Here is a 100047-nt window from a genome sequence, read left to right as displayed (position 1 = left end):
CAGAAAGCTCGGCTGATCCCGGCTGACACCGGTCTTGAAGGTACGATTCGTCATGCCGAATCGTACCTTCCTTCGCTATAAGAATCTTGCCCAGTCTCGCAGCGAAATCCGGGCTACGAAGAGTAAAAGAAGCCCGGCTCTGGTTTGACCTGAGCCGAGCTCGGAGTGGCGTCAGGCCGAGGCTGAGGGGCTGTCGGCCTGACGGGAAAGGGCGGCGAGGCGCCAACTCGCGCAGGGAATGTCTTTCGGCGCGACCGCGATCTCCTTGTCGAAGCGCACCAGCTTCCAGTCGTCCGGATGATTGACGAAAGCGAATCCGGATTTGCGGGCGAGCGAAATCATGGTCTCGTTGGAGCGCAGCGTATCGCCAAAGATGTGCTCGGCGCCGAGCGCGGCCGCGCGGCATTCCAGATTCTTCAGGAGCGCAGTGGCGATGCCGTAGCCCTGCCAGCGGTCGTCGACCGACAGGCCGAATTCGAGTGTCGCGCTTTCGGCATGCAAGGCGTAGCGCGCTTCGCCGACGATAGTCTCGAAGCCGTCGACCATGATGGTCGCCACCACCGTGAAGCGCTCGCGATCTCCGACCTGAAGGAAATCGTGCAGCAGGCCCTTTGGCAACTCGCTGATGGCGCCGAAGAAGCGGTTGTAGCGGGAGCGCGTCGAGAGCGAGCGGAAGTAATGCTGAATCTCGTCGGTGTCGCGCGGCTCGACGAAGCGAACGTTGAGCGCAACGCCCTGCCGGGTGCGCAGGACATCCGAATATTGCTTCAAATCTTCCAGGCGAAGAGTGCTCATGACACATGCCCCACGGGAAAAGGAAACCGCCGGCGCCCCTGTGATCAGGCGGCGCCGGCCTGGCGGCCCATCAGGCCCGCCAGAAGGGTTTGTCGGCCTCATAGGCGATGTCGGTCCAGGACAGGCCGACGTCGTGGAGATCGCGGGCGGTCCACTGGGTCAGCTCACGCCGGGTCCGGTAACGCTCATGCCAGACATGGAGCGTCTCGCCGATCTGGTGGATCAGACCTGCCGCATGATGATTTGTCATCGAATTCTGAGTCAAAGTAGACATTTTTAGCTCCTTGAGCTAGCTTCGCCGCTAATATCTGTCGCCTCCGGCGCTGCGACAAACGACAATTTGTACCATCTCGCATGAAATAAGATCATGTATCCTGCTGCCAGATGACTGCCAGATTGCCCTCCCTGAACGGATTGCGGGCCTTTGAGGCTGCCGCGCGCCATCTCAGCTTCACGCTGGCAGCTTCTGAGCTGAACGTGACCCAGACTGCGATCAGCCATCAGATCCGGCGGCTCGAGGAGGAGCTCGGTATCCGCCTGTTCGTCCGTCAGAACCGTGCGCTGGCACTGACGCCGGAGGCCCGCGACTACCTGCCGGGCGTCCGCGCCGCCTTCAACGATCTCCGCCTCGCCACCGACCGGCTACGGCGCAAGGACGACGACAAGGTGCTGACCGTCTCGACGCTGGCCTCGCTCGCCGCGAAATGGCTGCTGCCGCGGTTGACCGATTTCCAGGAGCAGCATCCCGGGATCGACGTCCGCATCACCACTTCGACCAGCCTGGTCGATTTCCAGCGCGACAATGTCGATGCTGCAATCCGCTACGGCCGCGGCCAGTGGCCGGGCCTGCGCGCCGACTGGCTGATGGCGGACGAGCTGTTTCCGGTGTGCAGCCCGTCACTGCTGCGTGGTGACAAGCCGCTGCGCCGGCCCGAGGATCTGCGAGACCATCCGCTGCTGCACACGTCGAATGCCAACAGCGACGATTGGCGGCTGTGGCTGACGGCGGCGGGCCTGCCGGTCGACATCGCGAGGCAGCCCGGCATCACGTTCGACATGATCTTCATGACCATCCAGGCCGCGATCGACGGCATCGGCGTGGCGATGGGACGGACCTCCTACGTCCAGGACGATATCGCCAAGGGGCGTCTCGTGGTCCCCTTCAAAATCGCGCTGCCGGCTGACGCCGGCTTTTACGTGGTCGCACCGGAGGGCCGGCGCGAAGCGCCAAAGCTGGCCGCGTTCCGCCAATGGGTGGTCGCTGCAGCGCAAAATAAAGTCTGAAAAATCATCAGCTTCCGCGGCAAAATCGGTTGACTCGCCACGCCCCGCGCGAGAAGGGGTATGACAGATTGTCGCAGCATCAATCTGTCGCCTTGCCGTGAAATGAGTTCCGGTCCGGCCACGCCTTCCAGGGGAGTCACGTCATGGCTGGACCAGCAACCAATCCGCCCGAGATCAAGTCGCGTATCGGCGCGATCCTGCGCGCCACATCCGGCAATTTTCTCGAGCAGTTCGATTTCTTCCTGTTCGGCTTCTATGCCGCCGCCATCGGCAAGGCGTTCTTTCCCTCCTCCGACGAGACCGCGTCGCTGCTCAACACCTTCGGCGTGTTCTGGCTCGGCGCCTTGATGCGCCCCGTCGGCGCGATCGTGCTCGGCGCGTATATCGACCGCATCGGTCGCCGCAAGGGCCTGATCGTGACGCTGGCGATCATGGCCATCGGCACTGTCGTGATCGCGTTCTGCCCGACCCATGCGACCATCGGCATCGCAGCGCCGATCATCGTGCTGCTCGGCCGGCTGCTGCAAGGATTCTCCGCCGGCGTCGAGCTCGGCGGCGTCTCGGTGTATCTTGCGGAAATCTCGACGCCCGGCAATCGCGGCTTCTACACTTCGTTCCAGTCGTCGAGCCAGCAGGTCGCGATCTTCGTGGCCTCGATCCTCGGCTTCATCCTGTCCGAGGTCATGCCGGCCGACACCGTTGCCGCCTGGGGCTGGCGCATTCCCTTCTTTGTCGGCTGCCTGATCATTCCTCTGATCTTCATGCTGCGGCGGACGCTCGAAGAGACCCCGGCCTTCCTCGCGATGAAGAAGCATCCGACCGCCAGCGAAGTGTTCGCCTCCGCGCTCGCCAACTGGCGTATCGTCCTGCTCGGCATGATGATCGCGATCCTGACCACGACGACGTTTTACTTCGTCACCGTCTACACGCCAACTTTCGGCAAGACCGTGCTGAAGCTCTCATCGCAGGATGCGCTGCTGGTGACGCTGCTCGTCGCCGTGACCAACTTCTTCTGGAATCCGGTCGGCGGCGCGGTGTCCGACCGCATCGGGCGCAAGCCGGTGCTGCTCACCATCGCGTGCCTCGCGCTGGTGACCGCCTATCCGGCGCTGCACTGGCTGGTGGCGGCACCGACCTTCGGCAAGCTGCTTGCGGTCGAGATGATGCTCTCGTTCTATTTCGGCGTCTACAGCGGCACCATGCTCGGTGCGCTCGTCGAGATCGTGCCGGCGCATGTGCGCACCACCTGCTTCTCGCTGGCCTTCGCACTCGCGGCCGCCCTGTTCGGCACCTTCACGCCGTTCGCCTCGACATTGCTGATCGAGCACACCGGCGACAAGGCCTCGCCCGGCTACTGGCTGATGCTCGCGGCCATCCTCGGTATCATCGCGGCGTCCGTCGTCTATCGCAGCGGGGGCAAGGCGGTGACGACGTATGATGCGGTGGCGGAGCCAGTCGCGGGACATTGATGGTCATTCCGGGACGCGCATAGCGCGAACCCGGAATCCATTTCTCCTAGCATTCCTGTGGCACGATGGATTCTCTGATGCGCAATTGCGCATCAGAGTTCAGCCCTGCAGGCTGCCCCGGAATGACAGTGAGGGCTACAGTTCGACGACCACGTAATCGCTCTCGACCTTCACCGGGATCGTCTCGGCGACATACGGCCCCTTCACCACGCTCGCACCCGGCTCGACATGCGCCGCATAGGCCTTCACGCGGAAGCGGCGGGGGTCGCAATAGGACTGGCCGGTGCGGATGTCGAACTCCCAGCCGTGCCAGGGGCAGCGGATGATCTCGCCGAGCCTGGTGTACTCGATCTCGCCGGGACTGCTTGATTGCGCCAGCCCGATCAGCGGGCCCTCGCACAGCGCCGCGCCCTGATGCGGGCAGCGGTTCATCAGGCCGAAATACTCGCCCTTGATGTTGAAGACCGCGATCGGCCGTCCGTCGATTTCGAGAAATTTTCGCGTGCCCGGCGGAAGCTCATCCACCGGTGCAATGACATGTCTTGCCATCAGGAAATGCCGTACAGCTTCCGAGCATTGCCGAGATAGAACGCCTCGCGATTGGCCTCGCTCACGCCCGCCGGCAGCACGCGCGACGGCTCGTCATAGTCCCAATGCGGATAGTCGGTCGCGAACAGCAGACGGTCCCAACCGATCCATTTGATGACGTCGAACAGGTCCTCGCGCCGCTCCGGATCCTCCATCGGCTGCGTGGTCCACCACACCTGCTCGCGGATATATTCCGAGGGGGGCCGCTTCACATGCGGCACTTCGCTGCGCAGCCGCTGCCAGACCTTGTCGAGCCGCCAGGCGAGCGACGGGGCCCAGCCGAAGCCGGCCTCGATCATCACCATCTTCAATTTCGGGAAACGCTCGAACACACCCTCTAACACGATACTCGCAAGCGCCGACTGCTGGCACTGCGAATGGCCGACCATCTCCTCGATGTAATAGGAAGGCCAGCCCGACGGCGTGATCGGGTTGCCGCCGAAGCCGAAGGCGTGGACGCCGACCGGCAGACCGGCTTCTTCCGCAGCCTGATAGATCGGCCAGTAACGGCGTTGGCCGAGCGGCTCGACGTTACGGCTGAGCAGGAGCACCTGAACGAAATTCTTGTCGCCGGCGCGCTCGCGGATTTCCGCGGCGGCCGACAAGCCGTCCTCATTGCCGACGACGATCGAGGCCTTGAGCCGCTTGTCCTTGGAGGTCCATTTGTCGATCTGCCAATCGTTGATCGCCGAGCACAGCGCCGCCGAGAGCTCGTGATTGCGGATGCCTTGCCCGGTGTTGAGCGGATTGAGCACGCCGAGTTGCACGTTGTTGGGATCGAGCAGCTGCTTCTGCATGAAAGCGAGCGAAGAGCCCTGCGGCCCGCCTTCCGGCGGATAGGCGTCGCGGCGCGAGGCGTTGGGCTGGGCCTTCGGATAGGGCGGCCCTTCCATCATGCCCTGATAGGCATGCACGCCGTAGATTTCGAGATGATGCTGCCAGCGCTTGGCCAGATAGGGATAGAGCTCGGTGGGGGTGGCGCGTGCCGGATGGATGTCGCAGTCCACGATCGCGGTTTTGGCGGTCAGGGGGGAAGCGGCTTCGGTGCTCTCGCGGAAGTGAAGATTCATCGCCTTGCCTCCTTTGGCAGCGGGCTAAGTCAGGCGGGGATAGGTTGCATGCGGATTATCGATCATGATCTTGCGCACGAGATCGGGGGTGAGACCTTCGGGCAGCGCGTCCTGGCCGTCGAACTGCCAGTGCGGATAGTCCGTGGAGAATAGGACCAATTCGTCCGACTGCATATGATCAAACAGGCGAATTAATGTCTCAGGTTCCGGGGGCGCATCAAATGGCTGTAACGAGAAACGGATGTTGCTGCGCACAATGTCCAGCGGCGCGCGATCGACCCAGGGCGTTTCCATCCGCACCCCGCGCCAGAACTTGTGCAGACGCCAGAGAAAGGGGGAGATCCAGGAGACGCCGGATTCCAGCATCACCATTCTCAGGCGCGGATATTTGGCGAACACGCCCTCGACGATCAGGCTGGTGAGCTGGGTCTGGAACGCCTGGGCCTGACCGACATAATCCTCGATGTGGTAGGAACCCCACCCCACCGCAGTCGGCGGATTGTGATAGGCAGAACCGGCATGAATCCCGACCGGCAGGTCGAGCCGTTCCGCCATCTCATAGATGGGCCACCACGCGCGCTTGCCGAGCGGCGTGTCGCCCATCACCAGCATCAGCACCTGCACGAAGCGTCGATCCTGTGCGCAGCGCTCGATCTCGGCGACGGCCTTTTCAACGCTTTGCGTCGGGATCACGATCGAGCCGCGCAGCCGCTGATCGCGATCGAGCCATTCCTTCACGAGCCACTCGTTCAGCGCGCGGCAGAACGCGGCCTGCAGATCTTCCGAAAACACCATCTGCACGCCGTAGAGTGGATTGCAGATGGCGTGCGTGAGCTGGAAGGGATCGAGCAGATGGCGCTGCATGTCCCCCAGGCTTTCGCCGGGCTTGCCGGTTTCGGGTCGCCAATCGGGACGCGCCACGATCGGCGAGTTCTGCGGATAGGATTGCGAGATGAGATCGACCATGCCGCGCGTCGTCACCTGATCGCGCCAATAGTCGTTCAGGTACGGCAGCAGACTGGTCAGATGCGGCACGGCCGGATGCACGTCGCAATCCACCCCGCCGGCGATCAGGAACGCCATGACGTCTCCTTCACGTTTCCTCATCACGTCTTCTTACGGACGGCGCTTGGCCGCTCCGCTTGCGGTCCGCCATTCAAGCAGGCCTGCCCGTCGCCCGCAACTCGGCCAAGACGGCTAGCATATGCTAAGAAGGCACAGCTCCGTTGCGAGGAATGAGAAGGTTTAAAGGGATGAAAGAGCTCATCGGCATTGCGGAACAGGTCGCGGCCCGACTGATCGCGCGCAACCAGACGATCGCTGTGGCTGAATCCTCGACCGGCGGCCTGATCTCGGCCAGCCTGCTCGCGGTGCCCGGCGCCTCCGCCTACTTCCTCGGCGGCGCCGTGGTCTACACCCGCGACGCCAGGCGTGTGCTGATGGATATTTCGGACGACGGAATGAAGGGCTTTCGCTCCTCCTCGGAGCCCTATGCGAGACTCCTCGCCGAACAGATGCGCAGCCGCTTCGGCTCCGACTGGGGCCTGTCCGAAACCGGCGCAGCCGGCCCCACCGGCAACCGCTACGGCGACGCCGCCGGCCACAGCTGCATGGCCGTGGCGGGATCTGCGGCGGAGGTGATCACGCTGGAGACGGCGAGCGGCGACCGGTTCGCCAACATGCAGACGTTCGCGGCGACGGCGCTGAGATTGTTGCTGAAGAGGCTGGAGGGGTGAGATTTCCGACGCCGGCAACCGTCACGCTTTTTGTACCGTCATGCTGAGGTGCGAGTCACGGGGCGCAACGCGCCACGTGGGGAGCCTCGAAGGATGAACGGCCGAGATGCAGCCGGGCCGTCGCCCTTCGAGGGCCGCTGAAGAAGCGGCCACCTCAGGGTGACGGTGAGAGATTTGTGCTCGCGGCGATGATCGACGTCACCGCTCCAGATGCCTCATGAAAATCCGCACCACATAGCCCTGGACCCGCGGCGCCTGGTCATAGAGGTCTGAGGCGATTCGCTCGATGGTTTCGCGCAGGGACACGAACTGTGCCTGTCGCGCGCTGCTTTCGGTGCCCTGCATGCCAGCAAGCTCGTCCATCGCGGCATCGCTGATCTGGCAATGCACGATGTCGCCGTCATTCATCATCGTGAAGCGAAAGGCCAGCCGTTCGAGGTCATGGCCGATGATCCTGTCGCGCGTCAGCGGCATCCAATTGTCCCGTTCGCACCCCCGAATGGGACAATGCTGAAAATCTGACGCCTTGTCACCATGCGTCGGCGAGTTGCGCTTCGCGCCTAACCCACCGTGCGCCGTCAGTACACGAGCGCAGTGCCGGTCGGCTTCTCCAGCGCAGCGGCCAGCGATTTGTATTCCTCGCAATCCGTCCCGCAGATGGCGGCAATCCGGTTCAGATGATAGAGCGCCTGCTCACGGTTGCCTCGTTCGAGCTGCCACAGTCCATAATACTGCCAGGTCAGCACGTGGTTTGGATCGGCCTTCAGCGCACGCTCGTACCAGAGCTGCGATTGCTCGTAGTCGCCGAGCTTGCGATAGGAGTAGCCGATGAGGTTAGCGACGTTCGGATCGTCATGGCCGAGCGACTTCAACTGCTCGATCGCGGCCGCATAGTCGTTACGCTCGTAGATGGTGTCGTAGGCGGCGCGATACCCGACTGCGAACGCCGGATCACCAACGCCGGACTGGTTGTTGGGTTTTTTGTTCTTGTGCGTGGCTTTTGTTCCCGAGCGCTTCGGGTAGGTCGGTTGTGCGGTGCTCGGAGTTGAATAGGCGCTCCCATACGGATCGCTGCCTCCGCCACCACCACCGCCGCCCCCACCTCCCGCGGCGTACGCCGGGGAAGCCAGCAGCGCCGCAAACGTTCCCAGAGTAACGAACCTGATCATCGTCTCGATCATGTCTGTCTCCCGTCTCAATCCAAGTAGCCCCGCACAACGCGATAACCCTGCGTTGGCTTCGATATTCCGTGACGCGGGGCTAGCGGGGACGTCAACCTTCGTACGACAGTTCTCCTGTCCTTCAGTAGCGGAAGGTGAGCGCGTTACTGGAACGCGACTTCGGCGAAACTGCGGAGCTTTCGCGAATGCAGCCGTTCCGATTCCTGTTGCTTGAGCCGCTCCAGCGCCTTCAGCCCGATCTCGAGATGCTGGCCGACGCGGCGGCGGTAGAATTCACTGGCCATTCCCGCGAGCTTGATCTCGCCATGAAGCGGCTTGTCCGAGACGCACAGCAGCGTGCCGTAGGGAACGCGGAAGCGGTAGCCATTGGCGGCGATCGCGGCCGATTCCATGTCGAGCGCGACCGCGCGCGACTGCGACATGCGGCGGATCACCTCAGGCCCCGAGATCTCCCAGTTGCGGTTGTCGACGCTTGCGACCGTGCCGGTGCGCATCAGGCGCTTCAACTCGAAGCCTTCGAGTCCCGTGACGTCCTCGACCGCCTCTTCGAGTGCGACCTGCATCTCGGCCAGTGCCGGGATCGGCACCCAGAGCGGCAACTCGCGGTCGAGCACGTGATCCTCTCGCACATAGCCATGGGCAAGCACGTAATCGCCGAGCCGCTGCGTGTTGCGCAGACCGGCGCAATGGCCGAGCATCAGCCAGGCATGCGGACGCAACACCGCGACGTGGTCGGTGACGTTGCGCGCGTTCGAGGGGCCGGTGCCGATATTGATCAGAGTGATGCCGCGATAGTCGGGCGCGACCAGATGGAAGGCCGGCATCTGCGGCGCGCGCGCGGGCGCCACCCCGCTCGTTGCGCCGCCGCTGCACGTGATCAAATTGCCGGGCGCGACGAAGGCTTCGAGGCCGGCCTCGCCGGACTGGAGCCGCTGCTGGCAGAGCTGCGCGAACGCGTCGACGTAGAATTGGTAATTGGTGAAGATCACGAAATTCTGGAAATGCTCGGGGTCGGTGCCGGTGTAGTGATAGAGCCGGCGCAGCGAGTAATCGACCCGGGCGGCACGAAACAGGGACAGCGGCTCGGGCGCGCCCGGCTGAAGTTCGAAGGTGCCGTCGGCGATCGCATCGTCCATGGTGGCGAGATCAGGCACGTCGAACGCGTCGCGCAGCGATCGCACCACAGGGGAATTCTCGCTGGTGGTGATTGCGGCTTCGATGTTGATGTCGCGGCGATAGGCAAAGTGAACGGGAATCGGCTCGCTGGATTCGCCAACTTCGACCGGCACGCCGTGGTTCTGGATTAACAATCCGATCTGCTCCGTGAGATAGGCCCGGAACAGGTCTGGCCGTGTCACGCTGGTTTCATGCACGCCCGGCCGGGCGACGAAGCCATAGGCGAGACGCGAGTCCAGCCGCGCATACGTCGCGGTGGTGACGCGGACGAAAGGGTAATAGGCCCGCGCCCGCGTCGTGACCGCCTCGCCGTTGACGTAAGCCTCGAACCGGTCGCGCAGGAATTTGGTGTTGTGCTCGTAAATCTCTTCGAGGCGTGCGACGGCGGCGGCCGCGTCGGAGAAGGCTTCGGTGGCGATGCGCGGTGGAGATTGGATGTCTTGCATTGTTCGACGCCGAGTTGCTGGGGCTGAGCGAACTATAGCAAAGACCGGGAAGCGTAGGGTGGGCAAAGCGAAGCGTGCCCACCATCTTGACCACCGCACGAAGCCCGGTGGGCACGGCGCTTTGCGCCTTTGCCCACCCTACGAGATCGAGCTTGCCACTCAAGATCCCGGATGCGCGTTGAGCGCGCTCCGGGATGACGCGCGCTCGCGCGTCACTTCTCCCGGAAAGCGCGCATGAACTGGTCGTGCAGCGGCTTCATCAGGTAAGACAGCATGGTGCGGTCGCCGGTCTGGACGAAGGCTTCCACCGGCATGCCGGGGATTATCCTGGAGTCGCCGAGGCGGGCGATCTCTGCCGCGGGCAGCGAGACACGGATGGTGTAATAGCTCTGGCCGGTGCGCTGGTCGGTTGTGACGTCGGGCGAGACGCGGCTGACGACGCCGTTGAGCTCCGGCGTGGTGCGCTGGTTGAAGGCGGAGAGGCGCAGCAACGTCTTCTGGCCGATCTGGAGCTTGTCGATATCGACAGGATTGACCTTGGCCTCGACCTGGAGATCGTCGGCCTGCGGCACGATCAGCATGAGGGCGTCGCCCGCGGTAACGACGCCGCCGACCGTGTGCACGGTCGATTGCAGCACCATGCCGTCCTGCGGTGCGCGGATGTCGACGCGGCGAAGCTGATCCTCGGCCGCGACCTTGCGCTCGATCATTTCGCCGATCTTGTCGTTGGTCTCGCGCAGATCCTTGGAAACCTCGCTGACCATGTCCTTATCGACCTGGATGATCTGGAGCTCGGTCTCGGTGATCTTGCCCTTGGCCTGCGCCCGCGAGGCGACGTACTGCGCGCGCTCACCGTTGAGGCGGGCGCTGTCGCGCTCGAGCGTGGTCAGGCGGGATATCTGCACCAGGTGCTTCTCGTAGAGATCGCGCACGCCGATGAGCTCCTGCTGCACCAGGGAGATTTCCCTGTCCTTGGCTCTCTCCTGCGCGGAGAGACCCTCGATCTCCTCGTTGAGCTGCTGGATGCGCTCGCGCAGCTGCGCCTTCTGACCGGCGCGGCCGTTGACGCGGACGTCGAACAGCTTGGTTTCGGCGGAGAGCAGCGCCTTGACGTCCGGATCATTGCCGCGATCGAGCTGCGATTGCGAGAAGTCGATCTTGTCGATCCCGCGCTGCTCGGCCTGGAGCCGCGCCGCGCGTGCTAACGCCGCGTCGAGATTCTTGGTCACGATGGCGAGGTTGGCCTTGGTGACGGTGTCGTCGAGCCGCACCACGACATCGCCGGCCTTGACCACGTCGCCGTCGCGGGCGCGCAGCTCGCCGACCACGCCGCCGGTCGGATGCTGCACCTTCTTGACGTTGGATTCGACCACGATCTGGCCCGGCGCGATCAACGCACCCGAGATTTGCACGGTCGACGCCCAGCCGCCGAAGCCAACCAGGAGGACCAGCACGATCCCAAGCCCGAGCATCAGGTGAAACTGGATCGACTGCCGCACGGTCCTCTTCGCGGCGGGCTTTTGGCCGCCGATCGCCATCGTGCTCATGACTTCGGCACTCCGCCTTCACTGACGATCTTGATCGGCGCCGGCGGCGCGACGCGCGGCTGGAGCACCTGGGCGAGCACCTGCTCCTTCGGCCCGAAGGCTTGCATGCGGCCGTCGCGCAGCACCAGGACCTGGTCGACCGCCTCGACGCCGATCGGCCGGTGCGCCACCACGATGACGATGGCTCCACGCTCGCGCGCGGAACGGATGGCACGGGTCAGCGCCTCGTCGCCTTCAGTATCGAGATTGGAATTGGGCTCGTCGAGCACGATCAGGAACGGATTGCCGTAGAGCGCGCGCGCCAGCGCCACGCGTTGCGCCTGACCTGCGGAGAGCGAGGTGCCCTGCTCGCCGACCTGGGTGTTGTAGCCCTCGCGCATCTTGATGATCATCTCGTGCACGCCGGCCTCCTTGGCGGCGGTGATGATGCCGTCGGAGGTGGCTTCAGGATCAAAACGGCTGATGTTCTGCGCGATGGTGCCGCCGAACAATTCGACGTCCTGCGGCAGATAGCCGATGTGGCGGCCGAGCATGTCGGACGACCACTGGTCGAGCGCCGCGCCGTCGAGCCGCACCTTGCCGCGCACCGGCTGCCAGACGCCGACCAGCGCGCGGATCAGCGACGACTTGCCGGAGCCGCTCGGCCCGATCACGCCGAGGCCGTTGCCGGCTTCGAGCGCGAAGGTGACGTCCTGCACGATGAGGCGCTGATCGCCCGGCGGCACCATAGCGATGCCTTCGACCGAGAGCCGGCTGGTCGGCGCCTGCAACTGGGTCGGCATCGTCTGCGCCGGCATCTGCTCCAGCAAGCGTGTGAGGCGCTGCCAGCTCTGACGCGCCGCGACAAAGGACTTCCAGTGCGCGATGGCGAGATCGACCGGCGCCAGCGCGCGGGCGGAGAGGATCGAGCCGGCGATGATGATGCCGGCGGTCGCTTCCTGGTGGATGACGAGATAGGCGCCGACCGCGAGCACGGCCGATTGCAGCATCATGCGCAGCACTTTTGCGACTGCGCCGAGACCGCCGGCGACGTCGCTCGCACGTTGGTTGCCGTCGAGGTACTTTTCGTTGGCCTCGCTCCAGCGCTGGTTCATCCGCCCGGTCATGCCCATCGACACCATGACTTCGGCGTTGCGCCGGCTGGAGGCGGCGAGATCGTTGCGCTGGGCGGCAAGGCCCATCGCCTCGCGCGCCGGCTGGCGGGACAGGAACTCGGTGACCATGGTCAGCCCGACCAGGATCACGGCGCCGACCAAAGCGGTCACGCCGATCATGACATGGAAGGCGAAGCAGATGGCGAGGTAGAGCGGCAGCCAGGGCAAGTCGAAGAACGCGCTCGGGCCCATGCCACCGAGGAAGGACCGGACATTGTCAAGGTCGCGCAGCGGCTGCAGGCCCTCGTTGCGGCTGCCGACCAGAAGCGGCAGGCGCACGACGGTGTCGAACACGCGCTTGTTGAGGGCTTCATCGAGCGCCGTGCCGATCCGCCCCAGGATCCGGTTGCGGATCATGTCGAGCACCCCCTGCGCCATATAAAGGAAGCTGGCGAGGACGATCAGGCCGACGAGAGTCGGAACGCTGCGGCTCGGCAGCACCCGGTCGTAGACCTCCAGCATGAAGATCGACCCGGTCAGATAGAGCAGGTTGATCATGCAGCTCATCAAGCCGACGCCGACGAACGCCGTGCGACAGGCGCGCAAGGCGTCACCGAGCTCTGAACGGCGGACGCCAGGACCGGCTGCCATCAGTCTGATCTCTTTCGAGTAAGGGGCAAAGCCCCTGATTTCAAAGCCGGTTTAAGCGGTACTCGATCCGGATTAACATGGTATTCCCACTGCGAAGAGCGCAGCCGAATTAATCCAGGCCCCGATGGACCACATCTACCCTTGATGGCCCCGCACGCAAGTCCGGTATTTCACAGTCTTTGCGGCTTTTTATAGCAGACATCGGGGCCTCCCCAGGCGCGGAGAGGCCGGAAGTTCCAATCGACCGGAACGAGAGACTGTTAGAACCGGCCGCCGCCGCGCACCAGCCGCACCACCAAGAGCAGGATGACCGCGCCGATGGCGGAATAGACGATCTCGGACACAAGCCCGGTGCCGATACGGATGCCGAGTTTTGGAAACAGGAAGCTCGCCACCAGCGCGCCGGCGATGCCGATCACGATGTCGCCGATGATGCCGAACCCGGTTCCGCGCACCACCTTGCCGGCCAGCCAGCCGGCAACCAGGCCGACGAACAGGATGACAAGCAGACCTTCGTTGGAAATGTACATAAGTGGGTCTCCCCGTGAATGCCCCGCATGGAACGGGAACCGGGATGAATGAGGTGTGAATGCTCTTCACCTCTCCCGATGGCCCGGCTCCGACACAAACATCGAAAACAACCCCATGCAAAGTAGAGTTGACCCGCTCCTACGAAACGGCCGCGGACGCCTCCGCGAGCACGCACCGCGCGGCTCTGCCGGGCCCCACCTCCACGTTCGCAGGCAATTGCTCCAGGCAGCGCGGCTGCGACGCCGTGCAACGAGGGGCGAAGGAGCAGTTGCGGGGTTTTTCGGCGAGCGATGGCGGGGTGCCGGGGATAGTGTCGAGCCGCTGCCCCCGCTTGGCGCCGTTGATGGTGGAGGCGAGCAGGCCCTTGGCGTAGGGGTGCACCGGCGAGCGGACGATGTCGCGCAAGCTGCCCTGCTCCACGATCTGGCCGGCATACATCACCGCGACGCGGTCGCAGATCTCGATGGCGACGCCGATGTCGTGGGTGACGAAGATGACGGACATGCCGAATTCGCGCTGAAGCTCCCGCAGCAGCAGCAGGATCTGGATCTGCACGGTGGCATCGAGCGCGGTGGTCGGCTCGTCCGCGAGCAAAATCTTGGGACGGCAGGCGAGCGCCAGCGCGATCATTGCGCGCTGACGCATGCCGCCGGACATTTCGTGCGGATAGGCATCGAGCCGCCGCTTGGCGGACGGAATGCGCACGACCTCGAGCATCTCCAGCGCGCGCGCCCTGCCCTCGGCGTAGCTCTTGCCTTCGTGGCGCACCACGCTCTCGGCGATCTGCGCGCCGATGGTGTAGACCGGATCGAGCGCGAGCGCGGGCTCCTGAAAAATCATCGACACGGTCTGGCCGCGGAAGGACGACAGCTCCTCGTCGTTCATGGCGAGCACGTCGCGGCCCATGACGTTGACCTTGCCCGAAATCTGCGTGCGCTTCTTCGGCAGCAGCCGCATCAGCGCACGCAGCGTCACGCTCTTGCCAGAACCGGACTCGCCGAGCAGGCCCAGCACCTCGCCGTCACCAAGCGAGAGACTGAGATCGTTCACGGCGTAGACCGTGCGCTCCCCGGTGAAGCGGATGTTGAGGCCTGAGATCTCGACGAGCTTTGTCATGACGGCAGTTTCGGCAATCTATCGTGATAGTCGGTGACGCGCTGGAACGCGGCGCCGATGGTGAGCAAGGTGGCTTCATCGAAGGAACGGCCGATCAGCTGCATGCCAATCGGCAGGCCGCTCCTGGTGAAGCCGGACGGCACGGTGAGCGACGGCAGGCCGAGGAAATTCACCGGACGCGTGAACAGCGTCAGCCGCTGCAACAGCGCCGGCGCGTTTGGACCGCCGCCGACGTCGCTTTCCTCGATCGTTGGCGCCGGCACGGGCGATGCCGGCGCGATCACCGCATCGACACCTGCGGTCGCTGCGTTATGTGCGGCGAGCGCCGGTCCGCGCCAGCGCATGGCTTCGAGATAGGTGATGGCGGGGACGGCGAGACCGTTCTGCAGACGCATCAGCACCTGCGGGCCGTAATCCTGCGGGCGCTCGATCATCCAGCGCTTGTGGAAGGCGGCGGCTTCAGCAGCGAGCACGAGCTGGCTCGCCGAGGACAATTGCCGCTGGTCCGGCAGCTCGACCTTGACGATGTCGGCGCCCTCGCGCTTGAGCACGGCAATGGTCTCGTCCAGCACGCGCGCGACCTCGCTGTCGAGATCGTCGACATAAAAGGACGAAGGCACGCCGATCTTGAGGCCCTTCAGGGAACCCCTGGTCGCGCCGACATAGTCCGACAGCGGCTCGTGGCTTGCGGTCGAATCCGCGGGATCGGGACCAGCCATCAGCGCCAGCAGCAGCGCGCAATCCTCGGCGGTGCGGGCGAGCGGGCCGACTGTATCGAGCGATTGCGACAGCGGCATCGCGCCGGCCCGGCTGACGCGGCCGACGGTGGTCTTCAGCCCCGTGACGCCGCAGAAATGCGCGGGCATGCGGATCGAGCCGCCGGTGTCGGAGCCGAGCGCCGCATAGGTCAGCCGTGCCGCGACCGCCGAGCCGGAGCCCGACGACGAGCCGCCGGTGATATGCGCGACGTTCCAGGGATTGCGGACCGGGCCATAATGGGCGTTGTGGCCGGTCGGGCCATAGGCGAATTCCGCCAGATGGAGCGTGCCGAGGCGAACCTGGCCGGCATCCTTCAGGCGCTGCAAGGCGGTGGAGGTCGTGGTCGCGACGAAATCGCGGCGGATCAGCGAACCGCAGGTCGAGACCTTGCCGGCGTCGTAATACATGTCCTTGTGCGCAAGCGGCACGCCATGCAATGGACCGCGCACCTCGCCCTTGGCCAACTCGGCGTCCGCCGCATCGGCCGCCTTCAGCGCCGCCTCCGACTCGATGGACATAAAGGCGTTGAGATGCGGCTGCCACTGCGCGATGCGGTGCAGCAGCGCGCGCGTCACTTCATGGGACGACAGCTGCTTCATCGCGATCGCACGCGCGACCTCGGTGAGCGTCATCAATGCGGGTTCGGTGCTCATTTCGAAACCTTCTCGGTCTGCGCGAGCACATAGAGCGCCGGCTCGAGATCGAATGGCAGCGTACCGGCGATGGCCGCAAAGCCTTCGAAGGCGGGGCCGATCGAGTTGGAGATGCGTGTCGCGATCTCGTCGTCGACGGCAACGCCGGCGACTTGCGCCGTCGCCTTGATCTCTTTGGTCGTTGGTCTCGTCATGCGGTTTCCTCCCTCGGCGCGCGGCTATGGCCTGATCCTGGAATTGCCATGTAGCACGCGGCCTCGTGGCCCATTGTATCGAGCGCGGTGAGCTTTGGTGTCGCATTTGCGCAGAGCGGCTCCGCAAACGGGCAACGGGTATGGAAGCGGCAGCCCGGGGGCGGATCGATCGGATTGGGCGGATCGCCCGTGATCGGCGGCGTGTCGGTGCGACGATCCGGGTCGGAGGACGGCATCGCCGCCAGCAGCGCGCGCGTGTAGGGATGCGCCGGACGGTCCCAGACCTGGTCGACCGGGCCGAGCTCGACGACCTCGCCGAGATACATCACCAGCACCCGATCGCTGATGTAGCGCACGACATTGAGGTCGTGGCTGATGAAGAGATAGGTCAGGCCGAACTCGCGCTTGAGATCGGCGAGCAGATTGAGCACCTGCGCTTCGACGGATTTGTCGAGCGCCGAGACGGCTTCATCGAGAATCACCAGGCGCGGCGACAGCGCCAGCGCCCGCGCGATGTTGACGCGCTGACGCTGGCCGCCGGAGATCTCGTGGGGATAGCGGTTGGCGAAGTTTGCAGGGACCAGGCCGACCTTGCCGAGCAGCTCGCGTGCGAGGGTGCGCGCCGCGCCATCGGCCATGCCGTGGACTTTTGGGCCGAACGCAATTGATTCCTCGATTGTGAGGCGCGGATTGAGCGAGGCGTAGGAATCCTGGAACACCATCTGCATGCCGCGGCGCAGTTCGCGCAGCGACAAGGACTGCCCAACGCTCATGCCGTCATAGATGATGTCGCCGGTGTTGCGGGGCATCAGATGCATCAGCAGCCGGGCGGTGGTCGACTTGCCGCAGCCGGATTCGCCGACGATGCCGACAGTTTCGCCCTTCGCGACAGAGAAGGAGACGTTATCGACGGCGCGCACGGTGCGCTTCGCGGCGAACAGCCCGCCACGCACGGGGAAGTGCTTGGTTAGCCCATTGACCTGGAGCAGCGGCTGCGCGACGCCGCCGCGGTCTTCGATCGGCTCCAGCATGACCATGGACGTATTGCTCTCGCTCATAGCTGCGCTCTCCCACCTCTCCCCATCGGGGAGAGGTCGCGCCGAAGGCGCGGGTGAGGGGAAGCGGCAAACTCGGTGCACCGTAACCCCTCACCCGGATTGCATCTGGCGATGCAATCCGACGACCTCTCCCTTCGGGAGAGGTGTACAGGGGACGCCGCAGCAGTCTGCATTTCCATCATCATCTCAGTTCCTGATGTCCATGGCGCTGCGCAGGCCGTCCGAGAGCAGGTTGAAGCAGATCGAGACCGCGAAGATCATCGCGCCGGGCAGTGCCGCGACCCAGGGATTGACGTAGATCGCGGTGCGCAAGGTGTTCAGCATCAGGCCCCATTCCGGCTCGGGCGGCTTGGTGCCGAGGCCGAGGAAGGAGAGACCGGCAGCAAGGATCATCGAAACCGAGATCAAGCTGGTCGCGTAGACGAAGATCGAACCGAGCACGTTGCCGAGGATATGCACGCGCATGATGGTGAAGGGGCCGGCGCCGGAGGCGCGCGCGGCCTCGACGAAATCCATGTTGCGCACGCCGGTGGTGACGCTCTCGGCGACGCGGGTGATCTGCGGCACAAACACGACGGTCAACGACACGATGGAATTGAGGATGCCTGCCCCGAGCGCGCCGGAGATCGCGATCGCCAGCAGCACGGACGGAAAGGCGTAGAACACGTCGATCGTGCGCATGATCGCGGTATTGAGCTTGCCGCCGACATAGCCGGCGACGAGGCCGAGCGAGGTGCCGATGCCGAATGCGAGGATGACCGGCAGAATGCCGATGAGGAGCGACAGCCGCCCGCCATAGATCAGCCGCGCCAGCATGTCGCGGCCGAGCTCGTCGGTGCCGAGCGGATAACCTGTTGTGCCGATGTGGCGGAGGCGGCGGATCATCGAGCCCCTGTAGGGATCCTCCAGCCCGAGCCAGGGCGCCAGGATCGCGGATACGAAGACCAACAGCAGCACCAGCGCGCAAGCCATGCTGACCTTGTCGCGCCGGATGCGTCGGCCGACGGTCGCCCAATAGCCGCGCGCCCTGGTCGCGGGCGCAGCCTGGAGCGCAGCATCGCTGGTTACGGACAACGGAAGCTCGCTCATCGGCTAGCCCCGCTTGATGCGCGGATCGATCGCGGCTTGCGCGATGTCGACCAGCAGATTGAGGAAGACGAAGAACAGCGCCAGCACTAGGATCGTACCCTGCAACAGCGGCAGGTCGCGCTGGAAGATCGCCGAATTGAGCAGGAAGCCGGAGCCAGGCCAGGAGAACACGGTCTCGATCAGGATCGAGCCGCCGAGCATATAGCCGAGCTGCAAGCCCATCACCGCGAGCGCGGTGGGCGCGGCGTTCTTGATGACGTGGCGGAACACGCCGGTTTCGTGCAGGCCTTTTGCGCGCAGCGCCTCGACGAAGTCCTGGCTGAGGATGTCGCCGGTGAGCGCACGCACCGTGCGGGTGACGATGCCCATCGGAATCACCGACGTCGTAATCGCCGGCAGCACGAGATATTTCAGGTGCGCCCAGTCCCAGGCCCAGGCGGCGGAGCCGCCAGGCCCGGCGCCGACGGCGGGCAGCCAGTTCAGCTCGACCGAGAAAATGATGACGAGCACCATGCCGAGCCAGTAATGCGGCACGGAGACGCCGGCGATGGCGAAGGAGGTCGCGACCTTATCGATCCAGGTCTCGCGGAAATAGCCGGCGATCAGGCCGAGCAGGACGCCCATTGTGAAGCCAATGATGGCGGCAGCAATCGCGAGCGTGACGGTGTTGCCGACCGCGCGCATGACCTCGGCGAGCACAGGGCGGCCAGTGGCAATGGAGTTGCCGAGGTCGCCATGCAGGGCACGTAGCAGCCACAGCCCGAACTGCACCGGCAGCGGCCGGTCGAAGCCGTAGGCGGCGCGGAGCTGCGCCGCGAGCTCCTGCGAGGCGTCGGCCGGCAGCACGGCAACCAGCGGATCGCCCGGCGTGATGTGCACGAGCAGAAAGCACACCAGCGCGACGCTGATGACGATCGGGATGACATAGACGATGCGTCTGGCGATATAGGCGAGCACTGGTCTTCTTTCTTCCTTCTCCCCTTGTGGGAGAAGGTGGCGCGAAGCGCCGGATGAGGGGTTCTGTCCGCGGTTACAGTCTTGTTGACTGAGAGAGGGTGTCTCGCGGAGAGAGACCCCTCACCCGGCTTCGCTATCCGCGAAGCCACCCTCTCCCACAAGGGGCTAAGGCGTGCACACATCTTTCGGCCGTTGGTCAGCACCAATGGAAAGCGCAAGTCTTTTCAATGATAGCTGACCGACCGCTCTTTGGGCGGTTCCGAAACCTGGGGTCATCTAAGTCCCTGTATTAGATTCCGTTTTTGAGATGTGTGCACGCCTTAGCCCACAAGGGGAGAGGGTGCACGGAGCAAGCCGAAAGAGCTACGGCGTTATCGACACCAGCGAGAAGTCGATGAACCAGCTCTTCGGCTGCACCACGCCTGTGACCTTCGGGCTGATGGCGCGGGGGCCGACGTCGTGGGCGACATAGAGGAAGGCCGCATCGTCGACGGAGGCCGCGTGCAGTTCGGCGAGCGCAGCGTCGCGTGCGGCGGGATCGAACGTTTGCCGCGCCTTCTTCACCAACTCGTCGAACTTGGGATTGTTGATGAAACCCCAATTGTTCGAGACCGGCGGCGCCATGCCCGACTGCAGGAAGCGCACCAGCGCGAAGAACGGGTCCATCGCCGCGTAGGTGACGTTGGTCGCGTTTGCGCCGTTGGCTGAGGGATCCTTGGCGCCGCGGCGCCAATTGGTGAACAGCGTGTTCCATTCGATGACGTCGAGCTGCACGTCGAAATAGCATTCGGCGAGCGCCTGCTGAAGATACTCGTTCATCGGCAGCGGCTGCATCTGGCCCGAACCCGAGGCCGAGGTCTGGGTCTTGACCGTCAACTTCTTGTTCGGACCGAAGCCCGCCTCCTGCATCAGCTTTTGCGCAGCCGCCTTGTCATACTTGATCTCGAAGGTCGGCTTGCCGCGCCAGGGATGGCCGGGCTCGAAAGTGCCGGTCGCAGGCACCATCTGGCCGGCGAGCAGGCCGTCCTTGAGCCCTTCGCGGTCGACGCAGAGGTTTGCGGCCTTGCGCACGCGGATGTCGTTCCAGGGCGAGCCCTCGACGCGCGAGAACTGCCACGGCCAGACATGCGGCTGCTCGTTGGCGTAGAGCTTGAAGCCGCGCTGCTTGAGCTCGGGCAGCGCATCCGGTGCCGGCGCCTCGACCCAATCGACCTGTCCGGAGAGCAGTGCCGCGGTACGCGCGTTCGCTTCCGGCATCGGCAGCAGCAGCATCTTGTCGACCTTGGGCACGCGCGCCTTGTCCCAATAGGCCGCGTTCTTCACCAGCTCGAGCCGCTCGCGCGGCGTGAAGCTCGCCATCTTCCACGGACCGGTGCCGGACGCGTCCTTGGCGAAGGCGGTCCAAGCGGCCTGCGATTTCGCCTTGGCGTCGGCGCCTTCGGCCTTGTCGTAGAAAGCCTGCCACTTCGCCGGACTCGCCATGAAGAGGTTGGTGAGGTTGATCGGCAGGAAGCTGTCGGGCTCCTTGGTGGTGAGCTCGACGGTCATGTCGTCGATCTTCTTCGCGGACGCCAGCGTCGGCATGCGCGACGCCGTGACGCCAACCTGGCTGGCGTCGAATTGCGGCGCGTCCTGCTTCAGCACCTTCTCGACGTTCCACACGACCGCATCGGCGTTGAACGGCGAGCCATCATGGAAGGTGACGCCGGGGCGCAGCTTGAAGATCCATTTGGTCTTGTCGGCGTCGTCGACCTTCCACTCGGTGGCAAGGCCGGGGATCACCACGCTCGCCTTGTCGGCCGAGGACAGGTCCCAGCCGGTGAGCGCGTCATACATGGTGAGGCCGGTGAAGCGGTTGCCTTCAAAGCCCTGGTCGGGTTGGCCCAGCGTGCGCGGAATATCGGCAGCGGTCATGCCGATGCGCAGCACGGTGTCGGCGCTGGCCACGCGCGGCCATGCGGCCGCGCTGCCGAGCGCCAGCAACGCGATCAGCGCCGCGCGGGTCTTGTTCTTCTTGATGAGCATCGTCTCAGTCCTCTTCCGGCTTTCAGTGACTAATTTTGATGCAAACGTATGCAATGGCTGTGCCAATGGGGAAACTTTTTCTGCAAATTGCCCCTGCGACGACAAGTCCTTGTGATCGCACGTCAGCGAAGGCACGTCGCTGCCTATTCTGGCATCAAGATTGCAGGTTGGCCCTGAATTCTCCCTTGAATTTTTTCCTGGAGTTCTGGGCCATGCGTATCCGACTGTCGACCTGTCTCGCCGTGCTTGCGCTGGCGCTATCCGCAATCCCGACGCGCGCCGAAACGGTGGTGCGCTACGGCATCTCGATGGCGGACATCCCGCTGACGACCGGCCAGCCCGATCGCGGCGCCGGCGCCTATCAGTTCACGGCCTACACGATCTACGATCCCTTGGTGGCCTGGGAGATGGACGTCGCCGACCGGCCGGGAAAGTTGGTCCCGGGCCTGGCCACGGAATGGAAGGTCGATGACACCGACAAGAAGAAGTGGCGCTTCACGCTTCGCAAGGATGTGAAGTTTCACGACGGCAGCGAATTCAACGCCGATGCGGTGATCTGGAATCTGGACAAGGTGCTCAACGACAAGGCGCCGCAATTCGACAAGCGCCAGAGCGCGCAGGTGAAGACGCGGCTGCCTTCGGTCGCGAGCTATGCCAAAATCGACGATTCCACGGTGGAGATCACGACCAAGACGGTCGACTCCTTCTTCCCCTATCAGATGCTCTGGTTCCTGGTGTCGAGCCCGACGCAATACGAAAAGCTCGGCAAGGATTGGGACAAGTTCGCCAGCCAGCCCTCCGGCACCGGCCCATTCAAATTGACAAAACTGGTGCCGCGCGAGCTTGCGGAGCTGACCAAGAATCCGGATTACTGGAACAAGAAGCGCATTCCCAAGGTCGACAAGCTGGTGCTGGTGCCGATGCCGGAAGCGCTGACGCGCACCAATGCGCTGCTCGCAGGCCAAGTGGACCTGATCGAGACGCCGGCGCCGGACGCCGTGCCGCAGCTCAAGGCGGCCGGCATGAAGCTCGTCGACAACGTTACGCCGCATGTCTGGAATTATCATCTGAGCGTGCTGCCGGGCTCGCCCTGGACCGACATCCGCCTGCGCAAGGCGCTGAACCTTGCGATCGATCGTGAGGCGGTGGTGGGCCTGATGAACGGATTGGCAAAGCCAGCCAAGGGTCAGGTCGATCCGTCGAGCCCGTGGTTCGGCAAACCAAGCTTTGAGCTGAAATACGATCTTGCTGCTGCGAAGAAGCTGGTCGAGGAAGCCGGCTACTCCAAGGCCAAGCCGCTCAAGGCCACCTTCATCATCGCGCAGGGCGGCACCGGCCAGATGCTGTCGCTGCCGATGAACGAATTCCTGCAGCAAAGCTTCAAGGAGATCGGCATCGACGTCGACTTCAAAGTGGTCGAGCTCGAAACATTATATACGCACTGGCGCAAGGGCGCAGCCGACGAGATGAACGCCGGCATCACCGCCAACAACATCGCCTATGTGACCTCGGACCCGCTCTACGCCATCGTCCGCTTCTTCCATTCGGGCCAGATCGCGCCGGTCGGCGTCAACTGGGGCGGCTACAAGAACCCGAAGGTCGACGCGCTGATCGAGGAGGCCAAGCAAACCTTCGATGCCACCAAGCAGGACGAACTCCTGGCTCAGGCGCACGCGCTGATCGTCGACGATGCCACCCTGGTCTGGGTCGTCCACGACACCAACCCGCATGCGCTCTCGCCGAAGGTCAAGCAGTTCGTGCAGGCGCAGCACTGGTTCCAGGATTTGACGACGATCGGGGTAGAGTGAGGGGGCGGCAGGCCGCCGCGTCAACACCACCGTCGTCCCGGGCAAGCGTCAGCGCAGACCCGGGATCCATAACCACAGGTAATAGTTGCTGCACGCGCGGGCAACTGCGAGTCTTCGCCAAACCGCTTCCTGTGGTTATGGGTCCCGGATCTGCGCTTCGCTTTGCTGCGCTTGTCCGGGACGACAGCGAGCGTGTGGCGCCATTCGAGCCACACGCCCTACTTCGTCAGCAGCGCATACGCCCCGGTCCAGCCCTCCGGCGGCGGATCGATCTGGAAATTCTTGATCCGGACCTCATAGAGCTTGAACAGCTTTTCCAGCGTGTCGGCGTCCTCGCTGCGACGGCCGCGCTCGATCGCATCCAGCGCGCCCTGCCAGTCGCGGCTGCGGTAGCAGCCGAGCATCTCGATGGTGATGTTGCGCAGCCGCTGGAAGGCGCCCGAATTCAGCACGTCCTCGCGGCCGGCGATGGCGTAGATCACCTCCGGCTCGGTCTTGCCCTTGACCATCACGAAGTCGAGCTCGAGGATCGCGAACTTGTCCTTGGCAGCAAGCGCGGTCCTGGAGCCGACGATGATCGGAAAGCCGTATTCCTTGGACTGGCCTTCGAGGCGCGAGGCCAGGTTCACGCTGTCGCCGAGCACCGAATAGTTCTTCTTCAGGTCGGAGCCCATGTTGCCGACGACGCCGACGCCGGTGTTGAGGCCGATGCCGACATTGAGCGGGATGTAGACGTGACCGCCGTCGGCAGCTTCCTGCTCGCGCTCCTTGTTGACGGCGTCGATCTGCTCCAGCATCCGGATCGCGGCCTCGCAGGCGTTGAGCTCGTGCTCGGCATCGTCGAGCGGCGCGTTCCAGAACGCCATGATGGCGTCACCCATGTACTTGTCGATGTAGCCCTTCTGATCGATGATGACGTCGGTCAGCGGCGTCAGGAAACGGTTCATCAGCGCGATCAGGCCTTGCGGATCGTGCTTGTAGCTCTCCGAGATCGTGGTGAAGCCGCGCACGTCGGAAAACATGATCGTCATCTCGCGCTCCTCGCCGCCGAGCACGAGCTTTTCCGGCGACTGCGCCAGCTGCTCGACCAGGACGGGCGACATGTATTGGGCGAACATGCCGCGGATCTGCACGCGCTGACGCTGCTCGCGCACGAAGCTGGCGAAGATCAGTGTCAGATAGATCGCCGTGGTCGAGAGCAGCGGATAGGTGAAGTCGATGAGGTAGCGGTGCTGTGCATAGAAGAACCAGGACACGCCGACCAGGATGGCGGCGAAGGCCGCACCTGCGAGCACCAGCCGCACCGGCCCGAGATTCGGCGTGAAGATGATGACGAGCAGGCCGATGACGAGCGCTGCGAGCAGCTCGACGCCGAGCGCATAGTTCGGCTGTGAGATCACGGCTCCGCTCAGAATGCTCTCCAGCACCTGGGCATGGATCTCGACGCCCGGCATGGTCGAGGACACCGGCGTGGTCTTGATGTCGTTCAGTCCGACCGCCGAGGTGCCGACCAGCACCAGCTTGCCGGCGATCTTGTTCGCTGGCGCGCTGCTGTCGAGCACGTCGGCGGCCGAGACGTAGATCGACGGATCCTGGCGGGCATAGTGCACCCAGAGCTGGCCGTTCTTGTCGGTCGGAATCTCCACGCCCTTGAGGCGGACCGCCCTGACGCCGGTCTTGTCGGTCCGGACCAGGACCGTCGGCGTGCCGGTGACGACACGCAGCATCTCGAGGCTGAGCGAGGGCATGATGTTGCCCTGGGCCCGCATCACCATCGGCACGCGGCGGATCAAGCCGTCGCGCTCGGTCTTGATCGTGAACAGGCCGCGACCCGTCGCGACCTTCTCGATCTCGGGCACGTTGCGCAATAGCCCCGGAAATTCGAACAGGAAGCGCTCGGCGCCCTCCTCCCCGACCGTCGCGATGCCGGTGAGGGGCAGCGTCTTGTCGATTTCGGACGAGATCGCCGGCTGCCCGGTCTCGCCCAGCACCACGCGCGAGCGCTTGATCGCGTCAGCGAGGATCCGGTCGTTGCTCGGCAGCTCGCGCAGCTTGGCGCGGGTGGCGTCGTCGAGATAGCGCATCTGGCTCGCGACCAGATCCGGGTTGAGCCGATCGGCCTCCGAGAACACCACGTCGAAACCGATCGCCACCGCGCCGTTGTTGGTGAGGTTCTGGATCAGGTCGGCGATCCGCGTGCGTGGCCACGGCCACTGGCCGAGCTTGCCGAGGCTCTTGTCGTCGATGTCGACGATGGTGACCGGCCGCGCCGTCTTGTGGCGCGGATCGATCAACTGGAACATGTCGAAGGTGCGCAGCCGCAATTCCTGGATCGGCGGCGGATCCCAGAGGCGTGCGCCGGCAAACACGACCAGCAGCGCAAGGCACATCAGCCGCGCAAAGCCGAGCTTGCGCGCAAACCACCGCCGCAGGATCTTGAGACGTTTCATTCGGATCGGACTTCCTGCAAACCAGCCTTCTTCTACAAACCAGCTTGGCGCGATCTTGGATCGCCATGACACAAATGGCCATTGCTTCGGCGGCAAAGGATAGGGATTTTTTGCCGCGGTCAAAGCGGAATGAAGAGCCGGCTGACCGGAGGGGCGCCTCTAGCTCACATGAAGGATGAAGTCGCTGGCGTGGAGATGGCCGGCAACGGTGTTCTTCAAGAGAATCTTGTCGTTGGCATCGAGATTGAGCAGGGTATCGGCACCCTGCTGCTCCGCGAGCGCGGATACCTGCGTCCACGATGTGACGCTGCCGAACTGCCGCAGATCGATCTTGTCGAGCCCGATCTCGAAGTCGTTCACGGTGTGCTGGACCGCATCCTGCGAGGACGTCGGCGCGAACACAAACTGATCCTTCGCGCCGCCTCCGGCCAGCGTATCACTCGACTCCGTCGCGAAGATGACGTCCTTGCCGCCGGCGCCTGCCAGACTGATGCCCTGGCCGTTGGCACCCTCGGCGAAGATGAAGTTGACCGTGTCGGAGCGGCCGGCCGAGTCGGCGACGGTCAGCGTGACCTGGTCGGTCGCGGGCAGTTCCGCCTGAGAATCAGAGGTGGCGCCAGTCGGATCGTAGGCGATGCCCGCGCCGCTCGCGAGGCCGGTGTTGATCTGGTCGAGCGAACCGGACGCCGGATAAACACTGACGCTGCTGAGATGCGGATGCGCGGTCGAAAGCGTGACGGTGAAAGTATCCGTCGCGGCACCGGAATCGGTGTCGGTGACCACCAGATCGGTGATGATCTCGTTGCTGTTCTCGCGGATATGCTCGAACTGGAAGTGCTCGGTGTTGATGACCGGGCCGGTGGCGTCGTTCGCCCCGGTCACATCCACCGTGAGCATGGTCGTGCCGATCGCACCGAGCACGTCCGTGGTCTGGACAGTGAAAATATCCGCGTAGGATCCTTCCGCCAGCGCGTTGATCGCGGCGGCGTTCGGAACGTAGCTGTAGCTGCCGTCGGGATTGACCGTCAGCGTCCCGTACAATCCCCCGGCTGTCGTCGCAGCATGGTGATCCGCATTGAGAACGGAATAGGTAAGCGTCGCCGTCTCGCCGGTATCGGCATCGTTGCCCGTCAGCGTCCCGGTGAGATCGAAGAAGGTGTCGGCAGCGGCCGTATCCGTGAGCGGGCCGATGTGGAGATCGGACAGCGTCGGCGCGTCGTTCGTGCCGGCGATGTTGACGGTCACGACTGCGCTCGTGCCCGCGCCATCAGCATCCGACGGAACGATGGTGTATTGCAGCGACAGCGTCTGGCCGGCCGCGAGGAAATCGAAGGCCTGACCGCCTGAATTGAACTGCCACGTAAACTGGGCGTTGGTGGCCGTGCCGTTGAGGATATCGCCGGGCGGGACGGTGAGATAGTTGAGCAGGTCCGCATGCGACAGCCCGCCGACGCTGCCGGTTTGCGGCACGCCGTCGAGAGCAACCTGCACCTGGTTGACCGACACCGTGACGTGATCGATCGCGTCGACGTCGGAGACCACCAGCACGCCATGCGAAAGCTGGCCGGCATTGGTTTCCATCAGATCGGCAACGGCGCCGCCCGGCCCGGAAGTCCCGCTCGCCCAACCCGCGGTGCCTTCGATTGCGAGACCCTCGGCGGGGTTGACCGTATTGGACGCCGTGATCCCGCTGCCGTCGCCGAGCTGGTAATACGCGGCCAGACTCGCCTCGCTGCCGGTGAGCGCGGTGAAATCGATCGACTGGATCTGCGTCTGCGTGAGCGCGGTGGCCCAGACGCTGACATCGGCGATCGAGCCGAAGAAGCCTTCCGCTCCAAAGCCCGCCGCGTCTGGCTCGCTCGCGGCGCCAATCATCAGGTAGGACGCCGACGGATTCGACGGGCTGCCATCGATCGCGTTGAACGCCCATGACTGCGAATATTCGAGGTTTCCATCGAGATAAAGCGTGAAGGTACCGTTGTCGCGGGTCAGCGCGATGTTATGCCATTGCGAGGCCGTGAGGGCGACACCGGTATCCTCGATGTCGACGCCGCCTGCGAGAATCTGCAGCTCCAAGGTACCATCGACGTTGACGGTGCCAAGCAGACCGAAGCCGGTGGTCGAGGTGTTGCCGTTGTAGAACAGGATGTGGCCGTGGCCCGGATCGGCGCCCCCGCTCCAGTTCGCCCACCCGGCCAGCGTCACGTCATCGGTGGCGACCGTCGGCACGTCGCCGACCGCGATGGTCTGGCCGTCGAAGTCCATGTAGTTCGACGTCACATAGGAAACGGCCGGCGCATCGTTGGTGCCGGTGATCGTGACCGTGACGTCCTGGCTGACCTTGCCGCCCTGCTGGTCGTCGAACGTGACGGTGTAGACCTGGGTGATGGTCTGCCCGTCGGCCAGCGACTGCAGCACCGGATCGCTGTTGTCCAGCGTGAAGTGCCAGCCGAGCGTCGCGCCATTGTCCGTGTCGCTGCCGGACTCGGACACCGCGTTGATCGTGAATGTGCCGATATTCGTGCTGTCGTCCTCGAAGCCCGGCAGGGCCGAGCTGACGGACGACGATTTGAACGACCACTCGGCCGTGTGGGTGTCGATCAGGTCGAGGTCCTGGATCGCCAGCGTGCCGCCGGTCGACAATGACGAGCCGTCATCCTCGGTGACCGTACCCATCGCCGCGGCAGTGTCGCTCGTGATCGTCGGCGCGTCGTTGGCGCCGTTGATCGTGACGGTCACGTCCCGCGAGACGTACGCGCCGTGATCGTCGGTGAAGGTGACGGTGTAGACCTGGGTGATGGCCTGGCCTTGGGCCAGCGATTGCAGCACCGCATCGTTGTTGTCGAGGCTGAAGTGCCAGCCCAACGTCGCACTGTTGTCGACATCGATGCTGAATTCGTGCACCGACGGATCGATCGTGAAGCTGCCGAGCGGCGTGTCGTCGTCGAAACCCGGCAGATGCGCGCTCGATGTCCACGACTTGAACACGGCCTGCGCCGTGTGGGTGTCGATCAGATCAAGATCCTGGATCGCCAGCGTACCGTCGATCGACAGCGTCGCGCAAGCATCCTCGGTCACCGCTCCGGCAGCATCGACAGCGTCACTCGTGATCGTCGGCGCGTCATTGGCGCCGTTGATCGTGACGGTCACGTCCCGCGAGACGTACGCGCCGTGATCGTCAGTGAAGGTGACGGTGTAGACCTGGGTGATGGTCTGGCCCTTGGCCAGCGATTGCAGCACCGCATCGTTGTTGTCGAGGCTGAAGTGCCAGCCCAGCGTCGCACCGTTGTCGGTGTCGGTGTTGAACTCGGCGAGGTCGGAATCGATCGTGAAAGTGCCGAGCGGCGTATCGCCGTCGAAGCCCGGCAGATGCGCGCTCGATGTCGCCGACTTGAACACGGCCTGCGCCGTGTGGGTGTCGATCAGGTCGAGATCCTGGATCGCCAGCGTGCCATTGATCGACAGCGTCGCGCCGGCATCCTCGGTCACCGCTCCGGTAGCATCCGCGGCACTGCTGGTCATCGTCGGCGCGTCGTTGGTGCCGGTAATGGTGACCGTGACGTCCTGGGAAACCTGCGCGCCGTGATTGTCGGTAAAGGTGACGGTATAGACCTGGGTAATGGTCTGGCCCTTGGCCAGCGACTGCAACACCGGATCATTGTCATTGAGCGTGAAGTGCCAGCCCAGCGTCGCGCCGTCGTCGGTATCGCTGCCAGATTCCGTCACCGACGGATCGATCGTGAAGGTCCCGATATTGGTCGTCCCCTCCACAAAGCCGGGCAAATGCGCGCTGGAGGCCGACGACTTGAACACGGCCTGCGCCGCATGGGTGTCGATCAGGTCGAGATCCTGGATCGCCAGCGTGCCGCCGGTCGAGAGCGTCACGCCGGCATCCTCGGTGACGCCGCCCGTTGCCGCGTCTGCATCGCTCGTGATGGTCGGGGCATCATTGGTCCCGGTAATGGTGACCGTGACCTCTCGGGTGACCGTCCCACCGTGATGATCGTCGACCGTGACGGTGTAAACCTGCGTGATGGTCTGGCCCTTGGCCAGCGACTGGAGCACCGGGTCGCTATCGTCGATCGTAAAGGTCCAGCCGACTGCCCCTCGCGTGCTGACGCCGGGACTCTCGCTCACCGCCGTGAGCGCGAACGTGCCGATATGCGAAGTGCCGTCGCTGAAGCCTGGCAGATGCGCGTTCGAAACCGTCGAGTTCAGAGCGAAACTCGCGGTGTGGGTGTCCGTGAGATCGGGATCGTTGAAGGTAATGGTGCCGTTGGCGGCGAGCGTGGCCGCACTATCCTCGGTTACCGCACCTGTCGGGGTGGTGGAGTCTTCGACGATCGTCGGGAGGTCGTTGGTGCCCTCGACATTGACGTCTGCACCGTTGATGGACACGGTGATCGGCGTGCTGACGACACCGCCGTGCCCGTCATCGACCTGCACCACATAATTGAGGGTCAGCGTCTCGCCTTCGGCGAGAAAATCGAAGAGATGGTCGGGAACGCTGTAGGCCCAGGTGGCCGAGCCGTTGTTGCCGTTTCCGGCGCCCTGCACCACGGTCAGCGGCACCTCGACGGCGGCGATCGCGGCGCGCTGCTCCGGCGTCAGCGTCGCGGTGATATCGTGCCCTTCGGCGTCGAGATATTTGAGCGGCTGGGTGGACGAAAGCGCCGCGCTCACGATCGGCCGGTCCGTCAGATCGACATCGCTGAAGATGACCGTGCCCGTGATGGTGTCCAGAGCCTCGTTGCCGGTCCCGACCTTCTCGATGACGGTGCCACCTGACGTCGCGACGGTGGGCTTATCGTTGGTGCCGGTGATTGTGATGGTGATGGGGATGAAGGCGGTCTCGGGGCTGATTGCGAAATTGTTGTCGATGCGGACCATGTAGGTCAGCGTCAGCGTTTCGCCGGCCGCAAGAAAGTCGAAGACGTGGTCGGGGATCGTGTAGCTCCAGACCGCCGAGCCGTTGTTGTTGTTGCCGCCGTCGGCGGCGACGTTGATCTGGATCTGCGTCGCCGCGATGTCCTGCTTCTGCAGCGCAGAGAGCGTGCCGGTGACGTCCTGCTGGCCGGCACTCTTGTAGACGTAGTTTGGCGCATCGGCGAGATTCACGCTCACCGTCGGCCTGTCGCCCAGGTTTTGATCGACGAAGGTGATCCGGCCGGAGATCGTGTCGGAATGGGTCGCGTCGCCGGTCGTGTCCGCGCGCTCGGTCAGCGCGAACGCCGTCTTCACATTGCCGTTGAGATCGAGGCTTTGAGACAGAGGCTTGCCGGGGTAACGGTTGGCAGGCGCCGCGTGATCGCCGGATTCCTGCGATCCCTGCTGATTGAGGCTTGTGAATACCGCGGTCGCGATGTAGCCGGCTGGGGTCTTGATCACGATCCCATCGCTGGTCTGCGTGATCGAGTCGGTGAAGTTCGTGGTGAGTTTGGTGTTGGTGTTGTTGTCGGTGAACTTCAGCGTGAACACGTCGGTGATCAGCTTCTGAACGTCCGGCGACATCAGCGCATTGGAGATCGAGACGTTGCCGCCGCTGATCTGGATCATCTGGCCGGCCTGGTTGACCGTCGCGATCGGCAGCAGCGTGATCTTGTCGAACAGGATGTAGGAGCCCGTCGTGCCGTTGGGCTCGACCAGCACCTGGAAGCTCGCCTGCGGCTGCGGATCGCCGCCACCGGCGGGAACGACGAAGTTGATCTGGGTCAGCACCGCCGTGCCGCGGATGCCCATGGTGGCGACCGGCGTGTCGATCTTCATGTCGCCGTGCTTGGCGGTCTCGCCGGCGACGAAGGTGATGGTGCCCGCGACCAGGCTGAGCAGCGAGGAATTGCTCGACCCGTTGGGGTCGTAGACCATCTCGTTCAGCACCATCCGCGCATTGGAGGACAGGCCGAACACCGTGCCGTCGATGAAGGTGATGCCGAGCGTCGAATCCCCGCCGGTCGAGACCACGTCGCCCTTCTCGACATTGTCGCCATTGTTCAGAATGACCGAGACGCCGTTGCGCACCGCGGTCGCGCTGCCGGAGAGCTTGGTGACGTGGCCGATGACCTGGGCCGTAGCGGCGCCGGGCGTGGCCTGTGCATATTGCACATGGCCCGTGAGCGCGTTGACGACGTCGCCGGTGAGGTGCGCGCCATCCGGCGAGGAGATCGCCGCCCGCTTGTCACCCCTGAAATAATCGTGAACGACGAACTCGTGCCCCTCGTGGGACAGCACAAGGTCGAGACCCGCGCGCTTGAACTCGCCATTGAAGATCAGGTTCGGGTCGGGAACAACGAACGCGCCGTCAGGCACGTGACCGTGCGCCTTCGCGATAAAAGGCTTGGCCGCAAAGACATGGCCGTCGGCGGGCGAGCGGGAACCATGGCCGTCCAAGGGAATCGCGGCGTCAAATTTGCCAGCGTAATTCAACAGGGCACCGTCAAAAGGGTTAAAATTTAAGTAAGTATCAATCGCCTAAGCTTGCATAGCATTACCAAGTCCTTAGCGAAACCATCTATTGCTTGTGTGATTTCGCGTCACTTGGTGATGGCCCCGCTGAAAAGCGGCTCGCTCACAGAGAAGCGGAAGTAATAATCCAAGATTTCTGAGGCTGAAATCGGCTTATCTGCATGCATTTCCAGTCATCACAAGTAATATGCTGTACAATGTTGACAGCAGATACTTGTGTCATCTTTGGTTCGTGAGGCCCCGCAACATCCTGCGGCAAATACGGGGCAAAATCTGTGACCTAATTAACAGACCCCGTGAAATAGCGGGTCATTAGCCATAAGGCGCAGAACCGGCCGCCCCACAACTTCTGCCTGTGATTGGCCCCACTTCCCGGAAGCCGGAGCCCTCCTGGCTCCGAATCGTAAAATTTTACGCAATTTGGGCAGGCCCGTTTCAGGCTGTCCTACGGTTTTGGTGCCCCTGCCGGGCGCATTAAGCAGAACAAAACGGCCCGTCTCTCACTATCTCCGCGAAGCAATAAGCCCGGCACGTACAGGTCGAAGGGATCTGGCGAAGCCGGAAGGGGGTGTCAGATGGAGACCGCTGCTCGCTCGCGCGCCTGGCGCGCAATCCTTGTCTTGTGCGGATTGATCCTGCTCGGATCGGCTGCCGATCTTCGCGCCGGCACGCTGCTGTCGCCGGGCGCCGGCGTCCTCGTGCGCAAATCCGCCGAACCGTTCGGTGTGTTCGCCTTCGCCATCTTGTCCGGCAGCCTGCAACAGAAATGGTTCGCGCTGAAGCAGAAGCTCGACGACGATATGGTGCAGCTCGCGCTGTGCGACGGCGATCGTGACAATTGCGCCTCGCCCGCGGCACTGAAGCTGCTCGCTATCGTCGATCAGGCCCGCGCCCGCGACGGCCGCGCGCGGCTGGGCGAGACCAACCGCGCCATCAACCTCACCATCCGGACCGCCAACGACGGCACCGACGACATCTGGAGCGCGCCGCTCGCGACCTTCGCGCGGGGCGCCGGCGATTGCGAAGACTATGCCATTGCCAAGCTCGCGGCGCTGCGGCTGGCGGGCGTTGCCACCGAGGACCTCCGCATCGTCGTGGTGCGCGACACCCGCGTCGGCGAAGAGCATGCGGTTGCCGCGGCAAAGCTCGACGGCCACTGGCTGATGCTCGACAACCGCCGCATGGCGATGCTCGAGGACGACGCTGCGCAGACCTACCAGCCGCTGTTCGTGCTGTACCAGTCCGCCGTGATGAAATATGTCGACGAACCCGTGCGGTTCTCCGGCGTGGACAGCCTGGCAATGGTCGCCGCCGAGGCGCGCTGATCTCCTCTAGCCTGGATGGAGCGCGCAGCTCCATCGAGACTACGTTCACCTGAAAGCCACAAAGCCATTTCGCCGCGCGATCAGGAACGCTAGCATGGCGCCGGCTATGCGGGGGAACGAGTGGAATGCGGTTCATCATGCTGTCTGTGCTTGCGCTGCTGGCGCTGTCGGCGGCACCAGGCTTCGCGCAGTCCGGCACGCCCGACCGCTCCATCGCCGCCAGACTGCCGCTGCTTGCCAGGAACAACTGCCAGCAGGTCCGCGATCCCGGCAATCAATTGTTCTGCGGTGACGCCGAGCTGGCCGCTGCCGCCGAGAAGCTCAGCACGGCTATCGAGGCGCGGCTCGTCCGGCTGCCCGATCGCCTGCCCGCGGTCGAGGAGAATGCGATCTGGATCCGACAGCGCAACCTCGGCTGCGGCATCGTCGGCCAGACCGCGATCCGCCATGATGATTTCGACCGGGTGAAGGCGTGCCTTCTCAAGGTGACCGAGGAGCGCGCCGCGATCGTGCGCGATCCCGATTTCGATTGTCTCGCCGCCAACACTGCGGCCGGCGCGCTGATCTGCGCAGACCCGGCGCTGGCGCTCGCCGAAACTGAACTCAATGACCAGGTGCTCGGCCTGATCGGCAAACTGGACCCGACCGCGGCGCGCTTTGCCTTCGCCGAATATGGCCGATGGACGCGAGAGCGCGATCGCAAATGCAGTATCGTCGGCAAGGAGAACGTGCCGCTCCAGGAGCTCGAATCCGCGGAAAGCTGTCTCGCTGACCATTTGAAGCACAAGACTGATGAGATCCGCGCGGCGAAAGGCGATCCGAAGAAAGTGTTCGGCCGACAGGTCGCGGCCCGCTCGCCCGACACCGACGCCGTCGATTTTTGCGCCGCGCGGATTCACGCCGCCAATTCGTGCGGCAATTTCCTCCGCATCAACCGCGTCTACGCGCTCGACAGCCAGGTGACCGATCAGGAGGCGCAGGTCACGGGCGAGATCGAGATGGCCGTGCTGGCGCCCTTCACCATGTGCAGCAAGGTTGCTTCCACCTGCACCGGCACCTGCTGGGACCCCAACACGGGCCGTCCGCAGCCGGGCGTCGGCAATAAGGAGCGATCCGGCGAGGCCTTCAACGTGACGCGCCGCCTGAGAATCCAGCGGACCTTCGCCTTCGTGAAAGCCGCCGACGGCTGGCGCTGCCGGGAGGACGAACTCGCGCCGGTGAACTCGGGCACCGCGGGCGGTGGATCGTAGGCACTTCTCTCTCTCCCCGTTCTTACGGGGAGAGGGCCGGGGTGAGGGGCAGCTTCCGCCAAGACAGTGAAAGACGGACTCGCGGAGACTGCCCCTCACCCGGAATTTGCTCTCGCAAATTCCGGCCTCTCCCCGCAAGCGGGGAGAGGCGAAGATCAAAACATCAGATTGTCCTTCACCAAGACCCAGCGGCCGCCCTTGACCTGCTGCACCTGGGTGATGGTGTTGGCAAGATGGTCGGTCTTGGAGAACTTCGTCGGGGGCGAGTTGAAGATGTCGAGGAATTTCTCGCCCGACTCCAGCGCGTCCAGCATCTTCTGTCCGGTCAGATCCTTGCCCGCCTTGTTCGCGTAGAACGCAAACGTCATCACTGCATTGTAGCCGATGATGGCCTGCGTGTTGGCATCGGTGCCAAACATCTTCTTGTAGTTGACGAGCCAGTCCTTGACCTTGCCCTTGGCGGTGTCCTCATAGGGGATCTCGAAGCCGGACGCGGCGTAGAGGCCCTCGACGGCATCCTTGCCGAGCATCGGCACCTCCATCACGTTGGTGGGCGTGGCCCCAAGGAAGGTGACCTCCCAGCCGAGCTTCCTGGCCTCGGTCATGGCGCCGATAGGCTCGCGGAGCACCGCGCCGAGCACGACGAGGTCGCAGCCGTCGGACTTCATCTTGGCGACCTGCGCGCTGAAGTCGGAGGCGCCGCGCTTGTAGCTCGTGATCGAGGCCGGCTGCAGCTTCATGGCGGTGAGCTGCTGGTTGAAGCCGTCGAGCACGTTCTTTCCGTACTCGTCATCCTGATGCATGATGCATGGCTTCTTGAAGCTCTTCCACTCCATCATGTATTTCAGCGCCGCGCGCGTGCTCTCGACGTAAGGCAAGAGGTTGTTGAACTTCAGTCGCTCCTGCGGCTTGGCCGGATCGAACTTGAAGGTGAACTCGGCCGCCGTCAGCGGGAAGAGCTGAAGCACGCCGGCGTCGAGCAGGATATCCTGCGCCGCGAGCACGGTCGGCGATCCCATCGGTCCCACCATCGCGAAGATCTTGTCGCGCTCGATCAGTTTTTGCGAAGCCAGCACGGCCTTTTTCGGATCGTAGCCGCTGTCCTCAACCACCAGCCGGATCTTGCGACCGTTGATGCCGCCGGCGGCGTTGACCTCCTCGACCGCCATCTTCATGCCGTTGGAGACCGGTACGCCCCAGCCTTTGATCGGTCCCGACAGGTCCTGATGGGTGCCGATGACGATCTCGGATGCCGAGATGCCCTCGTTGGTGACCTTGGTTTGCGCCGCGGCCGGCAGACAGGTGAGCACCACGGCACTCACAGCAAGGCCGAACGTGCTGAACGATTTCGACATCGACGTCTCCTCTCCTTTGGGCCCGTTTGGCGCGAAGGGTGGGGCCACGGCTCCTTCGCTTTCTCGAACTGGCAGACTCGTCACGCCACCGCGCGCTGGCGGTACATCGCCTCGATCTCGGCGGCGTAGCGCTTGTTCACGAAGCCGCGCTTCAGCTTCATGGTCGGCGTCAGCTCCTCGTCCTCCGGGGTCAGCTGGCGCTCGATCAGATAAAATCTCTTGATGGTCTCGACGCGGGCGAAATTGCCGTTGACCTGTTCGATCTCGCGCCAGATCAGGTCCTGGATCTCCGTCGCCCGGCACAGACTCGCATAATTGGTGAAGGGGATGTCGTGGTCCTGGGCGAACTTCTCGACGTTCTCCTGGTCGATCATCACGAGACAGGTGAGGTACGGCCGCTTGTCGCCGATCACCACGGCGTCCGAAATATAGGGCGAGAATTTGAGTTGGTTCTCGATCTCGGACGGCGTGATGTTCTTGCCGCCGGAGGTGATGATGATGTCCTTCATTCGGTCAGTGACGCGGACGAAACCTTCATTGTCGATGGTGCCGACGTCGCCGGTATGCAGCCAGCCGCGACGGTCGATGGCCTCCGCGGTCTTCTCCGGCTGGTTCAGATAGCCCATGAACAGGAAGTCACCCTTGATCAGGATCTCGCCGTCGGGTGACAGCGCGACCTCGCCCCAGGACACGGCTGTGCCGACCGAGCCGAGCTTGATGCGCTCCGCCGGCATCATGGTCGCGACCCCGCAATTCTCGGTCTGGCCGTAGACCTCGTGGATGTCGATGCCGAGCGCGAGATACCAGCGGATCAGCTCCGGCGCGATGGGCGCAGCGCCCGTGAACGCGATGCGGCAGCGGTCGAGCCCGATCATGCGGCGGATGTTGCGGAACACGAGCCGGTAGGCGATGGCATTGGCGATGCGCAACGAGAGCGGCACCGCCTTGCCCTCGATGCGGCGGTCGACCATGCGATAGCCGATCTGGACGGCGCGGCGATAGACCCATCGCTGGAGCGGCGTCGCGTCCTTCAGCGCGATGGTGATCGCGGAATAGAATTTTTCCCAAATCCGCGGCACCGCAAGGAAGACGGTCGGCTGCACCTCGCGCAAGTTGTCCGGGACCGTCTCGGGGCTTTCGGCAAAGTTCATCACCGATCCGAGCGCGACGGAGATGTAGTAGCCGCCGATGCGCTCGGCGACGTGACAGAGCGGCAGGAAGATCAGCCTGTCTTCGTCCTCCCGCGCCGGAATGAAATCGTTGGCATGCCGCATCTGGTGCGTGACGCTGCGGTTGGCATGCATCGCGCCCTTGGGCGGACCGGTCGTGCCCGAGGTGTAGACGAGCACCGCGAGGTCGCCGGCGCTGCGGCTGTCGATCATCTCCTGCCACAACGCCTCGCGGCCGACCATATGGTTGCGGCCGAGCGCCCGGAATTCGTCGAGCGACATCATCATGTCGTCGGAGAAGCCGCTGAGGCCCTCCATGTCGAACACGATAATTTTTTGCAGAGATGGACAGCGCGCGCGGCAGGCAAGCAACTTGTCGAGTTGCTCCTCGTCCTCGGCGAAGATCACTTTGGTCCGGGAATCGTTGACCAGATATTCGACCTGGGACGATGCATCGGTCGGATAGATTCCAGAGGAAACACCGCCAGCACACAAAATGCCCATGTCGGCATGAACCCATTCCGGCACGGCATTGGCAATGATGGAGGCGACGTCGCCGGGCAGAAAGCCGGAGGCGTGAAGCGCGTAGGCAATCTCCTTCGAAATCTCCAGCCATTCGCGCCAGCTGGTCGGCTGCCAGATGCCGAATTTCTTCTCGCGGATGGCCGGCCTGTCGCCCCGCGTCTCAGCAGCGCGCAAAAAGCTTTTCGCGATCGTATCAGCGACCGTCAGCACCGCCGGTCGGGCCATGCGCGTCTCCTCCTTGTCGCTTTCCCCGCCGCTGCCTGCCTTGCCGGCGGTCTATTGTTGCGGATGGGCTCGTGCATCTAACGCCAATTCTTCCTCCAGCGCCAATTCTTCCTCCACCGCCGGGTTTTCCTTCAACGCCACGTCTTCTTCTTCTTCCAGCGCCGCTCGCCTCGTGCGCCCGCTTCCTTGGCACCAAGGTAGAATTCCTGGATGTCCTTCGAATGCATCAAGCGCTCGCAGGTGTCGTTCATCACGATGCGGCCGATCTCGAGCACATAGCCGTAATCCGCCGTCTCGAGCGCCACCTTGGCATTCTGCTCGACCAGCAGGATCGACATGCCCTGCTCCTCGTTGACGCGGCGGACGATCGTGAAAATCTCCTTCACCAAAATGGGCGACAGGCCGAGCGAGGGCTCGTCGAGCAGCAGCAGCGCCGGCCGGTTCATCAGCGCGCGTCCGATCGCCAGCATCTGCTGCTCGCCGCCGGAAAGCTGGCCGGCCGGCTGGTTGATGCGCTCCTTCAGCCGCGGGAAATAGCCGTAGACGCGCTCCAGATCCTCCGCGACGGCGTCGCGATCCCGGCGCGGATAGGCGCCCATCATCAGGTTCTCACGCACGGAGAGAAACGGGAACACCTCGCGCCCCTCGGGCACGTGGCTCAGGCCCAGCCGCACGATCCTGTCGGCCTCCATGCGCTGGATCGGCTTTCCCAAGAACTCGATGGCGCCCTTCTGCGGATCGAGAATGCCCGAGATGGTCTTCAGCACCGTGGTCTTGCCGGCGCCGTTGGCGCCCAAGAGCGTGACGATGCGGCCGCGCGGCACCTCCAGCGAGATGCCGCGGATCGCCATGATCGGCCCGTAATAGCTCTCGATGTTGGAGAGTTTCAAGATGATATCGGGCGTGACAGCGCCATCCATGCGTCAGGCTCCCAGATACGCGGCGACGACATCAGGATGCTGCTGCACTTCGGCAGGCGAACCCGTGGCGAGCACCCGGCCGTAGTTCAGCGCGATGACGCGGTCGGAGACGCGGTTGACCAGCGACATGTCGTGCTCGACCATCAGCACGGTGACGCCAAGCTCGTTCTTCATGTCGCGGATCCAGAACGACATGTCGCCGGTCTCCTCGACATTGAGGCCGGAGGAGGGCTCGTCCAGCAGGATCAGTTTTGGCTCCGAGCACAGCGCGCGCGCAAGCTCGATCACCTTGCGCACGCCGTAGGGCAGGCCCGAGATCAGCTTGTCGCGATAGGGTTCGAGATCGAGAAATTCGATGACCTGCTCGACGCGGCGGCGATGCACCTTCTCGTTGGCGCGCACGCTCGGCAGGAACAGCAATTCCTGCCAGAGCTGCGTGGTCGAATGCCGGTGGCGCCCGACCAAAAGGTTCGACAGCACGGTCGCATTCTCGAACAGCTCGATGTTCTGGAAGGTGCGGGCGATGCCGAGCCTGGCGATGTCGTAGGGCGGCTGTTCCGTGATGTCCCGATCCTCGAAGAAGATGCGGCCCGAGGTCGGCCGGTAGATCCGCGAGATCAAATTGAAGATCGAGCTTTTGCCGGCGCCGTTCGGCCCGATGATCGAGAGGATCTCGCCCTTCTCGACCGCGAATGACACTGCGTCCACCGCCTTGAGCCCGCCGAAGTGCAAGGACAGGTTTTCGGCGCGGAAATAGCTCATCGGTTGCGCTCCGACTTCACGTAGATCTTCTGCCGCTTGAAGGTGGCGCGCTTGTAGAGCGGGAAGAGCTGGAAGAAGAGTTTGATCTTGAGCCAGCGGCCGTAGAGCCCGAGCGGCTCGAACAGAACGAACAGCACGATGATGATGCCGTAGATCGCGCCCTTCAGCCCGTTCAGCGAGGCGAAGGCCGCGACCTTGGACTGGACGTTGGCCGCTCCTTGCGTGCCCGCGCCGAAGGTGGCGACAATACCGGCGATGATGCCGGGCATGTCGTCCTTCAGATAGGTCAGGAACGGGTCGATCATCACGATGAAGATCGCGCCCAGCACCGCGCCGTGCAGGCTGAAGGTGCCGCCGATCAGGATCACGATGATGAACTCGATCGAGAGCTGGAGCGTGAACATCTCCGGCGAGATGAAGGAGAGCTTGTGTGCGAACAGCACGCCGGCAAAGCCGGTGATCGCCGCCGAGATCGCAAAGGACTTCACCTTGTACAGCGCGACATTGACGCCCATGCTGCGCGCTGCGGTCTCGCTGTCGCGGATCGCGACGAAGGCGCGCCCGGTCGGCGAACGCAGCAAATTGAGCGTGCCGACGATGGTCAGCACCAGCACGGCGAGGCAGAGGAAATAGAAGGTCGGGCTGTCGCGCGGGACAGTGACGCCGAGCAGCGACAGCGTCTTGACCCGCATGCCCTCATTGCCGTTGGTGACGCTCTCCCATCGCGCCAGGATCTCCTCGACGATCAAGGCAAAGGAGATCGTGGCGATGACGAGATAGATGCCGGTCAGGCGCAGGGCGGGAAAGCCGACCAAGGCGCCGATGCAGCCGGCCAGGAGGCCGGCGGCGAGGAAATAGACCGGGAACGGCACGTTGTATTTCTGCAAGTACGCCGCCGTATAAGCGCCGATGGCAAGAAATGCCGCATGCCCGAGCGAAGCCTGCCCCGTAAAACCGGTCAGGATCAGGAGGGCGACGCCAACGGTCGCGTAGATGCAGACGAAGACGAGCTGGCTCATCAGATAGCTGGAGAGCACATAGGGCGCGATCAGCAGCAGCGCGAGCAGAACGCCATAGGAAACGACATAGCCCGAATGCGGAAACAGCCTGATGTCGTCCTCATAGTCGGTCTTGAACAGGAAGCGCATGGGCGTTCAGACCTTCTTGCGGACGTGAAGGCCGAACAGGCCTTCGGGCTTGAGCAGCAGCACCGCGAGCAGCACGATGTAGGGCGCGACGTCCTTCCATCCCTCTGCCAGATAGAAGCCGGCCATGCTCTCGATCACGCCGATCAGGACACCGCCGACCACTGCGCCGGGGATCGAGCCGAAGCCGCCGAGGACAGCGGCCGGAAACGCCTTCAGGCCAAGCACCAGGCCGACATTGGAATGGATGAAGGTGATCGGCGCCAGCAGCACGCCGGCGCAGGTCGCGACCGCCGCGCTGATCGCCCAGACCACCGATACCACGCGCTTGACCGGAATGCCCATGTAATAGGCCGCCAGCATGTTCTCGGAACTGGCGCGCATCGCGGTGCCGAGCGTGGTCTTGTTGAAGAACAGCCAGAGCAGCGTGCACAAGATCATCGTTGCCGCGATCACCGAGAGCTTGTCGTAGGCAAGCACAAGCGAGCCGACGCGCAGAACGCCCTGGCTGAACGGCGTCTCGATCTTCAAATCATCGGTGCCCCAGATCATGCCGGCGATCGAGCGCAGGAAGTAGCCGAGTCCGATGGTGGCCATGATGATGGAGAATTGCGGATAGCCGAGGATCGGCCGCACCACCACGCGCTCCGCCAGCATGCCGAACAGCGCCATGGCGGCCACCGCACCGGCAAAGCCGATCCAGTAGTTCAGTCCCATCATCCCGATGAAGGTGAAAGCGAAGAAGCCGCCCAGCATCATCAAATCGCCCTGGGCGAAATTGACGACCTCCGTGGCCTTATAGACGAGCACGAAGCCGAGCGCGATCAGGCCGTAGACGCAGCCGAGCGCAACACCGCTGACCAGCTGCTGAACGAAATCCAGCATCGTCGCGCATCCTCCCGATACAACCAGCGGTTCTTCGTGACCGCCTTGCTGCATCTTGTGTCCAGTCGCTACGCGGTCGTTCCACCGCGTTAGCGCCGCTTGTCCCGGCGCCAATTCAGCCTGAACCGCATGGCCCTGTCAACAAACGGTGACTTGCCTTTAGTCCAACCCGCATGCCGGAATTTGCGGCAGAGCGATTCATGGTGCCGAAACATCTTCGGGTCATGGTCGCGGGCGATGCAAAACCGCAAGGTGTGCCGTCATGAAGCTGGACAACTCGGCGTTGGAAGTCCTGGGGTTAACGAAGCGTTTTGACCGTCTGGCGGTCGATAACCTCGATCTCACCATTCACGCCGGCGAATTCTATGCGCTGGTCGGCCCCAACGGTGCCGGCAAGACCACTACTTTGCGCATGGTGGCCGGCCTGCTCAGGCCCGATACCGGCGCGGTCTCGATCTTCGGCATCGATGCGCTCCAGAATCCCGTCGCCGCTAAGCAGGTGATGGCCTGGGTCTCCGACGAGCCCATGATCTATGACAAGCTGACCCCGCTCGAATATCTCGAATTCGTCGCCGGCCTCTGGGGCATCGCGCCATCCGTTTCGGAACCGGTCGCGCAGGAACTGCTGAGTTCGCTCGGGCTCGAGCCGCACCGGCACGAACGCTGCGAAGGCTTTTCCAAGGGCATGCGCCAGAAGGTCGCGCTCGCCGGCGCGCTGGTGCACGATCCCCGCCTCATCATCCTCGACGAACCGCTGACGGGCCTCGATGCCGTTTCGGCCCGCCACGTGAAGAGCCTCCTCAGCGACCGCGTCCGGGCCGGCTGTACCGTCATTATGACCACGCATATTCTCGAGGTTGCCGAACGCATGGCCGATCGCATCGGCGTGATCGCGTCCGGCCGCCTGGTCGCGGAGGGCACACTCACCGAGCTGCGCCAGCAGAACGGCCGTGCCGACACCAGTCTCGAAGATCTCTTCATCGCGCTGGTGACGCTCCAGGAAGCCGCATGAGCTCGGCGACCGCGCTGTCCTGGTTTGCCCGCCACGAGCTCCGGCTTGCCTGGCGCGAATGGTTCGCCATGATGACCGGCGGCCGGCGCAAACGGGCGCGCGCCGCGATGATCGGACTGTTGTTCTTCGCGGCGCTGCTGCATGTGCCGGCCTGGGCAGTGATCGGCCGCTTCGCCGATCTGCAACTGCCGCTCGACAAATCCTCGCTGATCGTGATCTCGGCAACGATCTTCCTCGCCTGGACCTTGATGTTGTCGCAGGCGATTGAATCGGTGACGCGAGTGTTTTACGCCCGCGCCGATCTCGACCTCATCATGTCCTCACCCGCGACGCTGGCCAATCTGTTCTCGGTGCGCATCGCCGCGATCGCACTCACCGTCACGATGATGGCGCTGCTGTTCTCGACGCCTTTCATCGACGTGCTGGTGTTCGGCGGCGGCGCGCGATGGCTTGCGGCGTTCGGCGTCGTCATCGCCATGGGCCTCTCCGCCGCGGCGATCGCGATCGCCGTCACCATCCTGCTGTTCCGCCTGATCGGCCCGGCGCGGACACGCTTCGTCGCCCAGATCCTCGCCGCGATCATCGGCGCCGGGTTCGTGATCGCACTCCAGGTCGCCGCGATCATGTCCTACGGCACGCTGTCGCGCTTCACCATCCTGACCTCAGGTAGCGTGGCCGACTACGCGCCCGATGTCGACAGCTTTTGGTGGTGGCCGGCGCGCGCGACCATGGGCGACAGCGAAGCGCTGCTGCTGCTTCTGGCGCTCGGGCTCGTGCTGCTCGGAAGTGTGATGGCGATCTTCTCGGGCCGCTTCGCCGATACCGCGATCGATGCCGCCGCCTACGGCACCTCCGGCCGCAGGCGTGCGAAGGAACGCCCGTTCCGCGGCGGATCGCGGCAACAGGCGCTGCGGCGCAAGGAATTCACGCTGCTCTGGCGCGATCCCTGGCTGATCTCGCAGACCCTCATGCAGCTGCTCTACTTGGTGCCGCCGGCGCTGCTGCTCTGGCGCAGCTTTGCCGACAGCTCCGCGGCGCTGACGCTGATCACACCTGTCATCGTGATGGCGGCGGGACAGCTCGCGGGCGGGCTCGCCTGGCTGACGATTTCGGGCGAGGACGCGCCTGATCTGGTTGCGACCGCGCCGCTGACGCCGTCAAGCGTCATCCGCGCCAAGATCGAGGTGGTGCTGATCGCGATCGCCGTCATCTTTTGCCCGCTGGTCGCGGCGCTGGCCTTCGCCTCGCCGTTCCAGGCCGCGGTCAGCGCCGGAGCCGTCATCATCAGCGCGGCCTCGGCCACCGCAATCCAGCTCTGGTTCCGGGTGCAGGCCCGGCGCAGCCAATTCCGCCGCCGTCAGACTTCGTCGCGGCTGGCGACCTTCGCCGAAGCTTTCTCCTCGATCGGCTGGGCCGCCAGCGCCGCGCTGCTGCTGGCTCTCCCGATCGCCGGCCTCATCAGCGGCCTGATCACAGCTAGCCTCGTCGCCATCACCTGGAAGTTCAGTCCAAAGCGCGAATGAAAGGTGCGCGCGAGAGGTGCGACAACTGACGCGCTGTTGATCGCAGCCCATTGGCCTCGCGCTGCATTGCACGCTAAACTTTCCCCTGAAGGTCATCGGGGACGGATATGTGGCGACTGGTTTCGGCGGCTCTGGCGCTGTTCAGCGCATTCGTCCCACCTGCCCTCGCTCAGCAGCCGCCTCAGCGCAGCGAATGCCTGGCGATGGCGAACGCCGCCCCCCGCGCGATACCGGCCGCCTTCCGGCAGGCCGCCGGCGCGGCCGAGGTCGAAATCACCTATGCCGGCCACTCCACCTATTTCATCGACACGCCGGGTGGCTTGCGCATCGCCACCGACTATAGCGGCGCCCACCAGATGGGCCGGCTGCCCGACGTCGCCACCATGAACCGCGCCCACAGCACGCACTACACTCTCGTCCCCGACAAGCGCATTCCCCATGTGCTGCATGGCTGGGGCGAGGACGGCAAGCCGGCGATCGTGTCGGAGCGCATCGCTGACACCTTCATCCGCAACGTCACGACCGACATCCGCCGCTATTTCGGCGACGATACCGGTGCCGACATGATCCGCGACGGCAATTCGATCTTCGTCTTCGAGGTCGCCGGCCTCTGCATCGGCCATCTCGGTCATCTCCACCACAAGCTCGACGACAGCCATTTTGCCCAGATCGGGCGGCTCGACATCGTGATGGTGCCGATCGATGGCACCTATACCATGTCGCTCGACGGCATCTCGGAGATTACCAAGCGGCTGCGCGCGTCGGTCGTGCTGCCGATGCACCGCTTCGCCACCCCGCTCGACGATTTCATGCGCCGCATCGGCCAGCAGTTCGAGATCGACCGGCGCAGCGACCGCTCCTTCAGGATGTCGCGGGACGCGCTGCCGACGACGCCGACACTGATCATCCTCGACGGCGTCTGACGCGCAATTTTCTCCAAGTCGCCCGTCATCCGTTCATGCTGATCTCTTGGCAACAGGAGATCGACATGACAGATTTTGCAAGATTGTTGCACGCGGACGGACCAAACCCCGAGCACGCCGCCGCGCTCCAGCTTTACGGCCGCTTCGTCGGTGACTGGGATGCCGAGATCACCGCCCACGGGCCCGATGGAACGAAACACACCGCACCCGGCGAAATCCATTTCGACTGGGTGCTGGAGGGCCGCGCCATCCAGGACGTCTGGATCATTCCGCGGCCCACGGGCGCGCCAGCCTTTCCGATCGCCGGCAATTGGTACGGCACGACGCTACGGGTCTACGACCCCTCCATTTCCGCCTGGCGGATTTCCTGGTTCGATCCGGGCCGGGGCGTGTTCCGCCAGCAGATCGGCCGCCCGCGCGGCGCGGACATCGTGCAGGAAGGCACCACCGAGGCAGGCGACCTGACGCGCTGGAGTTTTACAGAGATCGCAGGCGATTCCTTCCACTGGCTTGGTGAGGTCAAGCCTGCCACGGCAACAGATTGGTGCCTTGTGGTCGATGTGAGGGCGAAACGGCGCATGGGCTGACCACAGCGCCGCTGTGCTCACGCTGACGGGCGCCGTTGCGTGGCGCGCGCAGCTGGATGCGAAGACGAGATGCTAGGCTCCCACGAAGACACAGAGGGAGCGAATGCCGATGGCTGTAAGCGGTCTGTCCGTCAACACGAGCGGACTATTCGTCGAGCCGCGCGAGGACTGGCTTGCGCAATATCAGGAGCAGATCATCGATCCCTTGCGGCCAATCGTCGATCCCCATCACCATCTCTGGAATCGCGGGCATCGCTATCTGATCGAGGAGATGGCGGCCGACATCGCCTCCGGCCACAACATCATCGCCACCGTCTATGTCGACTGCCGCTCGATGTATCGCGCGCACGGGCCCGAGGCATTCCGGCCGGTCGGCGAAGTCGAGTTCGCCAACGGCGTCGCCGCCATGAGCGCAAGCGGCGGCTACGGTACGGCCGCGATCTGCGCCGGCATCGTCAGCCACGTCAACCTGCTGCTGGGCGATGCCGCAAAGCCGGTGCTGGAAGCCGAGATCGCGGCGGGCAACGGCCGCTTCCGCGGCATCAGGCATTCCTCGGCCTGGGACGAAGACCCTGCCGTCGCCGGCATGTATGCCAACCGGCCCAAGGCATTGTTGCAGGATCCGACCTTCCGCAAAGGCTTTGCCTGCCTCGCGCCGCTGAACCTGAGCTTCGATGCCTGGCTGTTTCACCCGCAGATTGGCGAGCTGACCGAGCTCGCGCGCGCCTTTCCCGACACCAAAATCGTACTCGACCATTGCGGCGGTCCAGCCGGCCTCGGCCGGTTTGCCGGGCGGCGCGAAGAGGTGTTCCCGCAGTGGCGCGCGTCGATCCAGGAGATCGCAAAGTGCGAGAACGTCGTGGTGAAACTCGGCGGTCTCGCAATGTGCCTGCTCGGTTACGACTTCCATTTGCGCGAGAGGCCGCCGTCATCCGAAGAGCTTGCCGCGGCCTGGCGGCCCTATGTCGAGACCTGCATCGAAGCGTTCGGCCCGAAGCGCGCGATGTTCGAGAGCAATTTCCCGCCGGACAAAGGCCAATGCAGCTATCAGGTGATCTTCAACGCCTTCAAGCGCATCGCGGCGCCCTTGAGCGAGGCCGAGAAGACGGCGCTGTTCTCGCAGACGGCGACCGACGTCTACCGGCTCGAACTGCTGGCATGACGAGAAGAGGGGCCGGGATGTTGGTCCCGGCCCCTCTTCCGTCGTGGCCGCTGGGAAGCGTCCTTGAAACGCTATTGTTGAGCTCTAGCCAGCCCCCAACAGCGAGGCGGGACGGCGCTCGCCGGCGGAGACGAACATCCGCTTGATCTTGTTGACGGCGCGGATCAGGAAACCGATCATCACGGGATTGGTCTTGCGGCAGAAGGCAATCTTCTTGACGTGGCCTTCGACATGCCATTTGGCATGCGCGCCGTCCCGGAAGAAAATGACGTCGCCCGGGCCGTAGCGCTTCGGCGGCATGCCGTCGCTTTCGAGCACGATCGATCCTTCCATGATCATGATCGTCTCGTCGATGTCGTAGTACCAGTTGAAGCGACCTTCTGTGCAGGACCAGATGATGGTCGAGGCTGTGCCGTCGTCGCTTGTGGACAGGATGTGCGAGCGCGACACCGGATTGCCCTCGATGATCCAGGACGGCTCGATCGGCCGCAGCTCAAGATCCACATTGCAACTACTGATTTCAATCAATGCGCGCGACATCTGCTTCCCCAAGAATATAATATGTATGGCCGGGTCTCGGCCCGGATTGTTTCGAAAGATGTTGGGAACGCTAGTAGCCGGTTTTTAATTCTTTCTTACGCGCCCTCCGACAATCAGCCGCAAGTTGCAGGCGCGAAGAGGTTAACGTCGCGATTTCCCTGCAAATTCGTGCACATGAACCCGTCTTTTCCGGGGTGCGACAAAGTGCGCGAAAGTGACCATCCAAGGAGCCCATACGATGCCCCTCACCCCAGAGGTTCTGACAGCCCAAGGCGAGGTCGTCGCCTGGCTCCGCAGCCTCGATGTCTCCTTCGCAGCCGAAGAGGAGCTCTGGTTCACCATCGACGGCGTCGAAAGCCCCCGGCAGATCGGCAGTGACGGCTCCGGCGGCGCGTTCGTCCTGCTACCGTCCCGCAATGTGCTTTACGTCTCGTCGGAGGGCCGCACAGGAATTATCGCTGGTACGTTTGAGACCTTCGTCCAGCTGATCGTCGCCCGCCCCTACTGGCTGGACATCCTCAAATTCTCCGCCGGCGGCGATCTCGCGGAGATGCGGCGCGCGGCGGATGTGCTGGAGGCGGCACTCGACGACGAGGACGAGGTCAATGAGGCCCGCGGGGAAATTCGTGGCGCGCTCGACCTGCCCGAGGCGGACGATCCCATCGGTGCGCTTTACGAGGCGGTCGCCACGTCCGACGCTATCGTACGGGCCACCGACGGCAGCCCGTTCACGACGCTGTTCAACCGCTTCAGCATCGACACCAACCCGATGCTGCGCAACGCGGCGGCGTGAGGCGAATCGCACCAGAATCCAGGAAGGTCTGTCGCCGAGAGCCTTACCGCTCCCCAGCGGGAGAGGTGAAGCAACTACTTCGCCCACTCGCCCTTGCGGAACACCGGCACCTTGCTGCCGTCGGCGAGAATGCCATCGATGTCGGTCTCGGCCGAGCCGATCATCCAGTCGATGTGGATCAGGCTCTGGTTGCCGCCTTGCGCGGCGATCTGCTGCGGCGTGAGCTGGGCGCCGTTGACGAAGCATTTCGAATAGCACTGGCCGAGCGCGATGTGGGACGCCGCGTTCTCGTCGAACAGCGTGTTATAGAACAACAGCCCGCTCTGCGAGATCGGCGAGGAATGCGGCACCAGCGCCACCTCGCCGAGACGTCGCGCGCCTTCGTCGGTGTCGAGCACCTTGTTCAGCACCTCCGCGCCGCGCGAGGCCTTTGCGTCGACGATCCTGCCGTCCTCGAAGCGCACCGCGATGTTGTCGATCAGTGTGCCCTGATAGGACAGCGGCTTCGAGCTCACCACATGACCATAGACGCGCCGGCAATGCGGCGTGGTGAAAACCTCTTCGGTCGGGATGTTGGCGTTGCAACTGATGCCGTTCTTGGACAGCGAGGCGCCGCCCTCCCACTCATGTCCGTCGGCAAGCCCGATGGTGAGGTCGATGCCGGGGCCTGCGTATTGCAGCGCGCGAAAACGCTGACCGTTGAGCCAGTTGGTGCGCTCGCGCAGTACCGCGTTGTGGCTCGCCCAATTGCCCATCGCGTCCTCGCGGTCGACGCGGGACGCCGCGAAGATCGCGTCTGCCAGCTTGCCGATCGCAACGTCCTCGGGATCATCCGCGAATACCTGCTTGGCCCAGGACGGGCTCGGATAGGCGATGATGTTCCAGTTGGTGTCGAAATTGACGATTTTTTCCAGCGCCGGCTGATAGGCCATCGAATTGGCCTTGCTGGCGCGCGCCACCTTGGAAGGATCTTCGCCGGACAGCAGCATCGGATTATCGCCGACGATGGCGAGCCGCGCGGTATTGTCGGAGAAGGCCTTGGCCATGCCCTCATAGAGCCAGTTGGCCGCACGATCGAAGCTGTTGTCGTGACCATGGTGATAGCGCGCCAGCGTCATCTCTTCGTCGGAGAGAATCGGGGTCACGATGCCGGCGCCGGCCTTGTAGGCATGCACGGCGATGCGCCGCACCAGCGGCAACGCGATCGCAGGCGCGGTCAAGAGCAGATCCTGGCCCGGCCGCAAGCCCAGGCCCACCTTCACCGCCACCTCGGCCAGCCGGTCGAGTTTCACGGGATCGATGGGAGTGGCGGAATTGCGGTGATCAGTCATGCGGGGTCCTCTGCCGAAGGTCTCTGTTTCATCTAAGTCTAGCATCGCAAGGCGCAAGTGCGCGAGCGCCTTGCGGCACGGGGAAGATACGCAGTTTCACGCATTTTGGTTTTCACCGCGCTGCCGATTTCAGCACCCGGTCGACCATGGCGGGAGCAAGGCCGAGGTAATTTTTCGGTGAAGTCAGCGCATCGATTGTGGCGCGGTCGATCCGGCTCGAAACTCGGGCGTCGGACGAGAGTGCGTCCGCCAGGCTCATATCCTTCTCGTTGGCGAGCCGGCAGGCGTCGTAGACAACGTCATGCGCCTCCTGCCGCCCGATCTGCGGCGCGAGCCCCATCATGACCGCTTCGGCCACGATCAGGCCGCGGCTGAGGGCGAGATTGTCGTTCATCTTCTTTTCATCGACGATGAGGCCTGCGAGCGCAAACTTCGCCTGGTGCAGTGCGCCGGCGGTCAGCACGAAACTTTCCGGGATCGCCATCCATTCGGCATGCCAGGGCCCGGTGGCGCGCTCGAAATCCTGCACCATGGCATCCAGCATGAGGCCGGCGTGCTGGCGCACCGCCTTGGATGCCGCGAGCATCAGTTCCGAGGAGATCGGGTTGCGCTTCTGCGGCATGGTCGAGGAGGCGCCGCGGCCTTTGACGAAGGGCTCGTAGACCTCGGCGAACTCGGTCGAGGCCATGATCATGATGTCGAGCGCGACCTTGCCGAGCGAGCCGGTAACGAGCGCGAGGAAATTCACCGCCTCGGCAAAGCCGTCGCGTGCGACGTGCCAGGTCGAGGCGGGAACGCCGAGCTTCAGCTCGGCGCAGAGTGCCTCCTGCACCTCAAACCCCATGTCGCCGAGCGAGGCCAGCGTTCCGGCGGCGCCGGCGAACTGTCCGACCAGCACGCGCGGCTTCAACTGCACGAGCCGCTCGGCGTGACGGTCGAACATCGCGAGCCAGATCGCGGCCTTGTAGCCGAACGTCACCGGCAGCGCCTGCTGGAGATGGGTGCGGCCGGCCATCGGCGTGTCGCGGTAGCGCTTCGAGAGGTCCGCGAGGATTTTTCGCAGCTCCGCGATATCCTGCTCGACGATCTCGAGCGCGGCGCGCAGTTGCAGCACCACGGCGGTATCCATGATATCCTGCGTGGTCGCGCCCCAATGCACGTAGCGGCCGGCCTCGCCGCATTGCTTCACCATCTGATGCACCAGCGGCAGGATCGGATAGCCGACGATGTCGGTCTCCTGCCGCAACAGATCGAAATCGAGTGCGGCGACGTCGGTCCGCGCTGCGATCTGGTCGGCGGCTTCCTGCGGGATTACGCCGCACTTCGCCTCCGCCTTCGCCAGCGCCACCTCGACCTCGGCATAGCGCGCCACCAGCGCAACGTCGGAAAACACTTCGCGCATCTGCGGCGTGCCGAAGGCGTCGCGGAACAGCATGGAATCGAGCACGGTGGTCGAGGCGTGAAAAGAGGGCATGACGTTTCTTTATGGTTGCTGTGTTGTGTGGAAGGCAGCTTACGCAGGCGAGGCCGTTCGGCAATGGACAAAGCCCGATACTCCCGTCCTTCCCGGGCGCGCCACTTGGCGCGAGCCCGGAATGACGGGAGAACGTAGCCCCGGCAATCTGACTCACATCGCCACATTCTGGCGGAGGCTGCATTCCCATCCGAAACCAGCATGGCTGCCATCACGCGATCGTGGTGAACCGTGCAGGCCTGTGAGTAGACTCACAGACTTCGAGTCGAACCATTCTGATTTCATCATTGCCTGATGTCATTGTGAGGCCTGAGTTTTCGACGTGCAGTTTCTGTTCCGGGACCACCTTCTCGATACTGACCGGCGCGAACTGAGCCGTGAGCAGGTTCCCGTGGCCGTGGAGCCACAGGTCTTCGACCTCGTCGTCCACCTCATGGAGAACCGCGACCGAGTGGTCAGCAAGGACGAGCTGATCGACAAGATCTGGCACGGCCGCAGCGTCTCCGAATCCACCCTGACCAGCCGGATCAATGCTGCGCGCAAGGCGGTCGGCGACAGTGGCGCGAGCCAGGCGCTGATCCGCACCATCTCACGCAAGGGCTTTCGCTTCGTCGGCAACGTCGAGACCAAGCGTGGCGCGGCAGCATCGGAACCGGGCCGTGGCGCACAGGCGCCGCAGGCTGGGCTCGCGCTGCCAGACCGGCCCGCGATTGCCGTGCTGCCCTTCACCAATATGAGCGGCGACCGCGAGCAGGACTATTTCTCCGACGGCATCAGCGAGGACATCATCACGGCGCTGTCGAAGCTGCGCTGGTTCTTCGTCGTCGCACGCAACTCCTCTTTTGTCTACAAGGGTCGCGCCGTGCACATGCACGAGGTCGCGCGCGAGCTCGGCGTGCGCTACGTGCTCGAAGGCAGCGTGCGGCGGAGCGGCGATCGTGTGCGCATTTCGGCCCAGCTCAACGACGTCTCGACCGGCAGTCATCTCTGGGCCGAGCGCTACGACCGCGAGCTTGCCGACATTTTCGCCGTGCAGGACGATATCACCGAGGCGATCGTCGCCGCGATCGAGCCGCAGCTCTACACCGCCGAAAGTTTTCGCGCCCAGCAGAAGCCGCCGGGCAGCCTGGATGCCTGGGACCTCGTGATGCGCGCACTGTCGCACTACTGGCGCATCACGGGCGAGGACAATGCGGCTGCGCAAGGACTGCTGGAACAGGCGACCGCGATCGACCCCGCCTATGGCAAGGCGCTGGGCCTGCTCGCGACCAGCCATATCTTCGGCGCGCATATGGGCTGGGCCGACATGGCTCTGACCGTACCGGTCGCCGAACGCGCGGCGCTCGCGGCGGTGGAAGCCGATCGCGAGGACGCCTGGGCCCATCACGGTCTCGCTTATACTTATTTGTTCCGCCGCCACTTCGACGACGCACTGGCGGAGTTCGAGCTGGCGCTCGAACTCAATCCGAATTTCGCGATGGCGCACGCCTTCCACGGCGTGACGTTGTGCTACGCAGGACGATGGGAAGAGGGCTATGCCGCCGCGCGCCACGCGCTGCGGCTGAGCCCGCGCGATCCGCTCGCCGCGATCTATGGCGGGGTTGCCGCCTATGCCCAGTTCATCGGCCGCAACTACGAGGCAAGTGTCCAGATGGCGCGGGAGTCGATGCGACAGCGCGCCGATTTCGTCGGCGCCCATCGCGTGCTGACGGCAGCCGCCGGCATGTCAGGGGATCCTGAGCTCGCAGCTTCCGCCCTGGAAGGCCTGCGCCGCACCCAGCCCGGCATCTCGCTCGCCTGGATCACGCGCGAACTGCCGATGCTGCGGGAGGAGGATCGCGAGCACTATCTGGAAGGATTCCGGCGCGCGGGGATGAGGTGACGAACTTCACCCTCTCCCCGCCTGCGGCAGTGCTATCGCATATGAAGAAAAGCGAGCTCGCCTGCGGCCATCCTTCGAGACGCCCGCCTACGGCGGGCCCTCAGGATGAGGTCGCGTTTCGCGGCGAGATATCAGACCCTCATGGTGAGGAGCCCGCCAAAGCGGGCGTCTCGAACCATGCAGGCCGAGCACGTCCGGCAACCTCTCAGCTGCCATATGCGATAGCCATGCCGCTTGCGGGGAGAGGCGAAGAACTTGCTACTCCTGCATCATCTCGCCGCTGCCGCCGAACTCGGCCGGAAAGTCCTTCAGCTTCGGCAGGCCGTCGCGCATCGGCAGCACCGTTTCGGCGTAGTTGACGTGGACGCCCGGCGCGAACGCCAGCGTCGGGATGGTGGCGGTGAAGACGTCGATCAAGTCGAGCGGCGGGTGATTGGTCATGAGATGGCCGCCGCACTTCTTGCAATATTTGCGCTGGCTGAGCGGAGTCTTGGCAAAGGTCTCGACGTGCTGGCCGCCTTCCGTGATGCGCACGGCTTCGGGCTTCCACAGGCTGAAGGCGTTCACCGGTCCGCCCGACCACGAGCGGCAGGAGCGGCAATGGCAATAGCCCATCGCCGCCGGCTCGCCCGTGACCTCGATCGTGACCGCGCCACAGAAGCAGTTTCCGACATGTTTCATTTGGTCGTCTCCGTTGATGAAGATTGGAAATGCTCTCCCCGCTCCCGTTCGCCGTATTTACGGCGAAGGCGGATGTGGGGAAAGGGGTGAGGGGGACTCACCCCGAGAAAACGTGGATGGCTGGAGTCCGGCAGGATCCGTTACGCGCCTCGGTTCCGCCGCGCATCCTCCTTTCGGCGGACGCGCGCGGAGAGACGCGTGAATTATGCTGACCTGCGCCAGGGAATAAGCATCGACACCCGTTGTTTGTACTGCCGGTACTCGTCGCCGAAGAGAGCGACGAGGTCGCGCTCCTCCAGCGCGATGCCGACGAAGATGTAGAGCGTGGTCACGGCCGCGAACAGCAGATGGCCCGCGGTCATGACCGGCGCCGCCCAGAACGCGACGATGAAGCCGAGATAGATCGGATGACGGACGAACTTGTAGAGCAGCGGCGTCTTGAAACGCGGCGGCGACGCCTCCTTGCCGACGAGATGATTGGTCACCTGATGCAATCCGAACAACTCGAAATGATTGATGATGAAGGTCGAGGTGAACACCAGCGCCCAGCCCGCGAGCGACAGGGTGACCAGCGTCACGGCAAGATCCAGATTGTTCACCTCCCATATGATCATGGGCAGCGGACGCCACTGCCAGAACAGGAGGAGCAGTGACAGGCTCGCGAGCAGCACATAGGTGCTACGCTCGACCGGCTTGGGGACGAACTGCGTCCACCAGACCTTGAAGCTCTGGCGCGCCATTACGCTGTGCTGGACCGCGAACAGGGCCATCAGGAGGAGATTGATGATGACGGCCTCGGCCGTCGGCGTGTCGGTTCCGGTGTCGATGGTCTTCGGCACCACCAGCCCCATGACGAAGCCGATGGCGTAGAGAATGGTGACGAAAAACACGAGATATGCCGCAATTCCGTACAGAAAGGCGATGAACTTGAAAATGCGAGAGCCCGCAACCTCCGGGCCAATGGACTGAACCTGGTGATCAAGTTGGGTCATAAACAGCTCCGTTGTGCCAAACGCCGGCACTTCATTGGTCGCTGCACCATGCCGCATTGGACGGCCCAAGACTTTCGCGAACGGTTGATTTTCGCCTGAGACGACTTTGATTTTTGCTTGAGACGACAGAAACGTGCGATTTCGCTTTGAAAACAATGTGCTCGATGCCGACCTGCGGGAGCTCACCTGCGGCGGAGCGGCCGTGCCGTTGCAGCCCCAGGTGTTCGATCTCCTGCTTTATCTGGTCGCGCAACGCGCCCGAGTGGTCAGCAAGGATGACCTGATCAGCCATATCTGGAGCGACCGCATCGTCTCGGATTCCGCCCTGAACAGCCGGATCAATGCCGCGCGGAAGGCGCTCGGCGATGACGGCGCGACGCAGCGGCTGATCAAGACGATTCCGCGCAAGGGCTTTCGCTTTGTCGGCGAAGTCCGGGAAGATGTGGCAGCGACGCTTGCGCCGGCGGAACCCGGCCCTGCCCCGGTGCGCGCCGGGGCGGACCGCCCGGCGGTCGCGGTGCTCGCCTTCGAGAACATGAGCGGCGATCCCGCGCAGGAATATTTCGGCGACGGGATCAGCGAGGACATTCTCACCGCACTGTCGAAGCAGCGCTGGTTCATGGTGATCGCCCGCAATTCATCCTTCACCTACAAGGGACGCGCGGTCCACATCAGGCGGATCGCCGAGGAGCTCGGCGTCCGCTACATCGTCGAAGGCAGCGTGCGCAAGGCCGACAACCGCGTGCGCATCACCGCACAGCTCAACGACGCCGTCACCGGCGGCCATCTGTGGGCCGAGCGCTACGATCGCGAGCTGGTCGACGTCTTCGCCGTGCAGGACGAGATCACCAACGCGATCGCCGCGGCAATCGAGCCGCAGATTCATGCGGCGGAGAATTTTCGCGCCGACCGCAAGCCGCCTGCGAGCCTCGACGCCTGGGACCTGTTGATGCGTGCGCTGTCGCATTACTGGCGGGTGACGCGGCAGGACCACGAGGCGGCGCAGGCGCTGCTGGAACGCGCCATCGGCATCGATCCGCACTACGGCCAGGCGCTGTCGGTGCTGGCCGTGAACCATATGTTCGGCGTGCATCTCGGCTGGGCCGATCTGGCCGTGGTGGCGCCGGCCGCGGAAGCCGCTGCGCTCACTGCCGTACGCTGCGACCATGAGGATGCCTGGGCGCATGCCGCGCTCGGCTGCGTCTGCTTCTCGACGCGCAGGCTTTCCGACGCATTGTCCGAGTTCGAGCAGGCGCTCGCGCTCAATCCGAACTTCTCGCTGGCGCAGGGCTATTACGCGCTGGCGCTGTCCTATGCCGGACGCTCCAAGGATTCGTTCGACGCTGCGCAAAAGGCGATCCGACTCTCGCCGCGCGACCCATCACTGGCGATCTATCACGGCATCGCCGGCTATGCGCGCTTTACCGAACGGCAGTATGACGAAGCCATCGCGCTCGCGCGCGAGGCGATCCGCCATCGCGGCGACCTCACCGGCGCCTACCGCGTGCTCGCGGTGTCCGCCGGCATGACCGGCGACGGCGCGCTTGCGGAGGTGGCGCTGGGCGAGCTCCGTCGCACCCAGCCGGGCATCTCGCTGCACTGGATCGCGACGCAACTGCCGTGGGTGAACGGTGCGGATCGCGAGCATTATCTGGAGGGATTCCGGCGCGCCGGGTTGAGGTGAAGCATCCGGCACTGCGTCTCCGATCGGCGGTGTGCCGTCTCGGCCCGGAAACGCTGGTCGGTCATGTTGCACCGAAATTGTTCTTGTCGATCGGGAACAGTCCCGCATTGCGCGTGTCGCAGCGACATTTCGGGCTGAAAAACAGCTACGAGCATCGAATTCAATAAAGGACGCGCTGTACATTTTTTGTGCGATCACTGTCGAGACTTTCATCTTGCGGCGCCGAACGAGACTGTGTGAGCCTCGATATCGGATGGGGACTGGGATGGGCCGGCCGTAGCTTTGCGCGCCATGACGTGCGAAGCGTTGTCGGCTGGTCTCGCTTGAGAAAGATACGACATGCCAAAACGAGTGTTGCTTGGTGTCCTCCTGGCTTGCGGCCTGACGGCCTCGGCGCTGGCGCAAGAGCCGAAAACGGGGGGCGCGATCAATGCCGTGATCCAGCCCGAGCCGCCCGGCCTGATGCTTGCCATGCTCCAGAACGGGCCGGTCCAGATGGTGTCGGGCAATATCTTCGAAGGCCTGCTGCGCTACAGCCCCAAGCTCGAGCCGCAACCGGAACTCGCCGAGAGCTGGAGCGTCAGCGAGGACGCCAAGACCTACACCTTCAAGCTCAGGAAGGGGGTGACCTGGCACGACGGAAAACCCTTCACCGCCGCTGACGTGCTGTTCTCGATCGAGATGCTGAAGCAGACCCACGCGCGCGCCCGCAACAACCTCGCGCAGGTCGACAAGGTCGAAGCGCCCGACGACTACACCGTGGTATTCACGCTGAAGCAGCCGTTCGGCCCTTTCCTCGGCATCTTCGAGGTCGGCTCGATGCCGATGGTGCCGAAACATCTCTATGAAGGCACCGACTGGAAGACCAACCCCTACAACAATGCGCCGGTCGGCACCGGCCCCTTCATGTTCAAGGAATGGCAGAAGGGCTCGTTCATCCGCCTCGTCAAGAACCCGAACTATCACGAGAAGGGCAAGCCCTATCTCGACGAGATCTACTGGCAGATCATCCCCGACGCGGCCGCGCGCTCGGTGGCGTTCGAGACCGGCAAGATCGACGTGCTGCCCGGCGGCTCGGTCGAGAATTTCGACGTGCCGCGGCTGTCCAAGCTGAAGGACGCCTGCGTCACCGGCGCAGGCTGGGAGTTCTTCTCGCCGCTGGCCTGGCTGTGGCTGAACAACCGCCAGGGTCCGCTCGCGGACAAGCGGGTGCGTCAGGCGGTCATGTATGCGATCGATCGCGACTTCGCCAAGGATGTGATCTGGAACGGGCTCGGCAAGGTCGCGACCGGCCCGTCCGCCTCGACGATCAAGTACTACACCGACGACGTACCGAAATATCCCTACGATCCTGCCAAGGCCAAGGCGCTCTTGAAGGAAGCCGGCTACAAGGGCGAGAAGATCCGCCTTCTGCCGCTCGCCTACGGCGAGACCTGGCAGCGCTGGGGTGAAGCCGTGAAGCAGAACCTCCAGGACGTCGGCATGAACATCGAGACGATCGCCACCGACGTTGCCGGCGGCAACCAGAAGATCGGCGACTGGGATTACGACATCGCCTTCACCTATCTCTACCAGTACGGCGACCCTGCGCTCGGCGTCGGCCGCAATTACGTCTCCAGCGCCATCGCCAAGGGTCAGGTGTTCAACAACGTCGAGGGTTACTCCAACCCGGAGATCGACAAGCTGTTCGCCGATGGCGCGCTCGCCACGCCCGACTCCAAGCGCAAGGAGCTCTACGAGAAGGCGCAGAAGATCCTGGTCGAGGACGTGCCGGTGGCCTGGATGCTCGAGTTGCAATTCCCGACCATCACCCGCTGCAAGGTCAAGAACCTGATCACCACGGGGATCGGGGTCAATGACGGCTTCAAGGACGCATGGCTCGACAAGTGACGACAGGCGCTCCGAACTCCCCTTACCTCTCCCGCTTGCGGGAGAGGTCGCTACGCTCGAAGAGCGTAGCGGGTGAGGGTTCTCTCCTCTTGGCAATCGCTCTGCGGAAGTACCCCCTCCCCTGCCCTCCCCCGCAAGCGGGAGAGGGAGCGCACCGCCGCCGCGGCTGCGACCACCCCAATCTCATCGCCATTTGATCATGCTCTCCTTCGTCGCTCAGCGTGTCGTGAAGGGCGTGATCGTCCTGCTCGCGATCGTCGTCCTCAACTTCTTCCTGATCCGGCTTGCGCCCGGCGACCCCGCAGTCGTGATGGCGGGCGAGGCGGGGGCCAGCGATCAGATCTTCGTCCAGCAGCTGCGGGAAAAATTCGGCCTCGACAAGCCGCTGCCCGAGCAGCTCTTCATCTACGTCAAGGGGGTCGTCACCCTCGACCTCGGCTTCTCGTTCCGGCAGCAGGCGCCGGTGTCGAAGCTGATCCTGGAACGGCTGCCGGCGACACTGCTGCTGACCCTGACGGCATTCGCGATCTCGCTCATGCTCGGGGTTCTCTTCGGCACCTTTGCCGCGCGCTTTGCCGGAACCTTCCTCGACACGGCCATCACCGTATTCGCCCTGATCTTCTACGCCATGCCGATCTTCTGGGTGGCGCTGATGGGAATCCTCCTGTTCTCCGTCACCATGGATTGGCTGCCGAGCTTCGGCTACGAGACCGTCGGCGGAAACTTCACCGGCCTTGACCATGTGATCGACGTCGCCAAGCACCTGATCATGCCGGCGATGACGCTCGGCCTGTTCTTCATGGCGACCTACACCCGCATGACCCGCGCCTCGATGCTGGAGGTGAAACGTCTCGACTTTGTCAAGACGGCGCGCGCGAAGGGTCTCTCCGACGCCGTGATCCAGCGCCGCCACGTGCTGCGGAACGCGCTTCTGCCCGTCGTGACGCTGGCCGGCGTGCATTCCGGCACGCTGATCGGCGGCGCCGTCATCACCGAGACCGTGTTCGCCTGGCCCGGCATCGGGCGCCTGATGTACGACGCGCTGCTTCAGCGCGACTACAACCTTCTGCTCGGCGTCTTCGTGATCTGCTCCGCCATGGTGCTGATCTTCAATCTCATCACCGACCTGGTCTACCGCCTGGTCGACCCGCGCATCGAATTCGCCTCATGAAACAGTTCTGGAAATCGATGCTGAAGAGCCCGAGCGGCGTCGTCGGGCTCATCATCCTTCTGCTAGCGATCTCGGTCGCGGTGTTCGGACCGCTGCTGTTCCCGAACTCGCCCTGGCGCATGGTGCAGCGGCCGTTCCTGCCGCCGTTCACGCTCTCGACCGTGCCGCTCGGCACCGACGCGCTCGGCCGCGACGTGTTCGCCGGCATGATTTTTGGCGCACGCGTCTCGCTGCTGGTCGGTCTTGTCTCCACCCTCGTCGCGCTGATCGTCGGCATGCCGATCGGTGCCATGGCCGGTTATTTCGGCGGCAAGGTTGACGACGCCCTGATGCGCTTCACAGAATTCTTCCAGACCATCCCGAGCTTCGCGCTCGCGATCGTGCTGGTCGCGATCCTGCAACCCTCGATCTATTCGATCGTGGCCTCGATCGCGGTGGTGAGCTGGCCGCCGGTCGCCCGCCTCGTGCGCGGCGAGGTGCTGTCGCTGCGCTCGCGCGAATATGTCCAGGCCGCAATCGTGACCGGCCAGAGCAACACATGGATCATCCTGCGCGAGATTTTGCCGAACGCGCTGTCGCCGGTGATTGTGCTGGCCTCGCTGATGGTGGCGACCGCGATCCTGCTGGAATCCTCGCTGGCGTTCCTCGGCCTCGGCGATCCCAATCTGATCTCCTGGGGGTACATGGTCGGCGCCGGCCGCACCGTGATCCGCCAAGCCTGGTGGATCACGGTGTTTCCCGGCGTTGCCATCCTGATCTCGGTGCTGGGCCTGAACCTGATCGGCGAAGGCCTCAATGACGCGCTCAATCCGCGCCTGTCGCGCGAGGGACGCTGATCATGACCGCCCCGGCCACCGTCTCCATCAAGAACCTGCGGATCGCGCTGCCGAAGAGCGCCGAGCGGCCTTTCGCCGTGGACGGCATCTCGCTGGACCTGAAGGCCGGCAAGATCGTCTGTGTCGTCGGTGAATCCGGTTCCGGCAAATCCATGTGCGCGCACGCGCTGATGGGCCTCTTGCCGGACACGGTCGACGTCACGTCCGGAGAGATCATGTTCGAGGGCCGTGACCTGCTCAAGCTCGACGACGACGGCTGGCGCGATCTGCGCGGCCGCCGGCTCGCGATGATCTTTCAGGAGCCGATGACCGCGCTCAATCCGTTGATGCGGATCGGCGACCAGATGGCGGAGATGTTCGAGGCGCACGGCCTGCTGACGCCGAGGGAGCGGCGCGCAAAGGCGCTGTCGCTGGCGCGCGAGGTCGGCCTGCCTGACCCCGAGCGTATCGTGCGCGCATATCCGCACCAGCTCTCCGGCGGCCAGCGCCAGCGCGCCATGATCGCGATGGCGCTCGCGCTCGAACCGGCCGTGCTGGTCGCGGACGAGCCGACCACCGCGCTCGACGTCACCACGCAGGCGCAGATCCTGAAGCTGATCCGTAACCTCCAGCGCAATCGCAACATGGCGGTGATGTTCATCACCCATGATTTCGGCGTGGTCGCCGACATTGCCGATCAGGTCGTGGTGCTCCGCCATGGCAAGGTCGTGGAGGAAGGCCCCGCGGCAACCGTCTTCAATGAACCGCAGCACGACTACACCAAGGCGCTGCTCGCCGCCGTGCCGTCGATGGACCCGCCGGCGCGCGAGCCGCTCGACGACCAGGCCAGGGCCGTCGAGGTGATCGGGCTGGACAAGACCTACGTCACCTCGGGCGGCTGGTTTCGCGAAGACCGCCGCGTCGATGCCGCACGCGAGGTCAATTTCAACATCCTCAAGGGCGAGACGCTCGGCCTCGTCGGCGAATCCGGTTCCGGCAAGTCGTCGGTGGCGCGGCTCGTGATGCGGCTGATCGAAGCCGACCGCGGCACCGTGCGGATCGGCGAGACCGATCTCACAAAACTCTCGGGCAAGGCGCTACGCGCCGAACGCCACCGCATCCAGATGATCTTTCAGGATCCGTTCGCCTCGCTCAATCCGCGCCGCAAGATCGGCCCCATCATCGCCGACGGCCCCATCGCGGCAGGCACCGATCCGAAAGTGGCGTTCGACCGCGCCCGCGAACTCCTCAAGATGGTGGGTTTGGATGCAGGCGCGCTCGAGCGTTATCCCCACGAATTCTCCGGCGGCCAGCGCCAGCGCATCGGCATCGCTCGCGCGCTCGCGCTCGACCCTGAGATCATCGTCGCCGACGAAGCCGTCTCCGCGCTTGATGTCTCCGTGCAGGCGCAGGTGCTAAGCCTGCTCGAGGGCCTCAAGGCACGCCTCGGTCTGTCGATGCTGTTCATCACCCACGATTTGCGCGTCGCCGCCCAGATCTGCGACCGCATCGCGGTGATGCAGCGCGGCGCCATCGTCGAGTTGAAGCCGGCCGCCCAGCTCTTCGCCGCGCCGGAGCACGCCTATACCCGCGATCTGCTCGCGGCGGTGCCGGGACGGAAGGATCGCGCGCCCGCAGCGTGAGGTGAATGGTCGTGGCGGGGACGCCGAACTTCGACTTGGTTCCAAAAACTTGCACGCGGCACCAAGAGAAACATATTTGATCCAGCGGCATTTGTTACGCGAGACTGTCCTTGCGCGAGAGCAAGGGTAAGCTGACACCAGCATTCGCTCGCTCGGCTGCTGAAGCCGCGCAACGAAGATGAGGCGGTGAACAGCTTCATAGAACCAGCGCGAGAGTCGTTGGGATGCCGGAGCGCGGTCACGAGGTTTTTATTCCGTCGTGACCGGCGGCACCGTTTCAAAGTCACGCCCGGCATCCTACATCGCGATTGGATGATCGACATCATCTCATGACGGACGTGCTAACTGATATCCGGAGCCAACATGGGCGAAGTTATTCGATTTGTATCAAAATCCGAGCGCGAGCGAGCACGCCTCATTCAAGAGGCTCGGGCCATCTACGACAGCATCTTCCCGCCGACTGATCCGGTGAGCGAGGAGCAGCACAAGGTAACCGGTCGCGCGTTCGTCGGCGGCGATAGGGGCAATCTGTCGTGATCAAGATCATCGCCGTGCTCTGCAGTCTCGCCTCTCCGGCCAATTGCCACGAGCAGATCGTCACCACGTCGGACTTTGCTCAGGTCTCGGTGCAGTCGTGCCTGATGGGTGCGCCGCAGCTCGCCGAATGGATGAACCAGCATCCGGCCGAGCGCCTGGCGGCGTGGCGCTGCGTGATCGGTCAACAGAACGGCCGGGGAATTTAGGGCCGCGGGCTCGCCGTCCCCCAAAGATTCGAAGCCGCCTGGTCCTCACCGCCATGACCGAGGAGGACTTTTCGAATGAGGCGGCTCAAGCAAAACAGTGACGACGATCCATTGCCGGAGTAACCTGCCGCGCGGCCGTTGCCAGCAAGGGGGAAACCGGATGGAGGTCGCCAGCCTCGTTCTTCCCGTGTTCGCGATCATTGTCACCGGCTGGCTGGCCGGGGAGCTCGGCTATCTCTCCCGCTCGCTTGCCGACGCGCTGGTGCATTTTGCCTACAACGTGGCGATGCCGGCGCTGCTGATCGTCACGATCGCCCAGGAGCCGGCGGGTAACCTGCTGGAATGGCGCTTCCTGCTCGCATTCGGCGGCGGCTCCCTCGTCTGCTTCGCGCTGGTCTTCGTGGCGGTCCGCGCTGGTGGAACGCACGATCTCGCCAGCGGCACGATTCATGGAATGGCGGCAGCCATGACCAATACCGGCTTCGTGGCGCTTCCGATCCTGCACGCGATCTACGGCCAGCCCGCCGTCTTGCCCGCCGCGGTGGCGACGGTGTTCGTCGCCGGCGTGATGTTTCCGATTACAGTCATCCTGCTGGAAAGGGACGCGCGACGGCCTGCGCATTCCGCCGGACTGTTGAAACAGATCCTGCTCAATCCGATGGTCCTGTCGACGCTCACCGGTCTCGTGTGGGCGATCATGGGCCTGCCGATTCCGGCTCCGGTCGCGGCCTATCTGAACATGATTGCCGCCGCGCTGACGCCCTGCGCACTCTTTGCCATCGGGCTTGGCCTATCGGTCGACGGTCTGCGATCCAACCTGAAGGCATCGTTCGCGCTCGCGACCGTGAAGCTGGTGGTGATGCCGCTGGTCGTCTACGGACTTTGCGTGGTCACGAGCCTCAATCCCCTCTACACGGTCGCCGCCGTCATATGCGCCGCCGTGCCGACGGCGAAAACCGTCTATGTGCTGGCGCACGAACACAAGGTCGAGGAGAAGCTGGTCGCGGCCACCGTCTCGGTCACGACGATGCTGTCGGTCGCGACATTGCTGGTCGCGCTCTACCTGCTCTCCGGCCTCGCGGCCGGGACACGTTGACGGTCAGCAGCGCGCCCTGCCGACCTGCTCTCTATCTCGTGGTGTTGCTCCAGGTCGGCACCGAATTGGTCACGCCGACCGACGGCCAATTGTACGATCCGACCGAGGGCGCCGTGACCGTCCCGGTGGACTGTCCGGAGCTTCCGTAAGTCCTGGGTTGCGTTGCCACCGGCCCTCCGGCGCTGCCATAGCTCGGGGCTACAACACCGGTGCTGTGGTGTCTGGCTGACCTGTGCTTCTTCGCCTCGACAACGGAGGGGGCTGCAGCCAGCCCGACGGTGATAAGTACGGCAATTGCGAGTTTGATGCTTGTCATGGCTGATCCCTTTGTCGCTGTGCGCCCATTGTGCCAAGTGTTCATCCATCGGGAAATTTCCATAGGACACCGTTCATAACTCCGTGCGTGCGTGAAGGTGCCGGAGCGCGGTCACACGGCATGATCAGCGCCGCCGCGGGCAGCAGGCCTTTTCGGTTGTGGCGCTCCTTCACGGTCGCGACCGAATGCATCAGCTCCTTGAAGGCCGCGACCGCCGCGACGATCGCTGCGCGCGCTCGTCGCCTTCGGATGGACCCGAATCAGCGCTATTGCATTGCCTTCAGTGATTTCCCTGGACGCAAGCAACATGACCGGCTCTGAACTGAAGCAACTCCGCAACGACCTTTCCGATGCCCTCGCGCGCAAGCTCACCGCAGCCGACATGGCAAAGCTTTGCGGACTGCCGGAGAAGGGCGGCGCCGACACCATCCGGCGCTGGGAGGTGAGCGGGCCGACGCCGTCCGCGACAAAGGTGCTGCGCGTGCTCGCGATGGCGAGCGAGCGCTATCCGATCATGGAGAAGTTCGACATCTTCGATCGCCACGACGTGCGCGAGGAGGACCGGCCTGCCAAGCGCGCGGCATTCCGCGAACAGATGCGCGACCAAGCACGGCGGCGTCTTGATTAACGCAAGACGCACGCAGGTGACCCGGGGCCTCACGAAATTAAGCCTTCCTTCAGCATTTCTTAAGCCGGCATTAAGCACGAAAATCATTTGCAGCCCAACAAGTTAGGTTGGCTGCCGCTGTGCCATGCATGTGACAGCATTTTCGTCAAAAGCGAGCTATCTGCAAAACCAACGACGGCGCGGACAGCGCGCCTGCCGGGCACCAAAGTGTTGGAGTTCAAGACGATGAAGAAGATTCTGTTTGCGACCGTCGCGCTGCTCGTGGTGGGCGCGGCTGCGCCGGCCATCGGCGCCGATCTCGGCAACCGCAACTACTACAAGGCGCCCGCGCCGGCCTATGCCGCGCCGATCTACAACTGGACCGGTTTCTACATCGGTGCGCATCTCGGCGGCGCGTTCTCCAGCGACAACAATTTCAACGGCCTCTCCACCGGCAACAACGGCAACGGCCGTTTCCTCGGCGGCGTGCAGGTCGGTGCGGACTGGCAGTTCAACCCGAACTTCGTGGTCGGCGTCGAAGGCCAGTATTCCTGGCTCTCCGGCAGCGTCGGCGCGGCATTCCCGGGCGGCGTCGCCTACAACAACGACCAGCGTGGCCTCGGCTCGATCACCGGCCGCGTCGGCTACACCTGGGGTCCGGGCCTGCTTTACGTCAAGGGCGGCTACGCCTATTCGGACAACAACGAGAAGGTGACGGTAGGCGGCGTGCCGACCGGTTTCATCATCGACGGCGATCACCGCAACGGCTACACCGTCGGCGCCGGCCTCGAATATATGTTCGCTCCGAACTGGTCGGCCAAGGCCGAGTACCAGTACTACAATTTCGGCGACGCACACTTCACCGCGGGCCCGCTGGTGGGCACCGGCAACTTCACCACCGACGATCACACCTTTAAGGCGGGTCTCAACTACCGCTTCAACTGGGCCAATTCGGCGGTGGCGCGCTACTGATCGCGCCTCTCAGATCTGTTTCGTCAAGGGCCGGCAACTCAGCCGGCCCTTCTGTTTCGCTGTGCGGAACTGGCGCAACCGATTGTGCAACTTGCGATTTTTTAACCCGCCCCAACGATACTCCGCAGCGAAAACATAAAGATCACGCGTGGGGGAATTTCGATGGCGATCCGTCTGAGCGTTGGCCATTTGCTTGGCCGTTTCAAACCTCGTTTCAAAATGCCGAAATGGGGCGTCCGCGGCAGCCTGTTCGCCGCCTTCGCATTGATCGCGGGCATGGGCCTCGCGATCGCAGCCGGCGCCGGCTTCGTGTTCAACCATCTCGGCACCACCATGATGGATCTGAGCGGCCGCGACATTCCCCGCCTCTCCGCCAGCCTGCAGCTCGCCTCCCAAAGCGCAACGCTCGCGGCGCAAGGCCCGGGCCTGCTGGCATCGCCCTCCGACGAGGCGCTGAACGAACGCACCAAGAGCGTGAAGGACATCCAGCAGTTCGCCATGGCCAAGCTCGGCGAGATCATCGAGCTCGGCGCCGACAAGCAGATCGCGACCGCGCTGCGCGACACCGCCAAGAGCATCGACGAGGCGACCCAGAGCCTGGTGTCGGCCGCGCGCGAACGGCTTGAGACCGGCGCGCTGCATGACAAGCAATATGAGGCGTTGCGCAAGGCGCAGCTCACCTTCGTCGGCGCGGCCGGTCCTGCGATGCTGGACGCACAGACGCGCCTGAACGCGATCCTCGGCGCGGCAGAAGTTTCCGCCGATGATGCCACCGAAGCCGCCCGCACCGTCTCCCAGGTCGCGACAATCTCCGCCAACGGCAATCTGATGGCCGCCGACATGATGGCGGCGCTGTCGGCCAACAACAGCGACACGCTGGAGGCGATCGAGAAGGAGTTCAAGGCGACGCGCGACCGCGTCAAATCGAACCTCGAGGATCTCCCCAATATGTCCTCGATGCAGGCGGTGCGCGACTCCGTGCAGAAGCTGTTTGCCTTCGGCGAGGGCAAGATCGGCGTGTTCAAGATCCGCCAGAAGGAACTCGACGCCATCGACTACGGCCAGACCATCCTCGACGAGACCCGCAAGCTCAATGTCGGTCTCGGCATCAGTGTGCAGCAGCTCGTCGACGGCGTGCAGAAGGAGACCAACGCGTCGACCTTCCAGGCGCGTCAGGAGATCTCGCTCGCCACCACCGCAATGCTGGCGCTAGGCGCGCTGATGCTGGTCGGCTCGGCACTGTTCGTCTGGCTCTATGTCGGCCGCAACATCCTGCGGCGGATTGGCGCGCTTCAGCAGTCGATGCAGCTGCTCGCGAACGGCGACCTCGAGACGGAGATCTACCGCTCGAAGCACCACAATGACGAAATCTCGGTGATGGCGAACACGCTGCAAGTGTTCCGCGAGAGCATGGTCGAGGCCCGCACGATGTCGAGCGAGCAGGACAAGGACCGTGTCGCCAAGGCCGAGCGTGCCGCGCGCATGGAAGCGAAGATCGCCGAGTTCGAGGGCACGGTACGCAACGCGCTCGACAATCTCGCGCAGTCGGCCAATTCGATGCAGTCCACCGCGCAGAGCATGTCGAACACCGCCGACCAGTCCAACGCACTGGTGAACGCGGTCGCCTCCGCCGCGGAGGAGACCTCAGTCAACGTTCAGACCGTGTCGGCCGGCACCGAGCAATTGTCGTCCTCGATCCAGGAGATCAGCAGGCAGGTGGTCACCTCGGCCGAGATCGCCCGGAAGGCGGTCAGCGAGGCCGGTGCCACCGACGCGACGGTACAGAGCCTTGCCGACAGCGCGAGCCGCATCAGCGTCGTGGTCGACCTGATCCAGACCATCGCCTCGCAGACCAACCTGCTCGCGCTCAACGCCACCATCGAGGCCGCGCGCGCGGGCGAAGCCGGCCGTGGCTTCGCGGTGGTCGCCTCCGAGGTGAAGAGCCTTGCGAGCCAGACCGCCAAGGCGACCGAAGAGATCCGTAACCAGATCGCCAGCATGCAGGACGTCACCACCTCGGCGGTGGGCGCCATCCAGGGCATCGGCCGGATCATCGGCGAGATCAACGACGTGACGACGACGATCGCCGCCGCGGTCGAGGAACAGGGCGCGGCCACCCGCGAAATCGCCCGCAACATCCAGCATGCCGCCGGCGGCACCAGCGAGGTTTCCAGCAACATCGTCGGCGTCTCCACGGCTTCGGCGGAAGCCGGCGCGGCCGCCAGCGAAGTGCTCGGCGCTTCGGATGCGCTCCGCCGCGAGGCCGACATGCTGCGCGGAGAGATCGACGCGTTCCTCAACAACATGCGGGCGGCGTAAGACCCTGTCCCGGAGCCCGGATCGCGCTGCGCTCGATCCGGGTTACGGAAAATCGACGGAATGACGGCTATGCGGGCGGGCCTCGCGCCCTTTTTTCGGCTGGCGCCCTGCGCACGGTGGGTTTAAGCCGGTAGCATGAACTCGAAAACCGACACCGTTCAGTCCTCCGCCGAGGCCCTTCGCTATCCCTGGGAACAGCATCCCGGCCCCGAAGAGGTCGTGGAGATCCGGCCCGGCGTGTTGTGGGCGCGGCTGAAGCTACCGTTCCGCCTCAACCACGTGAACATCTATCTGCTCGCCGATGGCGACGGCTACGCGATGATCGATGCCGGCTTCGGCAATGAGGAGACCATCGAGGCCTGGACGAAGCTGTTCGAGGGGCCGCTGAAAGGCGTCAACATCACGCGCCTTATCGTCACCCACTCGCACCCTGATCATGTTGGGCTCGCGGGCTGGATCGTCGAGCGGTTCGACTGCCCGCTGGTGATGTCGCAGGTCGAATATCTGCAATCGGTCTATCACCAGAACCGCGGCACCGAAGAGCGGCGCGAAGCGCAGCGGCTGTTCTTCCGCCGCCACGGCATGGACGAGTCGCTCACCGAAAAGCTGCTCGGCCGCGGTCAGGATTATCTCAAACGCGTCTCGGTGCTGCCGCCGTCCTACCGCCGCATCTCGCATGGCGACGAGGTCGTGATCGGCCCCCGCCGCTTCAAGGTCATCACCGGCGGCGGGCACGCGCTCGACCAGGTGATGCTGTACTGCGCCGACGACAAGCTGTTCCTCTCCGCCGACCAAGTGCTCAGCAAGATCTCGCCCAATGTCAGCGTCTGGGCGGTCGAACCCGACCAGAACTCACTCGGCGAATATCTGGCCTCGCTCGCGAGCCTGACCACCACCCTGCCCTACGATTTGCTGGTGCTGCCCGGCCACGGCGTGCCGTTCTACGGTCTGAAGACCCGCATCAAGCAGCTCGCCGATCACCACGAAGAGCGCTGCCGTCTGATCGCGGAAGCTTGCCGCGAGGTGCCGCAGACCTCGCGCGCCTTGGTGCCTGTGGTGTTCAACAAGCATGTGCTGGACGAGCACCAGATGGGTTTCGCCGCCGGCGAACTCGTCGCCCACGTCAACTACATGATCGTCGAGGGCCGGCTGACGGCGGAAACCAAGGACGGCGTGCTCCAGTTCAGGACGACTTGAGGCCAACTCCGGCGGCGATCTGGGACACCCTCGCCCCGCTTGCGGGGCGAGGGTGCAGACCCTCACTTCATATTAGCGATCGCGTGCAGCGCCGCGACGTAGCCGAACGGGCCCAGCCCGCAGATCACGCCGGTCGCCACGAACGAGATCTTGGAGTGGCGATGATATTCGTCGCGAGCGTGGATGTTGGAGATGTGGACTTCCAGCACCGGGCCTTCGAACGTCTTGATCGCGTCCATGATCGAGACCGAAGTGAAGGAGAGGCCGGCCGGATTGATGACGATGGCATCCGCATCCTGCCGCGCCGACTGGATCAGATCGACCAGCACGCCTTCGTGGTTGGACTGGTGGAAGGCGAGCTTGAGCCCGAGCTTTAAGGCGGCTTCCTGGCAGCTCGCATTGACCTCTGCGAGCGTCGTCGTGCCGTAGATGTGCGGCTCGCGGATGCCGAGCATGTTGAGGTTGGGACCGTTGAGGATCATCACGCGCTTCATGGACAGGTCCTTTCAGGAATTATCCGCCGAGCCATTTTGCAGGCCCGGTGACGAGAACAGGAAACAGCGTCAGCAAGGCCAGCACGACCAGCTGCGCGATCAAGAACGGCCAGACGCCGCGGATCAGATCGTTCATGCTGACGCGGGAGACGCCGGCGACCACGTTGAGCACGACGCCGACCGGCGGCGTGATCAGTCCGATCGCGTTGTTGATGATAAAGAGCACGCCGAAATAGACGGGATCGATGCCGGCCTGCTTGACGATCGGCATCAGGATCGGCGTCAGGATCAGGATCGTCGGCGTCATGTCGAGCGCGGTGCCGACGATTACGACGATGACCATCAAAGCGACGGTGAGAAGGGTCTGGTTGCCGGCGAACGGCTTTGTCAGCGCCACGATCTGGTCGGAGATCTCCGCGACCGTGATCAGCCATGACGACACCAGCGCGGCGGCGACCAGGAACATCACCACCGCCGTGGTCTGCGCGGTCGAGACCAGCAGCGCCGGCAGTTGCGACGGCTTGAGCTCGCGATAGACGCCCATCGCCACCACCAGCGAATAGACCGCGACGACGACGGCGGCTTCCGTCGGCGTGAAGATGCCGAAGCGCAGGCCGAAGATGATGATCATCGGCAGCATCAGGGCCCAGAAGCCGTCGATCAGCGCGCGCCAGATCTCGGCGAATGTCTTGCGCGGCAGGCGCGCCGGGTTTTCCTTGCGCACCACCCACCACCAGGCAAAGCACAGGCCGATGCCAAGCAAGAGGCCCGGCACGATGCCGGCCAGGAACAGCTTTGAGATCGAGACATTGGCGGCGACGCCGAAGATGACGAAGCCGATCGACGGCGGGATCACCGGAGCAATGATCCCGCCGGCCGCGACCAGCCCAGCCGCACTGGCACGACTATGGCCGGCGGCGGCCATCATCGGCACCAGCAGCGAGCCGAGCGCCGCGGCGTCTGCGACCGCGGAGCCCGACAGCGAGGCCAGAATGCAGGACGTCAGAATCGCGACATAGCCGAGGCCGCCGCGGAAATGACCGACCAGCGCGATGGCGAAGTTGAGGATGCGGCGTGCGAGCCCACCGCTGTTCATGACCTCGCCGGCGAGGATGAAAAACGGCACCGCCATCAGCGGAAAGGAATCGACCCCGTTGATGACGTTCTGCGCGATGATCTGGGAGTCGAACATGGCCAGATAGATCATCAGCGCGATGCCGCAAATGATCAGCGCAAACGCGATCGGCATCCCGATCGCCATGGCACCCAGCAGCGAGAAAGTGAAGATGGCGACCGTCATGCCCTAGAGCTTTCCGCCCGCGGCATCAGGAGAATGCGTCAGCTCCTCGGATTCGCTGACGGCGATGAGATCGGCATCGGGGATCTGCCCTGTCGCGAGCCGGTAGAGCTCGTACGCAATGATCACGCAGGAGGAAGCGCCGAACACGATGCCGGCGGCATAGAACAGGCCGACGGAAAGCCCCGAGGCGGGCGCCACGGTATCCCAGTTCAGCACCGTCTGCTTCCACGATCCTTCCGTCAGCAACATGGAGGCATAGAGCATCAGAGCGTGGCTGACGCCGTAGCAAACTTTGCGGCCGAGCGGCGGCAGCACCTTGACGAGGGTGTCGACGCCGAGATGCGCGTGCTCCTTCATGCCGATGATCGCGCCCAAAAACACCATCCAGACGAACAGCCAGCGCGACAGTTCTTCCGAGATGACGATGCCGGAGTTGAAGCCGTAGCGCAGCACCACATTGCCGAACACCAGCACCACCATGACGGCGAGCAGCACCGCAATCACCGCGCGCAGCAGCCGGAAATAGGCTTCAACGACGGCGTTCATGACATCGGGCCCGCTGCGGTGCGACGACTCAAGGCTTCAGCGCGTGCACGCGGTCGAGCTCGCTGTTGAACAGCTTGACGATGGCCGGGTCGTACTCGGCGGAGAATTTCTCCGCGATCGGCTTCGTCTTCACGCGCATGCGGTCAAGCTCGGCCGGCGCGATCTCGTTGATCGCCATGCCCTTGACCTTGAGTTCGTCGATCGCGGCCTTGGCCTGCTCGCGGCTGACCTTGCGCTGGTAGTCGCGCGCCTCGATCGCGGCGTCCTGCAGGATCTTCTGCTCGTCGGGCGAGAGCCCGTCCCAGAATTTCTTGCTGATCAGGATGATGTTGGTCGAGTAGGTGTGGTTGGTGACGCTGAGATATTTCTGCACCTCGAAGAACTTGTTCGACAGGATCACCGAGAACGGATTCTCCTGGCCGTCGACGGTGCGGGTCTCCAGCGCGCTGTAGAGTTCTGAAAAGCTCATCGGCACCGGGTTGGCGTTGAAGGCCTTGAAGGTTTCTAGATAAACCGGGTTGGGGATCACGCGGATCTTGATGCCGTCGAGGTCCTCGCCCTTGGCGATCGTACGGCGGCTGTTGGTGACGTTGCGGAAGCCGAGATCCCAATAGGCAAGGCCGACGAGACCCTTCTCGGGCAACTTTGCCAAAAGCGCCGCGCCGAGCGGACCGTCGAGCAAGGCGTCGGCCTGCTGCGGCGTCGAGACGATGAAGGGGAAGTCGATCAGGCCGAAATCCTTGACGATGCCGGCCAGCGACGTCGTCGCCGGCGATTGCATCTCCTGAGTGCCGGCGCGCAGCGCGGATTGCTGCTGCATCTCGCTGCCGAGCTGATTGGCCGGATATTCACGCACCTTGATCTTGCCACCGCTCTTGGCTGCCACGATCTCGGCGAACTTCTGGACGCCCTTGCTGACGGGATGGTCGGTGTTGTTGAGGTGCCCCCAGCGGATGGTGCGCTCCTGGATGGCCTGCGCCGAGGCCGGCCCTATCGCGCCGAATGCGATCGCTCCGATCGCCGCCACGAAAGCCAGACTTTTGAACCGAACGGGCATCGTCCCCTCCCCTGTTTGATCTCGTTCCTTAGAACGGGACAATCTTATATGGCAAATAACAAATCAACCTATAATTCACATTTTGTATGATATTATGAGAAACGCTTGATAAAGTTGCAAAATTTGCCAAGACGCACATCCAAAGCGCTAGGATGAAGAATGGACACCCTTCCCGACACGATCACCGAGACGGTGGGCGATAGCGCCTACCGCCGCATCCGCACCGACCTGATCTTCGGCAAGCTGGCGCCGGGTCAGAAGCTGAAGCTCGAACGAATGAGCGACGCCTATGGCACCAGCATCTCCACGCTGCGCGAGACGCTGAACCGGTTGTGCTCGGAAGGGTTCGTCGTCGCCGAAGGCCAGCGCGGCTTCGAGGTCGCGCCGATCTCGGCGGCCGAATTCCAGGAGATCGCGGAGCTGCGCGAGCTGCTCGAAGGTCACATGATTGAGAAGTCGTTTGCGGCCGGCGATCTCGACTGGGAGGCGCGCATCGTCTCCGCGCATCACAAGCTCGCGGCGATGGAGCGGATGCTGCTGTCAGGCGAGCGGTCCGACGCGGAAAGCTGGAAGCAGTGCGATTTTCAGTTTCACCGCGCGCTCGTCGCGGCCTGCGGCTCCAAGGTGCTGCTCGATGCGCATGCCGCGGTCTATGACCGCTATCTGCGCTATCAGATGATCGCCGTGGTGTTCCGCGGCGAGATGGCGGCAGCCGAACATCGCGAGTTGAAGGAGCTGGCGCTGAAGCGCGACGCCAAGGGCGCGGCAAGGGTGCTGCACACCCACATCCATGATTGCGTCGCGCATGCCTTGCGCAATTCGGATTGGTTGAAGCCGGCAGTCGCGGTCAAGGACGCGCGTGCCGAGCCGCGCAAGAAGGCCAAGGCTGGCTAGCGTCCGAGGCCGACCAGGACTTGCGCCGCGGCGCATGGGTGCGGGGCAGCATCACCCCTCGCGTGAACTTGATCGGGATCAAGTTGCAACGCGCGAGATAGGGCATTTTGCCCAAATGCACCTCACGGCCAAATGTGGGATAGCGCATAGACATTAGAGCTGGAAAAGCTCTAAGAAGATGCGGCCCTTTTGGTCAGTTCCGTCTTGAGTTTTGCCGATGGATTACAGCCAGTACTTCAATTCCGCCCTCGATCGTCTCCACACTGAGCGGCGCTACCGCGTGTTCGCCGATCTCGAACGCATCGCCGGCCGGTTCCCGCATGCGCTCTGGCACTCGCCCAAGGGCAAACGCGACGTCGTGATCTGGTGCTCCAACGATTATCTCGGGATGGGCCAGCACCCGAAGGTGGTCGGCGCCATGGTCGAAACCGCGACCCGCGTCGGCACCGGCGCGGGCGGCACCCGCAACATCGCCGGCACGCATCATCCGCTGGTGCAGCTCGAGGCCGAGCTCGCCGATCTTCACGGCAAGGAAGCCTCGCTGCTGTTCACCTCGGGCTATGTCTCGAACCAGACCGGCATCGCGACCATCGCGAAGCTCATTCCGAACTGCCTGATCCTGTCGGACGAGCTCAACCATAATTCGATGATCGAGGGGATCCGGCAGTCCGGCTGCGAACGGCTCGTGTTCCGCCACAACGACCTCGCCGATCTCGAAGCGCTGTTGAAGGCTGCGGGCCCGAACCGGCCGAAGCTGATCGCCTGCGAGAGCCTTTATTCGATGGACGGCGACGTCGCGCCGCTCGCAAAAATCTGCGATCTCGCCGAGAAATATGGCGCGATGACCTATGTCGACGAGGTCCACGCGGTCGGCATGTACGGTCCCCGCGGCGGCGGTATCGCCGAGCGTGACGGCGTGATGCATCGCATCGACATTCTGGAAGGCACGCTGGCGAAAGCGTTCGGCTGCCTCGGCGGCTACATCGCCGCCAATGGCGAGATCATCGACGCCGTGCGCTCCTACGCGCCAGGCTTCATCTTCACCACCGCGCTGCCGCCGGCGATCTGCTCGGCCGCAACCGCCGCGATCAAGCATCTGAAGACCTCGAGCTGGGAGCGCGAGCGGCACCAGGACCGCGCCGCCCGCGTCAAGGCGATCCTCAATGCCGCCGGCCTGCCGGTGATGTCGAGCGATACCCATATCGTGCCGCTGTTCATCGGCGATGCCGAGAAGTGCAAGCAGGCGTCCGACCTGCTGCTGGAACAGCACGGCATCTATATCCAGCCGATCAACTATCCGACGGTGGCCAAGGGCACCGAGCGCCTGCGCATCACGCCCTCGCCCTATCACGACGACGGCCTGATCGATCAGCTCGCCGAAGCGCTGTTGCAGGTGTGGGACCGCCTCGGCCTGCCTCTGCGCGAGAAGTCGCTGGCGGCGGAGTAGGCTTGTTCTTCGCCTCTCCCCGCTTGCGGGGAGAGGCCGGAATGCGCGCGGAAACGCGCGGATTCCGGGTGAGGGGGAGCTTCCGCGAATTCAACTGTCACCAACCTGCGCGGAGGCTCCCCCTCACCCCACCCTCTCCCCGCAAGCGGGGCGAGGGAGTGCTAGCAGGTCGCCCGGCGGCTTAACGACAACCTCAGTTCCCACCCCGGCGCGGTATTTCGCTGTCGCTTGCAGCCGTTCAACGCGCTAGATTTACAAGGAAAATGAGTTCGGGCGCGGCCAGCGCCCAGGGAGAAGCACGCTCGCCATGCTGCACGATTGGGGCGTGATCGCTGCCGCCTTCGGCTATATCGGTTTCCTGTTCCTAGTGGCGAGCCATGGCGACCGCCGCTCGCAGGCCAAGGCCGGCCGCGCGTCCGGGCTGATCTATCCGCTGTCACTGGCGATCTACTGCACCTCCTGGACCTTCTTCGGCTCGGTCGGCTTTGCCACCCGCACCTCGACCGACTTCCTGGCGATCTATGTCGGCCCGATCCTGATGATCGGGCTCGGCGCCGGCGTCTTGCGCCGTGTGATCCAGCTCGCCAAGGCCCACAACATCACCTCGATCGCCGACTTCATCTGCGCGCGCTACGGCAAGAGCCAGTCGGTGGCGGCGACCGTGGCGCTGATCGCGATCATCGGTTCGGTGCCCTATATCGCACTCCAGCTCAAAGCGGTGGCCTCCTCGCTCGAAACGATCCTGAGCGAGGACCAGGCCTTCTCCCACATCCCGATCGTCGGCGACATGGCGCTGATGGTGACGCTGGCGATGGCGGCCTTCGCGGTGCTGTTCGGCACGCGGCAGAGCGACGCCACCGAGCACCAGCACGGCCTGATGCTGGCGGTCGCAACCGAATCCATCATCAAGCTGGTCGCGTTCCTCACCGCCGGCATCTTCGTCACCTTCTGGATGTTCTCGCCGCACGAATTGATCGAGCGCGCCATGAAGACGCCGGAGGCGGTGCGCGCCATCAACTATTCGCCGTCGATCGGCAACTTCCTGACCATGACGCTGCTGTCGCTGTGCGCTATCATGCTGCTGCCGCGCCAATTCCACGTCAGCGTGGTGGAGAATTCCTCGGATGCCGAGGTCGGCCGCGCGCGCTGGCTGTTTCCGCTCTACCTTGTTGCCATCAATGTGTTCGTGATCCCGATCGCGCTCGCCGGCCTCGTCAGCTTCCCGTTCGGCGCGGTCGAGCCCGACATGTACGTGCTGGCGCTGCCGATGGAGGGCGGCGCGGCGTTGCTCAGCGTCGCCATTTTCGTCGGCGGCCTGTCGGCGGCGACTGCGATGGTGATCGTCGAATGCGTTGCGCTCTCGATCATGGTTTCGAACGACCTCGTTGTGCCCCTGGTGCTGCAACGACGGCCGGAGGGGCGCACCGGCGGCGCCGATTTCAGCGACTTCCTGCTGCGCTCGCGGCGGCTCGCGATCTTCGCCATCATGGTGATGGCCTATTTCTACTACCGCGCGCTCGGCAATACCCAGCTTGCGGCGATCGGCCTGCTCTCCTTTGCCGCCATCGCCCAGCTCGCGCCAAGCTTCTTCGGCGGGCTGTTGTGGCGGCGCGCCACCGCGCGCGGCGCAATCGGCGGCATGCTGGTCGGCTTCGCGGTGTGGCTCTACACGCTGTTCATTCCGAGCTTCATGGACACCTCGACGGCCGGCATCCTGCTGCTCCAGCACGGCCCGTTCGGGGTCGAGGCGCTGCGCCCGCTGGCGCTGTTCGGCGCCGACCTGCCGCCGCTAATGCACGGCGTGATCTGGTCGCTGTCGCTCAACATCCTCACCTATGTGCTGCTGTCGCTGGCGCGCCGGCCATCTTCGATCGAGCTGGTGCAAGCCGATCTGTTCGTGCCCGACACGCTGGCGCCGATCTCCCCAAGCTTCCGCCGCTGGCGCACCACCGTCACAGTGCAGGACATCCAGACCACGGTTGAGCAATATCTCGGGCCCGACCGCGCCCGGCATTCGTTTGAAGCATTTTCGGCGCGGCGCAATGTGCGGCTGGAGTCCGGGGCACCCGCCGATTTCGAGCTGTTGCAGCATGCTGAGCACCTGATCGCCTCTTCGATCGGCGCGGCCTCCTCGCGGCTCGTGATGTCGCTGCTGCTGCGCAAGCGGACCGTGTCGGCGAAAGCGGCACTCAAGCTGCTCGACGATTCCCACGCGGCACTGCATTTCAACCGCGAGATCCTCCAGACGGCGCTCAACCATGTGCGCCAGGGCATCGCGGTGTTCGATGCCGATCTCCAACTGATCTGCTCCAACCGACAGTTCGGCGATCTCCTCAACGTGCCGCCGCATTTCATCCAGTTCGGCACGCCCTTGCGTGAAATCCTGGAATTCATGGGCGTGAGCGAGCCGGCCGATCCGGTCGAGCGCGAGGCCATGCTGGAGCGCCGGCTTGCAGCCTACACCACTGACAGCGAGCCTTATCTCGAGCGCCTGCCCGACCGCCACATGGTGATCGAGATCTTGACCAACCGCATGCCGGGCGGCGGCTTCGTCATCACCTTCACCGACGTCACGCCCACGTTCGAGGCGGCCGAAGCGCTGGAGCGCGCCAATGCGACGCTCGAAAAGCGGGTGCGCGACCGCACCGAGGAACTGACCCGGTTGAACTCGGAGCTGGCGCTGGCCAAGAGCGCAGCCGAAGACGCCAGCATCTCCAAGACGCGCTTCCTTGCGGCAGCCAGCCACGACATCCTCCAGCCCCTGAACGCGGCGCGGCTCTATGTCACCAGTCTGGTCGAGCGCCAGCACAGCGGCGAGGAAACGCGGCTGGTCGAGAACATCGACGAATCGCTTGTGGCGATCGAGGAGATCCTCGGCGCATTGCTCGACATATCGCGGCTCGATGCCGGAGCGATGACGACCTCGATCTCGAGCTTCAAGATGGCCGACCTGATGCGCTCGCTGGAAATCGAATTCGCGCCGATCGCGCGCGCCAAGAACCTGGAGCTCGCCTTTGTGCCTTGCTCGCTGCCGGTCGAGTCGGACCGTCTCCTGCTGCGGCGGCTGCTCCAGAATCTGATCTCCAACGCGATCAAATATACCCCGCGCGGGCGCGTGCTGGTCGGCTGCCGCCGCCGCGGCGCCTCGCTCAAGATCTGCGTCTACGATACCGGCGTCGGCATTCCGCCGGTCAAGCGCGGCGAGATCTTCAAGGAATTCCACCGCCTCGAGCAGGGCGCGCGGATCGCCCGCGGCCTTGGGCTGGGACTGTCGATCGTCGAACGGCTGGCCCGCGTGCTCAATCACGGCATCGCCATTGATGCCAATGTCGGCGGCGGCTCGGTGTTTTCCGTGACGGTGCCGACGGCGAAGGCGATCACCCACACCGCGGCCGTGACCAGCGCGACGCCGTTGGCCCGCGCGCCGATCTCGGGCGCCCTGATCGTCTGCATCGAGAACGACGCCGCGATCCTCGACGGCATGCGCACGCTCCTGAAGGCGTGGGACGCAGAGGTGATCGCAGTTGCCGACCCCGAAGGCGCGATCGCCGCGATCGAAGGCGCGGGTCGGCGCGTCACTGGCCTTTTGGTCGACTATCATCTCGACCGTGGCAACGGCATCGCCGCCATTCGCGACATCCGCCGCCGCTTCGGCGACACCATCCCCGCCATCCTGATCACCGCCGACCGCAGCCCCGCCGTGCAAATGGCTGCGCGCGAGGAAAAGGTCGCGGTGCTCAACAAGCCGGTGAAGCCGGCTTCGCTGCGCGCGCTGCTCGGCCAGTGGCGCACCCAGCAGATGGTGGCGGCGGAGTAAGGCAGCTTCGCTGGCGAAGGACCAGCACGCCTCCGCGGCTCAAGGCGCGAGCCGCGTGAAGACGTAGTCGCGGCTCTTGGCACGGGCTTCGTGGCAGGCGAAGCAGGTGCGATGCTGGGCCTCGTCGACCGGCTTGCCGTTGACGAAGCGGCCAAAGCCCCAGCCGCCGGTTGAGCCATACTTTTTGGAATCCTTGACCATCACCTGGACCGTGGTGGCCTCGCCGGGAATCCTCGCGGACGCAAATTCGGGTGACTGTTTCCGTTTCCAGGCGCGCTTGACGAGAATAGTGCCGTCCGGGAACGGAAGCTTGCCGTCTTGATAAGCATCGATCGCGGTCTGGTTGCCGACGACGGCACGCAGCTCGTCCAAGGGGGCCGCCTCCTCGGCCGGCGCGATGAGCTCCCACTGCTTGTAGCCCTCGGGGACAGTGACTCCGAAGATCGGCGAGGCATCCGCCGGCCCCTTGGCCAAAGCGATCGTGACCAGATACGGAACGCATGTCAGGACAATGACGAGGAGGAGCACGGCCAGCACGATCATCGTCGTAGAGGAGGGAGATTTGGTCTTTTCAGATTTCATCGTCGTCATGAAGCTTCATTAAGTTGTGATCGCATGTGAGGCCTCGGTCCAGCCGGGCTGGACCGAGGTGCTGCAAAATCCTCAGGCCCCGCCGTCCGCGTCGATGACGGCCTTGGCAAAGGCTTGTGGTGCTTCCTGCGGCAGATTGTGGCCGATGCCGCCGGTGATCAGGCGATATTCGTATCGGCCGGAGAACTTCTTGGCATAGGCGCTTGGGTCAGGATGCGGCGCGCCATTGGCGTCGCCTTCCATCGTGATCGTCGGCACGTCGATGACGGGAGCTGCCGCGAGCTTCTTTTCAAGATGCTCGTATTTCGCTTCGCCCTGGGCGAGCCCGAGCCGCCAGCGGTAATTGTGGATCGTGATCGCGACATGGTCCTTGTTGTCCAGCGCCGCCGCGCTCCGGTCGAAGGTGGCGTCGTCGAACTTCCACTGCGGCGAGGCCAGCTTCCAGATCAGCCTGGCGAAATCGTGCGTGTACTTCTCGTAACCGGCGCGGCCGCGCTCGGTCGCGAAATAGAACTGGTACCACCATTGCAACTCCGCCTGCGGCGGCAGCGGCGCGTTGCCGGCGGCCTGGCTGGAGATCAGATAGCCGCTAACCGACACCAGCGCGCGGCAGCGATCCGGCCACAGCGCGGCGATGATGTCGGCGGTGCGCGCGCCCCAGTCGAAGCCGGCAACGACCGCCTTCTTGATGTCGAGCTTGTCCATCAGCGCGATGATGTCGGCGGCCATTGCGGCAGGCTCGCCGTTGCGCGGCGTCTCGCTGGAGAGGAACTGCGTCGTGCCATAGCCGCGCAGGTAGGGGATGATCACGCGGTAGCCCGCCTTTGCCAGGATCGGCGCGACGTCGACGAAGCTATGGATGTCGTAGGGCCAGCCATGCAGCAGAATCGCCACGGGACCGTTCGCGGGACCCGCCTCCGCATAGCCGACATTGAGGACACCGGCATCGATCTGCTTGATCGCACCGAAAGACGCATTGGTTGCCGTGGACCGCGGCGCCTCCGATTCGGCGCGGGCGAGGTCGATCACGCCGAGACCGACGGCGACGGTTCCCGCGGCGACGCCAAAGAACTTGCGGCGATGCTGGTCAATGATCTGTTTCATGGTGCTGCTACCTTGTTGATGGTTGTGGTGGTGCGTCAGATCAGCGCGACCGCGACGTCGATATTGCCGCGGACGGCCTTGGAATATGGACAGGTCTGGTGCGCCTCATCGACGATGCCGCGTGCGGTCTCTCGATCGAGGCCGGGCAGGCTCACATTGAGGCGTGCCCTGAGCGAATAAGCGCCCTCGTCGAGAACGAGGTCGATCTCCGCATCGATTGCGCATTTCCTGGGAAGGTCGATCTTCCGCTTGCGGGCCGCGATCTCCATCGCGCCTTCGAAGCAGGCCGACCAGCCCGCCGCGAACAATTGCTCGGGATTGGTGCCGACGCCTGCGCCGCCGGGCGGCGAGAGCCGCACATCAAGCCGGCCGTCCGAGCTGCGGGACGTGCCGTGCTGGCGTCCGCCGCTGGTGTGAGTGCGCGCCGTGTAAAGCATTTTTTCCGCTTGCGTCATGAAAGTCTCCTTGCCGCTGCGCAACTGACTAGCAGCGGCTGCCGCACGACACCCGTTTGGATTTGTGAGAAGTTGTGAGGTCTCGGCTTACGATCCCTCCCGAGGCCTGCATTCGCGGTCTGATGCCGATGCAGGGACGGCCTTGCCGGATGGCCATCATCTGGCTATCGGGTCCTGTGAAAAGGACCAAGATTCCGCCATGACCGAGCCGGCCGGCACCGCAACGGGAACCCTATCGTTCGGGCCATTCACCGTGACGCCGCATGAAAGACTCGTGATGCGCGACGGCGTCGCGCTGCCGCTCGGTGCGAGAGCCTTCGACACGCTGATCGCGCTGATGTCGCGGCCGAACGAGGTCGTCAGCAAATGGGATCTGATGGCGCTGGTGTGGCCCGGCGTCGCCGTGGAAGAAGCCAATCTGCGCTTTCAGGTCGCAGCGCTTCGTAAAGTCCTCGGCGACGGCAAGGACGGCGCCCGCTACATCACGACGCTGTCCGGCCGCGGCTATTGCTTCGTGGCGCCGATCTCGCGAGCAGAGATCCCGGCAGAGCGGCGTACCGCACTCCGGGTGGACCTGCCGCCCGTCAAACTGCCGAACCGGCTGCAACGGATGATCGGCCGCGACGATGCGGTCGCCGTCGTGTCGGACAGGCTCGTCGCCTCGCGCTTCGTCACGATCGCCGGTCCCGGCGGCGTCGGCAAAACAGCCGTTGCGGTAGCAATCGCTCACGACCTGCTCGAGACCTTCTCCGACGCAGCACATTTTGTCGATCTTGCCGCGCTCAGCGATCCCGATCTCGTGATCACCTCGATCCTGCTGATGCTGGGCTTGCCGGCCCAAGCCGACGATCCCCTGCCTGCCTTGCTCGCGCATCTCCGGGACAAGCGGATGCTGCTGATCCTCGACAATTGCGAGCACGTCATCGCCGCCGCGGCGCCGCTGGCCGCGGAGATCTTCCACGCTGCGCCGCATGTTCATATCCTGGCGACGAGCCGCGAAGCCCTGCGTGTCGAGGGTGAGCAGGTCTATCGGTTGGCACCGCTTGCCGTTCCGCCTGACAATGTCGGACTGACGGCGGCTGCCGCGCAGACCTATCCTGCGCTTCAGCTCTTCCTCGAACGTGCCATGGCCGGCGGCGCGCAGATCGCGCTCGACGATGCCAATGCTGCGATCGTCGCCGGGATCTGCCGCAAGCTCGACGGCATGGCGCTGGCGATCGAGCTCGCCGCCGGCCGGGTCGAGGCCTACGGCCTGGAACAAACAGCCGTACTGCTCGACGAACGCCTCAATCTGCTCTGGCAGGGCCAGCGCACCGCGCCGCCGCGGCAGAAGACGTTGCAAGCGACGCTGGACTGGAGCTACGGACTCCTGTCCGACACCGAACGCCTCGTGCTGCGCCGGCTTGCCGTCTTCGCCGGTCACTTCACCATCGACGCCGTGCTCGAGGTCGTGCCGGACGATCGCGTCGACCGCTCGCGCCTGTTCGATGCCATCGACAGCCTGGTCGCAAAGTCGATGGTCGCGCCGCGACCGATCGGCGCCATGATGCGCTACCGTCTGCTCGACACGACGCGCGCCTATCTGCTCGATATCGTACCGAACGAGACCGCGCTCGCCGCCCGCCACGCAACTTATTACCGGCGATGGTTGGAGCAGGCCGGCACGACATGGGCGACGGTGCCGAGCGCCGACGAACGCGCGATCCATTTCTCCGCGCTTCATACCGTGCGCGCCGCGCTGGACTGGTGCTTCGGCACGGGCGGCGATGTCGGCATCGGCATTGCGCTCGCCGCCGCGGCGGCTCCCATCTTTCTCGCGATGTCCCTGCTGATCGAATGCCGGCGCTGGTCGGAACGGGCGCTGCTTGCGATCGATCCGTCCTCGCGCGGCAGCGCCGAGGAAATGCACATCCAGGCCGCTCTCGGATTGAGCTTAATGTTCACGCGTGGCGGCAGCGAAGCTGCGCGTGCCGCCCTGAGCAGGAGCCTGGCGATTGCCGAGACGCGCGGCGACGCGCCGAACCAGCTCCAGCTGCTCGGCCGCATGCACATTTTCCACGAACGGATGGGACAGTTCGACGCCGCGCTCGGTTATGCGCAGCAGAGCCTCACGGTCGCCGAGACGCTCGGCGATGCCGCCTCCATCGCCCTCGCCCATTCGCTGCTGGGTGTCTCCTTGCATCTGGCCGGCGAGCATCGCGATGCACTGAGCATGCTGGAGGCCGCCTGGCACGGGCCGGACACGGAGCGGATCAGCACGGTCCACGGTTTCGATCACCGCAACCGGGCCGGCATCTCGCTCGCGCGCGAGCTTTGGTTGCAGGGCCGGCCCTCTGATGCGCGGCAACTGGCGCTGCAGACGGTCACCGAGGCCGCGCAGATGGACCATCCGATCACGCTCTGCATCGCGCTGATCTGGGCGGTCTCGATCGATCTCTGGAGCGGAGACCTCGACGGGGCGGACGAGAACATCGATCGCTTCATCGCACATGCCGAATCGCGCTCGATGGGCCCTTATCTCGCCGTCGGCCGCGGCGTCAAAGGCGAGCTGGCGATCCGACGGGGACACGCCACTGATGGCGTCGAAACGATAAGGCGTTGCCTTCGGGAACTTCACGACGCCGGCTATGAGCTTCTCACCACGACATTCAACGTCGCGCTTGTCGACGGCTTGCTGGCGCTTGGACAGATCGAGCAAAGTGTGCGCCTAATCGACGATGCGATCCGCCTCGTCGAGCAAGGCGGCGATCGCCTCTACATGCCCGAGCTGCTGCGCGTAAAGGCCAAGGTGTTGCTGTCTCTCCCCCAGCCGAACGGCGGGCAAGCTGAAGTCCACCTGATGCAATCGCTGGAGCTTGGCCGCCGCAAGGGCGCGAAAGCCTGGGAGTTGCGGGCCGCGATCGATCTCGCCGAGCTGTTTGTCGGACGCGGCCGGCGTGAGGAAGCGAAACGATTGCTTCAATCGGCCCTCGAAGGCTTCGCCGAAGGCTCCGGTACGGCGGATATCAACGCCGCCAACAGGATGCTGAAAATATTGTAGCCGGACGCTGCGCCACCCCCGGAGCGAGGATCACCCCGTCGGCGTGCCCTGCTTCCACTGGCCACCGGCGATCTTCGCCGCAGCGATCACCGCTTGCGTGCGGCTCTCGACGCCGAGCTTTTGCAGGATCGCCGAGACATGCGCCTTGATGGTGGCTTCGGAGACGCCGAGCTCGTAGGCGATCTGCTTGTTGAGCAATCCTTCCGACAACATCATCAGGACTCGCACCTGCTGCGGGGTCAGCGTCACCAGGCGGTCGCGCAGCCGCGTCATGTCGGGGTCGGCGGCGGCCGACAAATCGGTGTCGGCGGGAACCCAGACGTCCCCTTCCATCACCTTGAGGATCGCGTCGCGCAAGGTCTCGACGCCGAATCGCTTCGGAATGAAACCGGAGGCGCCGAAGTCGAGCGAGCGGCGGATCGTGGCGCTATCGTCGGAGGCCGAGACGATCACCACCGGGATCGCCGGGTATTGCGCACGCAGATAGATCAGGCCGGAAAAGCCGGAAATCCCGGGCATTGAGAGGTCGAGCAGGACCAGATCGACGTCGGATGTCTGTTCCAGAACCTTGGTGAGATCCTCGAACGATCCGGCCTCATCGATCCTGGCCGAGGTCAGGACGCCCGCCACCGCCTGCCGCAGCGCATCACGGAACAGGGGATGGTCATCGGCAATGACGAGATGGGTCGAGGGAGCGTTCATCATTCTCTTGCTGGCAGTCGCATCGGGGCCAGTAAGCCGGCCCGGGGCCCTGGTCAATTCTTTCCCGACCGGCCGTGGCATGCAAGTGGACATTATCCCTTTGCGGCAACGGGGTTAATCCACAGTCGAGCGCGATAGTGCCGGATTGAAGGTCCGCGGTGTCAGGCGAGCCTCAGTGCGCAAGGCCGAAAGTCGTATTGGGGCCGGTTTCACGCCGATGTTACCTTGCGGGCAAGACCTGGGCTGATCCGGCATGTCGGACATCCGGGGCGCGAGGAAACGCATTTCGGGGAGCGAACGTAACATGTCGACAATGGCTGTGTCTCAAGCACGCGCGGGAGGAATGACGAAGGACGAACGTTTCGTCATTCTGGCCTCCTCGCTCGGTACCGTCTTCGAGTGGTACGACTTCTATCTCTACGGATCGCTGGCTTCGGTCATCGGCGCGCAGTTCTTCTCGGCCTATCCGCCGGCGACGCGCGACATCTTCGCGCTGCTGGCTTTCGCCGCCGGCTTCCTGGTCCGCCCATTCGGCGCGATCGTGTTCGGCCGTGTCGGCGACATCGTCGGCCGCAAGTACACCTTCCTCGTCACCATCCTGATCATGGGTCTGTCGACCTTCATCGTCGGCCTGCTGCCGAACGCTGCGACCATCGGTATCGCGGCCCCGATCATCCTGATCGCGCTGCGCCTTGCCCAGGGCCTGGCGCTCGGCGGCGAATATGGTGGTGCGGCAACCTATGTCGCAGAGCACGCGCCGAACGGCAAGCGCGGCTATTACACCTCCTTCATCCAGACCACGGCGACGCTCGGCCTGTTCCTGTCGCTGCTGGTGATCCTGTTCACGCGCTCTGCCCTCGGCGAAACCGACTTCGCCGCCTGGGGCTGGCGCATTCCGTTCTTGGTCTCGGTGCTCCTGCTCGGCGTCTCGGTCTGGATCCGGCTGCGGCTGAATGAATCGCCGATCTTCCAGAAGATGAAGGACGAAGGGAAGAGCTCGAAGGCGCCGCTGACGGAAGCATTCGGCAACTGGCAGAACGGCAAGCTCGTGCTGCTCGCGCTGCTCGGCGGCGTGATGGGCCAGGGCGTGGTCTGGTACACCGGCCAGTTCTACGCGCTGTTCTTCCTGCAATCGATCCTCAAGGTCGACGGCTACACCGCCAACCTCCTGATCGCCTGGTCGCTGCTGCTCGGCACCGGCTTCTTCATCGTGTTCGGCGTGCTCTCCGACAAGATCGGCCGCAAGCCGATCATCCTCGGCGGCTGCCTGATCGCGGCGCTGACCTTCTTCCCGATCTTCAAGATGATCACCACCAACGCCAACCCGGCGCTGGAAAAGGCCATCGAGCAGACCAAGGTCGAGGTGGTGGCGGATCCCGCGGGCTGCGGCGACCTGTTCAACCCGGTCGGCACCCGCGTCTTCACCTCACCTTGCGATACCGCACGCGCCTACCTGTCGCAGTCGTCAGTCAAGTACTCGACCACATCTGGCGCAGCAGGCTCCGGCGTGAAGGTGATGGTCAACGGCAAGGAAGTTGCCTACGCCAACGCCAAGGACGGCAACGCAGCGGTCCTCGCCGCGGTGCAGGCGGCGGGCTATCCGAAGACTGGCGACGCCGGCATCGTGAAGATGGCGCATCCGTTCGACATCTTCCGGCCGCAGGTGGCGGCGGTCATCGGACTGCTGTTCATCCTGGTGATCTTCGTCACCATGGTGTACGGCCCGATCGCCGCTATGCTGGTCGAACTGTTCCCGACCCGCATCCGCTACACCTCGATGTCGCTGCCCTACCACATCGGCAACGGCTGGTTCGGCGGCCTGCTGCCCGCGACCGCTTTCGCCATCGTGGCCTCGACCGGCGATATCTACGCGGGTCTCTGGTATCCGGTCATCTTCGCGGCGATCACCGTCGTGATCGGCTTCTTCTTCCTGCCCGAGACCAAGGACGTCGATATCAAGGCGACCTGATCGGCAGCACCGATCCGCAACACGAACCGGCCGCGGTTTCCGCGGCCGGTTTTGTTTTGCGGGCTAGTGATCGTTGCCGATGAACTGCAGCACGACCTCACGCCGGTGCGGGCGCTTGCGATGTTCGATCAGATAAATCGCCTGCCAGGTGCCGAGTGCGAGCTTGCCGTTCAGGACCGGGACCTGAAGCGAGGCCCCCGTCAGCATCGTCTTGACGTGGGCCGGCATGTCGTCCGGCCCTTCGGTGTCGTGGGTCCAGCCGGCGTCTTCCGGCGCGAGCCGCGACAGTGCCATGGTGAGATCGACGAGCACGGATGGATCGGCGTTCTCCTGGATCGTGAGCGAAGCCGAGGTGTGACGGATGAACAGCATCAGCACGCCGTCTCGCGCATGAATCCCATTGATGAACTTCGCAGCTTCGCTGGTGAGATCGGTGAAGCCGCGGCCTGGCGTCTGCACCGTGAGCAGCGACGATGCGATCGTGGTGGCTTGCACTGTCGATGGCGCCGAGCGCGTGACGGATTTGGCTGATGTCATCAAATTCTCTCAACTCGGGAAGCCGCGGTAGGGTGGACAAAGCGGAAAGCGTGCCCATCAATCCAAGCAACGACATCAAGGTGGCGGGCACGGCGCTTCGCGCCTTTGCCCACCCGACAGCTCAACCCATCGATAGCGCGAAGGGGTCCTCAAATCTTCCCCGACACGTCCTTCTGCACCCGGTTGGCCATGTCGATCAACCGACGCCAAGCCTTTTCGAGGAACGACATCACGCGGTCGACGTCCTGGTCGCTCGGCAGCGGTATCTCGATCGTGCGGTCGCCCTCTGCGACCTTCGGCTTCGCCTTCTTCAAGGGATCGGACTTCGGCAGCGCCTCGTCGACCTCGCCCGACACGGTCGGCCCGGCCGCGAGCTGCCCCTTCAACTTCTCCACCTCAGCCTGAAGCCTGCCGATCTCGGCATCGAATGCGGCGCGTTCGTCAGGCACGGTGTAGCAGGCCCAGCCGGTGCCGTTCTTCGTACAGGTCGACATCGTGCCGGTGCGGGTGTCGAGCCGCAGCACGCCTTCGGGGATGGGCGTCATGCTGTAGCGGCCGTTTTCGCCGTCGGGCGCGGACTGTGCGGCAACGGGGCCGCCGCTGATGGTCATCACCGCGGCGAATACCGCCGCTGCAAGCCATGATGCTGTGGATGAATTCGCTGGTCTCATCGCGCTCTCCGCCATGGCGCTGCTGCGGCTTCTCTTCAATCCTACACCCCGGCGAGGCAATCTTGCCGCCCGAAACGCTCGACCGATATCAACGATTGCGGCAATCCCTTTGATCCCGTCAGGAGGGCGAAATGGCAGTCGTATTCGCCGATCATGAGAAGAGCTGCTGCGGTGCGGCGTCACGCTGTGTGCAGCGCTGTCGGACGCGTCAATATCATCAAGTAAATCAATTACATAATGGAAAACGACGCAATCGTGACTTGGCTTGACTTGATTATGGGCCATCAGTATGGTCCGCGCGGCTTTTGAGGGTGGCGGGCGTAATTTCCATTCAGCCGCAGCGTTTCGGGTCTTCGTTGCATGACACAGGGCACGGGGCACGGCGAGAATGGAGATCGCGATAGATCGTCCGAGGAAGCTGCGCTTTCCGAACGGCTCGGAAATCTTGATCAGCGGTTGTCCGAATTCCGGGACCGACGGATCAAGACCGAGCAACCCGCAGGTGACGGTGAAGACAGAGCGGCCAGAGCCTCGGCGATGGCGCTTGGTTTCCGGTTATCCTCCGAGTTGGTCGCCGGGGTCGTTGTCGGGGCGGGGATTGGCTGGGGGTTCGACCGCTTGCTGTCGACGTCGCCTTTCGGATTTATCGTGTTCCTGCTGCTGGGCTTCGTGGCCGGCGTGGTGAATGTGGTGAGAACGGCGGGCGCGGGTCAAAACAGGCGCGGTGGTTCGTAGCTGATCCCCACAAGATGAGGAATAATCGTGCCGGCTTTGCCGGTACGGGCCGGCCCGGCCGGCAGACCGAGACCCGCCGGCATTGCCCGGCAGACAAGAGATGCCGCGCTGATGAAAATCGACCCCATCCACCAGTTCAACATCGAGCCTCTCTTTACCCTCGGCCATATCGGCAACCACACGATCGCCTTCACCAATTCGTCGCTCTACATGCTGGTGGCGGTTGCGATCATCTCGATCCTGATGCTCGCCAGCGGCACGCAGCTGGTTCCCGGGCGCCTCCAGTCGGTCGCCGAGATCTCCTACGAGTTCGTGGCCTCGACCATCCGTTCGACGGCCGGCGCGGAAGGCATGAAGTTCTTCCCGCTGATCTTCTCGCTGTTCATGTTCATCTGCGTCTCGAACCTGGTCGGCATCATCCCCTACACGTTCACGATCTCGAGCCATCTGATCGTCACCGCGGCGCTCGCGCTCCTGGTCTTCTTCACCGTCCTGATCTATGGCCTCTACAAGAACGGCCTGAAATTCTTCAAGATTTTCGTTCCCCACGGCGTCCCCATCTACATCCTGCCGCTGGTCATGTTCATCGAGATCCTGTCGTTCTTCCTGCGGCCGGTCTCCCACAGCGTCCGTCTCTTCGCCAACATGCTGGCCGGCCACATCGCGCTGAAAGTGTTCGCGGGCTTTGTCGCCATGCTCGGCTTTTCGCTCGGCGCCCTCGGCTGGGTCGGCGGCGTGCTGCCACTGGCGCTCACGGTCGCCCTGACCTCGCTCGAACTCCTGGTCGCGTTCCTGCAGGCCTACGTGTTCGCGATCCTGACCTGCATCTACCTCAACGACGCCATTCATCCGGGACACTGAGCGGTCCGGGGAATTCCACCCACAACCCAATCTTTCTTCCAAGGAGTCAAAAATGGATCCGGCAGCAGCAAAACTTATCGGCGCGGGCATCGCATGCATCGGCATGGGCGGCGCGGGCGTCGGCGTGGGCGTGATCTTCGGCAACTACCTCGCCGCAGCCGTTCGCAATCCGTCGGCTGCTCAGGGCCAGTTCGGCAACCTGATCTTCGGCTTCGCCGTGACTGAAGCGCTTGGCATCTTCTCGCTGCTGATCGCGCTGCTGCTGCTGTTCGTTCCGCTCTGAGGACATGCTTCGCGCCGCTTCAACCGAAGCGGCGCGCATGACAGCAACAGGAGTACTCCATGGCTGAAAGTCATGGCGGCGCAAAAGGTCCGGCGGCGGGCGCCCACACCGAGGCTGATGGTGGTCACCACGGTGGCGGTTTTCCGCCGTTCGAGAGCAGCAGTTTCGCTTCACAGCTGGTGTCGCTCGCGATCTTCTTTGTCCTGCTTTACGTGATCGTGTCCAAGCTCGCTCTGCCGCGCATCGGCGGTGCGATCGAGGCGCGTCAGAACAAGATCGAGGGTGACCTCGCCGAAGCGCAGAAGCTGAAGGACCAGTCCGATGCGGCGCTGAAGGCCTATGAAAGCGAGCTCGCTGCGGCGCGCGCGCGGGCGCAGGCGATCGGCAACGAGACCCGCGAGAAGCTGAATGCGCAGGCGGAAGCCGAACGCAAGACGCTGGAAGAACAGTTGGCGGCCAAGCTCGCCGGGGCGGAGAAGACCATCGCCGCGACGCGCACGACCGCGATGAGCAACGTCCGCGGCATCGCGGCCGATGCGGCAGGCACCATCGTGCAGCAGCTCACGGGCGTCGTTCCGGACGCTGCGTCGGTCAATGCCGCCGTTGACGCGTCCTTGAAGGGTTAGTCGATATGTTCTTCGAACCTGAATTTTGGGTCGCCGTCGCTTTCGTGATCCTGATGGTCGTGTTCGCCTATCTCGGCATCCACAAGACCGTGCTGACCACGCTCGATCATCGCGCCGCCCGCATCAAAGCCGAGCTCGACGACGCGACGCGTCTCAAGCAGGAGGCGGCGAAGGTGCTCGCCGGCTACAAAGCGCGCAGTGCCACCGCCGAACGCGAGGCCGCCGACATCATCGCCAACGCCAGGGCCGAGGCCGAGCGCATCGCAGCCGACGCCAAGGTGAAGATGGAAGACTTCGTCGCCCGCCGCACCAAGACAGCGGAGAGCAAGATCGCGCTCGCCGAGGCCCAGGCGCTTGCCGACGTCCGTGCCGCAGCCGCGGAAGCCGCCGTCCAGGCCGCCTCCACGATCCTGTCGCAGTCGGTCAAGGGCCGGGTCGCCGACGATCTGCTCGCCAAGGGCATCACCGAGGTTCGGCAGAAGCTGAACTGAGGGGTTAGTCCTCAACAATCAAAAAGCCGGCGCAAAGCGCCGGCTTTTTGTTTGTCAGGTACCGCACAAATGGACGTCATCACCCGCGAAAGCATGTGATCCAGTGTTCGAGAGCGCCCGAGTAGTCCGGAGAAGCCGCGGCGTCCTGGATGCCCGCCATCGCGGGGCATGACGGCTTTCTTCTCTCGACTTACTTCTTCTTCCCCCGCGCCTTCGGCTCGGGCGTGAGCGCCTGCGGGTCGAAGCCGACATAGAAGATGTAGGAATCGGCGATCTTGGCCGAGGGCAACGGATAGGCCAGATCCTCGGCGACGAAGGTAAAGGGCACGCTGCCGCCCTCGGACATCTCGACCGTGGTCCGGTAGGCCTTCGAGGCGATCACCTTCTCGCCGACGCCGCCCTGCACCACCGCAACGCGCAAGGGGACCTCGACAGTAGCAGGTGCCCCCGCGGGACCAGCGATGACGCGGCCCTGGATGCCGATCCGGGCCGTGATATCGCCGCCGTTCCGGAAGCATTCGCGCGCCATCTTGGTGATCGAAGCCTGGAAGCGGACGTCATTGCCGACGGCCGGCTTGCCGGTGCTGCCAACCGCGTAGGTCGAGGCGCCGGCGCGCACCGTGACCTGCGGACAATCGACCTCGTCATCGGCCGCCGGCTGGCCGGGCGCGGGCGCCGGCTTGGGCTGGGCCGGCTCGTCGGACTTGCCACCGAACAGGCCCTTGAAGCGCTCGCTCAAGGACTGGGCCGCCACCGGCGAGACCCCGGCGAGCGCAACCGACAACGTCAGCGCGATCCCCGCCCTCCACCGCAACGCATTCCGCGATGACCGAAGCTTCTTCACCATCAACGCCCATACTCCATGACAATCGGCCGGTCGCCGGCCGGGCTTGCGCGTTATATCGTCAAAATCGGCGAACCCAAGGCGGTCCCAATGACTTTGGCCACAGGCTTGGCAGGGCTCAGCCGCGGAAATCCTCGTGCAGCAGACCGAACAGCAGGTGGTCCTGCCAGATCCCGTTGATGCAGAGATAGCGGCGCGCCAGGCCCTCGCGGGAGAAGCCACACTTCTCCAGCACCCGGATCGACGGCGTATTGGTGGGGATGCAGGCGGCCTCGACCCTGTGCAGATTGAGCTCGCCGAACAGCGTCGGCAGCAGCACCCGCAGCGCAGCGGTCATGTAGCCGCGATGGGCATGAGGCTTCCCGACCCAATAGCCGATGGTGCCGGCCTGGACGATGCCACGGCGGACATTGGCGAGCGTGATGCCGCCGACCATGGCACCGTCGAGCTCACGGAAGATCAGAAAGGGATAGGAGCGGTCCGCGGCAATGTCCTCGGAATAGCGGCGCAGGCGCCGGCGGAAGCCGGACCGGGTGAGATCGTCCGACGGCCAGATCGGCTCCCAGGGCGTGAGGTAGTCGCGGCTGGTCTCGCGCAGATGGGCCCATTGCAAAAAGTCGGACATCTGCGGTGCGCGCAGCAACAGCCCGTTGCCGCGCGGCGCGAGGGCGGCGGGTCCACTGGACGGCAGGCGAAAGAGGGCCATGGTGATGCTTCCCGGGGCAGATCAGCCCGTGCGCCGCTCCTAATGCAGCCGCGCCTTGGCACGTGCCCGGGTCAATCCTTCCGCAAAAGACACCGCCGTGTCCAGACCCCTGCCACTGCCTAATGCGACAACCGCAGGCCGGCTCCGCGAAAGCAGTGCACGTGCCGCATCCCGGGTCGATTCGACGCTGACCGCGTCGATCCGGGCCACCAGCTCCTCGACCGTCTGCGGCCGGCCATAGGCCAGCACATGCCGGGCAAGCTGCTCGGCGCGGGACGAGCAGCTCTCCAGCGCCATCAAGAGGCCCGCCTTCATCTGCGCCTTGGCCCGCGCGATCTCGGCCTCGGTCAGCGTCTCCACCGAATCATTCATGATGTCGACCACGACCTCCATCATCTCCGGCGCGTCGGCCGGATCGGTACCGGTGTAGAGGCCGAAGAAGCCGGTGTCGGTATAGGGCGCGTGGAACGAGTAGATGGAGTAACAGAGGCCACGCTTCTCGCGCACCTCCTGGAACAGCCGCGACGACATTCCGCCGCCGAGTATGTTGGTGAAGACCTGAAGCGAGAACAGCGACAGATCGGTCTGCGGCACGCCTTCCAGCGCCAGCGTCAGATGCGCCTGCTCGAGCTCGCGATGCACCACCTTGACGCCACCCTTGCCGAACTGTGCTGATTGCGGCTTTGGGCCCGGTGTTGCCTCAAAACTCGCAAAACGCTTCTCGACCTCGGCAACCACCTGCTCGTGATCGACGGCGCCCGCGGCCGCCACCACCATGTCGGGCCCGCGATAATGCGTCGACAGATAGCCGCGCAGCGAGTCGCGGTTGAAGCTACGCAAGGTCTTTGCAGTCCCAAGCAGCGAGCGTCCCATCGGCTGGCCGGGATAGCAGAGCTCGTTGAGATGCTCGAACACGACGTCGTCGGGCGTGTCCTGCGCGGCGCCGATCTCCTGCACGATGACGTTCTTCTCGCGCTCCAGCTCGTCCGGCTCGAAAGCGGGATTGGCAAGGATGTCGGCGAGCACGTCGAGGGCAAGCGGGACGTCCGCCTTCAGCACCCGCGCATAATAGGATGTGGTCTCGGTCGAAGTGCCGGCATTGAGGTCGCCGCCGACCGCCTCGATCTCCTCCACGATCTCCCGCGAGGAGCGCTTCGTCGTCCCCTTGAAGGCCATGTGCTCGAGCAGATGCGAGATGCCGTGCTCGTTGGGCTTCTCGTCGCGTCCGCCGACGCCGGCCCAGACGCCGAGCGATGCGGTCTCGAGATGGGGCATCTTGTCAGTGACGACGGTGAGCCCGGAGGCAAGCTTGGAGATCTCGACGCTCATCCGGCAACTCCTTGTTTTGCGGCGCGGCTGACCGACAGCACGAACCGCTCGATCTCGGCCTGATCGCTCTTCATCACCCTCATGTGTTCGGATTTGGTCATGAGACCGTCGAGCCAGGCCGGCAGTTGCGGCCGCTGGCCGCAGGCTGCCTCGACCGCATCGGGGAATTTGGCCGGATGAGCCGTGGACAGCACGATGCTGGGAACCGTCGTGTCGGTGGTGTCGCGGTCGGCGACAGCGAGGGCGACTGCGGTGTGGGGATCGACCAGCTCGCCCGCCTCGCGCCAGGCGGCGCGGATCGCGGCCGCAGTTTCGGTCTCGTCTGCCCGCCCGGCGTCGAATTCTTCACGGATTGCGGCCAGCGTCGCGTCGGGCAGCACGAAGCGCCCCGACTGCTTCAGCGACTCCATCAGACGGCGCACGCCGGCCGCATCGCGCCGGCCGGCTTCGAACAGCAGCCGCTCGAAATTCGAAGAGATCTGGATGTCCATCGAGGGCGACGCCGTGGCGTGCACCTCGCGGACCTCGTAGATTCCGGTCTTGAGCGTGCGCGCCAGGATGTCGTTGACGTTGGCGGCGATACGCAGCGTGCGCACCGGCAGCCCCAGGCGCTTGGCGACATAACCGGCAAAGATGTCGCCGAAATTGCCGGTCGGCACGACGAAATCCACCATGCGCTTCGGCGCACCGACGGCAACGGCGGACGTGAAGTAGTAGACCACCTGGGCGACGATGCGCGCCCAGTTGATGGAATTGACCCCGGAGAGCGAGGTCGCATCGCGGAAGCGATGGTTGTTGAACATCCCCTTCACGAGTGCCTGGCAGTCGTCGAACGTCCCTTCGATGGCGAGCGCATGGACGTTGGCCGCGCCTGTCGAGGTCATCATCCGCCGCTGCACCTCGGAGATGCGGCCGTGCGGAAACAGGACGATGAGATCGACATTCTCAAGCCCTGCGAAGGCTTCGACCGCAGCGCCGCCGGTGTCGCCGGAAGTCGCAACCACGATGGTGGTGCGCTGGCCGCGCTTGGCGAGCACGTGGTCCATCAGGCGCGAGATCAGCTGCATCGCCACATCCTTGAATGCGAGCGTCGGGCCGTGGAAGAGCTCCAGCACGAATTGATGCGGCGTCATCTGGCGCAGCGGCACCACCGCCGGATGGCGGAAAGTGGCATAGGCCTCGTTTGCCATACGGCCGAGTTCGGCGTCCGTGATCTCGCCGCCGGCGAACGGACGGATCACGTCGACTGCGACCTCCCAATAGGGGCGGCCGAAGAAGCCAGCGATGGTTTCGGCCGCCAGCTGCGGCCAGATCGCCGGCACATACAGGCCGCCGTCGCGGGCGAGCCCTGTCAGCATCACGTCGCAGAAGCCGAGTTCTGGGGCCTGGCCCCGGGTCGAGATATAACGAGTCAAACTGCCCTCCAAAGGCCGGCCGGGCCTGAGCTCGGTCCATAAGCCTTTGATTTTAGGAAACTACTTGTCAACAGCCAGAGGCTTTGGGCCACCTTAAAGTGTTTTGCGGCATCGGGAAACCGCTTCCCGCCGATGCCCCGCCCAACGAAAAGGGCTGCGGCGATGCCGCAGCCCCTCTTGGAAGGTCTGTCGTTGATATGTGCAGACCGATTTGCCTCGTGCGGGTCGCCGACCCGCCAAAATCGTCGGCCCAAATTCTCGTCGGCCGCCACGAAATCGTCAAGGGCGAAAACGACGGATCCGGGAAGATGTTCCTATTTTTCCCGGAACGTTTTGAGCTTCGCTAGCGTCTCCGTGCGGGCACTCGCGCTCTATTGCCGCGTTTTCCCGAACGCGCGGGTGATTCAGGAACGAATGTCACTTCGGCCGATTGTGTCGGCGGATGGTATCGGCGGCGTCCATGCATTGCCCGGTTGCGCGCCGAGATCGATCCGCCCAGCCGAACCGGCTGCATCCTGGAGCAGCCGGTTCGGTGCTCAGGCCGCCAATGCCCGGGGCGTCAGCTCATCCCGATTTCCACCGCGATCCTGATCAGGTCGGAATGGTTCTTGGCGCCGAGCTTCTGCTTGAGCAGGGACGTGGTGTTGGCGACGGTCTTGTAGGAGATGCCGAGCGCCTCGGCGACCTCGACGATCTTGTCGCCACGGCCGAGCAGACGGAGAATTTCGAGCTCCCGCGGCGTCATCTGCGAGGCCGGATTGGCCTTGATCGCTGCACCGGAGAACGTCACGGCCTCCGCCAGCTGCGGCGAAATGAAATTGTCGCCCGCGACCACCTTGCGCACCGCCTTGAGCAAAATCCGGGGATCGTCGCCCTTGGAGACATAACCCTGCGCGCCAAGCTCGACCGCCCGGACCACGAAGGCCGGATCGTCATTCATGCTGAACATGATGATCTTGGCATCAGGGTCGTCCTTGCGGATCCGCCGCATCAGCTCGAAGCCGGAGACGTCGGGCAGGCTGATGTCGATGACGGTGACGTCGGGCCGCTTGCTGACATAGGCGCGATGCCCGGATTTGGCGTCGGTTGCCTCGTCGATGCGGATCGAATGGTCGGACGCGAACAGGGTACGGCACCCCGACAGGACCACAGGATGGTCGTCAACGATCAGAATTCGGGTCGCCGGTTTGGCGGTATCTTGCATTGCAAGCTCTCTTGTTTTTCGACTCATAGACCTGCGGGAACAAATGGAAAGAGCAAATCCCGCCGATGCGCGTTAGAATTGGCCTAATGTGGCAACGCCTCTCGTTCAGAACGCAACTGTTTCTTCCGCTCGGCGTGAGCTTCCTCGCCGCGCTGATGATGGGCGGCGTGCTGCTCCAGACCTTCGCGACGGGCCAGCTGGCTGACGAGAAAGAGCCGGGGCGGCGCTCGACTCGAACGGTCGCCGCCGCGCTGAACAATACCCTGCGCGCCTCGGACAATCCGCGGCAGACACTGGATGTCTTTGTCCATTCATTGGGTAACTCCTCCGATATCCAATTCCGTGCCGTGGAAGCGGGTCCTGCGCCCTCCCCGAAGGACGACCTGCGCAACCTGCATGGCGTGCCGCAATGGTTCATCGACCTGCTCATCATCCCGGAGATGGACGCAGCATCCCCGGTGGTCATCGACGGCAGGCATGTCGGCGATATCGTGTTCATGCCCGATCTGTCAGCCGACCTGTTCGAGAAATGGATCGGCTTCCTGGCGCTGACGAGCCTCATTGCCGTGCTGATGGTCCTGACCGGGACCATTGCCTATCTCTTTGCGGGATCGGCGCTGCGCCCCCTGCAAAATCTCGGCGCGGGCCTCACGCGAATCCGGCGCGGCGATTATGCAACGCCTGTCCCGGTCGCAGGACCGCCGGAGATCCGGCAGAGCTGCGAGGAAGCCAATGCGTTGGCGATGACGCTCGCGCAGTTGAGTCAGGATAATCGCAACTTGTTGCACCGCCTGGTGTCGCTCCAGGACGACGAGCGGCGCGATCTCGCGCGCGAGCTGCACGACGAGCTCGGACCGCTGCTGTTCGGCATCCGCGCCGGCACGATCGCGCTGAGCGAGGCCTCGCCGGCGGGAACTCTCGGCAACCCGGCGCAGGAGGTGATGCGATCGGTCGAGGCGCTCCAGCAGACCAACCGCCGCATCCTTGACCGGCTGCGGCCGCTCTACATCGAGGAATTGGGGCTTGAGACCAGCGTGCAGACGCTGCTCCAGAACTTTCACAAACAGGCGCCGCATATCAGCCTGACGGCCACGATCGATCCTGGTCTGAATGAGATCGACGGACCGCTGGCCCAGACCGTCTATCGCCTGATCCAGGAGACGCTGACCAACGTGCTGCGCCACGCCGGGGCGAACAATGCCCATGTGCAGGCGAGCATTGCCGGCGAGGCGCTCGCTATTGAGATCTCCGACGACGGCGGCGGCTTTCCCGAGGGCAACGTCTTCGGCCGCGGCCTGACCGGCATGCACGAGCGCGTGCGCGCGCTCAGCGGATCGCTGTCACTGCTGCGCGCGGACGAGCGAACCTATGTACGCTGTCGCCTGCCGGTCGAGACGGCGCGAGACCAGCCGGCATCCGGCTAGCACGCACCATCAGCGAGGGGAGTCTGCCGCGCCGGCTCGCACAATGTGCTATGGATCTTACCTTCGGGACTGAAACGAAACGAAGCGTGGATACGCAGCGAGCCCGCGACGGAATATTCGAGATCGATGCCATGCGGCACTGGATTGATCTCCTCCAGACCGAAGCCTGCCGACGAGAAGGTGCTGAGCCGCGGTCCCCAATACGTTTCGAGTTCGCGGCGTCCGCGATAGTGTCGCGTGCCGTTACACATGCATTCGACCCGGGCGTCGTCCGCATAGAGGTCGAGCAGCGTCGGGAGGTCGCCCTTCCGGCAGGCGTCCACCCAGTCGACGACAAGTCCCATCTGGTCGAAATCGCTCACACCAAATCCTGTCTGCCGCGAAATTCGCAGGCGGCTTAGGACCACCCTCGTGAATATGCGCTGAATAATAAACCCCGGGCGATACCGGGTTCCTCCGGGAACCTCGGACGTTTCAACCCGGTCTCCGTCCCCTCGCCCAGATGCCGAATGCGATCAGCACCGCGCCCGCGAGCGCGAACCAGGTGATGGCGTATTGCAGGTGATCGTCCTTCAGATGCACGCCGAGCGGGCCGGGACGCGGAATACCATTCTCGGGCCCGGGTTGCTCGAGGTCGACGTAGAACGGTGCAACCGTTCCCCAGCCGAGCGCGCTTGCGATCGCTAGGTGGTCGCGCACGAACCAGAGCCGCTTGTCGCGGTTGTGCGCCGGCGTCATCCAGCCAGGCGCCTCGGGAAAGCGAAGATAACCGGTGAGCATGACGGGTGCGCCGGTCACGAGCTTCTTCACCGCACGATCCTCGACATTGCGGTCCTGCATCGTGTTCTCGACGAAGCCCGTATCGATGACGACCATCTCGCCGCTCGGAAGCCGCGCCGGCAGGAACGCCCAGGTACCGGGACCTGAGGCGTCCTTGCGCACGGCGGATCCTGACGAATAGACCATCGCATCGGGCGAGGCTGCGTAGGTCGCGGTGAAGCTGACGCGGCGGAATTCATCGCGCGCCGGATTGAGCGCAGCCCATTGCGAAGGCGGCGGCAGCGCGACGGGTGCCTCGGCGAGACGCTCTGTGAGTGCTGCGACCAGCTCGTGCTTGGCGAGCCGTCGCTGCAACTGCCAGAGGCCAAGCGCGACGAAGACGAGGGTCAGGAAAAGCGTGAACAGCGCGAAGCCGGCCACGCGGGGCTTGTGGGCCGTCTCGTTCATTTCGCGCGGTCGACCAGCCGGCCCGGCGCCGCCTTGTGATGGAATTGCAGCGCGATCAGCAGCGACTTCATCGCGCGCAGCGGCAGCAGCGTGGTGGCGAGGATCAACGGCAGCCACAGCGCCGCATGCAGCCAGTACGGCGGCTGGTATTTGACCTCGACGATGAGCGCGCACGCAACAACGATCCCGCCGGCCAGCATGATGATGAAAATCGCAGGACCGTCGCCGGAATCGATGAAGGCATAGTCGAGGCCGCAGCGGTCGCAGCCAGGAGCGAGCGTCAGGAAGCCCGCATAGAGCTTGCCTTGGCCGCAGCGCGGGCATTTGCAGGCAAGCCCGCGTAGCGCGCTTTGCAGGACGGTATTCTCGGGCTCAGACGGGCCGGCAGTGTCGTTCATGATGGCGGACTCTATCACAGTTTCCGCCGAAGCTGCCGGCGGCCGAAAAGCGAAAGGGCGGCCCTGCGGCCGCCCTTCTGGTCGATTCAAAGCCGCTCAGTGTGCGCCGTGGGCCATGGTCTCGGCGCCGTGTCCCCACACATAGATGCAGAGGAACAGGAACAGCCAGACCACGTCGACGAAATGCCAGTACCAGGCGGCGAATTCAAAGCCGAGGTGCTGGGTCGGCGTGAAGTGGCCGGCATAGGCACGGAGCAGGCAGACCAGCAGGAAGATGGTGCCGACCAGCACATGGAAGCCGTGGAAGCCGGTCGCCATGAAGAAGGTCGCGCCGTAGACATTGCCGGCGAAGGAGAACGCCGCGTGGCTGTACTCATACGCCTGCACGCAGGTGAAGAGCGCGCCGAGCACGACGGTGAGGATCAGGCCGTATTTCAGACCCTGGCGATCGTTCTCGAGCAGCGCGTGGTGCGCCCAGGTCACCGTAGTGCCGGAGGTCAGCAGGATCAGTGTGTTCAGGAGCGGCAGATGCCAGGGATCGAAGGTCTCGATGCCATGCGGCGGCCAGGTGCCGGGGACGGCGCAGGCGCCGGCCTGGGTGCCGAGGCCGCAGCCGAACACTGCGTCGCGGGTGGCGTGAACGGCATCGGCCGGGAACAGCGCCGCGTTGAAATAGGCCCAGAACCAGGCCACGAAGAACATCACCTCGGAGGCGATGAAGAGGATCATGCCGTAGCGGTGATGGAGCTGCACGACACGGGTGTGGTCACCCTTGTGCTGGGCTTCCCTGATCACGTCGCCCCACCAGCTCGCCATGGTGTAGAGCA

The 100047-nt window shown here is 64.1% G+C and carries 88 protein-coding genes (1 of these 88 cut by a window edge); 37 read left to right on the top strand and 51 right to left on the bottom strand.

Features of this window, described 5'->3' with window-relative positions:
- Window positions 1-171: 171 nt before the first annotated feature.
- On the bottom strand, window positions 172-795 hold the full coding sequence (locus tag IVA80_RS09205; RefSeq protein ID WP_247428293.1) for a GNAT family N-acetyltransferase: 624 nt from the start codon (window positions 793-795) through the stop codon (window positions 172-174).
- 70 nt (window positions 796-865) lie between these two features.
- On the bottom strand, window positions 866-1069 hold the full coding sequence (locus IVA80_RS09200) for a DUF1127 domain-containing protein (RefSeq protein ID WP_247428291.1): 204 nt from the start codon (window positions 1067-1069) through the stop codon (window positions 866-868).
- A gap of 110 nt (window positions 1070-1179) precedes the next feature.
- On the opposite strand from IVA80_RS09200, the gene IVA80_RS09195 reads away from it, so the two are divergent.
- Both IVA80_RS09195 and IVA80_RS09190 read left to right on the top strand, forming a co-directional pair.
- Entirely contained in the window at window positions 1180-2079 is a 900-nt protein-coding gene (locus IVA80_RS09195) for a transcriptional regulator GcvA (protein ID WP_247428289.1), read from the top strand.
- Window positions 2080-2222: 143 nt separating this feature from the next.
- Window positions 2223-3548: an MFS transporter gene (locus IVA80_RS09190; protein WP_247428287.1), complete on the top strand. Its 1326-nt coding sequence runs from the start codon at window positions 2223-2225 to the stop codon at window positions 3546-3548.
- 135 nt (window positions 3549-3683) lie between these two features.
- Here the strand turns inward: IVA80_RS09190 and IVA80_RS09185 are convergent, their stop codons facing one another.
- Genes IVA80_RS09185 through IVA80_RS09175 form a run of 3 tightly spaced genes read right to left on the bottom strand, consistent with a single transcriptional unit; the run spans window position 3684 to window position 6289 of the window.
- Window positions 3684-4097 carry a Rieske (2Fe-2S) protein gene (locus IVA80_RS09185; protein WP_247428285.1) on the bottom strand — a complete coding sequence of 138 codons (414 nt, stop codon included), beginning with the start codon at window positions 4095-4097 and terminating at the stop codon, window positions 3684-3686.
- Complete coding sequence (locus IVA80_RS09180) at window positions 4097-5206, bottom strand: amidohydrolase family protein (RefSeq protein WP_247428283.1); 1110 nt, start codon at window positions 5204-5206, stop codon at window positions 4097-4099. The genes IVA80_RS09185 and IVA80_RS09180 overlap by 1 nt, the downstream gene beginning before the upstream one ends.
- Window positions 5207-5230: 24 nt before the next feature.
- The gene (locus IVA80_RS09175; protein WP_247428309.1) at window positions 5231-6289 is read right to left on the bottom strand and encodes an amidohydrolase family protein; all 1059 of its coding nucleotides are present in this window, start codon (window positions 6287-6289) and stop codon (window positions 5231-5233) included.
- Between the two features lie 170 nt (window positions 6290-6459).
- Here IVA80_RS09175 and IVA80_RS09170 point away from each other — a divergent pair, with 170 nt between their 5' ends.
- On the top strand, window positions 6460-6942 hold the full coding sequence (locus IVA80_RS09170) for a CinA family protein (RefSeq protein ID WP_247428281.1): 483 nt from the start codon (window positions 6460-6462) through the stop codon (window positions 6940-6942).
- A gap of 198 nt (window positions 6943-7140) precedes the next feature.
- Here the strand turns inward: IVA80_RS09170 and IVA80_RS09165 are convergent, their stop codons facing one another.
- From IVA80_RS09165 to IVA80_RS09105, 13 genes are all read right to left on the bottom strand, one after another.
- Complete coding sequence (locus IVA80_RS09165) at window positions 7141-7416, bottom strand: DUF1488 family protein (RefSeq protein WP_247428279.1); 276 nt, start codon at window positions 7414-7416, stop codon at window positions 7141-7143.
- 104 nt (window positions 7417-7520) lie between these two features.
- Entirely contained in the window at window positions 7521-8123 is a 603-nt protein-coding gene (locus tag IVA80_RS09160) for a tetratricopeptide repeat protein (RefSeq protein ID WP_247428276.1), read from the bottom strand.
- A gap of 143 nt (window positions 8124-8266) precedes the next feature.
- Window positions 8267-9745, bottom strand: a complete 1479-nt coding sequence (locus IVA80_RS09155) for an AMP nucleosidase (protein WP_247428273.1) — start codon at window positions 9743-9745, stop codon at window positions 8267-8269.
- 212 nt (window positions 9746-9957) lie between these two features.
- A complete protein-coding gene (locus tag IVA80_RS09150; RefSeq protein WP_247428269.1) occupies window positions 9958-11292 on the bottom strand; it encodes an HlyD family type I secretion periplasmic adaptor subunit in 1335 nt (444 codons plus the stop codon).
- Window positions 11289-13037: a type I secretion system permease/ATPase gene (locus IVA80_RS09145; protein ID WP_247428267.1), complete on the bottom strand. Its 1749-nt coding sequence runs from the start codon at window positions 13035-13037 to the stop codon at window positions 11289-11291. Before IVA80_RS09145 ends, IVA80_RS09150 begins: the two co-directional genes overlap by 4 nt.
- Before the next feature lie 260 nt (window positions 13038-13297).
- The gene (locus IVA80_RS09140; protein WP_247428265.1) at window positions 13298-13567 is read right to left on the bottom strand and encodes a GlsB/YeaQ/YmgE family stress response membrane protein; all 270 of its coding nucleotides are present in this window, start codon (window positions 13565-13567) and stop codon (window positions 13298-13300) included.
- Window positions 13568-13706: 139 nt separating this feature from the next.
- Complete coding sequence (locus tag IVA80_RS09135) at window positions 13707-14684, bottom strand: ABC transporter ATP-binding protein (RefSeq protein WP_247428263.1); 978 nt, start codon at window positions 14682-14684, stop codon at window positions 13707-13709.
- On the bottom strand, window positions 14681-16096 hold the full coding sequence (locus IVA80_RS09130) for an amidase (RefSeq protein ID WP_247428261.1): 1416 nt from the start codon (window positions 16094-16096) through the stop codon (window positions 14681-14683). Before IVA80_RS09130 ends, IVA80_RS09135 begins: the two co-directional genes overlap by 4 nt.
- A complete protein-coding gene (locus tag IVA80_RS09125; RefSeq protein ID WP_247428258.1) occupies window positions 16093-16290 on the bottom strand; it encodes a hypothetical protein in 198 nt (65 codons plus the stop codon). The genes IVA80_RS09130 and IVA80_RS09125 overlap by 4 nt, the downstream gene beginning before the upstream one ends.
- Window positions 16287-17348 carry an ABC transporter ATP-binding protein gene (locus IVA80_RS09120; protein WP_247428256.1) on the bottom strand — a complete coding sequence of 354 codons (1062 nt, stop codon included), beginning with the start codon at window positions 17346-17348 and terminating at the stop codon, window positions 16287-16289. Before IVA80_RS09120 ends, IVA80_RS09125 begins: the two co-directional genes overlap by 4 nt.
- 186 nt (window positions 17349-17534) lie before the next feature.
- The gene (locus IVA80_RS09115) at window positions 17535-18437 is read right to left on the bottom strand and encodes an ABC transporter permease (RefSeq protein ID WP_247428254.1); all 903 of its coding nucleotides are present in this window, start codon (window positions 18435-18437) and stop codon (window positions 17535-17537) included.
- A gap of 3 nt (window positions 18438-18440) precedes the next feature.
- Entirely contained in the window at window positions 18441-19394 is a 954-nt protein-coding gene (locus IVA80_RS09110; protein WP_247428251.1) for an ABC transporter permease, read from the bottom strand.
- A gap of 363 nt (window positions 19395-19757) precedes the next feature.
- A complete protein-coding gene (locus IVA80_RS09105) occupies window positions 19758-21419 on the bottom strand; it encodes an ABC transporter substrate-binding protein (protein ID WP_247428248.1) in 1662 nt (553 codons plus the stop codon).
- A 212-nt stretch (window positions 21420-21631) separates the two neighbouring features.
- On the opposite strand from IVA80_RS09105, the gene IVA80_RS09100 reads away from it, so the two are divergent.
- Complete coding sequence (locus IVA80_RS09100; protein ID WP_247428246.1) at window positions 21632-23227, top strand: ABC transporter substrate-binding protein; 1596 nt, start codon at window positions 21632-21634, stop codon at window positions 23225-23227.
- A 218-nt stretch (window positions 23228-23445) separates the two neighbouring features.
- On the opposite strand, the gene IVA80_RS09095 is transcribed toward IVA80_RS09100, so the two are convergent.
- A complete protein-coding gene (locus tag IVA80_RS09095; RefSeq protein ID WP_247428243.1) occupies window positions 23446-25677 on the bottom strand; it encodes an adenylate/guanylate cyclase domain-containing protein in 2232 nt (743 codons plus the stop codon).
- A gap of 159 nt (window positions 25678-25836) precedes the next feature.
- Entirely contained in the window at window positions 25837-32064 is a 6228-nt protein-coding gene (locus IVA80_RS09090) for a VCBS domain-containing protein (protein ID WP_247428240.1), read from the bottom strand.
- A gap of 650 nt (window positions 32065-32714) precedes the next feature.
- Here IVA80_RS09090 and IVA80_RS09085 point away from each other — a divergent pair.
- Window positions 32715-33464, top strand: coding sequence for a transglutaminase-like cysteine peptidase (locus IVA80_RS09085; protein WP_247428237.1), 750 nt, complete (start codon window positions 32715-32717; stop codon window positions 33462-33464).
- A gap of 125 nt (window positions 33465-33589) precedes the next feature.
- Entirely contained in the window at window positions 33590-34714 is a 1125-nt protein-coding gene (locus IVA80_RS09080) for a lysozyme inhibitor LprI family protein (RefSeq protein ID WP_247428234.1), read from the top strand.
- Between the two features lie 155 nt (window positions 34715-34869).
- Here the strand turns inward: IVA80_RS09080 and IVA80_RS09075 are convergent, their stop codons facing one another.
- The 6 genes from IVA80_RS09075 to IVA80_RS09050 all read right to left on the bottom strand — a co-directional run bounded on the left by IVA80_RS09075 (window position 34870) and on the right by IVA80_RS09050 (window position 41700).
- Window positions 34870-36069: an ABC transporter substrate-binding protein gene (locus IVA80_RS09075; RefSeq protein ID WP_247428231.1), complete on the bottom strand. Its 1200-nt coding sequence runs from the start codon at window positions 36067-36069 to the stop codon at window positions 34870-34872.
- An 80-nt stretch (window positions 36070-36149) separates the two neighbouring features.
- Window positions 36150-37988, bottom strand: a complete 1839-nt coding sequence (locus IVA80_RS09070) for an AMP-dependent synthetase/ligase (RefSeq protein WP_247428228.1) — start codon at window positions 37986-37988, stop codon at window positions 36150-36152.
- A gap of 131 nt (window positions 37989-38119) precedes the next feature.
- Window positions 38120-38908, bottom strand: a complete 789-nt coding sequence (locus IVA80_RS09065) for an ABC transporter ATP-binding protein (RefSeq protein ID WP_247428224.1) — start codon at window positions 38906-38908, stop codon at window positions 38120-38122.
- A 3-nt stretch (window positions 38909-38911) separates the two neighbouring features.
- Window positions 38912-39670 (bottom strand): ABC transporter ATP-binding protein, encoded by a 759-nt coding sequence (locus IVA80_RS09060; protein ID WP_247428221.1) that lies wholly within the window; start codon window positions 39668-39670, stop codon window positions 38912-38914.
- Complete coding sequence (locus IVA80_RS09055; protein ID WP_247428218.1) at window positions 39667-40818, bottom strand: branched-chain amino acid ABC transporter permease; 1152 nt, start codon at window positions 40816-40818, stop codon at window positions 39667-39669. The genes IVA80_RS09060 and IVA80_RS09055 overlap by 4 nt, the downstream gene beginning before the upstream one ends.
- 6 nt (window positions 40819-40824) lie before the next feature.
- A complete protein-coding gene (locus tag IVA80_RS09050; RefSeq protein WP_247428215.1) occupies window positions 40825-41700 on the bottom strand; it encodes a branched-chain amino acid ABC transporter permease in 876 nt (291 codons plus the stop codon).
- 262 nt (window positions 41701-41962) lie between these two features.
- Here IVA80_RS09050 and IVA80_RS09045 point away from each other — a divergent pair, with 262 nt between their 5' ends.
- From IVA80_RS09045 to IVA80_RS09025, 5 genes are all read left to right on the top strand, one after another.
- Complete coding sequence (locus tag IVA80_RS09045; protein WP_247428212.1) at window positions 41963-42712, top strand: ABC transporter ATP-binding protein; 750 nt, start codon at window positions 41963-41965, stop codon at window positions 42710-42712.
- The gene (locus tag IVA80_RS09040) at window positions 42709-44235 is read left to right on the top strand and encodes a permease (protein WP_247428209.1); all 1527 of its coding nucleotides are present in this window, start codon (window positions 42709-42711) and stop codon (window positions 44233-44235) included. Before IVA80_RS09045 ends, IVA80_RS09040 begins: the two co-directional genes overlap by 4 nt.
- Before the next feature lie 107 nt (window positions 44236-44342).
- Window positions 44343-45158 carry an MBL fold metallo-hydrolase gene (locus IVA80_RS09035; protein ID WP_247428206.1) on the top strand — a complete coding sequence of 272 codons (816 nt, stop codon included), beginning with the start codon at window positions 44343-44345 and terminating at the stop codon, window positions 45156-45158.
- Between the two features lie 65 nt (window positions 45159-45223).
- Window positions 45224-45745 carry a hypothetical protein gene (locus IVA80_RS09030; protein ID WP_247428204.1) on the top strand — a complete coding sequence of 174 codons (522 nt, stop codon included), beginning with the start codon at window positions 45224-45226 and terminating at the stop codon, window positions 45743-45745.
- Window positions 45746-45854: 109 nt separating this feature from the next.
- The gene (locus IVA80_RS09025) at window positions 45855-46907 is read left to right on the top strand and encodes an amidohydrolase family protein (RefSeq protein ID WP_247428202.1); all 1053 of its coding nucleotides are present in this window, start codon (window positions 45855-45857) and stop codon (window positions 46905-46907) included.
- 84 nt (window positions 46908-46991) lie between these two features.
- On the opposite strand, the gene IVA80_RS09020 is transcribed toward IVA80_RS09025, so the two are convergent.
- On the bottom strand, window positions 46992-47447 hold the full coding sequence (locus IVA80_RS09020) for a cupin domain-containing protein (protein ID WP_247428200.1): 456 nt from the start codon (window positions 47445-47447) through the stop codon (window positions 46992-46994).
- A 238-nt stretch (window positions 47448-47685) separates the two neighbouring features.
- Here IVA80_RS09020 and IVA80_RS09015 point away from each other — a divergent pair, with 238 nt between their 5' ends.
- Window positions 47686-48240 (top strand): hypothetical protein, encoded by a 555-nt coding sequence (locus IVA80_RS09015; RefSeq protein WP_247428198.1) that lies wholly within the window; start codon window positions 47686-47688, stop codon window positions 48238-48240.
- A 74-nt stretch (window positions 48241-48314) separates the two neighbouring features.
- Here the strand turns inward: IVA80_RS09015 and IVA80_RS09010 are convergent, their stop codons facing one another.
- Together IVA80_RS09010 and IVA80_RS09005 are read right to left on the bottom strand one after the other, a co-directional pair.
- Entirely contained in the window at window positions 48315-49571 is a 1257-nt protein-coding gene (locus IVA80_RS09010; protein ID WP_247428196.1) for an aminopeptidase, read from the bottom strand.
- A 112-nt stretch (window positions 49572-49683) separates the two neighbouring features.
- On the bottom strand, window positions 49684-51045 hold the full coding sequence (locus IVA80_RS09005) for an adenylosuccinate lyase family protein (RefSeq protein ID WP_247428194.1): 1362 nt from the start codon (window positions 51043-51045) through the stop codon (window positions 49684-49686).
- A 322-nt stretch (window positions 51046-51367) separates the two neighbouring features.
- On the opposite strand from IVA80_RS09005, the gene IVA80_RS09000 reads away from it, so the two are divergent.
- Window positions 51368-52927, top strand: coding sequence for a winged helix-turn-helix domain-containing protein (locus IVA80_RS09000; RefSeq protein ID WP_247428192.1), 1560 nt, complete (start codon window positions 51368-51370; stop codon window positions 52925-52927).
- Between the two features lie 258 nt (window positions 52928-53185).
- Here the strand turns inward: IVA80_RS09000 and IVA80_RS08995 are convergent, their stop codons facing one another.
- The gene (locus IVA80_RS08995) at window positions 53186-53608 is read right to left on the bottom strand and encodes a GFA family protein (RefSeq protein ID WP_247428190.1); all 423 of its coding nucleotides are present in this window, start codon (window positions 53606-53608) and stop codon (window positions 53186-53188) included.
- A 203-nt stretch (window positions 53609-53811) separates the two neighbouring features.
- Window positions 53812-54600: a methanethiol S-methyltransferase gene (gene mddA, locus IVA80_RS08990; protein ID WP_247428188.1), complete on the bottom strand. Its 789-nt coding sequence runs from the start codon at window positions 54598-54600 to the stop codon at window positions 53812-53814.
- 133 nt (window positions 54601-54733) lie between these two features.
- Here mddA and IVA80_RS08985 point away from each other — a divergent pair, with 133 nt between their 5' ends.
- The 8 genes from IVA80_RS08985 to IVA80_RS08950 all read left to right on the top strand — a co-directional run bounded on the left by IVA80_RS08985 (window position 54734) and on the right by IVA80_RS08950 (window position 63642).
- A complete protein-coding gene (locus tag IVA80_RS08985; protein ID WP_247428185.1) occupies window positions 54734-56284 on the top strand; it encodes a winged helix-turn-helix domain-containing tetratricopeptide repeat protein in 1551 nt (516 codons plus the stop codon).
- Window positions 56285-56623: 339 nt separating this feature from the next.
- Complete coding sequence (locus IVA80_RS08980) at window positions 56624-58174, top strand: ABC transporter substrate-binding protein (RefSeq protein ID WP_247428182.1); 1551 nt, start codon at window positions 56624-56626, stop codon at window positions 58172-58174.
- 199 nt (window positions 58175-58373) lie between these two features.
- Window positions 58374-59345 carry an ABC transporter permease gene (locus IVA80_RS08975; protein WP_247428178.1) on the top strand — a complete coding sequence of 324 codons (972 nt, stop codon included), beginning with the start codon at window positions 58374-58376 and terminating at the stop codon, window positions 59343-59345.
- Entirely contained in the window at window positions 59342-60181 is an 840-nt protein-coding gene (locus tag IVA80_RS08970; RefSeq protein ID WP_247428175.1) for an ABC transporter permease, read from the top strand. Before IVA80_RS08975 ends, IVA80_RS08970 begins: the two co-directional genes overlap by 4 nt.
- Before the next feature lie 2 nt (window positions 60182-60183).
- Window positions 60184-61803 (top strand): ABC transporter ATP-binding protein, encoded by a 1620-nt coding sequence (locus IVA80_RS08965; RefSeq protein WP_247428173.1) that lies wholly within the window; start codon window positions 60184-60186, stop codon window positions 61801-61803.
- Window positions 61804-62166: 363 nt separating this feature from the next.
- Complete coding sequence (locus tag IVA80_RS08960; protein ID WP_247428170.1) at window positions 62167-62340, top strand: hypothetical protein; 174 nt, start codon at window positions 62167-62169, stop codon at window positions 62338-62340.
- Window positions 62337-62546 (top strand): hypothetical protein, encoded by a 210-nt coding sequence (locus IVA80_RS08955; RefSeq protein ID WP_247428167.1) that lies wholly within the window; start codon window positions 62337-62339, stop codon window positions 62544-62546. Before IVA80_RS08960 ends, IVA80_RS08955 begins: the two co-directional genes overlap by 4 nt.
- 160 nt (window positions 62547-62706) lie before the next feature.
- Window positions 62707-63642: an AEC family transporter gene (locus tag IVA80_RS08950; RefSeq protein WP_247428164.1), complete on the top strand. Its 936-nt coding sequence runs from the start codon at window positions 62707-62709 to the stop codon at window positions 63640-63642.
- Window positions 63643-63673: 31 nt separating this feature from the next.
- Here IVA80_RS08950 and IVA80_RS08945 read toward each other — a convergent pair whose 3' ends face one another.
- On the bottom strand, window positions 63674-63958 hold the full coding sequence (locus IVA80_RS08945) for a hypothetical protein (RefSeq protein ID WP_247428161.1): 285 nt from the start codon (window positions 63956-63958) through the stop codon (window positions 63674-63676).
- A 120-nt stretch (window positions 63959-64078) separates the two neighbouring features.
- Here IVA80_RS08945 and IVA80_RS08940 point away from each other — a divergent pair, with 120 nt between their 5' ends.
- The 5 genes from IVA80_RS08940 (at window position 64079) to IVA80_RS08920 (ending at window position 69053) form a co-directional block, all read left to right on the top strand.
- Window positions 64079-64279, top strand: a complete 201-nt coding sequence (locus IVA80_RS08940) for a hypothetical protein (protein ID WP_247428158.1) — start codon at window positions 64079-64081, stop codon at window positions 64277-64279.
- Window positions 64266-64586, top strand: a complete 321-nt coding sequence (locus IVA80_RS08935) for a hypothetical protein (protein WP_247428155.1) — start codon at window positions 64266-64268, stop codon at window positions 64584-64586. Before IVA80_RS08940 ends, IVA80_RS08935 begins: the two co-directional genes overlap by 14 nt.
- A 225-nt stretch (window positions 64587-64811) precedes the next feature.
- Window positions 64812-65537, top strand: a complete 726-nt coding sequence (locus IVA80_RS08930; protein ID WP_247428151.1) for an outer membrane protein — start codon at window positions 64812-64814, stop codon at window positions 65535-65537.
- A gap of 162 nt (window positions 65538-65699) precedes the next feature.
- Window positions 65700-67856, top strand: coding sequence for a HAMP domain-containing methyl-accepting chemotaxis protein (locus tag IVA80_RS08925; RefSeq protein WP_247428148.1), 2157 nt, complete (start codon window positions 65700-65702; stop codon window positions 67854-67856).
- Window positions 67857-67991: 135 nt separating this feature from the next.
- A complete protein-coding gene (locus IVA80_RS08920) occupies window positions 67992-69053 on the top strand; it encodes an MBL fold metallo-hydrolase (protein ID WP_247428145.1) in 1062 nt (353 codons plus the stop codon).
- A 62-nt stretch (window positions 69054-69115) separates the two neighbouring features.
- Here IVA80_RS08920 and aroQ read toward each other — a convergent pair whose 3' ends face one another.
- Genes aroQ through IVA80_RS08900 form a run of 4 tightly spaced genes read right to left on the bottom strand, consistent with a single transcriptional unit; the run spans window position 69116 to window position 72450 of the window.
- Window positions 69116-69547 (bottom strand): type II 3-dehydroquinate dehydratase, encoded by a 432-nt coding sequence (aroQ, locus tag IVA80_RS08915; RefSeq protein ID WP_247428142.1) that lies wholly within the window; start codon window positions 69545-69547, stop codon window positions 69116-69118.
- Between the two features lie 19 nt (window positions 69548-69566).
- Window positions 69567-70847, bottom strand: coding sequence for a TRAP transporter large permease subunit (locus IVA80_RS08910; RefSeq protein WP_247428139.1), 1281 nt, complete (start codon window positions 70845-70847; stop codon window positions 69567-69569).
- A gap of 3 nt (window positions 70848-70850) precedes the next feature.
- Window positions 70851-71393, bottom strand: a complete 543-nt coding sequence (locus IVA80_RS08905; RefSeq protein WP_247428136.1) for a TRAP transporter small permease — start codon at window positions 71391-71393, stop codon at window positions 70851-70853.
- 28 nt (window positions 71394-71421) lie between these two features.
- The gene (locus IVA80_RS08900) at window positions 71422-72450 is read right to left on the bottom strand and encodes a TRAP transporter substrate-binding protein (RefSeq protein WP_247428134.1); all 1029 of its coding nucleotides are present in this window, start codon (window positions 72448-72450) and stop codon (window positions 71422-71424) included.
- A gap of 159 nt (window positions 72451-72609) precedes the next feature.
- Between IVA80_RS08900 and IVA80_RS08895 the strand changes: the two genes are divergently transcribed.
- The 3 genes from IVA80_RS08895 (at window position 72610) to IVA80_RS08885 (ending at window position 78608) form a co-directional block, all read left to right on the top strand.
- Complete coding sequence (locus IVA80_RS08895) at window positions 72610-73344, top strand: GntR family transcriptional regulator (RefSeq protein WP_247428131.1); 735 nt, start codon at window positions 72610-72612, stop codon at window positions 73342-73344.
- 217 nt (window positions 73345-73561) lie between these two features.
- Window positions 73562-74791, top strand: coding sequence for a 5-aminolevulinate synthase (hemA, locus tag IVA80_RS08890; RefSeq protein ID WP_247428128.1), 1230 nt, complete (start codon window positions 73562-73564; stop codon window positions 74789-74791).
- Between the two features lie 307 nt (window positions 74792-75098).
- Window positions 75099-78608 carry a PAS domain-containing hybrid sensor histidine kinase/response regulator gene (locus IVA80_RS08885; protein ID WP_247428125.1) on the top strand — a complete coding sequence of 1170 codons (3510 nt, stop codon included), beginning with the start codon at window positions 75099-75101 and terminating at the stop codon, window positions 78606-78608.
- Between the two features lie 39 nt (window positions 78609-78647).
- On the opposite strand, the gene IVA80_RS08880 is transcribed toward IVA80_RS08885, so the two are convergent.
- The 3 genes from IVA80_RS08880 to IVA80_RS08870 all read right to left on the bottom strand — a co-directional run bounded on the left by IVA80_RS08880 (window position 78648) and on the right by IVA80_RS08870 (window position 80758).
- Window positions 78648-79199, bottom strand: coding sequence for a cytochrome P460 family protein (locus tag IVA80_RS08880; protein ID WP_247428122.1), 552 nt, complete (start codon window positions 79197-79199; stop codon window positions 78648-78650).
- Between the two features lie 72 nt (window positions 79200-79271).
- Window positions 79272-80303 carry an alpha/beta hydrolase gene (locus tag IVA80_RS08875; protein ID WP_247428119.1) on the bottom strand — a complete coding sequence of 344 codons (1032 nt, stop codon included), beginning with the start codon at window positions 80301-80303 and terminating at the stop codon, window positions 79272-79274.
- A gap of 35 nt (window positions 80304-80338) precedes the next feature.
- Window positions 80339-80758 (bottom strand): organic hydroperoxide resistance protein, encoded by a 420-nt coding sequence (locus tag IVA80_RS08870; RefSeq protein WP_247428117.1) that lies wholly within the window; start codon window positions 80756-80758, stop codon window positions 80339-80341.
- A 199-nt stretch (window positions 80759-80957) separates the two neighbouring features.
- Between IVA80_RS08870 and IVA80_RS08865 the strand changes: the two genes are divergently transcribed.
- Window positions 80958-83798: a winged helix-turn-helix domain-containing protein gene (locus IVA80_RS08865; protein WP_247428115.1), complete on the top strand. Its 2841-nt coding sequence runs from the start codon at window positions 80958-80960 to the stop codon at window positions 83796-83798.
- A 30-nt stretch (window positions 83799-83828) separates the two neighbouring features.
- Here IVA80_RS08865 and IVA80_RS08860 read toward each other — a convergent pair whose 3' ends face one another.
- Window positions 83829-84500, bottom strand: coding sequence for a response regulator transcription factor (locus IVA80_RS08860; RefSeq protein ID WP_247428113.1), 672 nt, complete (start codon window positions 84498-84500; stop codon window positions 83829-83831).
- A 343-nt stretch (window positions 84501-84843) separates the two neighbouring features.
- On the opposite strand from IVA80_RS08860, the gene IVA80_RS08855 reads away from it, so the two are divergent.
- Window positions 84844-86469 carry an MFS transporter gene (locus tag IVA80_RS08855; RefSeq protein WP_247428109.1) on the top strand — a complete coding sequence of 542 codons (1626 nt, stop codon included), beginning with the start codon at window positions 84844-84846 and terminating at the stop codon, window positions 86467-86469.
- A 63-nt stretch (window positions 86470-86532) separates the two neighbouring features.
- Here IVA80_RS08855 and IVA80_RS08850 read toward each other — a convergent pair whose 3' ends face one another.
- Both IVA80_RS08850 and IVA80_RS08845 read right to left on the bottom strand, forming a co-directional pair.
- Window positions 86533-87006: a secondary thiamine-phosphate synthase enzyme YjbQ gene (locus IVA80_RS08850; RefSeq protein ID WP_247428106.1), complete on the bottom strand. Its 474-nt coding sequence runs from the start codon at window positions 87004-87006 to the stop codon at window positions 86533-86535.
- A 149-nt stretch (window positions 87007-87155) separates the two neighbouring features.
- Window positions 87156-87677: a hypothetical protein gene (locus IVA80_RS08845; protein ID WP_247428103.1), complete on the bottom strand. Its 522-nt coding sequence runs from the start codon at window positions 87675-87677 to the stop codon at window positions 87156-87158.
- A gap of 360 nt (window positions 87678-88037) precedes the next feature.
- On the opposite strand from IVA80_RS08845, the gene IVA80_RS08840 reads away from it, so the two are divergent.
- From IVA80_RS08840 to IVA80_RS08820, 5 genes are all read left to right on the top strand, one after another.
- Window positions 88038-88412 carry an AtpZ/AtpI family protein gene (locus IVA80_RS08840; protein ID WP_028148709.1) on the top strand — a complete coding sequence of 125 codons (375 nt, stop codon included), beginning with the start codon at window positions 88038-88040 and terminating at the stop codon, window positions 88410-88412.
- Window positions 88413-88523: 111 nt separating this feature from the next.
- A complete protein-coding gene (locus tag IVA80_RS08835; RefSeq protein ID WP_247428100.1) occupies window positions 88524-89273 on the top strand; it encodes a F0F1 ATP synthase subunit A in 750 nt (249 codons plus the stop codon).
- Between the two features lie 52 nt (window positions 89274-89325).
- Window positions 89326-89556 carry a F0F1 ATP synthase subunit C gene (locus IVA80_RS08830; protein WP_007599451.1) on the top strand — a complete coding sequence of 77 codons (231 nt, stop codon included), beginning with the start codon at window positions 89326-89328 and terminating at the stop codon, window positions 89554-89556.
- Window positions 89557-89615: 59 nt separating this feature from the next.
- A complete protein-coding gene (locus tag IVA80_RS08825; RefSeq protein WP_247428098.1) occupies window positions 89616-90182 on the top strand; it encodes a F0F1 ATP synthase subunit B in 567 nt (188 codons plus the stop codon).
- A 5-nt stretch (window positions 90183-90187) separates the two neighbouring features.
- Window positions 90188-90673: an ATP F0F1 synthase subunit B gene (locus IVA80_RS08820; protein ID WP_247428095.1), complete on the top strand. Its 486-nt coding sequence runs from the start codon at window positions 90188-90190 to the stop codon at window positions 90671-90673.
- 190 nt (window positions 90674-90863) lie between these two features.
- On the opposite strand, the gene IVA80_RS08815 is transcribed toward IVA80_RS08820, so the two are convergent.
- The 5 genes from IVA80_RS08815 to IVA80_RS08795 all read right to left on the bottom strand — a co-directional run bounded on the left by IVA80_RS08815 (window position 90864) and on the right by IVA80_RS08795 (window position 96171).
- On the bottom strand, window positions 90864-91520 hold the full coding sequence (locus tag IVA80_RS08815; RefSeq protein WP_247428092.1) for a hypothetical protein: 657 nt from the start codon (window positions 91518-91520) through the stop codon (window positions 90864-90866).
- Window positions 91521-91635: 115 nt separating this feature from the next.
- Window positions 91636-92223, bottom strand: coding sequence for a GNAT family protein (locus IVA80_RS08810; protein ID WP_247428089.1), 588 nt, complete (start codon window positions 92221-92223; stop codon window positions 91636-91638).
- A 39-nt stretch (window positions 92224-92262) separates the two neighbouring features.
- The gene (locus IVA80_RS08805) at window positions 92263-93552 is read right to left on the bottom strand and encodes a pitrilysin family protein (RefSeq protein WP_247428084.1); all 1290 of its coding nucleotides are present in this window, start codon (window positions 93550-93552) and stop codon (window positions 92263-92265) included.
- Window positions 93549-94967, bottom strand: a complete 1419-nt coding sequence (thrC, locus tag IVA80_RS08800) for a threonine synthase (RefSeq protein WP_247428081.1) — start codon at window positions 94965-94967, stop codon at window positions 93549-93551. Before thrC ends, IVA80_RS08805 begins: the two co-directional genes overlap by 4 nt.
- A 559-nt stretch (window positions 94968-95526) precedes the next feature.
- A complete protein-coding gene (locus tag IVA80_RS08795) occupies window positions 95527-96171 on the bottom strand; it encodes a response regulator transcription factor (RefSeq protein ID WP_247428078.1) in 645 nt (214 codons plus the stop codon).
- Between the two features lie 86 nt (window positions 96172-96257).
- Between IVA80_RS08795 and IVA80_RS08790 the strand changes: the two genes are divergently transcribed.
- Window positions 96258-97595, top strand: coding sequence for a histidine kinase (locus IVA80_RS08790; RefSeq protein WP_247428073.1), 1338 nt, complete (start codon window positions 96258-96260; stop codon window positions 97593-97595).
- Here the strand turns inward: IVA80_RS08790 and IVA80_RS08785 are convergent.
- The 4 genes from IVA80_RS08785 to IVA80_RS08770 all read right to left on the bottom strand — a co-directional run.
- On the bottom strand, window positions 97592-97957 hold the full coding sequence (locus IVA80_RS08785) for a nuclear transport factor 2 family protein (protein WP_247428070.1): 366 nt from the start codon (window positions 97955-97957) through the stop codon (window positions 97592-97594). The two genes, IVA80_RS08790 and IVA80_RS08785, sit on opposite strands and share 4 nt — an antisense overlap.
- 112 nt (window positions 97958-98069) lie before the next feature.
- Window positions 98070-98822 (bottom strand): SURF1 family protein, encoded by a 753-nt coding sequence (locus IVA80_RS08780; protein WP_247428068.1) that lies wholly within the window; start codon window positions 98820-98822, stop codon window positions 98070-98072.
- Entirely contained in the window at window positions 98819-99220 is a 402-nt protein-coding gene (locus IVA80_RS08775; protein ID WP_247428065.1) for a DUF983 domain-containing protein, read from the bottom strand. Before IVA80_RS08775 ends, IVA80_RS08780 begins: the two co-directional genes overlap by 4 nt.
- A 96-nt stretch (window positions 99221-99316) precedes the next feature.
- On the bottom strand, window positions 99317-100047 hold the 3' portion of the coding sequence (locus IVA80_RS08770; RefSeq protein ID WP_247428062.1) for a cytochrome c oxidase subunit 3. The gene runs 166 nt beyond the window's last position; 731 of the gene's 897 nt are visible here — the last part of the coding sequence; its start codon lies beyond the right edge, outside the window — the gene reads right to left on this strand; it ends in the stop codon at window positions 99317-99319.

The organism is Bradyrhizobium sp. 139 (assembly GCF_023074175.1).
Taxonomy (GTDB): domain Bacteria; phylum Pseudomonadota; class Alphaproteobacteria; order Rhizobiales; family Xanthobacteraceae; genus Bradyrhizobium.
The sequence above is the reverse complement of the archived record's forward strand: the minus strand, read 5'-3'. Positions and strand labels throughout refer to the sequence as shown.

Bases quoted from the DNA above. Each gene is read 5' to 3' on its own strand.
- IVA80_RS09135 (WP_247428263.1), bottom strand. From the start codon at position 14,684: ATGACAAAGCTCGTCGAGATCTCAGGCCTCAACATCCGCTTCACCGGG.
- IVA80_RS09050 (WP_247428215.1), bottom strand. From the start codon at position 41,700: ATGCTGGATTTCGTTCAGCAGCTGGTCAGCGGTGTTGCGCTCGGCTGC.
- IVA80_RS08805 (WP_247428084.1), bottom strand. From the start codon at position 93,552: ATGAGCGTCGAGATCTCCAAGCTTGCCTCCGGGCTCACCGTCGTCACT.
- IVA80_RS08905 (WP_247428136.1), bottom strand. From the start codon at position 71,393: ATGAACGCCGTCGTTGAAGCCTATTTCCGGCTGCTGCGCGCGGTGATT.
- aroQ (WP_247428142.1), bottom strand. From the start codon at position 69,547: ATGAAGCGCGTGATGATCCTCAACGGTCCCAACCTCAACATGCTCGGC.
- IVA80_RS08995 (WP_247428190.1), bottom strand. From the start codon at position 53,608: ATGAAACATGTCGGAAACTGCTTCTGTGGCGCGGTCACGATCGAGGTC.
- IVA80_RS09180 (WP_247428283.1), bottom strand. From the start codon at position 5,206: ATGAATCTTCACTTCCGCGAGAGCACCGAAGCCGCTTCCCCCCTGACC.
- IVA80_RS08965 (WP_247428173.1), top strand. From the start codon at position 60,184: ATGACCGCCCCGGCCACCGTCTCCATCAAGAACCTGCGGATCGCGCTG.
- IVA80_RS09085 (WP_247428237.1), top strand. From the start codon at position 32,715: ATGGAGACCGCTGCTCGCTCGCGCGCCTGGCGCGCAATCCTTGTCTTG.
- IVA80_RS09005 (WP_247428194.1), bottom strand. From the start codon at position 51,045: ATGCCCTCTTTTCACGCCTCGACCACCGTGCTCGATTCCATGCTGTTC.
- IVA80_RS08875 (WP_247428119.1), bottom strand. From the start codon at position 80,303: ATGAAACAGATCATTGACCAGCATCGCCGCAAGTTCTTTGGCGTCGCC.
- IVA80_RS09055 (WP_247428218.1), bottom strand. From the start codon at position 40,818: ATGCGCTTCCTGTTCAAGACCGACTATGAGGACGACATCAGGCTGTTT.
- IVA80_RS08910 (WP_247428139.1), bottom strand. From the start codon at position 70,847: ATGACGGTCGCCATCTTCACTTTCTCGCTGCTGGGTGCCATGGCGATC.
- IVA80_RS08870 (WP_247428117.1), bottom strand. From the start codon at position 80,758: ATGACGCAAGCGGAAAAAATGCTTTACACGGCGCGCACTCACACCAGC.
- IVA80_RS09100 (WP_247428246.1), top strand. From the start codon at position 21,632: ATGCGTATCCGACTGTCGACCTGTCTCGCCGTGCTTGCGCTGGCGCTA.
- mddA (WP_247428188.1), bottom strand. From the start codon at position 54,600: ATGACCCAACTTGATCACCAGGTTCAGTCCATTGGCCCGGAGGTTGCG.
- IVA80_RS09190 (WP_247428287.1), top strand. From the start codon at position 2,223: ATGGCTGGACCAGCAACCAATCCGCCCGAGATCAAGTCGCGTATCGGC.
- IVA80_RS09025 (WP_247428202.1), top strand. From the start codon at position 45,855: ATGGCTGTAAGCGGTCTGTCCGTCAACACGAGCGGACTATTCGTCGAG.
- IVA80_RS08945 (WP_247428161.1), bottom strand. From the start codon at position 63,958: ATGACAAGCATCAAACTCGCAATTGCCGTACTTATCACCGTCGGGCTG.
- IVA80_RS09170 (WP_247428281.1), top strand. From the start codon at position 6,460: ATGAAAGAGCTCATCGGCATTGCGGAACAGGTCGCGGCCCGACTGATC.
- IVA80_RS08880 (WP_247428122.1), bottom strand. From the start codon at position 79,199: ATGACGACGATGAAATCTGAAAAGACCAAATCTCCCTCCTCTACGACG.
- IVA80_RS08885 (WP_247428125.1), top strand. From the start codon at position 75,099: ATGCTGCACGATTGGGGCGTGATCGCTGCCGCCTTCGGCTATATCGGT.
- IVA80_RS09120 (WP_247428256.1), bottom strand. From the start codon at position 17,348: ATGAGCGAGAGCAATACGTCCATGGTCATGCTGGAGCCGATCGAAGAC.
- IVA80_RS08775 (WP_247428065.1), bottom strand. From the start codon at position 99,220: ATGAACGACACTGCCGGCCCGTCTGAGCCCGAGAATACCGTCCTGCAA.
- IVA80_RS08795 (WP_247428078.1), bottom strand. From the start codon at position 96,171: ATGCAAGATACCGCCAAACCGGCGACCCGAATTCTGATCGTTGACGAC.
- IVA80_RS08950 (WP_247428164.1), top strand. From the start codon at position 62,707: ATGGAGGTCGCCAGCCTCGTTCTTCCCGTGTTCGCGATCATTGTCACC.
- IVA80_RS09105 (WP_247428248.1), bottom strand. From the start codon at position 21,419: ATGCTCATCAAGAAGAACAAGACCCGCGCGGCGCTGATCGCGTTGCTG.
- IVA80_RS08840 (WP_028148709.1), top strand. From the start codon at position 88,038: ATGACACAGGGCACGGGGCACGGCGAGAATGGAGATCGCGATAGATCG.
- IVA80_RS08940 (WP_247428158.1), top strand. From the start codon at position 64,079: ATGATCAGCGCCGCCGCGGGCAGCAGGCCTTTTCGGTTGTGGCGCTCC.
- IVA80_RS09125 (WP_247428258.1), bottom strand. From the start codon at position 16,290: ATGACGAGACCAACGACCAAAGAGATCAAGGCGACGGCGCAAGTCGCC.
- IVA80_RS09115 (WP_247428254.1), bottom strand. From the start codon at position 18,437: ATGAGCGAGCTTCCGTTGTCCGTAACCAGCGATGCTGCGCTCCAGGCT.
- IVA80_RS08790 (WP_247428073.1), top strand. From the start codon at position 96,258: ATGTGGCAACGCCTCTCGTTCAGAACGCAACTGTTTCTTCCGCTCGGC.
- IVA80_RS09155 (WP_247428273.1), bottom strand. From the start codon at position 9,745: ATGCAAGACATCCAATCTCCACCGCGCATCGCCACCGAAGCCTTCTCC.
- IVA80_RS08970 (WP_247428175.1), top strand. From the start codon at position 59,342: ATGAAACAGTTCTGGAAATCGATGCTGAAGAGCCCGAGCGGCGTCGTC.
- IVA80_RS09045 (WP_247428212.1), top strand. From the start codon at position 41,963: ATGAAGCTGGACAACTCGGCGTTGGAAGTCCTGGGGTTAACGAAGCGT.
- IVA80_RS09035 (WP_247428206.1), top strand. From the start codon at position 44,343: ATGTGGCGACTGGTTTCGGCGGCTCTGGCGCTGTTCAGCGCATTCGTC.
- IVA80_RS08815 (WP_247428092.1), bottom strand. From the start codon at position 91,520: ATGGTGAAGAAGCTTCGGTCATCGCGGAATGCGTTGCGGTGGAGGGCG.
- IVA80_RS08935 (WP_247428155.1), top strand. From the start codon at position 64,266: ATGACCGGCTCTGAACTGAAGCAACTCCGCAACGACCTTTCCGATGCC.
- IVA80_RS09185 (WP_247428285.1), bottom strand. From the start codon at position 4,097: ATGGCAAGACATGTCATTGCACCGGTGGATGAGCTTCCGCCGGGCACG.
- IVA80_RS08865 (WP_247428115.1), top strand. From the start codon at position 80,958: ATGACCGAGCCGGCCGGCACCGCAACGGGAACCCTATCGTTCGGGCCA.
- IVA80_RS08835 (WP_247428100.1), top strand. From the start codon at position 88,524: ATGAAAATCGACCCCATCCACCAGTTCAACATCGAGCCTCTCTTTACC.
- IVA80_RS09165 (WP_247428279.1), bottom strand. From the start codon at position 7,416: ATGCCGCTGACGCGCGACAGGATCATCGGCCATGACCTCGAACGGCTG.
- IVA80_RS09205 (WP_247428293.1), bottom strand. From the start codon at position 795: ATGAGCACTCTTCGCCTGGAAGATTTGAAGCAATATTCGGATGTCCTG.
- IVA80_RS09060 (WP_247428221.1), bottom strand. From the start codon at position 39,670: ATGAGCTATTTCCGCGCCGAAAACCTGTCCTTGCACTTCGGCGGGCTC.
- IVA80_RS09175 (WP_247428309.1), bottom strand. From the start codon at position 6,289: ATGGCGTTCCTGATCGCCGGCGGGGTGGATTGCGACGTGCATCCGGCC.
- IVA80_RS08855 (WP_247428109.1), top strand. From the start codon at position 84,844: ATGACGAAGGACGAACGTTTCGTCATTCTGGCCTCCTCGCTCGGTACC.
- IVA80_RS08925 (WP_247428148.1), top strand. From the start codon at position 65,700: ATGGCGATCCGTCTGAGCGTTGGCCATTTGCTTGGCCGTTTCAAACCT.
- IVA80_RS09080 (WP_247428234.1), top strand. From the start codon at position 33,590: ATGCGGTTCATCATGCTGTCTGTGCTTGCGCTGCTGGCGCTGTCGGCG.
- IVA80_RS09145 (WP_247428267.1), bottom strand. From the start codon at position 13,037: ATGGCAGCCGGTCCTGGCGTCCGCCGTTCAGAGCTCGGTGACGCCTTG.
- IVA80_RS08825 (WP_247428098.1), top strand. From the start codon at position 89,616: ATGGCTGAAAGTCATGGCGGCGCAAAAGGTCCGGCGGCGGGCGCCCAC.
- IVA80_RS09095 (WP_247428243.1), bottom strand. From the start codon at position 25,677: ATGAAACGTCTCAAGATCCTGCGGCGGTGGTTTGCGCGCAAGCTCGGC.
- IVA80_RS08830 (WP_007599451.1), top strand. From the start codon at position 89,326: ATGGATCCGGCAGCAGCAAAACTTATCGGCGCGGGCATCGCATGCATC.
- IVA80_RS08850 (WP_247428106.1), bottom strand. From the start codon at position 87,006: ATGACATCAGCCAAATCCGTCACGCGCTCGGCGCCATCGACAGTGCAA.
- IVA80_RS09150 (WP_247428269.1), bottom strand. From the start codon at position 11,292: ATGAGCACGATGGCGATCGGCGGCCAAAAGCCCGCCGCGAAGAGGACC.
- IVA80_RS08820 (WP_247428095.1), top strand. From the start codon at position 90,188: ATGTTCTTCGAACCTGAATTTTGGGTCGCCGTCGCTTTCGTGATCCTG.
- IVA80_RS09130 (WP_247428261.1), bottom strand. From the start codon at position 16,096: ATGAGCACCGAACCCGCATTGATGACGCTCACCGAGGTCGCGCGTGCG.
- IVA80_RS09020 (WP_247428200.1), bottom strand. From the start codon at position 47,447: ATGTCGCGCGCATTGATTGAAATCAGTAGTTGCAATGTGGATCTTGAG.
- IVA80_RS09140 (WP_247428265.1), bottom strand. From the start codon at position 13,567: ATGTACATTTCCAACGAAGGTCTGCTTGTCATCCTGTTCGTCGGCCTG.
- IVA80_RS08920 (WP_247428145.1), top strand. From the start codon at position 67,992: ATGAACTCGAAAACCGACACCGTTCAGTCCTCCGCCGAGGCCCTTCGC.
- hemA (WP_247428128.1), top strand. From the start codon at position 73,562: ATGGATTACAGCCAGTACTTCAATTCCGCCCTCGATCGTCTCCACACT.
- IVA80_RS08900 (WP_247428134.1), bottom strand. From the start codon at position 72,450: ATGCCCGTTCGGTTCAAAAGTCTGGCTTTCGTGGCGGCGATCGGAGCG.
- IVA80_RS08930 (WP_247428151.1), top strand. From the start codon at position 64,812: ATGAAGAAGATTCTGTTTGCGACCGTCGCGCTGCTCGTGGTGGGCGCG.
- IVA80_RS09195 (WP_247428289.1), top strand. From the start codon at position 1,180: ATGACTGCCAGATTGCCCTCCCTGAACGGATTGCGGGCCTTTGAGGCT.
- IVA80_RS09160 (WP_247428276.1), bottom strand. From the start codon at position 8,123: ATGATCGAGACGATGATCAGGTTCGTTACTCTGGGAACGTTTGCGGCG.
- IVA80_RS09030 (WP_247428204.1), top strand. From the start codon at position 45,224: ATGACAGATTTTGCAAGATTGTTGCACGCGGACGGACCAAACCCCGAG.
- IVA80_RS08810 (WP_247428089.1), bottom strand. From the start codon at position 92,223: ATGGCCCTCTTTCGCCTGCCGTCCAGTGGACCCGCCGCCCTCGCGCCG.
- IVA80_RS09070 (WP_247428228.1), bottom strand. From the start codon at position 37,988: ATGGCCCGACCGGCGGTGCTGACGGTCGCTGATACGATCGCGAAAAGC.
- IVA80_RS09065 (WP_247428224.1), bottom strand. From the start codon at position 38,908: ATGGATGGCGCTGTCACGCCCGATATCATCTTGAAACTCTCCAACATC.
- IVA80_RS09040 (WP_247428209.1), top strand. From the start codon at position 42,709: ATGAGCTCGGCGACCGCGCTGTCCTGGTTTGCCCGCCACGAGCTCCGG.
- IVA80_RS08895 (WP_247428131.1), top strand. From the start codon at position 72,610: ATGGACACCCTTCCCGACACGATCACCGAGACGGTGGGCGATAGCGCC.
- IVA80_RS09200 (WP_247428291.1), bottom strand. From the start codon at position 1,069: ATGTCTACTTTGACTCAGAATTCGATGACAAATCATCATGCGGCAGGT.
- IVA80_RS08960 (WP_247428170.1), top strand. From the start codon at position 62,167: ATGGGCGAAGTTATTCGATTTGTATCAAAATCCGAGCGCGAGCGAGCA.
- IVA80_RS08780 (WP_247428068.1), bottom strand. From the start codon at position 98,822: ATGAACGAGACGGCCCACAAGCCCCGCGTGGCCGGCTTCGCGCTGTTC.
- IVA80_RS08845 (WP_247428103.1), bottom strand. From the start codon at position 87,677: ATGAGACCAGCGAATTCATCCACAGCATCATGGCTTGCAGCGGCGGTA.
- IVA80_RS08980 (WP_247428182.1), top strand. From the start codon at position 56,624: ATGCCAAAACGAGTGTTGCTTGGTGTCCTCCTGGCTTGCGGCCTGACG.
- IVA80_RS08975 (WP_247428178.1), top strand. From the start codon at position 58,374: ATGCTCTCCTTCGTCGCTCAGCGTGTCGTGAAGGGCGTGATCGTCCTG.
- IVA80_RS09075 (WP_247428231.1), bottom strand. From the start codon at position 36,069: ATGTCGAAATCGTTCAGCACGTTCGGCCTTGCTGTGAGTGCCGTGGTG.
- IVA80_RS08860 (WP_247428113.1), bottom strand. From the start codon at position 84,500: ATGAACGCTCCCTCGACCCATCTCGTCATTGCCGATGACCATCCCCTG.
- IVA80_RS09015 (WP_247428198.1), top strand. From the start codon at position 47,686: ATGCCCCTCACCCCAGAGGTTCTGACAGCCCAAGGCGAGGTCGTCGCC.
- IVA80_RS09010 (WP_247428196.1), bottom strand. From the start codon at position 49,571: ATGACTGATCACCGCAATTCCGCCACTCCCATCGATCCCGTGAAACTC.